This window comes from Streptomyces sp. NPDC002054 (genome assembly GCF_040296685.1).
In the GTDB taxonomy this organism is placed as follows: Bacteria; Actinomycetota; Actinomycetes; order Streptomycetales; family Streptomycetaceae; genus Streptomyces.
The window spans coordinates 1-110,208 of sequence record NZ_JBEOXT010000018.1; the positions used below are offsets into that span (position 1 = coordinate 1).

A 110,208-nucleotide genomic window follows, 5' to 3' on the forward strand; every position below is an offset into this window, starting at 1 on the left:
GCTGTTGAGTTCTCAAGGTGCGGACGCTTCCTTTGTACTGACCCTCGCGGGCTTTCCTCCGGGCGCTTCCTTCGTTCTTGCTTTGTTCTTGCGTTTCCGACTCTATCAGATCTTTTCGGACCCGATTTCCTCGGTGCTTTCCAGGTTCTCGCTTTCGCGTTTCCCTTTCGGCGGTCACTACGTTAGCGGATTTCCCTTGCGGTTCATAATCGAGCCGCGGGGCTTGAATTCGGGCATGCCGAATTGGACCCCGTCAGGGTGAATCGTAAGTAGTGGTTGGCCGCTCCGGAGGCTGCTGACAGCAGTGCCCCGTTTCAAGCGGCTCGGGCTACGTTAGGCGTCCGGCAGGGGCGAGTCAAGTTGAGCGGCGGCGTGGCGCGTGGGGGCGGTAGGGGCTCACCGTCGGGTCGCCGGCGATCCAGAACCGGTACGGGTGGTGGGCGCCGTCGCCGCTGACTCCCGTGCGCGGGCCATTGCTCACCAGGTCGGGTGGGGTGGGGGTGCCGGCAAGGACGGAGAGCGGGGAGTCCGGGCCGGCACAGAGGTCGGTGCCGTCCAGGGCGCGGTCCACCTCCAGGGCCGCGGCCAGCCGGGCCGGGCCTTTGGCCAGTTCTCGCGGGTTCCTGGCAGAAAGTCGACGTTTGGCTGCCAGATCGGCACCCAGCGTGATCTCCCCCGCACGGAGCAGAACACCACTCGCCCGGCCCTCCGGACCGCACACCAGGTTGAGGCTGAACCACATGCCGTAGATGAAGTAGACGTACGCGTGTCCGGGCGGGCCGAACATCGACGCGTTGCGTGCGGTGCGACCGCGGTAGGCGTGGGAGCCCGGATCGGCCTGGCCCTCGTACGCCTCCACCTCGGTGATGCGCAGCTCGATCGGGCCTTCCGCGGTACGGCGGACCAGGGTGCGGCCGAGGAGGTCCGGGGCGACATCGAGGACCGGGCGGTCGAAGAAGTCGCGGGGCAGGGGCGTACGGTCGGGACGCGCGCTCATCCGGTCGAGCGTAGTGGACACCGCGGAGCTGCAACCGAGCTCTAAGGTTCCGCGTTGGTAAGAGGTACTAGGTACTAGTGGTCCTCGGAACGTAGGAGACAAGGCATGGGTTTCAGGAAGCTGCTGGCGAGCCTGGGGGCCGGTGGGGCCTCGGTGGACACGATCATCACCGAGCCGAACGTGGTGCCGGGCGGCATTGTCCAGGGTGAGGTCCGGATCCAGGGCGGATCCGTGGACCAGCAGATCGAGGGGCTGTCCGTCGGGCTGCAGGCCCGGGTCGAGGTCGAGAGCGGTGACCAGGAGGTCAAGCAGGACATCGTCTTCACCAAGCAGCGGCTCGGCGGAGCCTTCACCGTTCAGGCCGGTGCGATGCACGCGGTGCCGTTCGGGCTGGAGATTCCGTGGGAGACGCCGATCACCCACTTCGCCGGGCAGCACCTGCACGGCATGAACATCGGGGTCAGCACCGAGCTGGAGATCGCGCGGGCGGTGGACGCCGGCGACCTGGACCCGATCAACGTCCACCCGGTGCCGGCGCAGCAGGCGATCCTGGATGCGTTCGGTCAGCTGGGCTTCCGGTTCCGCAGCGCGGACATGGAGCGCGGGCACATCCGGGGCACCCGGCAGACGCTTCCCTTCTACCAGGAGATCGAGTTCGTCCCGCCGCAGCAGTACCGCGGGCTGAACCAGGTCGAGCTGACCTTCGTCTCCGACGGCCGCGAGATGGACGTCATCCTGGAGATGGACAAGAAGCCCGGTCTGTTCTCCGAGGGCAGCGACACCTACCGCTGCTTCCAGGTGGGTCTGCAGTCGTACCAGGGGACCGACTGGGCGGCGTACCTGAACCAGTGGATCGCATCCGTCGGTTCTCAGCGCAACTGGTTCTAGGCTCCTGCCCAGGACAGGTTCGCGATCAGGAGGTTCGGTAGTGACTGAGCAGGGCAAGGCGCCGCTCCCGCACGATTTCCATCCGCCGGTGCACGCGTTCACCGTGACCAGTGCCGACCTTGAGCCGGGCGCCGAGCTCGGTGCGGGGCAGGTGAAGTCGGGCGGGGACGTGTCGCCGCAGTTGCGGTGGGAGGGGTTCCCGGAGGGGACCAAGAGCTTTGCCGTGACCTGCTTCGATCCGGATGCGCCGACGGGCAGCGGGTTCTGGCACTGGGTGCTGTTCGATCTCCCGGCTTCGGTGACCGAGCTGCCGGCCGGGGCCGGCAGCGGCAGGTTCGAGGGGCTGCCCGCCGGGGCCGTCCACGTACGGAACGACTACGGGACGAAGGACTTCGGCGGGGCGGCTCCGCCCGCCGGGGAGCGGCACCGGTACGTGTTCACCGTCTACGCGGTGGACCAGGAGAAGCTCGGCCCCAGTGCGGAGGCGACTCCGGCGGTGGTCGGATTCAACCTGCGCTTCCATTCGCTGGGGCGTGCCCAGCTGATCGGTGAGTACGAGGCCCCGGCCGCGGGCTGATCGTTCGCCGAGCGTTTGCCCGGTCCTGGTCTAAAGGTGACCAGGACCGGGCATTTTTATTGCGTTGTCCCGCGTGGCGCGCGCAGCCAGAGTGGTGCCGGGCCTTGCTGCCAAAGGGGTGCGGGCCTGCACACGGGAGGTGGGCGAGATGCGGGACACGCTGGTGCTGAATGCGAGCTTCGAGCCGCTGTCGACGGTGACGCTGAATCGTGCTGTGGTTCTGGTGCTTCAGGACAAGGCCGTCGTCGAGCAGTCGCATCCCGAACTCCGTGTGCGTGCGGCTGCCGTGGATCTTCCGATGCCCCGGGTGATCAGGCTCTGCCGGTATGTCCGGGTGCCCTTCCGAAGACATGCTCCGTGGTCGCGGCGGGGGGTGCTGGCCCGGGACCAGCACCGGTGCGCGTACTGCGGGAAACGCGCCACCACGGTGGACCACGTGGTGCCCAAGGCACAGGGCGGCGGGGACACCTGGTTGAACACGGTGGCGTCCTGCGCGGAGGACAACCACCGCAAGGCGGCCCGGACGCCGGACGAGGCGGGGATGCCGCTGCTCCGGAGGCCGTTCGTGCCGTCTCCGGCGGACGCCATGCTGCTCGCACTGGGGTCGGGCAGCCGGGATGCGCTGCCGGACTGGCTGGAGCGGACCGCCTGAGCCTGCCGCCGCCCGGGCCTGCTAGGAGTACAGCAGGAGTTGGACGATCGCCACGATGCCGACCGCCACGATGACCGCGCGGAGCGCGGTCGGCGGGAGGCGGCGGCCGATCCTGGCGCCGATCTGGCCGCCGAGGGTGGAGCCGACGGCGATCAGGAGGACGGCGGTCCAGTCGAACTCGGCGACGAAGAGGAAGACGACCGCCGCGATGCCGTTGACCATGGCGGCGAGGACGTTCTTGACCGCGTTGATGCGTTGCAGGTCGTCGTGGAGGAAGAGGCCCATCAGGCCGACGTACAGGACGCCTTGGGCCGCGCCGAAGTAGCCGCCGTAGGCGCTGGCGAGCAGCATGCCCGCGTGCAGGGCGGGCCCGCCGTCACTCTGGTCGGTGCTGGTGCCGGTTCGTTCCTGGCGGGCGCGGAGGGCCTTGGCGAGCCGGGGCTGGAAGACGACGAGCAGGAGCGCGAGGCCGATGAGGACCGGGACGATCTTCTCGAAGGCTTCCGAGGGCAGGACGAGCAGGAGGACGGCGCCGGTCAGGCCGCCGATGAGGGCGGTCCCGGACAGGCGCAGGACGCGCCTGCCCTGGCCGCGCAGTTCCTTGCGGTAGCCGATGGCTCCGCTGATGGATCCCGGTACCAGGCCCAGGGTGTTGGAGACGTTCGCGGTGACCGGCGGGAGGCCGGTGGCGAGCAGCACCGGGAAGGTGATCAGGGTGCCGGAGCCGACGATGGTGTTGATGGTGCCGGCGCCGATGCCGGCGGCGAAGACCGCGAGTGATTCCCAGAGGGAGTCGTGGATGGACAAGGCCATCTCCTTCGATCAGTGAGTCGCCTCCCCGCCATGAAGGTCGAGGGGCCGTAACCGATCATGCCGGAGGGGCTGGTCCTTCTCAGTCGATCGGGGGCTGTTCGCGGCGGGCCGGGGGCTCGCTCGGGGGCGCCTGCTTGGGGACGGAAGGTCCGCCCAGCGGGCCGAAGTTGCCCATGGCGCCGGAGAGGCCCTTGAGGGCGTCGCCGATTTCGCTGGGCACGATCCAGAGCTTGTTGGCGTCGCCTTCGGCGATCTTCGGGAGCATCTGGAGGTACTGGTAGGCGAGGAGCTTCTGGTCGGCGTCGCCCGCGTGGATGGACTCGAAGACCGTACGGATGGCCTGGGCCTCGCCCTCGGCCTTCAGGGCGGCGGCCTTGGCCTCACCCTCGGCGCGGAGGATGGAGGACTGCTTCTCGCCCTCGGCTCGCAGGATCTCGGACTGCCGGACACCTTCGGCCTGGAGGATCGCGGCGCGCTTGTCGCGGTCGGCGCGCATCTGCTTCTCCATCGAGTCCTGGATGGAGGTCGGCGGCTCGATCGCCTTGAGCTCGACGCGGTTGACGCGGATGCCCCACTTGCCGGTGGCCTCGTCGAGGACTCCGCGGAGGGCGGCGTTGATCTCCTCGCGGGAGGTCAGGGTCCGCTCCAGGTCCATGCCGCCGATGATGTTGCGGAGGGTGGTGACGGTGAGCTGCTCGATGGCCTGGATGTAGCTGGCCACCTCGTACGTTGCGGCGCGGGCGTCGGTCACCTGGTAGTAGATGACGGTGTCGATGTTGACGACCAGGTTGTCCTGGGTGATGACCGGCTGCGGCGGGAACGGGACGACCTGTTCACGGAGGTCGATCCGGTTGCGGATCGAGTCGATGAACGGGACGACGATGTTGAGGCCCGCGTTGAGGGTGCGGGTGTAGCGGCCGAACCTCTCGACGATGGCTGCGCTGGCCTGCGGGATCACCTGGATCGTCTTGACCAGCGCGATGAAGACCAGCACCACCAGGATGATCAGGACGATGATGATCGGTTGCATGCGGTTCCCCGTGCCCTTCTGAGTGCCTGGTGCTTGTTCACATGACGACGGCGGTGGCGCCGTCGATGTCGACCACGTCGACCTGCTGGCCGGGTTCGAAGCTGAGTTCCGAGTCGAGGGTACGCGCGGACCAGATCTCGCCGGCCAGTTTGATCCGGCCGCCGCTGCCGTCGACGCGTTCCAGGACGACGGCGGATCTGCCCTTCAACGCGTCGATTCCACTGCGGTGTTGGGGGCGCTGGTCGCGGTGCCGGTTGGCGATCGGGCGGACCACGGCGAGGAGGGCGACCGAGACGATCACGAAGACGAGCACCTGGGCGACGATGCCGCCGCCGAGGGCCGCCGTGATCGCCGCCGCCACCGCGCCGGCCGCGAACATGCCGAACTCCGGCATGGCGGTAAGGACCAGCGGAATGCCGAGTCCGACCGCGCCGATGAGCCACCACACCCATGCGTCGATGTCCACATGGTCATGGTAGGTGGGCCGGGCGCGGTCGGGACAGGGTACGGACTAACGCAGCGGAAGGCCCTGGGCGGTCCAGCGCTCGTTTTCGTTGCGCTCGACGACGAGGGGGAGGCCGAAGCACAACGAGAGGTTGCGGGAGGTGAGTTCGAGGTCGATGGGGCCTGCGGCGACCACCTTGCCCTGACGGATCATCAGGACGTGGGTGAAGCCGGGGGCGATCTCCTCGACGTGGTGGGTGACCATCGCCATGGAGGGCGCGAGGGGGTCGCGGGCGAGCCGGCCGAGGCGGCGTACCAGGTCCTCGCGACCGCCGAGGTCCAGACCGGCGGCGGGCTCGTCGAGGAGGAGCAGCTCGGGGTCGGTCATCAGGGCGCGGGCGATCAGGGTGCGCTTGCGCTCGCCCTCGGAGAGGGTGCCGAACTTCCGGTCGAGGTATTCGGTCATGCCGAGGCGGTCGAGGAAGGCGCGGGCGCGCTGCTCGTCGATGTCCTCGTACTCCTCGTGCCAGGTGGCCGTCATGCCGTAGGCGGCGGTGAGGACGGTCTGCAGGACGGTCTGGCGCTTGGGGAGCTTGTCGGCCAGGGCGATGCCGGCCATGCCGATGCGGGGGCGCAGCTCGAACACGTCGACCCTGCCGAGGGTGCTGCCGAGGATGGTGGCGCTGCCCTTGGTGGGGAAGAGGTAGCTGGAGGCAACGTTGAGCAGGGTGGTCTTCCCGGCGCCGTTGGGGCCGAGGATCACCCAGCGCTCCCCCTCCTTGACCGACCAGGAGACCTGGTCCACCAGAGCCCGGCCCTCGCGGACCACGGATACGTCCACCAGCTCCAGAACGTCGCTCATGAGCGTGTTGTCTCCCCTTGCAGTCGTGAGTCTCAGCGCGCCCGGTGTGCGCAGCCCCAGGGAAAACCTACGCCACTCGGGAGGTCCGTAAGGTGGGGGGATGCTGATCGAACCACGTTCAGGGCGGCTGGCCGCCTGGGGGAACGCGCTGCTCGCCGGTCTGGTCTCGCCCGACGAGGCGGCGTTGTCGGTGGTGGGTGAGGATGCCGTGCACCGGGTGGCGGGTCTGCCGGGCGAGTCCGGGCCGGTGGGGCTGACGCTGGCGCTGGGGCGGTTGCGGGCGCTCGGGGTGACCGGGCTGCGGGTGGCGCTGCCGGCGCCGGGGCATCCGCTGGGGCTGAGCGGTCCGCCGGAGTTCAATGCGAGGGCCTTGGAGGCGGAGGAGGCCGTGGTGTGCGTGTCCGCTCCGCTGGGGTTGGTGCCGGTGGTGTCCGAGGCCGGGCCGGAGGGTGATCTTCACGTGTCCGTGGTCTGGCAGTGCCTGCCGGTACGGGAGGCCCCGCCGGCGGACGTGCCGTCGCTGGGCGAGGCGGAGCGGGAGCTGGCGGAGGCGCTGCGGGAGGCGACGGTGACGCTGACCCGGCTGGATGTGGCGGCGTCGGGTCCGGTGGCGGAGGCGGCGCTGGACGCGTACCGGGCGCGGGCGGAGGCGGGGCGTGAGGTGCTGGCCCCGGGGTACCCGCCGCGGGCGGTGCGGGTGCTGGAGCTGGCGCAGCGGGTCGGGCTGCTGGTGGGGATGGCGTACGAGCACGGGCCCGGCGGGGCGGTGTCGGCGTCGGAGATGGCGGCGCGGGCGATGGCTTTGCGGCCGGTGGAGCGGGTGGCGCGGCGCGCACAGGTTGCCGCGTACAACGCGGCGGTGGAGGACCGGGAGCGGGGCCGGGGCTGAGCCCGGCCCCGCTGCCTGCCCGGCTGAGCCCGGCCGGCCCCGCTGCCCGGCGCGGACCCTGCCCGGCGGGCCTCCGCCCGAGGCACGCTCGGCCGGACGGAGTCCGGCACAGCGCCCCGAAGCCTGCGAAGCAGTGCGAGGGGCGCAGAAGGAAGAGGCCAACGCGGCGGTGGAGGAGCGGGAGCGGGGCCGGGGCTGAGCCCGCGGCCGGCCCCGCTGCCCGGAGCGGGCCCTGCGCGGCGGGGCCGGGGTTCGGGCGGGACACGCTGCGCGGTCAGTGCGGGCCGCCGGTCCCGGTGTGCCCACCCGTCCCGCCCTGCGGGACGATTGCCCACACCGGGGGGGGTGGGGTGGGTTAGGCGTTTGTGGCTGCGTTGCCGAAGGCGGGGTTGAGCAGGCCGATTACGTTCACGCTGTTGCCGACCGCGTTCACCGGGACGTGAACGGGGAGCTGCGCGAGGTTGCCGGCGGCGACGCCGGGGGAGCCGATGGCCTGGCCCTCCGCGTGGGCTCCGCCATGGGCCGCGGAGACACCGGCGGCAGCGGCGACGAAGCCGCCCGCGATCGCAGTGACGGCAGCGGCCTTCTTGAGGTTCTTCACTTTCACAGCCTCCATGAGCATGAGCATTCGCCGCGGCCGGCCGCCGCAGCACGTCATGGAGAACGCCCGGACGGCGACTCGGATACGCCATGTGGGCTACGCCCACCCGATCGTATGAATGTCAGTCCGTCGCGTTACCCGTGCGTACCGCCCAGAGCGCGGCCTGCGTGCGGTCCGCCAGGTCCAGCTTCATCAGGATGTTCGAGACGTGCGTCTTGACCGTCTTCTCGGACAGCACCAGCGCCCTGGCGATCTCCCGGTTGGAGCGGCCGTCCGCGATGAGGGCGAGGACCTCGCGCTCGCGTTCGGTGAGGGTCGAGCCGCGGGTCGGGGCGGGCGGCTGGTCGTCCGGGGTGAGGAGGGCGACCGCGACCTCGGGCTGGAGCAGGACATGGCCGGCCCGCACCGAGCGGATCGCCGCGGCCAAGGCGTCCGGGTCGATGTCCTTGTAGACGTATCCGGCGGCCCCGGCGCGCAGCGCGGGGACCACGGTCCGCTGCTCGGTGAAGCTGGTGACGATCAGGACCCGGGCCGGGTTGTCGAGCTCGCGGAGGCGTTTGAGGGCGTCGATGCCGTCCAGGCCCGGCATCTTGATGTCCATCAGGATCACGTCCGGGCGGAGTTCCTCGGCCCGTGCGACACCGGCCTCGCCGTCCGCGGCCTCGCCGACCACCTCGATGTCCTCCTGGATCTCCAGGAAGGTGCGCAGGCCGCGGCGGACCACCTGGTGGTCGTCCACCAGCAGGACCTGGATCCGGCTGCTCCGCTCGTCAGGCACCGGGGATCTCCATTTCGATCGTGGTGCCCGCACCGGGCGCCGATTGGACGTGGAGCAGGCCGCCCGCACCGCTCGCCCGGTCCCGCATGGAGACCAGGCCGAGGTGGCGGCCGGCCCGGCGGACCGTCTTCGGGTCGAAGCCGCTGCCGTCGTCGGCGACCCGCAGGGCGACCCGGCCGGTGTCGCGGGTGAGGGTGACCGTCACGTGCTCCGCGCCCGAGTGCCGCAGGGCGTTGTGCAGGGCTTCCTGGGCGACCCGGAGGAGGGCTTCCTCGTGGGCGGCGGGCAGGGCCTTGATGCCTTCGCTGGTGAAGGTGACCCGGGCGCTGTGGGCGCGGTCGAGGACCTGGATCTGGTTGCGCAGGGTGGCGACGAGGCCGTCCTCGTCGAGGGCGGCCGGGCGGAGCTCGACCACGGCGGCGCGCAGCTCGTCGGCGGCCTCCGCGGCGAGGGCGGCGACCTGCTGGAGTTCCTGCTTGGCGCGGGCCGGGTCGCGGTCCACGAGGGTGGCGGCGGCCTGGGCGGTGAGGCGGAGCGAGAAGAGCTTCTGGGCGACCGCGTCGTGCAGCTCGTGGGCCAGCCGGGAGCGTTCCTCGGCGATGGTGAGCTCGCGGCTGCGCTCGTACAGCCGGGCATTGGTGAGGGCGATCGCGGCGTGCTGGGCCAGGATGCCGAGGACGTCCTCGTCCTCCTCGGTGAAGCCGCAGCCGCCTTCGGGGCGCGGGCAGCGCTTGTTGGCGAGGAAGAGGGCGCCGAGGATCTCCTCGCCGTCGCGGATCGGCAGGCCGAGGAAGTCGGACAGCTCGGGGTGGGCGGCCGGCCAGCCTTCGAAGCGCGGGTCCTTGCGTACGTCGGCCAGCCGCTCGAGGCCGGGCGAGTGGAGCATCGCGGCGAGGATGCCGTGCTGGCGGGGCAGCGGTCCGATCCGCCGCCACTGCTCGTCGCTGACTCCGTCCACGACGAACTGGGCGAAGCCGCCGTGGTCGTCGGGGACGCCGAGGGCGGCGTACTCGGCGTCGAGGAGTTCGCGGGCGGACACGACGATCGTCTTGAGGACGTCGCGGACCTCCAGGTGCCGGCTCATGGCGAGCAGCGCGGTACTGACCGCGGCCAGGCCCGTTCGTTCCGGTCCGTTGTGCATGGGCTCACCGTACCCCCGGGCCTCTGACCTGCGGGATCGGGCTGTGGACGGAGGCTGTGGACCTAGGCCCAAGGGTGGGGGCGGGTGGGGCCTGTGGCCGAGGCGGCGGGCGGGTGCGGGTTCCTAGGTTGGAGGGGTTCGAAGGAAACAAGTGGAACGAGGGGTGCGGATCATGGCGGTGGCGTTGGTGACGGGGGCTTCGCGGGGGCTGGGCCGGGCGCTGGCCGGGGAGCTGGCGGGCCGCGGCTGGGATCTCGTGCTGGGGGCGCGCAGCGGACCGCTGCTGGCGGAGGCCGCGGCGGAGCTCTCGAAGGAGGGGGTCCGGGTGGTGGCGGTGCCGGGGGACGTGTCGAGGGCCGCGTACCGGGCGGAGCTGGTGGCGGCGGCGCGCGGCCTGGGCGGGCTGGACCTGCTGGTGAACAACGCGGCCGTGCTGGGGGCGGAGCCGCTGGTGCCGCTGGCCGAGCAGCCGCTGGACGCGTTCCGGGTGGCGCTGGAGACGAATGTGGTGGCGCCGCTGGGGCTGGTCCAGGAGGCGCTGGGGCTGCTGCGGGACTCTGCGCGGGGTGCCGTGCTCAACCTGAGCTCCGATGCGGCGGTGGTGGGGTACCGGACGTGGGGGGCGTACGGGAGCACCAAGGCGGCGGTGGATCTGATGTCGGCGGTGCTGGCCGTGGAGGAGCCGGGGCTGCGGGTGTGGTGGGCGGATCCGGGGTCGATGGCGACGCGGATGATGGCGGCGGCCGAGCCGGAGGAGGACCTGGCGGCACTGCCGACCCCGGAGGAGGTGGCTCCGGTGCTGCTGCGGCTGGTGGCGGAGCGGCTGCCGAGCGGGCGGTACACGGCGGAGGGACTGGCCGCGGGGGGTGTGGGATGAGCGCCTCACCGCCCGAGGTCCAGAACACACCTTTCCCCTATATAGGGGCTCAGAACGCACAGTCTCCCTATATAAGGGACATACCGCCGAACCTGGTGGCCCGGGTTCCGGCCGAGCAGCGGGGGCCGGGGCTGGGCCGGGATGCGGTGCGGCTGCTGGTCTCGCGGGGTACGGGGGTCTCCTTGCACGGGTTCCGGGAGCTGCCGGGGCTGCTGCGGGCGGGGGACGTGCTCGTGGTGAACACCTCGGCCACCCTGCCGGCGGCGGTGGACGCCCGGCTGGGCAGGGAGGAGGTCGTCGTCCACTTCTCCACCCGGGGGGATGACGGGCGCTGGGCGGTGGAGGTGCGCGGGCGGGACGGGCGGGGGACGACCCGGCCGCGCGCCGGCGGCCCGGCGGGGGCGGTACTGGAGCTTCCGGACGGGCTGCGCCTGGTGCTGGAGGGTCCGCTCGCCGCCGGTTCCGACCGGCTGTGGTGGACGCGTCCGCCGGGGGCCGGGGTGGTGGAGGGGGTGATGCGGGCGTACGGGCGGCCGATCCGGTACGCGTACACGGAGCGGGACCAGCCACTGTCGGCGTACCAGACGGTCTTCGCGCTGCCCTCCCCCGACGGTGCGGGCTCGGCGGAGATGCCGAGCGCCGCCCGGCCCTTCACCGCCGGGCTGGTGGCGCACCTGGTGAGCCGGGGGGTGCAGTTCGCTCCGCTGACCCTGCACACCGGGGTGTCCTCGGCGGAGGCGCACGAGCCGCCGTACCCGGAGCGGTTCGAGGTGCCGGGGACGACGGCCCGGATGGTGAATGCCGCCCGTACCGCGGACGGGCGGGTGATTGCGGTGGGGACGACCGCGGTGCGGGCCCTGGAGTCGGCGGCGGATGCGGATGGGGTGGTGCGGGCGGCCCGGGGGTGGACGGATCTGGTGGTGACGCCGGAGCGCGGGGTGCGGGTGGTGGACGGTCTGCTGACCGGGCTGCACGAGCCGGCGGCCTCGCACCTGCTGATGCTGGAGGCGGTGGCCGGGCGGGCCGCCGTACGCCGGGGGTATGCCGAGGCGGCGGCCCGTCTCTGCCTTTGGCATGAGTTCGGGGACGTGCATCTGCTACTCAAGGAGGAGATGACTCACTGATTGCATTGCGCGAGCAACACATAGTGAGTTCGGCCGGGGCCCCGTGTGAGCCCGGGCATAGGACCCACATCACTTACGAAGCAGAGTAGTTGCCGTATAAAGACGCCGTCAGCGCTGCGGGCAGCAGCCCTGACGGCGAAATTACGGGCCGACGCCAGGCCCGTGATCCACTATCCGGCTTCGTACGTCACACCTTTGCCACAGGTTTTTGCCGCAGCTAAGAATGGCTGCCGTCGCACAGCGCCGCTGGGTCCCGGATCACGGTGGCGCTTTCCTGCGGCCCCCGCTCTTCGTAAAGGTGTGCTCCATGTCTGCGTCCAGCTCTGCCGGTCTTCGCCGTCTGACCAAGGCCCACAAGATGTCGATCGCCGGCGTCGCCACCCTCAGCACCGCTGCCCTCGCCTTCTCCCTGGTTCCGAACGCCGGTGAGGCCCAGGCCCTCACTGCCGCTCCGGTCGCCATGGAGCAGGTCGTGGCCGCTGCGCAGACGAAGAACGTCGCCGACCACGTCGCCCTGCAGACGGCCTTCGCCGACAAGCAGGCCAAGGCCGACGCCGACGCGAAGGCCAAGGCCGCCAAGGCCAAGGCCGAGGCCGCTGCGAAGAAGGCCCGCGCGACGAAGGCGGCTGCCAGCCGTGCTGCCGTCCGTACGCCCGTCTTCGCGAACAACCTGGACGGCTGGATCAAGGAAGCCCTCTTCATCATGAAGAAGGAAGGCATCCCCGGCACCTACCAGGGCATCCACAAGAACGTCATGCGGGAGTCCAGCGGCAACCCGCGCGCCATCAACAACTGGGACATCAACGCCCAGAACGGCATCCCCAGCAAGGGGCTGCTCCAGGTCATCCTGCCGACCTTCAAGGCGTACCACGTCAAGGGCACCAAGTTCGACCAGTACGACCCGGTCGCCAACATCGTCGCCGCCTGCAACTACGCGGCCGACCGCTACGGCTCCATGGACAACGTCAACAGCGCCTACTAAGGCCTGCACGGTCCCCCATGCGCCGAGGGCGGCACCCGGATCCGGGTGCCGCCCTCGGCGTTTTGGCAGGTCCGCTTGGTTGCGTTGCCTGCGTTACTTGCGCATGACCTCCGGCTCGTGGCGGCGCAGCAGGCGCGCCACCGCGAAGCCGCAGGCGATGCCGATGAGCAGCAGGACGGTGATGTCCAGCGTCCACTGCCCGGCCGTGGCTTCCCAGAGCGGGTCGAGGTTGTCGGGGTTCTTCTGGTCCCACGGCGGCATGAGGTGGCCGAGGTCCAGGGTGGTGCCCGCGGCGGCGACCGCCCAGCGGGACGGCATCAGCCAGGCGAACTGCTCCAGGCCCGGGGAGTCGTACACCTGGAAGAGGATGCCGGTGAACACGACCTGGACGATCGCGAACATGACCAGCAGCGGCATGGTCTTCTCGGCGGTCTTCACCAGCGAGGAGATCACCAGGCCGAACATCATCGAGGTGAAGCCGAGCGCGATCACCGAGAGGCAGAGCTCCACGGCCGGCGGCATGATCAGGCCCTCTTCGGGCAGCACGCGGGGGGCGAAGCCGATCCCGCAGATGATCACGCCCTGGATGGCGGTGATGATGCCGAGGACGATCACCTTCGACATGAGGTACGCCGACCGGGACAGACCGGTGGCGCGCTCGCGCTCGTAGATGACCCGTTCCTTGATCAGCTCACGGACCGAGTTGGCGGCGCCCGAGAAGCACATGCCGACCGCGAGGATCAGCATGATCGTGCCGGCGTCGCCGTTGTAGCGGCTCGGCGGGGTGGGCTTGCCGAGGCCGAAGTCGGCCGGGATGACGACGGAGACCACGCCCAGGACGGCGGGCAGGATCAGCATCAGACCCATGAAGCCCTTGTCGGACGCGATCACCGAGACATAGCGGCGGATCAGGGTCCACAGCTGGGAGCCGTAGCCCTGCGGCTTCGGCATGTTCATCTGCTGCGGCGACGGCATGCTGACCGACTGCGGGGCGACCGCGTCGATGTCGGCGGCGTAGAGCTGGTAGTGCTGCGAGCCCTTCCAGCGGCCGGCCCAGTCGTAGTCGCGGTAGTTCTCGAAGGCCGAGAAGACATCCGCCCAGGTCTGGTAGCCGAAGAAGTTCAGGCTCTCGTCCGGCGGGCCGAAGTACGCGACCGAGCCGCCCGGCGCCATCACCAGCAGCTTGTCGCAGATGGCCAGCTCGGCGACCGAGTGGGTGACCACGAGGACGGTGCGGCCGTCGTCGGCGAGGCCGCGCAGCAGCTGCATGACATCGCGGTCCATGCCCGGGTCGAGGCCGGAGGTCGGCTCGTCGAGGAAGATCAGCGACGGCTTGGTGAGCAGCTCCAGGGCGACGGACACGCGCTTGCGCTGGCCGCCCGAGAGGGAGGTGATCTTCTTGTCCTTGTGGATGTCGAGCTTGAGCTCGCGCAGGACCTCGTCGATGCGGGCCGCGCGCTCGGACTCGGCGGTGTCGCCGGGGAAGCGGAGCTTGGCCGCGTACTTCAGCGCGGTGCGGACCGTGAGCTCCTTGTGCAGGATGTCGTCCTGCGGGACCAGGCCGATGCGCTGGCGGAGCTCCGCGAACTGCTTGTACAGGTTGCGGTTGTCGTAGAGGACGTCACCCTGGTTCGCCGGGCGGTAGCCGGTCAGCGCCTTGAGGAGGGTGGACTTGCCGGAGCCGGACGGGCCGATGACCGCGATCAGCGACTTCTCCGGGACGCCGAAGGAGACGTCCTTGAGGATCTGCTTGCCGCCGTCGACCGTCACCGTGAGGTGGCGGGCGGAGAAGGAGACGTCGCCGGTGTCGACGAACTCCTCGAGGCGGTCGCCGACGATCCGGAACGTCGAGTGGCCGACGCCGACGATGTCGTTGGGGCCGAGCAGCGCGGTGCCGGACTTGGGCAGCGGCAGACCGTTGACGTAGGTGCCGTTGTGGCTGCCGAGGTCGCGGATCTCGAACCGGCCACCCGGCATGGAGTGGAACTCGGCGTGGTGGCGCGAGACCTGGAGGTCGGAGACCACGAGCTCGTTGTCGAGGGCACGGCCGATGCGCATGACGTGGCCGAGCGCGAGCTGGTGGAAGGTGGTCGGGCTGCGGTCGTTGTAGCCGGGGCCGTGTCCCTGGGCGGGGCGAGGGGCGCCCTGCTGCTGGGGGACGTGCGGCTGGTGGTGCTGCGGCTGGTGGTGCTGGTGCGGCTGCTGGTGCTGGTGTTGCTGGTGCTGCTGCGGGGTGTGCTGGGCCGGCGGGGCGTACGCCTGCGGGGCCTGATCCTGCACGCCGGGCCAGGCGGCGGCCTGCTGCGGAGCGCCGGCCGGCGCCGACGCGGCGGCGGCTGCCGCGGCCTGAACGGCAGCGGTCGGATTCAGCCGCGGGCCGTCCTGCGCATTGCCGAGGTGCACCGGGGTGCCCGGCGCGAGTTCGGCCTGCTGGACCCGGGTCCCCCGCACATACGTGCCGTTGGTGCTGCCGTGGTCTTCGATGACCCAACCCCGGCCGTTCCAGCTGATGGTGGCGTGCCGCCACGAAACGCGGGCATCGTCGATCACCACGTCACCCTGGGGGTCGCGCCCCAGTGTGTACGACCTGGACGGATCGAGGGTCCAGGTCCTTCCGTTCAATTCCAGTACGAGTTCCGGCACTCCAGCCCCACTTGTTGTCCCCCGAGGATCCCCCTGACGTCAGGGAGTCTAGGGATGGCGAACATCCGGGGGAACTATTCCAGGCTCCGGACCACAAGTGGAATCCGGGCCTTGTTGACGCCACCGCAAGGTGCCCGGAAAGTGAGATAGGGGACTTCTCGCCCGCTCGGTACGTCGGTTCGCATCGGGGGTCGCGCTATGGGCCGGATCCGCTGGGGCGAGGTGGTCCTGTCCGCGGTGGCCGCGGTGGGCTGGTCGGTGATGACGATGGCCGTGGTGGCCGCGCTCGGACTCCGTCTGCTGGGCGCGGATGCGGCGGGTGGCTCGCTGGGCGCGATGACCGCCGCGGTGGTGGTGCTGGCGGTCGGCGGTTCGGTGACCCCGTCAGGAGAGGTGTCGGCCTTGGGGATCGACGCCGCGAGCGCGGAAACGGCCCTGGATGTCACCCCGTTGGGGGTTTCGCTGGCGGGGGCGCTGGTGCTGGCGCGTGTCGTGCTGCGGTCGCTGCCGGTGGGCGTGGGGGTCCGGGGTGCGGAACTCGCGGCGCGGGCGGGCGCGGTGGCGGTGTTGTTCGTCGCGACGGTGGGCGGGCTGGGGTGGGCGGGCCGCGATGTGGTGACCCTGGACGGTTCGGTCCTGCCCGCGGGCACGCTGCCGGTCAGGCCGTCGGGTCCCCCGAGGGTGGAGGTGCCGGGCCTCGGGGACATCGGCGGCCTGCTGCCGGACGGAATCGGGGACCGGCTCGGGGACCGGATCGGGGACCGGATCGGGGATCTGGTCGAGACCCGGGCGAAGGTGGGCTTCTCGGTGGACAGCGGCCCGACCCTGGTGGCCGCGGCGATCTGGGTGGCGGTGGTGCTGGTGGTCGCCCTGGTTGTCTCGCGGCGCGGGCCGGCGGTCCTGGCCGGGGTGCGGCCGGCCGTATCGGCGGTGGTCGCGATGCTGCTGGTCGCGGTGGCGGCCGGGCTGGCGGCGGGGCTCTGGGCGGCGCTGGGCGAGGAGCATCCGCGGCAGGGGCTGGGGGCGGCGCTGCTGGGCGCACCGAACGGGGCCTGGGTGGGGGTGCTGCTGGGGCTGTGCGTGCCGTTCGAGGGGTCCGCCACCGGAGCGCCGGCGCGGGTGCTGCCGCATCCGGTCGGCGAGTTGTTGTCGGTGTCGGCGCGGGAGCCGGTGACGGTGGCGCGGCTCGCCGAGTACGACGGCCGGGTGTGGCTGCTGGTGCCGGCGGCGGCCCTGCTGTTGCTGTGGGCGGGTGCGGTTACGGCGGTACGGAGCCCCGGGCGCGGGGTGCCGGCCTGCGCGGCCCGGCTCGGCGCGGTGACCGGGGTGGTGTGTGCGGGGCTGGCATGGCTGACGGGCTTCTCGGCGAGCGCGTCACTGGCGGTGCTCGGGGTGGACACGGTGGGGGCGGGGGTGGAGCTGCGGGGGTCGGTGGGGGCGGCGGGGCTGCTGGGGGTGGTGTGGGGGGTGGGTGGCGGGTTAGGGGGCGGGATGCTGGCACGCCTGCCTTGGCCTGCGGCCGGCGGGCCAGGGCCGGGCCCAAGGCCAGGTCCAGGCCCAGGCCCAAGGGCGGGACCAGGCCCAGGGCCGTATCGGCCGTCGTCGGGGTACGGCCCGGGGCCCGGGCGGAACCCGTACCGGGACCCCGACGTCTCGTGGGACGTGACAGTGACGGCCCGCCCGCGGCCGAAGCCGCCCCCGCGCCGTCGGCCCCCGTTCACCCCGCCGCCCCCACCGGGGCCGCCACCCCCGCTGTGACCGCGAGTCCGCTGCGCGGAGCTTTCCCCCACCCCGCCCCTTCCCGAAACCGGGGCCCCGCCCCGGACCCCGCCAAGCACCCAGGCTCCGCCCGGCACCCCCGGTGGGCTCCGCCCCCGAACCCGCACCGGCGCGTAGCCCCCGGCCCCGCCAGGTGCCCGGGCACCGCCCAGCACTCCCCGGGGCTCCGCCCCCGAACCCCCACCGGCACGAAGCGCCCGGCCCCCATTGCCAGGCCGCGCCCAGACCCCCTCGGGTGCCCGGGCTCCGCCCGGCCCCTTTCGGGGGCACCGCCCCGACCTCCGCCGGCGCGCAGCGCCCGGCTTCCCGGTGCGGGGCTTCGCCCCCCTATCCCCCGGCGCGAAGCGCCCCGGTCGTAGGCCGTGCGGGCGGAGCTCCCGGGATTCGGGTCCGCGGGGGCGGGGCCGGAGGGGCCGGGTTCGGGGGGTGGGGAAGGGCTTCGCGGTAGCGGGGTGGCTTCGAGGGGTGAGACGGGGGGACCGCTCTGCGGGCCGGGAGGATACGGTGAGCGCACCATGAGTGCTTCGCAGACCTCCGACGTCCCCACCCTCCTCGTCAAGATCTACGGCAAGGACCGTCCCGGGATCACCGCCGGGCTGTTCGACACCCTCGCCGCCTACTCCGTCGACGTGGTCGACATCGAGCAGGTGGTCACCCGAGGCCGCATCGTCCTGTGCGCCCTCGTCACCAAGCCCACCGCCGGCAGCGAAGGCGACCTGCGCGCGACGGTGCACAGCTGGGCCGAGTCCCTCAAACTCCAGGCCGAGATCATCTCCGGTACCGGTGACAACCGTCCGCGCGGCAGCGGCCGTTCCCATGTCACCGTGCTCGGCCATCCCCTCACCGCCGAGTCCACGGCCTCCATCGCCGCCCGGATCACCGGGGTCGGCGGCAATATCGACCGTATCTTCCGGCTCGCCAAGTATCCGGTGACCGCGGTCGAGTTCGCCGTCTCCGGCGTCGAGACAGAGCCGCTGCGGACGGCCCTGGCCACCGAGGCCGCCCAGATCGGGGTGGACGTCGCCGTAGTGTCGGCCGGTCTGCACCGGCGGGCCCAGCGGCTGGTGGTCATGGACGTGGACTCGACCCTGATCCAGGACGAGGTCATCGAGCTGTTCGCGGCGCACGCCGGCTGCGAGGAGCAGGTCGCCGAGGTGACCGCCCGCGCGATGCGCGGTGAGCTCGACTTCGAGCAGTCCCTGCACGCCCGGGTGGAGCTGCTGGCCGGGCTGGACGCCTCCGTGGTGGACAAGGTGCGGGCCGAGGTGCGGCTCACGCCCGGTGCCCGGACCCTCATCCGGACCCTGAAGCGGCTCGGCTACCAGGTCGGCGTGGTGTCGGGCGGGTTCACCCAGGTCACGGACGACCTGCAGGAACGGCTCGGGCTCGACTTCGCCTCGGCGAACACGCTGGAGATCGTCGACGGCAAGCTGACCGGCCGGGTGACCGGCGAGATCGTGGACCGGGCCGGCAAGGCCCGGCTGCTGCGCCGGTTCGCCGCGGAGGCCGGCGTACCGCTGGCGCAGACCGTGGCGATCGGCGACGGCGCCAACGATCTGGACATGCTGAACGCCGCCGGGCTGGGGGTGGCCTTCAACGCCAAGCCCGTGGTCCGGGAGGCCGCGCACACCGCGGTCAACGTGCCGTTCCTGGACGCGGTGCTGTACCTGCTCGGGATCACCCGGGAAGAGGTCGAGGCCGCCGGTCTGGTCTGAGACCCCGTACGCCTCTCACGTGCCACCGGCCCCGGCAGGGAGACCTGCCGGGGCCGGTGTGCGCGTTGCGTCAGTGTTCCTGCGGGGTCCAGAAGTCCAGCAGGGTGCCCACGCCGTGCTCGAGGGACTTCCAGGAGCCGGTGAACGAGACCACGGCCAGGGCGGAGGTCGGGAACCCGGTGCGGGTCATCCGCTGGAGGGTGTCCCCCTCGGCGCGCCCGGCGAGGGCGTCGGCGAGGGCGTGCATCCCGGGGTTGTGCCCGATCACCAGGAGATCGGCGACCTCGTCGGAGGTCTCGTTGAGCAGGGCGATGAGCTCGCCGAGCGAGGCCTCGTACAGCCGCTCCTCGTAGACGGTCTTCGGACGGGTCGGGAGTTCCTGGACGGCGAGCTTCCAGGTTTCCCGGGTCCGGGCCGCGGTGGAGCAGAGGGCCAGGTCGAAGGCGATGCCGGTCTCGGCCAGCTTCAGTCCGACGGCCGGGGCGTCCTTGCGGCCTCGTTCCGCCAGCGGGCGGTCGTGGTCGGACACCTGCGGCCAGTCGGCCTTGGCGTGCCGGAGGAGGACGATCCTGCGGGGTGTATCGGCGCTCATGGATCCCAGCTTCGCACGAAATCGACCATGGGGCGCAGGGTGTTGGAGGAGCTCACCCGTCGGGGGCACGCTCCGGAGTACGCCCCCGCTCACGGCCGGTTCGCACTCGGTTCGCAGCCGGTTCGCGGTCAGCCGAGGGCGCGCAGGAACTGCGCGATGAGGTGGCCGACGGCGGAGCCGTCGGGGCCGGCCTGAGCCTCGGCCGGGCCGCCCAGGAGCAGGAAGAGGAGTACGAAGGCGACGGCCGGCAGGGCGAGCGCCCACCAGGTGAGCCGGGCGTCGGCGCCGTGCCGGCGGGCGGTGCTCCGGGCGGTGGTCCGGGTGCTGCCGTCGGCCGGGCGGGCCGGGCCGGCCGCCGGCGGGGTGTGTACCGACATCGCCGTCTCCTGGGTGTTCCGCTCGGGTCCGCGTACACGAGTGCGTCGTGTACGTCGTCACCTGTGAATCTACGGAGCCACGCTGGCGGTTCCCATCGGGGGCACACCCCAGTCGACCCTGAACCTGGCCCCCTAGGGGACGGTGGGGTTACCCCCACCACCGGTCAGGGGGAGACGGCGGTCGCGATGATGGCGATGATCACGGTCACGCCGAGCATCGCACCGAGCACGATGCCGAGCTTCTTGTGGCTGTTCTGGGGGTTCGGTTCAAGGACGGGCATGCGGTCAGTCTCCCATGCCGCATTCGTCCTCGATCGTGCGGTCCCGGCCGGCCAGCACGCCCAACACGATCTGCGGGATGAGCAGCCCCGCCATCAGCGCGAGCGGCAGGTCCCAGCCGCCGCTGTGCTGGTAGAGGGTGCCGATCAGCAGCGGGCCGGGGATGGAGATCAGGTAGCCGGTGGACTGGGCGAAGGCAGAGAGCCTGACCACTCCGGCCGGGGACTTGGCGCGCAGTCCGATCATGGTGATGACGAGCGGGAAGGCGCAGTTGGAGATGCCGAGCAGCAGCGCCCAGGCCCAGGCCCCGGCGGCGGGGGCGAGGTAGAGGCCGAGGTAGCCGGCGAGGCCGAACAGGCCGAGGGTGACGGCGATGGGCCCCTGGTTGCGCATCCGGCCGGCCAGGCCGGGGATGACGAAGGCCAGCGGAACACCCATGACCATGGTGACGGCGAGCAGGACACCGGCGGTGCCGGCCGAGACCCCGGCGTCGCGGAAGATCTGCGGGAGCCAGCCCATCGTGATGTAGGCGCCGGTGGCCTGGAGGCCGAAGTAGCAGGCCAGGGCCCAGGCGGTGCGGCTGCGGACCACGCGCGGGCCGCGCGCGTCGGCGCGGGCGGGGCTCTCCGGGCCGGCCGCCGCCCGCTCGCGGCTGGCGGCGCGGGCGATGGGCAGCCACGGCAGTACGGCGGCCACTGCCAGCCCGGCCCACACCAGCAGGCCGGTGCGCCAGTTGCCGCCGAGGGCCGCGGTCATGGGGACGGTCGCGGCGGCGGCGAGCGAGGTGCCGGCGGCCAGGGCCATGGAGTACAGGCCGATCATGGTGCCGACCCGGTCCGGGAACCAGCGCTTGACGATCACCGGCAGCAGCACGTTGGTGAGCGCGATACCGGCGAGGGTGACGGCGCTGAAGGCGAGGAAGCCGGCCGCGTTGTTCATGAACGGGCGGATCAGCAGGCCGGTGGCGACCAGGCCCATGCCGGCGCAGACCACGGCGGCGGGGCCGAAGCGGCGGGAGAGCCGGGGTGCGGTGATGCCGAAGACGGCGAAGCAGAGGGCCGGGACGGAGGTGATGAGGCCGGCGACCGCGCCGCTCATGTGGAGGCCGGTGCGGGTCTCCTCGAAGAGGGCGCCGAGGCTGGTGATGGCGGGCCGCAGGTTGAGGGCCGCGAGCACGATGCCGACGATGAGGACCGGACCCAGCCAGGCCGGCGGCTGCGGGGCGGCGCCGGTGGCGGCCCGTGCCGCCGTGGCTGCCTCGTCCGCCCGGGGGGCGGCGGGCCGGTTCAGGGTCTGGATCTCTTCGTCACGCATTGAACCATCATAGAATCATGGGATGATTGGTTGTCCACCCGCCGAGAGGACCCCATGCCACTGACCTCGCCCCGGCGCTCTGCGCTCGTCGACCAGGTGATCGCCCAGCTGCGGAACCAGATCACCTCCGGAGAATGGCCGGTCGGAGCAAGGATCCCGACCGAGCCGGAACTGGTCGAGCTGCTGGGTGTCGCCCGCAACACGGTCCGCGAGGCGGTCCGCGCCCTGGCCCACAACGGGCTGCTGGACATCCGGCAGGGATCGGGCACCTATGTCATCGCGACCAGCGAGCTGGCCGGGGTGATGCACCGGCGCTTCTCGGGAGCGGACCCGCGGCACATCGCGGAGCTGCGCTCCACCCTGGAGTCCTCGGCGGCCCGGCTGGCGGCGGAGCGGCGTACCGAGCGGGACCTCGTACAGCTGGACCTGCTGCTGGCGCGCCGCGAGGAGGCCTGGGCCTCGGGGGACGCGGAGCTGTTCGTCGCGGCGGATGTCGCCCTGCACATGGCCGTGGTCACGGCCTCGCACAACGAGGTGCTGACCGGGCTCTACGCGGACCTGGGCGAGCTGATCCGCGACTGGCTGCGTACGGACGTGGGCCCGGACCTGACCCCGGAGTCGCACATGGACCATGCGCGGCTGATCGAGGCGATCCGGCGCGGGGACGCCGACACTGCGGCCTCGGAGGCGGCCGGATACCCCTTCGCGTGCCTGGGCCGGCAGGACTGAGCTGCCGGCGAGGGCGCCTCAGCCCCGCTCGTGGCTGACCCAGGCCGCGCGGACCTCTTTCCAGCAGCGGCCGGTCAGCTCCACCCGGCCGGCCGGCCGGACGGCCACCGGGGCGCTGTCCCCGTCCACGTCCCACCAGCGGTCGCATTCCACGTGGAGCCGGACCAGGTCGGTCTCCGGGAAGGGGTTGTGGCAGACGGCCGTGACCGTGGAGCCCTGGATCCCGGTGTCGCAGTCGGCGCCGAAGAGTTCTTCGGCCGAGGGCCGGGCTGGCTGGGCGGGCGGTTCGGCGGGCAGCGCGGCCGGATCGACGGAGGCCGCATCCGGGCCGGCCGGACCGGCCCCGGCCTGGTCCGCCGAGGCCAGGTCCGCGACGGACGGCCCGGCGGCTCCCGGGCCGAGGCCCGGAATCAGGAGAGCGGTCAGCACGACCGAGGTGAACAGCAGCGATACCGCTCGGCTCCGCCTCGCGCGCACTCCCGTACCTCCTCCCCGCAGTACGCCGGGAAGATCCCGGCCCGGTCAGTTTGCCGTCTTTCACCCCTTTTATCGACTCGGGGGCGATTCGGCCGGTCCTGCGACACGGCGAAGGCCGCGCCCCCCTCCCAGGGGACGCGGCCTTCGCCGTACAGGCAGGTTGACCGGCGGGCGGTCAGGCGCCCATCGCGTGCAGGCCGCCGTCCACGTGGACGATCTCACCGGTGGTCTTCGGGAACCAGTCCGACAGCAGCGCGACGACACCGCGGCCCGTGGGCTCCGGGTCGCTCATGTCCCACTCCAGCATGGAGCGGTGGTTCCAGGTGTCCGCCAGGTCGGAGAAGCCCGGGATGGACTTCGCGGCCATCGAGCCGAGCGGGCCGGCCGAGACCAGGTTGCAGCGGATGTTCTCCTTGCCCAGGTCGCGGGCCAGGTAGCGGCTGGTGGCCTCCAGGGCGGCCTTGGCCGGGCCCATCCAGTCGTACTGCGGCCAGGCGAACTGCGCGTCGAAGGTGAGGCCGACGATGGCCGCGCCCTCCGCCGGGAAGAGCGGCTTGCAGGCCATGGCCAGCGACTTCAGCGAGAACGCCGAGACGTGCATGGCGGTGGCGACCGACTCGAACGGGGTGTTCAGGAAGTTGCCGCCGAGGGCGTCCTGCGGGGCGAAGCCGATGGAGTGCACGACGCCGTCGAGGCCGCCGAGCTCGTCGCGGACGAGGCCCTCCAGGCGGGCGAGGTGCTCGTCGTTGGTGACGTCGAGCTCGATCACCTTGACCGGCTTGGGCAGCTTCTTGGCGATGCGCTCGGTCAGCGTCGGGCGCGGCCACGCGGTGAGGATGACCTCGGCGCCCTGCTCCTGGGCCAGCTTCGCGGCGTGGAAGGCGATGGAGGACTCCATCAGCACCCCGGTGATGAGGATGCGCTTGCCGTCGAGAATTCCGCTCATGTGATCAGTGACCCATGCCCAATCCGCCGTCAACGGGAATGACGGCTCCAGTGATGTACGAGGCGTCGTCGGACGCGAGGAAGCGCACGGCTGCGGCGATCTCCTCCGGCCGCGCATAGCGGCCGAGCGGGACCTGCGACACGATGCCGGCGCGCTGCTCGTCGGTGAGCACCTTCGTCATGTCGGTGTCCACGAAGCCCGGGGCCACCACGTTGAAGGTGATGTTGCGGGAACCCAGCTCGCGGGAGAGGGAGCGGGCGAAACCGACCAGCGCGGCCTTGGAGGCGGCGTAGTTCGCCTGGCCGGCCGAGCCGAGGAGGCCGACGACCGAGGAGATCAGGACGACGCGGCCCTTCTTGGCGCGGAGCATGCCGCGGTTGGCGCGCTTGACCACGCGGAAGGTGCCGGTGAGGTTGGTGTCCAGGACGGAGGTGAAGTCCTCCTCGGACATGCGCATCAGCAGGGTGTCCTTGGTGATGCCGGCGTTGGCCACCAGCACCTCGACCGCGCCGTGCTTGTCCTCGATCTCCTTGTAGGCCTGCTCCACCTGCTCGGAGTCGGTGATGTCGCAGCGGACCGCCAGCACTCCCAGGTCGGCGAGCTCGGCCGGCGGCTCGCCCGAACGGTACGTGATCGCGACCTTGTCGCCGGCATCGGCGAAGGCGCGGGCGATGGCGAGGCCGATGCCCCGGTTTCCTCCGGTGACGAGAACCGAGCGGCTCAACGGATCACCCTTTCGCTAGCGGTCTGAATACCGAAAACCTAGCGGTCTCATCCCTTGTACGGAGAATCGGGCTCCGACAGGGCCTTGGGACGGGCTCTGTCGAGTCCCTACAGAAAGAGGTAGGCACGGCGGCCCCGGGCGCGACATGATCGGAGCGACCGGTCACAACCACGGGAGGACTTCCGTGCCCCATTCCATCGATGCGGCTTTCACCGCGCTGCCCCTGCGGGCGCTCGCCGATGCGGCGCTCGCCCGGGCCCGCGCGCTCGGCGCCGACCATGCCGATTTCCGGGTGGAGCGGATCCGCAGCGCCTCATGGCGGCTGCGGGACGCCAAGCCGTCCGGCGGCTCCGACACCACCGACCTCGGCTATGCGGTCCGGGTGGTGCACGGGGGCAGCTGGGGGTTCGCCTCCGGAGTGGACCTCACCATGGACGGTGCCGCCAAGGTGGCCTCGCAGGCCGTCGCCATGGCGCAGCTGTCCGCGAAAGTGATCAAGGCGGCGGGGTCGGACGAGCGGGTGGAGCTGGCCGAGGAGCCGGTGCACGCCGACCGGACCTGGATCTCCGCCTACGAGGTGAACCCCTTCGAGGTACCGGACGAGGAGAAGGCGGCCCTGCTGGCCGACTGGAGCTCCCGGCTGCTGCGGGCCGACGGGGTGGCCCATGTGGACGCCTCCCTGCTCGCGGTGCACGAAAACAAGTTCTACGCCGACACGGCCGGCACCGTCACCACCCAGCAGCGGGTCCGGATCCACCCGCAGCTCACCGCGGTGGCCGTCGACGACAAGAGCGGCGAGTTCGACTCCATGCGGACCATCGCCCCGCCGGCCGGCCGCGGCTGGGAATACCTGACCGGCACCGGCTGGGACTGGGACGGCGAGCTGGAGCGGATTCCCGGTCTGCTGGCCGAGAAGATGCGCGCGCCGAGCGTCGAGGCCGGCCGGTACGACCTGGTCGTCGACCCGTCGAACCTGTGGCTCACCATCCACGAGTCCATCGGGCACGCCACCGAGCTGGACCGGGCGCTGGGCTACGAGGCGGCGTACGCGGGGACCTCCTTCGCCACCTTCGACCAGCTGGGCAAGCTGACGTACGGCTCCCCGATCATGAACGTGACGGGTGACCGTACGGCGGAGCACGGCCTGGCGACCATCGGGTACGACGACGAGGGCGTCCAGGCGCAGAGCTGGGACCTGGTCAAGGACGGCACCCTGGTCGGCTACCAGACCGACCGGCGGATCGCGAAGCTGACCGGCCTGGGCCGCTCCAACGGCTGCGCCTACGCGGACTCCCCCGGCCACGTGCCGGTCCAGCGGATGGCGAACGTGTCGCTGCAGCCGGATCCGGGCGGGCTGTCGACGGAGGACCTGATCGGCGGGGTGGAGCGCGGGATCTATGTGGTCGGCGACCGGTCCTGGTCGATCGACATGCAGCGCTACAACTTCCAGTTCACCGGGCAGCGGTTCTTCCGGATCGAGAACGGCCGGCTGGCCGGCCAGCTGCGCGATGTCGCCTACCAGGCGACCACCACCGAGTTCTGGGGCTCGATGGAAAAGGTCGGCGGCCCGCAGACATACGTCCTGGGCGGCGCCTTCAACTGCGGCAAGGCCCAGCCGGGCCAGGTCGCGGCCGTCTCGCACGGCTGCCCCTCCGCCCTGTTCCGCGACGTCAACATTCTGAACACCACGCAGGAGGCGGGGCGATGAGCACTCACGGTCACCACGAGATCTGCCGGGGGTCCGGGGGTTGCCCCCCGGGACAGCACAGCCTCAACACCACGCAGGAGGCGGGTCGCTGATGGCGCCGAACCACACCAAGCCCCACGAGATCGTCGAGCGGGCGCTGGAGCTGTCCACGGCCGACGGATGCGTGGTCATCGCCGACGAGGAGTCCAGCGCCAACCTGCGGTGGGCCGGCAACACGCTCACCACGAACGGGGTGACCCGCGGGCGGACGCTCACGGTCATCGCGACCGTGGACGGCAAGGAGGGCACGGCCTCGGGGGTCGTCTCGCGCTCCGCCGTGACCGCCGCGGACCTGGAGCCGCTGGTACGCGCCGCCGAGGCGGCGGCCCGCGGCGCCAGCCCGGCCGAGGACGCCCAGCCGCTGGTGACCGGCACCCCCGCCTCGCCCGATTTCACCGACTCCCCCGCCGAGACCTCCTCGGCGGTGTTCACCGAGTTCGCGCCGGCCCTCGGCGAGGCCTTCGCCCGGGCCCGGGCGGGCGGCCGGGAGCTGTACGGCTTCGCCCACCACGAGCTGGTCTCCACGTACATCGGTACCTCGACGGGCCTGCGGCTGCGCCATGACCAGCCCAACGGCACCCTGGAGCTCAACGCCAAGTCTCCGGACCGGCTCCGCTCCGCCTGGGCCGGCCGCTCCACCCGGGACTTCAAGGACGTGGACCCGGCGGCGCTGGACGCGGAGCTCGCCCAGCGGCTCGGCTGGGCCGAGCGGAAGATCGAGCTGCCGGCCGGCCGGTACGAGACCCTGCTGCCCCCGACGGCGGTGGCGGACCTGCTGATCTACCAGATGTGGTCGGCGGCGGCCCGGGACGCGGTGGAGGGCCGGACGGTCTTCTCCAAGCCGGGCGGCGGCACCCGGCTGGGCGAGCGGCTGTCCGAGCTTCCGCTGACGCTGCGCAGCGACCCGAACGAGCCGGGCCTGGAGAGCGCGCCGTTCGTGATCGCGCACAGCTCGGGCGACGACGCCTCGGTGTTCGACAACGGCCTGCCGCTGACGGCCACCGACTGGGTACGGGAGGGCGAGCTCGCACACCTGAGCACCACCCGGCACAGTGCCGGCCTGACCGGGCAGCCGGTGGCGCCGACGATCGGGAACCTGATCCTGGACGGGGGCGGGGAGAAGTCCCTGGAGGAGATGGTGGCCGCCACCGAGCGCGGTTTGCTGCTGACCTGTCTCTGGTACATCCGCGAGGTGGATCCGGCCAGTCTGCTGCTCACCGGCCTGACCCGGGACGGGGTCTATCTGGTGGAGAACGGCCAGGTCGTCGGCGAGGTGAACAACTTCCGGTTCAACGAGTCGCCGGTGGACCTGCTGTCCCGGGCCACCGAGGCCGGGCGGACCGAGAAGACCCTGCCGCGCGAGTGGAGCGACTGGTTCACCCGGGCCGCGATGCCGACTGTCCGCATCCCGGACTTCAACATGAGTTCGGTGAGCAAGGGCGTCTGACGCACCTAGACTGAACACGGCATATCCACAGAACGTAAGGAGTCGAGAGACCGTGACGGACATCGTCGACGAACTGAAGTGGCGTGGGCTCTTCGCCCAGTCCACCGATGAAGAAGCGCTGCGCAAGGCCTTCGCGGACGGTCCGGTCACGTTCTATTGCGGCTACGACCCGACGGCGGCCAGCCTGCACGTCGGGCACCTGGTGCAGGTGCTGACCATGCGGCGGCTCCAGCTGGCCGGAAACCGGCCGCTGGCGCTGGTCGGCGGGGCCACCGGCCAGATCGGTGACCCGCGTCCGACCGCCGAGCGCACCCTGAACGACCCGGCGGTCATCGCGGAGTGGGTGAACCGGCTGCGCTCCCAGATCGAGCCGTTCCTGTCCTTCGAGGGCGAGAACGCGGCGGTCATGGTCAACAACCTGGACTGGACGGCGGGCATGTCCGCCATCGAGTTCCTGCGGGACATCGGCAAGCACTTCCGCGTCAACAAGATGCTGACGAAGGACTCGGTGGCCAAGCGGCTGGAGTCCGACCAGGGCATCAGCTACACCGAGTTCAGCTACCAGCTGCTCCAGGGCATGGACTTCCTGGAGCTGTACCGGCGGCACGGCTGCACCCTGCAGCAGGGCGGGTCCGACCAGTGGGGCAACCTCACGGCCGGGCTCGACCTGATCCACCGGGTGGAGCCGGAGGCGCAGGTGCACGCGATGGCGACCCCGCTGATGGTCAAGGCGGACGGCACCAAGTTCGGCAAGACCGAGGGCGGGGCCGTCTGGCTCGACCCGGAGATGACCACGCCGTACGCGTTCTACCAGTTCTGGCTGAACGTGGACGACCGGGACATTTCCACCTACATGCGGATCCTGTCCTTCAAGTCCATGGCGGAGCTGGAGGAGCTGGAGGCGCAGACCGCCGAGCGACCGCAGGCGCGGGCCGCGCAGCGGGCGCTCGCGGAGGAGCTGACGGCCCTGGTGCACGGCCCGGAGCAGGCGGCGGCCGTGATCGCGGCCTCGAAGGCGCTGTTCGGGCAGGGCGAGCTGGCAGAGCTGGACGAGGCCACGCTGGCCGCGGCGCTGTCCGAGCTGCCGCACGCCAAGGTCGCGGAGCCGGGCCTGGTGGTGGACCTGTTCGCCGAGACCGGGCTGGTCGCCAGCAAGTCGGCCGGGCGCCGGACGGTGAAGGAGGGCGGGGCCTACGTGAACAACGTGAAGGTCACCGCCGAGGACGCGGTCCCCGCCAAGGAGGACCTGCTGCACGGGCGCTGGCTGGTGCTGCGCCGCGGCAAGAAGAACCTGGCCGCGGTGGAGGTCACCGGCGCCTGATCCGGGCGTACGGCACGACCTGACACGGCGGAGGGGCCGGTGCGGACTGGGAAGTCCGGACCGGCCCCTTCCGTATGCCGTGCCTGCTAGGCGGTCCGCTTGCTGCGGAACGACTTGTAGACCATCTCCCCGAGGGCGACGATGAGGACGGCGCCGGCGAGCTGCAGCAGGTGCCGGGTCCAGTCGATGCCCCCGGTCTCGCCGACCCCGATCCAGGTGGCCACGGCATTGCCGATGACGGCGCCGGCAATGCCGCAGAGAGTGGTCAGCCACAGGGGCTGGTGCTGTTTGCCCGGCAGAATGGCCCGGGCAATCAGGCCCAGAATGAATCCGACGATGATCGCCCACAACCAACTCATGTCGCCTCCTCCTGGCGCGGTCTGCGCGTGTGGGCCCAGTGTCAACCGGTCGGACAAACGGTGCATTTCGAACAAGGCCTTTCGGGGGCGCACCCGCCCTCCCCGGCACGCGCGGCCGGGCGTACGGTGGGAGGCGTGAAGAAGCGGAACGGAGCCGAGGTCTTCCGGATCACCGGGGCCCGGATGGGGCTCGCGGAGGACGTGCGAGGGCGGCAGCGCCGCTATGTGATTTCCATGGTCATCAGGACCCTGTCGGTGATCGCCACCGTCATCCTGTGGAACGTGGAACGGCATGTGGCGATCGTGACGCTGATCGCGGGCGCGCTGCTGCCGTATGTGGCGGTGGTCATCGCCAACGCGGGGCGCGAGACCACCCCGTCGCTGCCCTCGAACTTCATCGCCCCACCTGTGCGCCCCGCACTGGATGCGGGAAACCTCAAGAAACCCTCAGATCAATCATGAAGTTCCGGTGCACTGCACCGGGTCCTGCGTGACATACTGCCTACGCGCTCCGCATCCCCCGTCGGAGCGACGGACCGACGCCGGGCAGCTCCCCCCGTGGCTGCTCGGCGTCGCCCTTTAGGGTTGAGGCGTGAACTCCCCTGACATCCCCATCTGCTCCGCCAAGGGCTGCCGTGCCGCGGCGGTCTGGGTCCTGGCGTGGAACAACCCGAAGCTGCACACCCCGGAGCGCCGCAAGACCTGGCTCGCCTGCGAGGAGCACCGCGAGCACCTCTCCCAGTTCCTGGGGGTGCGCGGTTTCCTCAAGGACGTGGTCGCCCTGACGGACTGGGTGGAGCCGGCGGCGCCGGACACCGGCACCTAAAAGCGAGAACCGGCGCCCCGCCGAGGCGGTGCGCCGGTTTCCCGTGGACAGGACAGAGAACCTGCCGGTCTCAGCCGCCGATGGCCGACATCGGGCGGTCGGGCTGGAGGAACGAGGGGTCGTCGAGGCCGGAGCCGGCCTTCTTGCCCCACATCGCCACCTTCCACAGGCGGGCGATCTCTTCGTCCGGGGCGCCCGAGCGGAGCGCCGCCCGGAGGTCGGACTCCTCGGTCGCGAACAGGCACGTACGGACCTGGCCGTCGGCGGTCAGGCGGGTGCGGTCGCAGGCGCGGCAGAACGGTCGGGTGACCGAGGCGATGACGCCGACGGTGGCCGGGCCGCCGTCCACGAGCCAGCGCTCGGCGGGGGCGGCGCCGCGGGCTTCCTGACCTTCGGGGGTCAGCTCGAAGCGGGTGCGCAGGGACTCCAGGATGTCACCGGCGGTGATCATTCCGTCGCGCTTCCAGCCGTGCTGGGCGTCCAGCGGCATCTGCTCGATGAAGCGGAGCTCGTACTCGTGCGCCACCGCCCAGGCGAGCAGCTCGGGAGCCTCGTCGTCGTTGAGACCGGGCATCAGGACCGCATTGACCTTGACCGGGGTGAGTCCGGCGTCCCGGGCCGCGGCCATGCCCTCGACCACGTCCTTGTGCCGGTCCCGGCGGGTGAGGGTCTTGAAGACCTCGGGGCGCAGGGTGTCCAGCGAGACGTTGACCCGGTCCAGGCCGGCGGCCTTCAGGGCCGTCGCGGTGCGCTTGAGGCCGATGCCGTTGGTGGTCAGGGACATCTGCGGGCGCGGCTCGAGGGCCGCGCACTGCTCGACGATGCCGACCAGGCCGGGGCGGAGCAGCGGCTCGCCGCCGGTGAAGCGGACCTCGGTGACCCCGAGGTCGGTGACGGCTATCCGGATCAGCCGGACGATCTCGTCATCGGTGAGCAGATCGGGCTTTGCCAGCCATTGCAGGCCTTCTTCGGGCATACAGTATGTACACCGCAGATTGCACCGGTCGGTGAGTGAGACGCGCAGGTCAGTGGCTACGCGGCCATAGGTGTCGAGAAGCACTCTGGGCCCCCTCCCCTGTCCGGATCCATAGGGTCTGCGCCGCTTGACGTGTCATGCATGCGCTGTATTCGAGCCTACGTGACCGGTGTGTCATGCAGATGTCCCCAAATGAACGAGACACGGCTTGGCCGCGTCGTACGGAAGTACGACGCGGCCACTCTCGGTGTTCGGAGGATCTCAGTGAGCCCCTGTTCCCGTCAGGGAGCGGACCTCGAGTTCCGCGTACTTCTGGGGGTCGGCCTTCTCCTTGGACAGGACGGTTCCCAGCCAGCCGAGCAGGAAGCCCAGCGGGATGGAGATGAGGCCGGGGTTCTCCAGCGGGAACCAGTGGAAGTCCATGCCCTTGAACATCGAGGTCTTGGGGTTGCCGGAGACGACCGGCGAGAAAAGCACCAGGACCACCGACGAGATCAGGCCGCCGTAGATGGACCACAGCGCGCCCTGGGTGGTGAAGCGCTTCCAGAACAGGCTGTAGAGGATGGTCGGCAGGTTGGCGGAGGCGGCCACCGCGAAGGCGAGGGCCACCAGGCCGGCCACGTTGATGTCGCGGGCCAGTGCGCCCAGGCCGATGGCGACCGCGCCGATCACCACGGTGGACCAGCGGGCGGCCCGTACCTCTTCCTGCTCGGTGGCCCGGCCCTTGCGGATCACGTTCACGTAGATGTCGTGCGCGAAGGACGAGGAGGAGGCGAGGGTGAGCCCGGCGACCACCGCGAGGATGGTGGCGAAGGCGACGGCGGAGATCACGGCGAGCAGGATGGCGCCGCCGGTGGAGCCGGCGCCGCCGCCGACTTCCTGGGCCAGCAGCGGGGCTGCGGTGTTGCCGGCCGGGTTGGAGGCGATGATGTCGGCCCGGCTCAGCAGGGCTGCGGCACCGAAGCCGAGGGCGATGGTCATCAGGTAGAAGGCGCCGATGATGCCGATGGCCCAGTTCACGGACTTACGGGCGGCCTTGGCGGTGGGGACGGTGTAGAAGCGGATCAGGATGTGCGGGAGGCCCGCGGTGCCGAGGACCAGCGCGAGGCCGAGGGAGATGAAGTCCAGCTTCGAGGTGCCGGTGGCGCCGTATTTCAGGCCGGGTTCCAGGAAGGCGCTGCCCTTGCCGCTGTTCTCGGCGGCCTTGCCGAGCAGGTCGGAGATGTTGAAGTTGAACTTCCACATCACCATGAAGGTGATCAGCAGGGCGCCCGCGATCAGCAGGACGGCCTTGACCATCTGCACCCAGGTGGTGCCCTTCATGCCGCCGATGGAGACGTACACGATCATCAGGATGCCGACCAGCGCGACGATGGCGACCTTCCCGCCGTCGCTCTTGATGCCGAGCAGCAGCGAGACCAGGACGCCGGCTCCGGCCATCTGGGCGAGCAGGTAGAAGATCGACACCACGATGGTGGAGGTGCCGGCCGCGGTCCGGACCGGGCGCTGGCGCATCCGGTAGGCGAGGACGTCGCCCATGGTGTAGCGGCCGGAGTTGCGCAGCGGCTCGGCGACCAGCAGCAGCGCGACCAGCCAGGCCACCAGGAAGCCGATGGAGTAGAGGAAGCCGTCGTAGCCGAAGAGGGCGATGGCGCCGGCGATGCCGAGGAAGGACGCGGCGGACATGTAGTCGCCCGAGATGGCGAGGCCGTTCTGGAAGCCGGTGAACTGCCGGCCGCCGGCGTAGAAGTCGGCGGCTCCCCTGGTCTGCCGGCCGGCCCAGATGGTGATGATGAGGGTGGCGACGACGAACAGCCCGAACAGGGTGATGATCAGCGGCCGGTGATCGGAGGCCGCGTCGGCCGCCAGCTGGTGGGTGGGGCTCATTCTCCGGCCTCCATGCGGGACTTGATGGCGGAAGCCTTGGGGTCGAGCTTCTCCGCCGCGTGCCGCGAGTACCACCAGGCGATCAGGAAGGTGGTCGCGAACTGGGCGAGGCCGAGCACGAGGGCGACGTTGATGTTGCCGAAGAGCTTGGTCCCCATGAAGCCGCCCGCGTAGTTGGACAGCAGGACGTAGAGCAGGTACCAGGCGATGAAGGCCACGGTGAGCGGGAAGGCGAAGGAGCGGTAGGCACTGCGCAGCTCGCCGAACTCGGGGCTCGCCTGGACGGCGTTGAACTCTTCTGCCGTGGGGCTCGCCGGCTGCGTGTCCGGGCCGCCCGGGGGCGGCGCTGCTTCGGTGGTCACGGGGGGCTCTCCTTGTGACGCGGGTGCGGTGGGGACGACGGACAAAACGACCTCCGTGGGGGGCTGATGGTGCTGATCCCCCCTGCCAACGGCACGGAACCCGAGCCGGGACGGTTCAACACCCGCTGTTTCTTCAGGATCTGATTTCTCGAACTGATGGCGCAGATGGGAACACGGAAGCTAGGTTCACCTGTCATGAACCCGTCCGCCGCAACCCGCGGCCGGACGGCTTTTCACGGATGATGTGGAGAACCCATGGCTCATCTGGGATCCGGCCGCAGGCGTGCACTCGCGGTGCCCGTCGGCCTGGCCCTCACGGCCTCGCTCGCGTTCCTGCCCGCGGTGACGGCCTCGGCCGCCCCTGCGGAGGGCCCCGGCGCCGGCGCGGCGTCGCCGGCCACCGGGCCGAAGCTTTCGTACGTGGCGAACCTGACCGCGTATGGCACGGCCAAGCAGGCGAAGAAGGCCGTGGAACGGGCCGGTGGAACGGTGGTGACGGCCTATGAGCAGATCGGGGTCGTTGTCGCACACTCCCAGAACCCCGCCTTCGCCCAGGAGCTGCGGGCTCAGCGGCACCTCTTCGTCTCGGTGGGCGCCACCCGTACGGCCCCGCTGCAGCCGGTGCAGACCACCGACGAAGGCGCCACGCAGCAGCTGAGCGCGGCGGACGCCGCCAAGGCGGCAGCGGCTGCCGCGCCGGGCGAGGAGCCGCTGGAGCCCAACCAGTGGGACCTGCGGACGATCAAGGCCGACCAGGCTCACAAGATCAACGATGGCAGCAGGAACGTCACGGTGGGCGTCATCGACACGGGTGTCGACGACACCCACCCCGATCTCGCCCCGAACTTCTCCCGGGAGCAGTCGGCCAACTGTGTCGGGGGCGTCGCGGACACCTCCGAGGGCGCCTGGCGCCCGTACGCCGACGGCAGCGACCACGGCACGCACGTGGCGGGCACCATCGCCGCCGCCCGCAACGGCATCGGCATCAGCGGTGTCGCGCCCGGCGTGAAGGTCGCGGGCATCAAGGTGAGCGAGCCCGGCAACGGCCTCTTCTTCACCGAGGCCGTGGTCTGCGGCTTCATGTTCGCCGCCGAGAAGGGGATCGAGGTGACGAACAACAGCTACTACGTCGACCCCTGGCTGTACAACTGCAAGACGGACGACGACCAGAAGGCCCTGGTCGAGGCGCTCGGCCGGGCGACCAAGTACGCCGAGCGGAAGGGCGTCCTGCACGTCGCCTCGGCCGGCAACTCCAACCACGACCTGGCGGGCGAGTCGATCGTCGACGACTCCAGCCCCGACGACGCCACCCCGGTGCCGCGGACCATAGACCCGCGCGTCTGCCTGGACCTGCCGACGCAGCTCCCGGGCGTGGTCACCGTCTCCGCGACCGGAGACAAGGGCTTCAAGTCCTACTACTCCAGCTACGGACTCGGCGTGGTGGACGTGGCCGCCCCCGGCGGCGACAAGTGGCAGACCCCGCAGACCCCGGACGCCAACGGCCGGGTGCTGTCCACCGTCCTCGGCGGCGGCTATGGCTACAAGCAGGGCACCTCGATGGCCGCGCCGCACGTCGCGGGCGTCGCCGCGCTGCTCAAGAGCGCGAACCCGTGGGCCACCCCGGCCCAGCTGCAGCGGATGCTGAAGGCCCAGGCGGACAAGCCGGCCTGCCCGGCCCAGGTCTACGACAACCTCGGCAACCTGATCGACGCCACCACCTGCCAGAGCAAGTGGGGTCAGACGGGCTACTACGGCTACGGCGTGGTCAACGCGCTGAACGCCGTCAAGTAGGACGCGCAGGACCTGCAGGACCTGTAGGACGTGCCGCGGGGGCCGGGCGGGGAAGACCCCGCCCGGCCCCCGTCACGTTCACGGCGCGATCAGCACCTTGAGGGCGCTGCGGTCGTCCATGGCCCGGTAGCCGTCCGGCACCTCGTCCAGCGACACCGCCCGGTCGAAGACCGGCGAGGGGTCGATGGTGCCGTCGAGCACGTCCCGGAGCAGCTCGGGGATGTACGCGCGGACCGGCGCGACGCCGCCCCGCAGGCTGATGTTCCGGTCGAACATGACGCCGAGGTCCAGCCCGGTGCCGCTGCCGTGCGGGACGCCCACGTAGCCGATGGCCCCGCCGTCGCGGGTGATGTTCACGGCCGTCCGCATGGACATCTCGGTGCCGACCGCCTCGATGACGGAGTGCGCGCCTTGGCCGCCGGTGAGCTCGCGGACGGCGGCCTCGGCGCCCTCCCCGCGGTCCGCGACCACATCGGTGGCGCCGAACAGCTTGGCTATGTCGGTACGGGCGGCATGGCGGCCCAGGGCGATGATCCGGTCGGCGCCGAGCCGCTTGGCGGCCAGTACGCCGCACAGCCCGACGGCACCGTCGCCGACCACGGCCACCGTGGAGCCCTTGCGGACTCCGGCGCCGAGGGCGGCGTGGTGGCCGGTGCCCATGACGTCGGAGAGCGCCAGCAGCGCGGTCAGCAGGTGGTCGTCGGAGGCGGCGTCGGCGGGCAGCTTCACCAGGGTGCCGTCGGCGTGCGGGACCCGGACGGCCTCGCCCTGGCCGCCGTCGTGGCCGACCGAGCCCCAGAACCCGCCGTGCACGCAGGAGGTGTACAGGCCCTCGGTGCAGTAGTCGCAAGTGCCGTCGGACCACATGAAGGGGGCGACGACCAGGTCGCCGGCGCGCAGGCCGGTGACCGCGGAGCCGGCCTCCTCGACAATGCCGAGGAACTCGTGCCCGATCCGCTGGCCGGGCTCGCGCACGGCCTGGCCGCGGTAGGCCCAGAGGTCGCTGCCGCAGATGCAGGCGCGCAGGACGCGGACGACGGCGTCCTCGGGGCGCCGGATCGCGGCGTCGGGCACCTCCTCCACGCGGATGTCGTGCGGGGCGTGGATGACGGTGGCGCGCATGGTGGTGCAGTCCTCCGGCGGAGTGGTTCAGTAGTTCAGTCTTGTAGGACTTCCCTACGGTACGCCCGTCCGGCCGCAAGCACGCCACTGGCCAGCAGGTACTGGGCGGCCAGGTAGGTGAGCATGATCCAGAAGTCGGGCCGGGGCAGCTGGGGCCACTCGGCCACGCCGGTGGCGATCAGGGTGTCGGAGAGCAGGAACAGCGCCCCGCCGAGGCCGGCGGTCCGGCCGAGGGCGCTGGACCGGAAGGCCATCGCGGTGAGCAGCAGGCTGTACCCGGCGACCGGGATGCGGAGGTCCGCCGGGAGGTCGCCCCAGAGCAGGGCGACGGTGCCGAGGAGCGCCGCGCCGTACGCCGCGGCGAGCAGCGGGTGGGCGGGCCGCTTGCCGAAGAGCACCAGGTAGCAGACGTGGCCGAGGGCGAAGGAGCCCATGCCGAGGAGGAAGGCGAGCTCGGCGTCGAAGAGCAGCGCCAGGTCCCCGCCCCAGCCGAAGGCGAGGGCGGCCACCAGCAGGCGGGGCGCACCGCGGGTGAGCGCCCAGCCGATGAGCAGCGGCATCAGCAGCGGCTTGAAGAGGGCGTGCCCGGGGTCCCAGCCGGCCAGCAGCGAGCCGAGGTCGAGGACGGTGGCCACGGCGAAGCCGATGAGCGCGGCCCGGCCGAGGCGGGCGCGGCGTCCGGCGCCGGGGGCGGTGCCGGCCGCCCAGGAGGGCGTACGGCGCTCGGTGGCGCTCATGCGGTGGCCTCGGCGGACTCGGTGCCGGCGGGCTGGGCGGACTGGGCAGGCTGCGTCGCGGGCTGGGCAGGCTGCGTGGGCTGCGTCGCGGGCTGCCAGCCCGGGCCGCGGAAGACCCGTCCGGCCCGCTCCCGCCAGCTGCCGGCGGCCCGGACGTCCCGGGCGATGGCCGCGTACTCGTGGGTAGCCACCCGCAGCGGGTTGTAGGTGGAGATGTTCTTGGTGAGCCCGAAGACGGGCTTTTCCACCTCCCCCACCCAGGACCCGAACATCCGGTCCCAGACGATCAGGATGCCGCCGAAGTTGCGGTCCAGGTAGCCGCCCTGGGAGGCGTGGTGGACCCGGTGGTGGGAGGGGGTGTTGAAGACGTACTCGTAGGCCCGGGGCAGTTTCCCGATGCGCTCGGTGTGAACCCAGAACTGGTACAGGAGGTTGATCCCGTAGCAGAACGGGATCACGGCCGGGTGCACGCCGAGTGCCACCATCGGCAGGTAGAACCACCAGGTGGTGGCGCTGGTCCAGGGCTGGCGCAGAGCAGTGGTGAGGTTGAAGTTCCGGCTGCTGTGGTGGACCACGTGGCAGGCCCACAGGATGCGGATGACATGGTGGCCGCGGTGCTGCCAGTAGTAGAGGAAGTCCTGGGCGAGCAGCATCAGCGGGACGGTCCACCACAGGAACGGCACGCGCAGCGGGGTGAGTTCGTAGACGGCCGTGAAGACCGCGACCACCGGGATCTTCCAGAGCAGGTCGAATCCGATGCTGCCGAGCCCCATGGCTACGCTCGTGACCGCATCCTTGGTGTCGTATCCGGCGGCGTCCTCGTCGGGATGGAGCCGGTAGCTCACCATCTCGATGACGGTGAGCAGCACAAAGGCGGGTATGGACCACAGCACGACATCGGGCAGGTTCGGCATGCCCGCACCATAGAGGCGGTTTCCGGGGTGCCGCTAGAGGTTGTTACCGATCGGTATCCGACCGGGTTACCGGCGGTACCAGGGGAGGGTTGTGTGACGGGGTTCGAGACGGTTCTCTTACGCATCGCCGGCACGGCGGTCGGAGCACTGCTGAAGCCGCTGCTGGCGAAGGCACCGGGGGCCGGCGAGGTCGCCTCCCCGGTCCGCCCGGCCGCCCGCTGGCGGCGGCCGGCGGCGCTCGGCGCCGACGAGATACGCCGCCTGACGGAGGGCCTGGCGGACCGGCTGGGCCCGGTCGGTGCGGGAGTCGCGGAGCACGAGCGGCTGGCGGCGCTGGACGCGGTGGGCGACGCGTTCGCGGCGTTCGCCGCCCGCGGCACGGTGGACGCGGTGGACGCGGACACCCTCTTCGCCCTGGACCTCGACCCGCACCGGCTCACGGCCGCGGTCCTGGCCCACTCCCCCACCGGACTCGGCGAGCCGGCCGAGCGCATGTACCGGGAGCTGGTGGGGGCGTGCTGCCGGCACCTGGTGGAGTACGTGACCACCCTGCCGGAGTTCGGGGCGCGGGCAGATGTGGAACTGGTCCGCCGGACCGGCGAGTTGGCCCGGGCGGTGGACCGGCTGGCGGAGCGGCCCGACGGCGCGGCGTACGCCTTCGAGGAGCGGTACGCGCAGTACATCGCCCGGACGCACGAGCGGCTCCAGCTGTTCGGGGTCACCTTCAGCAGCAGCCGGCAGGAGTGGCCGCTGGATCTGGCATACATCGGCCTGGCGATGAGCGGGGACCAGCTCCCGGAGGAGCCCGGCTCGCACCGGACCACGATGGAGGCCGACCAGGCCCTCGGCGCGACCGACCGGGTGCTGCTCCGCGGGCCGGCGGGCTCCGGCAAGAGCACCCTCGTCCAGTGGCTGGCGCTCAATGCGGCCCGCGGTACGTTCGGGCCGCGGCTGGCGCACTGGAACACCCTGGTGCCGTTCGTCCTGCGACTGCGCTCCTTCCACGAGAACCTGCCGCTGCCCGAGGAATGGCTGCGGGCCTCGGGCGTGCCGCTGGTCGCCCCGGACGGCTGGACAGTGGACCTGCTGGCCGAGGGGCGGGCCCTGGTCCTCGTCGACGGGGTGGACGAGGTGCCGCAACGGCTGCGAGGACGCACCGAGGCGTGGCTGCGGACGCTGATCGCCGCCTTCCCGAGGGCGCGGTACATCGTCACCACCCGCCCGTCCGCGGTGCCGGAGGACTGGCTGACCGGACAGGGCTTCGCCGCCCTGTCCCTGCTGCCGATGGAGCGCAGCGGCGTACGGTCCTTCATCCGGCACTGGCACGATGCCGCCCGGGCGGAGTGCGGCCCGGGCGAGGAGCGGGACCGGCTGGACACCTACGAACAGGTGCTGGTCCGAGCGGTCGGGGCCCGCCGGGACCTGGACCGGCTGGCGACGAATCCGCTGATGTGCGCCCTGCTCTGCGCATTGAACCGGGACCGGCGGATGCAGCTGCCCCGGGCCCGCAAGGAGCTGTACGACGCGGCCCTGGACATGCTGCTGGTGCGGCGGGACACCGAGCGGGAGATCAGCGGCGTGGAGGGGGTCTGCCTGACCCGGGACGAGCAGACCCTCCTGCTCCAGCGGCTCGCGTACTGGCTCATCCGCAACGGGCAGGTGGAGGCTGACCGGGACGAAGCGGTGGACATGATCCGCGAGTGGCTGGAGGCCATGCCGCAGGTCCGGGAACAGGGCGATGCCCAGCAGGTCTTCCGGCACCTGCTGATCCGCAGCGGGCTGCTGCGTGAGCCCGTCCCCGGTGCGGTGCACTTCGTGCACCGCACCTTCCAGGACTACCTGGGCGCCAAGGCGGCTGTGGAGGAACGGGACTTCGGCGTGCTGGTGCGCCATGCCCACGACGACGCCTGGGACGATGTGGTCCGGATGGCGGTGGGCCATGCCCGGCCGGACGAACGCGCCCGGCTGCTCCGGCAGTTGCTGCGCCGCGCCGACAAGGTGAAACGGGACCGCAGCCGGCTGGTGCTGCTGGCTGCCGCGTGCCTGGAACACGCCCCGGAGCTCGATCCGCAGGTGTGGGGCGAGGTGCAGGCCAGGACGGCGGCCCTGCTGCCGCCGCGCAATCCGGGGCAGGCCGAGGAACTGGCCAAGGCCGGCGAGCTGGTGCTGGAGCTGCTGCCCGATCCCGATGACCTGTCCGAGGCGGAGGCCGCGGCGACCGTCCGTACGGCCGCGCTGGTCGGTGGGGAGCGGGCGCTGCGCGTGCTCGCCGGATTCCGGCGGGACGACCGGTACGAGGTGGGCCACGAGCTGTCCGAGTCCTGGGGCCGGTTCCCCACCGGCGAGTACGCGGACGCGGTGCTGGCGGACGCCCCGATGCGCACGGCCCACCTGCACATCCGCACCCCCGAACAGCTGGAGGCCTTCGCCGGGCTCCCGCACATCCGGCGCGTCCACCTGGTGTGGGAGCACGGAGTGCCCAAGGAGATCACCGAGCGCCACGATCTTGAGTGGCTGGTCCTCCAGCGCAATCCCGGACTGGTGGATCTCTCGGTCCTGACCGGCCACCGGTCCCTGCGGCACCTCGGGGTCTTCGACTGCCCGCAGGTCAGATCCCTCGCGGCGGTCGACCGGCTGGCGCTCGACAGCCTGGCCCTCGGATACATGGCGGACGGGGTGTCGCTGGCGCCGCTGGCGGGCCTCGACGGGCTGCGCAAACTGGTGATCGGGTACGAGCCGAAAGAGCAGCGCATCGGGGACGTCCCGGCCACCGAAGGGCTGACCCAGCTGGCGCTGTGGCAGGGCGCGCGCTCGCTCACCCTCGACGGGCTGGAGCGGTGGGCGGGGCTGCAGTCGCTGACCATCGCGGGGGACCGGCAGTACCGGCAACTGGCTGCGGAGCGTCCGCTCACCGGACTCACCGCCTTGCAGATCCGGTTCGCCGCCGCGGTGGACCTCACGGAGCTGACTCCGTACCGGCGGCTGACCCAGCTGATGCTGCTGCGCTGCGACATCGATCGGCACGGTCTGGAGCCGCTCCGGGAGCTGCCGGAACTGACCCGGCTGCGGCTCGCCGAATGCGCCTGGATGGTCGATCTCTCCCCGCTGGCGGGGCTGGACTCCCTGCGCATCGAGGTCGACCGGCGCACCGCGGTCATCGGGGTGGAGCGGATCCCGCCGGAGCGGCTCACGTACTTCCCGTGAGCCGCCCCGGGCGGGCCGGAGTGTCACCAGACCCGGACCGAGCCCCCCTTGGCGAAGGCCGGGCTGGTGGCTTCGGCGGGGACCTCCGTCAGGGGCTCGGCGATCTCCGCCACGGTCGGGCCGTGCTTCGCGGCCAGGGCGTCCAGGAACGGCATGTCGAAGCCGTAGACCCGGGCCGCGTTGCCGCCGGCCATCGCCGCGATCTCCTCCCGCGGCAGGCCCGCGTAAGCGATCCGCAGGCCCTCGCGGGAGAACGGGGTGGTGCCCTCGTCGTGGGGGTAGTCGCAGCCCCACATGATCTTGTCGAGGCCGATGCGGTCGCGGAGCGGCACCTCATGGGGGCGCATGAAGCTGGCCCCCACGAAGCAGTTGTCCCGCCAGACCTCGCTCGGGCCCTTGCCCATCGCCTCCGCCAGGCCCGCGCCGAACTTGGACTCGGCGGTGGCCGAAGCCGCCACCAGCCGGCCGTGGTAGTAGTCCAGCATCTCCAGCACGCCCGGGATCCACCCGGAGCCCTGCTCCGTCAGGACCAGCTTCAGCCCCGGATGGCGGCGGAAGGCGCCGCCGAAGACGAGGTGCCACAGAGCCCGGTGGGAGAACCAGGTGGTCTCCACCATGAAGACGGCCCGGGCGGCGGGTTCCTCGCCCAGCGGCGGCGACGCCGAGCCGCCGTGGTGGTTGACCGGGACGTCGAGTTCCGCGCAGACCGCCCAGATGGGGTCGTACGCCGACGAGTACAGCTCGGGGACCGGGGAGCCGGGCGGGACGCCCGGCAGGAGGATGCCCCCGGTGAGGCCCGCCTCCTTCGTGCGGCGGATCTCCGCAACCGCCGCATCCACGTCGTTCAGGAGGATCTGGGCGACTCCCGCCCGGCGGCCCGGCGCGTCCGCGCAGAAGTCGGCCAGCCAGCGGTTGTGGGCCTGCAGGCCGGCCCAGCGGAGCGCAAACTCCTCGGCCGTGGGCGGCTGCGCCATCAGCGAGGCGTTCGGGAAGAAGGGCGGGATGGTGTTGGGGAAGACGACCTCCGCGACGATGCCGTCTGCTTCGAGTTCGGCCAGCCGGCGGGCCGAGTTCCAGTTGCGGTCCGCGGTGTCCGCGAGAAGGTCCTCGTACGGGTTGACGTAGTCGGCCGCCCAGGCATCGAAGGCGTCGTGGTGCCTCTTCTCCAGGTACGGCCGGTAGTCGAGCAGGTCGGCGCCGGCGTGGCAGTCCGCCGAGATGACCGTGTAGCGGTCCTCCGTCACTGCGACACCCCCAGGACCGGGAAGTCGTTCTCGGTGAGCCAGTGCCGGCCGACCTCCCGGGAGCGGGCCCAGGAGGCCTCCACCGCCGCCTGGTCCGGGGACTGGCCCAGCTCCGCCGGGGTGGGTCCGATCCGGCGGGCGATCGGGGCCAGCGCCGCGGTGTCGAAGCCGAAGACCTCGGCGGCGGCCAGGCCCAGCATGCGGCGGGTCTCGGCTACGGGTATGTCGTGGAAGGTGTTCCGCAGCCAGGCGCGGGTGTTGGGCCAGGTCCCCTCGGGATGCGGGAAGTCCGAGCCCCACAGGATGTTGTCCACGCCGATCTCGTAGCGCTGCGCGAGTTCGCGGCGTTTGGTGTTGGTCGCGCAGACGAAGACCTGCCGGTCCAGGTACTCGCTCGGCGGGCGCTTCAGCTCGGCGAAGGGGGAGAGCTTCTTCCCGCCGTGGGCGCCGAGGTAGAGGCGGTCCATGAACCACAGCTGGTTCGGGAGCCACCAGCAGCCGGATTCGGCGACTCCGAACTTCAGGCCGGGGTGCCGCTCGAAGACCCCGGACCAGAGCAGGAACCAGAGCGGGCGGGCCGGCCACCAGGTGACCTCGGAGACGTAGATGCCGAGGTGGTCGCCGTACTCGTGGCGCGGGGCCGCACCCGAGTGCGTGACGATCGGCATGGCCGTCTCGGCCGCCGCCGCCCAGACCGGGTCGTAGCGGCGGTCGTGGTAGGGCGCCTTGTCCACCCACATCGAGGGGATCATCAGCGCGCCCAGGCCGGACTCCTTGGCCCGGTGGATCTCGGCGACGACCTTGTCCGGCTCGCCCGTGATGGGGAGGAGGGCCACCCCGCAGTGCCGTTCGGGATTCTCGGAGACGAACTCGGCGAGCCACCGGTTGTGCGCCTGGGCGCCCGCCATGCCGAGCTCGGGGTCCTGGTCGCCGGACAGGCCCAGGCCCACCCCGAAGGGGGCGGCGGTCTGGCTGTCGACGGCGTCCGCGTCCGGGAACACCACCTCGGCGGCCACGCCGTCGCCGTCGAGTTCCTTCAGTCGCTGGGTGGTGTCCCAGCCGCCCTTGAGGCCCTCCTCGTGGTCGTGGAACCACTTCTGGGCGAAGGCCTCGTTGCGGACGCCCAGCCGGGTGGCCTCCTCGCGGCGGGCGTCCCGCTGGCCGAGGAATTCGTCGAACTGCGGGTGGAAGCGGGAGTCCAGATAGGGGCGGTACTGCTCGGTGGGCAGGCCCGCGTGGCAGTCAGAGGAGATGATCAGGTACGGGTCTTCGTACGGTGTGTCACTCACGGCAGACGCTCCTCAGTCGAGGATGAAGCTCTCCAGGTAGGCGGGGTTGGCGCGGTCGAGCATGGACTGCGACCGGGCCTTGATCTGCCGGTCGCTGTGCTCGCTCGCCGGCAGCATCCAGAAGCGGCCCGCGCGGATGCCGTCCACGACGTGCTCGGCGACCTCCTCGACAGGGGTGAAGTCCACCTCGTGGCCGGCCTTCTTCATCGCGGCCTCGTACTGGTCGAGAGTGCGGTACGGGGTCCGGCGCGGGCGCTGCTTGGCGTACCGCTCGGGCCGGTTGCGGTGCGACTCCCACAGGCCGGTGCGCAGCATGTGCGGACCGGGGAAGAGGACCGAGGCGCCGACGGCCGCGCCCTCGGCCCTGAGGTGGGCGTACAACGACTCGGTCATGGTGACCACGGCGGCCTTGGTGACGGCGTACACGGAGGCGGTGGGCAGCGGAGCGATGCCGCCGTCGCCGGAGGAGGTGTTGACCACGTGGCCGGGCCGGCCGCCCGCGATCATGCGGGGGACGAAGGCCTGGATGCCGTGGAAGACGCCCCAGACGTTGACGGAGAAGGCCCATTTCCAGTCGTTGGGCTCGTGCTCCCACATCCGGCCCTCGGCACCCGACCCGACGCCCGCGTTGTTGCAGAGCACATGGACCGCGCCGAAGGCCTCGTACGCGGCGTCGGCGAGGGCGAGGAGGGAGTCGCGGTCGCTGACGTCCACGGTGCGGGCGAGGACCTCGGCCCCGTCCGCGGTCAGCTCCTGGGCCGCCTTGGCGAGGGCGCCCTCCTCCACGTCGGCGAGGACGACCTTGAGGCCCTCGGCGGCGAAGCGGCGGGCCATCGCGAGGCCGATGCCGCTCGCGGCGCCGGTGACCACGGCCACCTGTCCGGGTCCGAGGTCCATGTCACACGCTCCCCTCGGGCGGCCCGTCCAGGATCTGCATCGGGTCGTCGTAGCGCTGGTGGATATACGGGAGCAGGGCCTGGGCGCTGACCCGCTCGACGACCCGGCCCTTCTGGTCGGTGGTCTTCTCACCGATGGTGATCTCGACGATCCGGCGGACGGGCAGGTCGGCCACCGGGTCGAACATGGACTCGCGGAGCACGATGTCGCCGGTGATGTGCTCCAGCCTGCGGACCTTCTCATTGCGGGTGCAGTGGACGAGCACCGGGTCGCCGTCGAAGCCCGAACCGTCCACGCCGGGCAGGAACTTGAAGTAGAAGTCCGTCTTCTGCGTGGGCTCGGGCAGCGGCAGCTCGCGGTCCACGGCCCCGCGGACCTCGACGAAGGCGATGCCGTGCCGGGCGAGGGAGGCGTTGACCACCAGGCCGTCGCGCTCGACGGAGACCTCGCCGAGCTTCTTGGGTTCGCCGAAGACCTCGCGGCCACCGGTCAGGGCCCGCTCGTGGGTCATGGGCATGACCAGCGGGTACCAGCCCTCGACCCCGCCGTGCCGGGCGGCGACGGCGACCGAGCCGGCGCCGAGCGGGTAGCCGGGCAGGTCGACCTTGCTGATGTTGGCCCGTACGAGGGGCCGTTCGGCCGGCTTGAGCGGCGGGGGGAGGACCGCCGCCACCACATCGGGGTCGCTCTCCCAGACGGCGACCACACCGGTGGACCAGATGTCGGGGAGCTTGGAACTCTTCTCGCGCGATGCCACGATCTCGGCCTCGGTGCGCGCTCCGTACCGTACGCGTGCCATATCTCGCACCATCCCTCGTCTCGGGGGGAGTCGTCGGTTCTGTAACACAGTTACACCGCTGGCGATGAAGGGTAAAGACCCCTGCACCCAACAGAACTGACGCATCGACAGATTGGCGGCGGACCGATGACGAGGAGCCCGCTGACCCGCGAGGAGGTGCTGGAGACGGCCGCGTCCCTGGTCAAACAGCACGGCCCGGCCGCCCTCACCATGCGCAAACTGGCCGCCGAGCTGGGCACCGCCGTCACCTCCATCTACTGGCACGTGGGCAACCGCGAGTCCCTGCTCGACGCCCTGGTGGAGCGGACCGTCACCGACATGGGCGCGATCCGCCCCACCGGCCGCACCCCCGCCGACCGGATCGTGTCGGTGGCCCGGGGCCTCCGCCGCGAACTGCGCGAACGCCCGCACCTGATCGCGATGGTCCACGAGCGCGGGCTCACCGAGCGGATGTTCCTGCCCGCCCAGCAGGCCCTGGTGCACGAGGTGCACGCCGCCGGACTGCGCGGGGCCCGCGCCGCGGATGCCGTCCGGGCGGTCCAGTTCCAGATCGTCGGCTTCGTGCTGGTCGAGCGAAACCGCGAGCGCTCCCCCGCGCAGTCCCCGGCCGAGGGCGAACTCTGGGATCCTGCCGCCGCCCCCGCCGACCCGGCCCTCGCCCGCGCCCTGGCCCGGCCCGCCGATCCGGAACGGCTGTTCCTGCTCTCCGTACGCGCCCTGGTGACGGCACTGCTGGCCGGATAGACCGGCTGACGGGCCCTTCGGTCCCCCGGTGTCAGTCCGGGCCCGTATCCTCTGTGACCATGCTCGACGACCGAACGACCGCAGACACGACGTGGCCGGCCGCCTACCCCCGGGGGTACGCGGTCGTCGACGTGGAGACCACCGGGCTCGCGCGCGAGGACCGGATAGTGTCGGCGGCCGTCTACCGGCTCGACGCCCAGGGCAATGTGGAGGACCACTGGTACACCCTGGTCAATCCGCAGCGCGACCCCGGCCCGGTCTGGATCCACGGCCTGACCAGTGAGGTCCTCGAGGGCGCCCCGCTGTTCAGGGACATCGCGGAGGAGTTCGCGGACCGGCTCGCGGACCGGGTGCTGGTCGCGCACAACGCCATGTTCGACTGGCAGATGATCGCCCGCGAGTACGCGCGGGCCGAGGGCGCGGCCCCGGTCCGGCAACGGCTGTGCACCATCGCCCTGTCGAAGGAACTGAACCTGCCCCTGCCCAACCACAAGCTGGAGTCGCTGGCCGCGCACTTCGGCGTGGTCCAGCAGCGCGCCCACCACGCGCTCGACGACGCCCGGGTGCTGGCGGAGGCCTTCCGTCCGTCGCTGCACACGGCCGCCCGGGACGGCGTACGGCTGCCGCTGCTCGAATGCCGGCCGCTGACCGAGTGGACGGACTCCCCCGCCACCCCCCGGATCGGCTACCAGGCGGGGTACGGGTCGGCGCGCAACAGCTGGCGGCCCTCCCGGAAGCGGCCGGTGTGCCCGCATCCGAACCCGGGCCGGTTCGAGGACGGCAGCCCGCTCAAGCAGGGCATGCGGATCGCCTTCTCCGGGGACACCTCGGTGGAGCGGGAACTGCTGGAGGACCGGGCTGTGGAGGCCGGCCTGCACATCGCGACGAGCGTGTCCCGGCTCACCAGCCTGCTGGTGACCAACGACCCGGACTCCGCGACCTCCAAGACCGTCAAGGCGAAGGCGTACGGCACCCCGATCGTGGACGAGGCCGCCTTCACCCAGTTGCTGCGGGACGTGGCTCCGGCAGACGGGTGAGCCTCGGGCGACTCGCCCGGCACCCGCTCGCCCGGCCGGGCCGTCCGGTCCCACCCTGTGGCGCATGGCACGTTGTGAGGTCTGCGGAAACGATTACGGCATGTCCTTCGAGGTGCACGCGCAGGGCGCGGTGCACGTCTTCGACTGCTTCTCCTGCGCCATTCACCGCATGGCGCCCATCTGCGAACACTGCCGGGTACAGATCATCGGGCAGGGCGTCGAGGTCGAAGGGCAGTGGTACTGCGGAGCGCACTGCGCCCGCGCGGAGGGGAAGGTGGGCATCGTCGACCGCGTCTGAACCCCTACGGGCCCCGGCAGGCGCACCCGCCCGCCGGGGCCCGCTGCGCGCCGGGTACCGTCAAGGGTGTGTACCGCTTTGTGCTGACCCGGCAGTGGGTGTGCCTCACCCTCATCGCCCTTGTCCTCATCCCCGCGATGATCAAGCTGGGGTTCTGGCAGTACCACCGCCATGAGCACCGGGTCGCCCAGAACGCCCTGATCGAGGCCAACCTGACGGCCGCGGCGAAGCCGGTCACCGAACTCACCTCCCCGGGCCATGCGGTCCCGCGCGCCGACTACTGGCGGTCGGTCACCGCCACCGGCGTGTACGACACCGCGCACGAGGTGGTGGTCCGGATGCGGACCTCCAACGACGACAAGGTCGGCTTCCACGTACTGACCCCGCTGGTGCTCGCGGACGGCCGGGCGGTCCTGGTCAACCGGGGCTGGGTGCCCGGCGGCGGGGACCCGCGCGCCTACCCGGCGGTGCCGGCCGCACCGGCCGGGCAGGTCACCGTCACCGGACGGCTCAAGGCGGACGAGACCAGCGGCGGCAGCGGCATCAAGGACCGCAAGGGTCTGCCGGACCGCCAGGTCATGCTGATCAACAGCGCGCAGCAGGCAGAGACCCTGAAGAAGCCGGTGCTCGGCGGCTACATCGAGCTGGCCGGGCCGGCCCCGGCCGACGGCCCCGAGCCGGTGGGCACCCCCGACCACGACTCGATCGGCGCGCACATGGCGTACGCCGTGCAGTGGTGGATGTTCGCCTTCGGGGTCCCGGTGGGCTGGGTCGTCCTGGTACGCCGCGAGAAGCGGGACCGCGAGGCAGCTGCTGCGGCCGGGGCGGCAGAGGCTTCGGCCGACGGGGATCCGGAGCCGGTCACCGCCGCGTAGCGTGTAGGGCATGGATCTTGGACTGAAGGACCGTGTCTACGTCGTCACCGGAGCAACCCGCGGGCTGGGGTACGCCACCGCCCGGGAACTGACCGCCGACGGCGCGAAGGTGGTGCTGACCGGACGGGACGCGGGGCGCGCGGCGGACGCCGCGAAGGCACTCGGCCCGAACGCGGTCGGGGTGGGCGCCGACAACGCCGACCCGGCTGCCGCCGAGCGGCTGATCGCCACCGCCCGCGAACGGTTCGGCCGGTTCGACGGCATTCTGGTGAGCGTCGGCGGCCCGGCGCCGGGCTTCGCCGCGGACAACACGGACGAGCAGTGGACGGCCTCGTTCGAGTCCGTCTTCCTCGGAGCGGTCCGGCTGGCCAGGGCGGCTGCGGCCGAGCTGGGCGAGGGCGGGGTCATCGGCTTCGTCCTGTCGGGCTCGGTGCACGAGCCGATCCCCGGCCTGACCATCTCCAACGGCCTGCGGCCGGGGCTGGCCGGCTTCGCGAAGTCCCTGGCGGACGAGCTGGGTCCGCGCGGGGTCCGGGTGCTCGGTCTGCTGCCGGCCCGGATCGACACGGACCGGGTGCGGGAGCTGGACGCGCTGTCCGGCGATGCGGAGGCGGCTCGGGCCGCCAACGAGGGCCGGATTCCGCTGCGCCGGTACGGGACGCCGGAGGAGTTCGGCCGGACGGCGGCGTTCGTCCTCTCCCCGGCGGCGTCGTACCTGACGGGCATCATGCTCCCCATCGACGGCGGCGCCCGCCACGGCTTCTAGCCACCCGCACCCGCTGCGCGGGGCCGGTCAGGTGACGCGGCGGGGGCCCTGGTCGGTGATGTGGAGGCGGGCTTCCAGGGGGAGTTCGGGGAGGGCCGCCGTTGTGCGGGCGTGGGTGAGGACCGGGCCTGCCAGGCCCGCCAGCACGTCCGCGGGCACGGCGTACGGCTCCAGCCGCAGCGCCACCCGCAGGGTCGGCACGCCCCGCCGCCCCGCCAGCATGACCCGGCTGCGGGCGACGCCGTCCAGCGCGTCGCATTCCGCGGCCACCGCCTCCTCCAGCGCCCGCCCGCGCAGCGCGGCGAATGCCCCGTCCTCGGTGTCCACCAGCACCACCGCCGGCCGGGCCCGCCGCAGCTGGGCCAGCAGCCACCACAGGCACAGCAGCACCACCAGCCCCAGCCCCGCCACCAGCACCCACCAGGTCCAGTCCGCCACCTGCCAGTGGCGCCGCCGGGCCTCGCTCAGCAGGGGTTCGCTCCGGCCGGCGAACGGCCAAGACGCGGTGAGCACGGCCGTGCCGGCCGCCGTCAGGACCAGGCCGGCCGTGGCCAGCAGGGTCCGGTTGACCGCCCCGAGCATCTGCGCTCACCCCTTCCGGGCGGGCCGGCTCACCCGCACGTGCAGCTCCGGCTCCTGCGCCAGGCCGAGTTCCTCGATGCCGACGGCCAGTACATGCTCCAGGTCCGCCCGTACCTCGTCCAGTTCGCGGAAGTGCGAGGCGGCCCGGACCGCCACCCGGGTCCGGCCCATCCGGACCCGGACCGACTGGACCCCCGGCACCTCCATCGCCCGGTCCCGCAGCACCAGCCCGGCCGCCCTCCGGCCGAGGCCGGCCCGGGCCCCCGGGTCCGCCGCGCGCATCGACAGGACGCCCCGCAGTCCCGGGGTGAGCGCGAGCAGCAGCAGGCCCAGCCCGGTCAGGACGGCCAGTGCGCCGCCCAGCAGCACGGCGCCCTCCTCGAGGGTGTGCCGGTCGAGCAGGCCGCCGAGTCCGCGCCGCCACCACATGGCCGGACGGTCCGCCCGGGCCGCCACCAGGTCGTACAGCAGGACCACGGAAGCGGTCAGCAGCACGAGCGCGGCCAGCGCGGCGGGGAGCCGGCGCGCCGACCGCAGGCGGCCTTGGGGGGCGGCGGTCACCGGACCCGGCCCCGCCCGGTGGGCCGGGCCTGCACCGGGTGCAGCCGCTCGACGTCGATGTCCACCTCAGGGACGGCCATCTCCGTGCACTCCTCGATCCGTTCGGCGACTTGCCGGCGTACGGCGGCGCAGACCGCGGCCACGTCGCAGGGGTAGCCGAGCTCCAGCCCGATCCGGACCCGGGCGATGTCGTGGTGCACGGTGACCGTCGCGTGCGGTGCCGTCGCCGTGCCGGGCGGGCGGGCGGCGGGGTCCAGGGCCTCGAAGGCCGCCCGGGCCGCGATCTTGGCGATGACCCGGTCGGCGATCCGGGTGGCGCCCCGGTCGGCGGCGGGGACGCGGGTCGGGGCGGGCCGGGCCGTCTGCGGCCGTGGCGTGGTCACCGCTCACCGCCGCCGGTCGTCGCGCGGGCGGAAGAAGTCTCCGAGTTCCAGGTCTCCGTCGAAGATCCGGCCGGCCACGAAGCCGATGGCGCCGAGCGCGGCCACCAGCAGGAACGCGCCGAAGCCGCCGAAATACCCGGCGAATCCGAGTGCCATGCCGGCCAGCAGGCCGACCACCGCCATGCTCATGCGGGACTCCTCGCCACGGGGTTACTGGAGCCGGGTGTCCGGCGCCCTGCCCGGCTCGTACGCGTCGTCCTCCTCGTCGGGCAGTTTGACGTCGGTGACCGCGATGTTGACCTCGACGACCTCCAGGCCGGTCATCCGCTCCACCGCGGCGACGACGTTCTCGCGGACCGCCCGGGCCACCTCCCGGATGGCCACGCCGTAGTCCACAACGAGGTCCAGGTCGAGGGCGGTCTGGACCTCGCCGACCTCCGCCTTGACGCCCCGGGAGGCGGCGGGTTTCGCTCCGCCGGGGACCCGGTCCCGGACCGAGCCGAAGCTGCGGGAGCCACCGCCGCCCAGGGCGTGCACGCCGAGGACCTCACGGGCGGCCAGTCCGGCGATCTTCTCGACCACCCCGTCGGATATGGAGGTCCGGCCCCGCTCGGCCGGGTCCCGGTCCGGCCCGCCCGGCCCCGCTGCCGCGGTTTCGGTCATCTCGGCTCCCTTCGCACCCGAGGCGCTTCGCACCCGACTGGGCTCTGCGACCACGGTACGTGCGCACGGCGGTACGCGCCGAGAGAGGGACGGCCGGACGGGCGGGGGCCGGAGCTCCGCCCGGTCAGTCAGGTCAGTCGGAGAGACCCGCGAGGTCCCGCAGCCGGCGGGCCTGGGCCGCGCGTTCGGCCGTGCGCTGCTCGTCGTAGGTACGCCCGGCCGCGCCCCGGAGCAGGGCCTTGGTCTCGATCACGGCGTCCCGCGGGGCCGCCAGCAGGGCCGCGCTCAGGTCCCGTACGGCAGGTTCGAGTTCGGCGACGGGAACCACCAGGTTCGCCAGGCCGATGCGCTCGGCCTCCTCCGCGTGCACGAAGCGGCCGGTGGCGCAGATCTCCAGGGCACGGGCGTACCCGACCAGGGCGGTCAGCGGCTGGGTGCCGCCGAGGTCGGGAACCAGGCCCAGGCTGGTCTCGCGCATGGCGAACTGCACGTCCTCCGCGACCACGCGCAGGTCACAGGCGAGGGCGAGCTGGAACCCCGCGCCAATGGCATGGCCCTGCACGGCCGCGATGGTGATGATGTCGTTCCGCCGCCACCAGGTGAAGGCTTCCTGGTACTCGGCGATGGTGGCGTCCAGCTGCTGGTCGGAGCCGCGCGCCAGGTCAAGGAAAGACGGTTCTCCCTCGAAGCCTTCGGGAGTGAACGCCTGCCGGTCGAGGCCGGCGGAGAAGGACTTGCCCTCACCGCTGAGCACCACGACCCGGACGGTGCCCGGCAATGACTGACCCGCCTCGGCCAACGCCCGCCAGAGCGCGGGAGATTGAGCGTTTCGCTTGGCCGGATTGGTCAGTGTCACCGTGGCGGTTGCGCCATCGACGGTGAGCCGTACGCCGTCCTTGTCGAGCAGATCCATCTGGGCCTCCGGGTGGGTGATTACCGTGCAGCGTCCACTAAGTGACTGCACAGTAACCACCCAGCCGACCCAGTGGCCGACCGGGGGTCACCAGTGTGCGAACGTCGGCGACAGCCTTGGATCAGGCCGTAGCCGCCTTCTTGCCGCGCGTCGCGCCACCGCGGCCACGCAGTGTGACTCCGGACTCGCTGAGCATCCGGTGGACGAACCCGTAGGACCGGCCGGTCTCCTCGGCCAGCGCCCGGATGCTCGCACCGGAGTCGTACTTTTTCTTCAGGTCTGCCGCGAGCTTGTCGCGCGCGGCGCCGGTCACCCGGCTGCCCTTCTTCAGAGTCTCGGCCACCCGTGCCTCCTCATGGGAAGTGCGCTCTGGACTTCTCATGATCACCCCTCCCGGGCTTCCTGGCCACCCATTCAGCAAGGTCCGCGCGACCGCATTTCCCGGTGAGTGGACACGCACGCAGAACGGAATCTCCTCTTCCGTCGCATGACCTCCGTCACATTCCGTCCGAGCCGGAATAAATCTCCAGGTCAGGACCCCCGCACGGAATGCAGCCGACCCCGGCCGGACACCAGGAGGTGCGCGACCGGGGTCATGGAATCGGCGAGCGAGGGTACGAGACCGTCTCACTCAGATGATGGATCAGCGGTGAGCCGAATGATCCAGAAGGAATTGGATCTACGGGTCAGGCGAGAGCGACCAGGTCCCGGTAGTCGGGACCCCACAGGTCCTCGACTCCGTCCGGCAGCAGAATGATCCGCTCCGGCTCCAGCGCCTCGACCGCGCCCTCGTCGTGCGTGACGAGGATGACGGCGCCCTTGTAGGTGCGCAGCGCGCCGAGGATCTCCTCGCGGCTGGCCGGGTCGAGGTTGTTGGTGGGCTCGTCGAGCAGCAGCACGTTCGCCGAGGAGACGACCAGGGTGGCCAGGGCCAGCCGGGTCTTCTCGCCACCGGACAGCACGCCCGCCGGCTTGTCCACGTCGTCGCCGGAGAACAGGAAGGAGCCCAGGGTCTTGCGGACGGCGACCAGGTCCAGGTCGGGCGCGGAGGACCGCATGTTCTCCAGGACGGTGCGTTCCGGATCGAGGGTCTCGTGCTCCTGGGCGTAGTAGCCGAGCTTGAGGCCGTGGCCCGGGGTGACCTGGCCGGTGTCCGGCTTCTCGGCGCCGGCCAGGAGCCGGAGCAGGGTGGTCTTGCCGGCGCCGTTGAGGCCGAGAATGACGACTCGGGAGCCCTTGTCGATGGCCAGGTCGACGTCGGTGAAGATCTCCAGCGAGCCGTAGGACTTCGACAGGCCCTCGGCGGTGAGCGGGGTCTTGCCGCAGGGCGCCGGGTCCGGGAAGCGCAGCTTGGCGACCTTGTCGGAGACCCGTACCGCGTCCAGGCCGGCCAGCAGCCGGTCGGCGCGCTTGGCCATGTTCTGGGCGGCGACGGTCTTGGTGGCCTTGGCGCGCATCTTGTCGGCCTGCGAGTTGAGCGCCGCGGCCTTCTTCTCGGCGTTCTGGCGCTCGCGCTTGCGGCGCTTCTCGTCGGCCTCGCGCTGCTGCTGGTAGAGCTTCCAGCCCATGTTGTAAACGTCGATGACCGAGCGGTTGGCGTCCAGGTAGAAGACCTTGTTGACCACGGTCTCGACCAGGTCGACATCGTGGGAGATCACGATGAACCCGCCGCGGTAGGTCTTGAGGTAGTCGCGCAGCCAGACGATCGAGTCGGCGTCGAGGTGGTTCGTGGGCTCGTCGAGGAGCAGGGTGTCGGCGTCCGAGAAGAGGATCCGGGAGAGCTCGACGCGGCGGCGCTGACCGCCGGAGAGGGTGTGCAGCGGCTGGCCGAGGACCCGGTCGGGCAGGCCGAGGGCGGCCGAGATGGTCGCGGCCTCCGCCTCGGCGGCGTACCCGCCCTTGGTGAGGAACTCGGTCTCCTGGCGCTCGTACTGCTTGAGAGCCTTGTCGCGGGTGGCGCCGGAGCCGTTGGCGATGCGCTCCTCGTTGGCCCGCATCTTCTTGAGCAGGGTGTCCAGGCCGCGGGCGGACAGGATCCGGTCGCGGGCGAGCACGTCGAGGTCGCCGGTGCGGGGGTCCTGGGGGAGGTAGCCGACCTCGCCGGAGCGGGCGATGGACCCGCCGGCGGGCTGGCCCTCGCCGGCCAGGCACTTGGTGAGGGTGGTCTTGCCGGCGCCGTTGCGGCCGACCAGGCCGATGCGGTCGCCCTTGGCGACTCGGAAGGATGCGTTCTCGATGAGGATGCGGGCGCCGGCGCGCAGCTCGATGCCGGTGGCGGTGATCACGGAAATACTCCAGGGCGGTGGGGACGGCGGAAGGGGGCGGTACGCGAGCTTCTACGCCGCTAATCCGCGAGGAGATTTGCCATGCGGTTCATTCTACCGGTGGTGCGCAACTACTTTTCTGGGCGGCTGCCGTCCGGGCGGCTGCCGGGGGTGACCCTGCCGTGCTCGTCGGCGGCGACCAGGGAGCGGTTCCACGGGAGCGAGGGATCGGCGCAGGACTGCGGGATCAGCAGCACCCCGTCGATCCGGACCCGGTCGGCGGGCCGGAAGGCGCAGCCGCGGCGGGGGCGCAGGATCCAGCGGAGGTCGCCGGCCTGTGTGCCGTAGGCCACGGCGTGGGCCGGGGTGAGGACGGCCAGGGTGCGCCCGGCCGGGTCGAGCGGGGCCAGCAGGCCGCCCTGCCCGGCGCCGGGCAGGGTGCGGTGCCAGCGGACGCCGGGCGTCCGTGCCGGGGGTCCCGGGGGTCCTGAGCCCGGCCGGTCCGGGTGGCCGGTGTCGGTGATCATGCCGTCGTCCCAGAGGGTGAAGGCGTGACCGGGGGCGGCGAGTACCCCGAGCGGGCGCCGGTTCGCCCGGGCATAGGTCCACAGCGGGGTCCCGGTGCCGGGGGCGTAGGCGCGTACGGTGTGCCGGTCGTGGCGCAGCTCGGGAGCGGCGGGTCCGGCGGCGGGTCTGGCGGCCGGGCCGGTGGCCGGCGGGCCCGGGACGGGGTGGGCGGTGAGCCGGTCCCCGTAGGGGGCGGCCCGGTCGCCGCCGTTCGTCACCGTGTTGGCCACGACGATCGCCAGCACCGGCAGGCTCACGGCCAGCAGCGGGCCGAGGGTGCGGGCCAGCCGCCGCCATCGCCCGGCCGTCGGTGCGGTGCCCTCGGCGCGGGGCGGGACCGGCGGGGCGATCATGTGGGGTCCTCTTCCCTGGGGCGGGGCCGCGGGCGCCGAGCGTAGCCGCACCGGCCGGGCGGTGGCACGCACCGCAGGCGGTGGTCCCCCGTTCGGCCCTTGCCGTACCCCGCGGAACGAGGGGGTGTATCAGGATGAAGCGGGTGATACTCACCGCAGGGGCGGCACGCGCAATCCGAGGGCGGTGCGGGATGCAGTTCGACGAGAACGCCAATCTGGACACGTCCGAGGTCAAGGATGTGCGCGGCAGTCGTATCCCGGGCGGGAAGGCCACCGTCGGCGGCGGCCTCATCGGTCTCATCGCGCTGGTCATGGGACTGCTCTTCGGGGTGGGGCCGGAGCAGCTGGGGCTGTCCTCCGGCGATCCGGATCCGGCCGCGACCTCCTCCTCGGCCGCACAGGTGCAGCAGGCCTGCCGGACCGGCCAGGACGCCAACACCCGGGAGGACTGCCGGCTGGTGGCGGTGGTGAACAGCACCCAGGACTTCTGGCGGCAGGAGTTCACCCGGCGGGGCGGCCGGTACAGCCCGGCGGCGACGGTGTTCTTCACGGGCCGGGTGAACACCGCCTGCGGCCCGGCGACCTCGGCGGTCGGGCCGTTCTACTGCCCCGCCGACCGGCAGGTCTATCTGGACCTGGGGTTCTTCAACGAGCTGCGGACCAAGTTCGGCGCGAGCGGTGGCCCGTTCGCGCAGGCGTATGTAGTCGCCCACGAGTACGGGCACCACATCCAGAACCTGACCGGGACGCTGCAGCGGGCCCAGGACGGGCAGCAGGGCCCGAACAGCAACGCGGTCAAGGTGGAGCTGCAAGCCGACTGCTATGCGGGGGTGTGGGCGCGGAACGCGACCAGGACCCCGGACGAGTCCACCGGACGGCCGTTGATCACCTCGCTGACGGAGGACGACATCCGGGACGGGCTGGACGCGGCGGCGGCGGTCGGCGACGACCGGATCCAGGAGAAGTTCCAGGGGCGGGTCATTCCGGAGTCCTTCACCCACGGCTCGGCGGAGCAGCGGCAGCAGTGGTTCTACCAGGGCTTCCGGACCGGCGACATGGCCCAGTGCAACACCTTCCGCTGACTGTCAGCGCCGCCTGCCAGACTGTGTTCCGGGTCACATGCACACAAGGGAGTGATCGTCATGGCAGGTACACCGTCCATCAGTCCGACGCTGACGTACCGGGACGCCACGGCGGCGATCAAGCTGTTGACCGAGGCGTTCGGGTTCACCCGGGTCGCGGTGTACGAGGGTGACGACGGCACGGTGATGCACGCGGAACTGTCCTACGGGAACGGCATGGTGATGCTCGGCAGCCGGGGTACGGGGAGCAAGTTCGACCAGGCGATGGGCCCGGAGCCGGGTCCGACGGGGGTGTACGTGGTGGTCGAGGACGTGGACGGGCACCATCGGCGGGCCGTGGAGCACGGGGTGGAGATCCTGATGGAGCCCACCGACCAGGACTACGGGTCCCGGGACTACATGGCCCGGGACCCGGAAGGCAACATCTGGAGCTTCGGCACGTACGCACCAACGGTCTGACCGGCCCGCCTGTACCGGCCGCCCGGCCGAAGCCGCCCCCTGTCCCGCCCCGCCGAAGCCGGCCTTTGTTCCGTCCCGCCGAAGCCGCCCCTCGTCCCCTCCCGCCGTAGCCGGCCCTTGTTCCGTCCCGCCGCGGCCGGCCCTCGTCCCCTCCCGCCGTAGCCGGCCCTCGTCCCGTCCCGCCGCAGCCTGCGCGGGCGAGTGAGCCGAAGGGGCCGCGTCGGCGAAGGTGGGCGAGCGCCCGGAGAAAACCGTGAGGAACGAGCGGTTTTCGAGGACGCACGCCCACCTGGAGCCGACAGCAGCGGCCCCGGAGGCGAACCGAGCCCAAAAAAGGGGCGCTCAGCCGCCGGTGTGGACCTGGAAGGCGGCTCGGCGGACTGCCTTGGCGAGGGCCGGGTCGGGGTGGGCGGCGGCCAGTGCCACCAGGACTTGCACGGTGCGGGGGTGGCCGACCGCTCGGACCTCGTCGAGCAGCCGGGGCACGGTGGTGCGGACGGCCGAGTCCAGGTGCCGGGCGAGCAGCTCGGCCTCGCCGTGGTCGGCGATGGCTGCTGCGGTGTCCACCCAGAGCCAGGTCTGCTCCTCGGTGGTGAGCACGTCCTGGGCGTCCTCCGGGTCCGCGCCGTCGTGCTCGGCGAGCCAGAGCAGGGCGTAGGGGCGCAGGGTGGCTTCGCGGGCGGCGGCCCGGACCTCGGGCTCGGCGGGGGCGCCGACCACCCGGAGTGCCTCGAAGGCGAGGCCGCGGAGCAGGGCGTCCGCGCCGCGGGCGGCCTGGAGGAGCTCGCCGACGGCGTGGCCGACGGGCCGGGCGGCCAGCCAGGCGCGGTATTCGGCGCGGGCCGGGCCGGGGGTGAGCCGGGCGCAGCCGTGCAGCATGGCGGCGGCGGACTGCTCGATGTTCCCGGCGGGGCTCTGGGCGGCCACGCAGATCTGCTCCAGCTTGACCCAGACAGCCCAGCTGCCGAGCGGGGTGAGGCTGGCCTGGGCGGGCCCGAGGGCGACGGCGTCCACGGCGGCGAGCCCGCCGAGCGCCCAGCGCAGCAGCCGCGCGAGCGGCGCGGTCCGCCGCGCCTCGGCTCCACCGGCTGCGGGTGCGGCCATGGCTTCGCCCGGACGGGCCCCCTGGAGGGTCCGGCCTTCGGCGTCCGAGGCCCGGCCCGGGGCCACCTCGACTTCGGCCGGCGCCGGGACCGGCCCGGCCGGGGCGACGGCCTCCAGGGCCGGCAGCTCTGGGCCGGCGCGGTGGGCGCCTTCGGCGGTCCCGGCCGCCGGTCCCTCATGCACCAGCACGGGGACCACGGCGGCTTCGCCGGACGCTGGGACCGGCCCGGCCGGGGCCGCGGCCCAGGTGGCCGGTAGCTCCGCGCGGACCGGGTGCGCACCTTTGGCGTGCTCGGCTGCCGCACCGGAAGCGGCGACGGTGGCGGTGGCGGTGGCCCCGGCGGTGGCAGCTTCGATCGGCGCCGGCGCCGGGACCGGCCCGGCCGGGGCGGCGGCCTCGAGGGCCGGCAGCTCCGGGCCGGCGCGGTGGGCGCCTTCGGCGGTCCCGGCTGCCGGTCCCTCGTGCACCAGCACGGGGGCCGGTGCCGCACCGGAAGCGGCGGCTCCGGCTTCCGCCGCCAAGGCGGGGTCCGCGGCGTACGGGACTTCGCAGCGCTCGTCGCGGAGCTCGGCGACGCGCTGGCCCAGCAGGTCGAGCAGGGCCGGCACAGTAACCGGGCCGGCCGAGAGCTGGAGCAGCGAGAGAACCTGTGGCATCGCCTCGACGACCTCGGCGACCAGCTCGGGTGCGATGTCGGCGGGCGCCGGGTGGACCAGCGACCAGGCGTCGAAGAGGGCGACCCAGCCGCGCAGCACGGCGGTGTCGTCGCGGTCCCAGGCGCGCAGCCGCCAGCCGGGCCGGGCACTGCCGCCGTGCACCTCGACGAGTCCGGCGAGCCGGGCGCGGTCCCAGCCGGCCTGGACCTGCCCGTGCGTCAGGCTCAGTTCCCCGGAGGCCCGTTCGACGTCGGGGGCGGGCAGCGCGCCGGCCGGGGCCGGGCGGGATCCATCGGCGGTGCCGAGGGTGCGTTCCGCCCAACGGGCCAGCCGTACCGCATCGGAGAGCGACGCCCTGGCCCTCTTGGCGAGTTCGGGCGCGGCCGGGGTTCCCTCCGGCGGCCGGGGGGCCGGCCGGGTACGCCGGTTGGTCACCGCCTTGCGGGCGGCGGCCACGGAACGCGGGGAGACGAGTCGGAGTCTGGAGTCGCGAGCCAACTGCTCATCAGGCTTTCGGGACGTCACGGAATCAGTCTCGCCCGTCACCGGCCGAAAGCCCAAACGGAACCGGCCGTTGCCGCTGGTGGGCCGTGGTACAGACCAGGACAACACACCCGCGCCGCCCGCTCCCCGGCCGGAGATTCCCGGCCGTCCGCGCACGCGTGGACGGCAGTTCACACAAGAGCTCACATAAGAGGGGTCAGGAAGCGGCGCAGTGCTTCCTCGTAGCGGGCCGGGTCGACGTTCCACATTCCCCCGTGCGGGGCGTCCCGGACGGTGTGCAGGGTGACGAGGTCGGGGCGGCTCTCGGCGAACCGGCGGGCCGGGCCCCAGGGGGCGAGGGCGTCGTCCGGTCCGGCGAAGACCAGGGCCGGGACCCGGAGGGCGGCGGGATCGGCGGCCGGATCCCGGTGGTCCCCGTGGCCCCCATGGCCCCCATGGCCCCAGTGGTCCCCGTGGAGCCCGGCGCGGCTCTCGGCGGCGCGGACGGCCAGCGGCAGCAGAACGGCCGGCGTCCCGCGGGCCGCCGCCAGGTTCCGCAGGGTGGTGTGCCGGTCCAGGACCGGGGAGTCCAGGACGAGGCCGGCGATCCGGTCGGCGAGGGCCGAGCGTTCGGCGGCGTACAGGGCCATGGTCGCTCCGGTGGACCAGCCGTAGAGGACGACCCGGCGGGCGCCGAAGCGGAGTGCGTAGCGGATGGCGGCGTCGAGATCGCGCCATTCCGACGCCCCGAGGTGGCCGAGGCCGTCGGGGGACTCGGGAGCGCCCAGGTCGCCGCGGTAGGCGAGGTCGAGGACCGGTAGCCGGAACCGGTTCAGGAAAGGCATCACCACCATGGGGTGCTCCCGGGTGGCGCCGAGGCCGTGGACGGTGATCACCCAGGTGTTGCGGACGGCGGGGACGAACCAGGCGGGCAGCGCCCCCAGCTCGCCGGGGACGTCCACATCGGCGTGGTCGAGGCCGAGGGCGGTGCGCGGGTTGCCGAGGTGGATCTGCGGGGTGAGGCTGACCCGGGTGCCGGGGTCGAGGTGGCCGTGGGTGACGCGGAGAAGCTGGCGTACGACGGTGTCCGGGGTGTGCGGGGCGTCCGGCAGGACCCGGCCGACCACGGCGTGCACCCCGGGGGCGTCCAGTCCGTAGGTGCCCGGGCGCAGCGAGGCCAGGGAGCGGGTGAGCGCGACCCTGCCGCCGGCGGTGCCGTGGACGACGAGCCGGGGGCCGCCGGGCAGAGGGCGGCCCGGTTCGGGCCGCAGGGCCGCGTCGGCGGCGTACCGGCCGGCCGCGACCGCGGCTGCTCCGGCACCCACCAGAAGGGTGGTGACGGCGGCTGCCGTCACTGTTGCGGGTCGCACTGTTCCAGTTTCGGCGGCCGGAGCAGCCCCGGCCAGTGGAGCGGAATCGGCCGGACGGCCTGAAAGGCGGCGTCCGGGCACGTGATCTGGGTCTCTTCCGGGGGACCCGGAAGGTACCCCCAGACCGGGGGCGGCCCCACCGGAAGGTTCCGTTCACCTGCGTGTGACGTGCACGAATCGGTCCATCGGCGGCAGAATCAGGACGAGGATCCCGAAGCCGGGCCGGGCTGGTACACCGCACCGCCCGTCTCAGTTCACTTTTAGTTCACCTAGGTTGCCTACGGTCGCCGAGCCACTGACGTCAAACAGAAGCCTGGGTAAATGGAGCACATAACGCTTCTCCTCGGGATCGTGATCATTACCGCTCTCGTGTTCGACTTCACGAACGGTTTCCACGACACAGCCAACGCGATGGCTACCACCATCTCGACCGGCGCCCTCAAGCCCAAGACGGCGGTGGCCATGTCCGCCGTGCTCAACCTCGTCGGCGCGTTCATGTCCGTGGAGGTCGCCAAGACGATCTCCAAGGGCCTGGTCAACGAGGACGGCATCCAGCCAGAGGTGATCTTCGCGGCGCTCGTCGGCGCCATCCTCTGGAACCTCATCACCTGGCTGGTCGGACTCCCCTCCAGCTCCTCCCACGCCCTGATGGGCGGCCTGATCGGTGCCGCGGTGGCTTCCGCGGGCATCGGCGCCGTCAACGGCGACGTGGTGGTCACCAAGGTGCTCATCCCCGCGATCGCCGCGCCGATCGTCGCCGGTCTGGCCGCCATGCTGGCCACCAAGGTCACGTACAAGGTCGGCAAGAACGTCGGCGAGAAGACCTCGGCCAAGGGCTACCGGGCCGGTCAGATCGCCTCGGCGGGCCTGGTCTCCCTCGCGCACGGCACCAACGACGCGCAGAAGACGATGGGCATCATCACCCTGGCCCTGGTCGCCGGCGGGGCACTCGCCCCCGGCTCCAACCCGCCCGTCTGGGTCATCGTCTCCGCCGGCCTGGCCATCGCGCTCGGTACCTACCTCGGCGGCTGGCGCATCATCCGCACCATGGGCAAGGGCCTGACCGACCTGCAGCCGCAGCAGGGCTTCGCCGCCCAGACCTCGGCCGCCAGCGTCATCCTGGCCTCCTCCAACCTCGGCTTCTCGCTCTCCACCACCCACTCGTGCTCCGGCGCGGTCATGGGTGCGGGCCTGGGCCGCAAGGGCGGTGTGGTCCGCTGGTCCACCGCGACCCGCATGTTCATCGCCTGGGGCCTGACCCTGCCGGCCGCCGCGCTGGTCTCGGCCGGTGCCGAGCTGGTCATGCGCACCGGTGACATCGGCATCGCCGCCGTCACCGTCTTCCTGGTCGGCTCCTGCCTGGCCATCTGGCTGATCTCCCGTCGCCAGGTCGTGGACCACAACAACGTCAACGAGCTGGAGACCCCGGCCGAGGCGCCCGGCGTGGTCACCACCGCGATGGCGGCCGTCACCGTGCCGCCGGCCGGCACCACCGCCGCGGTCACCGACGAGGACCTGAAGGCCACCATCCCCGCCCCGAGCGCCCCCGCGCCCGGCGAGACCCCGGCGGCTCCGGCCGCCGCGGTCTGACCAACAGAGAAGGTTTCGGCAGTATGAAGATCGACTGGGCAGCTCTCGGCTCCGTCTTCGGAGTCAGCCTCTCCGCCACCGTCGCTCTGGTGGCCCTGTTCACCCTGGGCATGGTGGGGCTCTCCCGGCACGAGGCCGCCACCGAGCAGGGCGGCGCAGCCACCCTGGCCCGCACCGGCGCGTACGCCTGCTTCGCGCTCTGCGCCGCGGCCGTGACGTACGGGATCTGGCTCATCGTCGCCTGAGTCCCCGGGGCACCACCCCGCCCCACCCCGCACCACCCGAAGCACCACAGAGTCACTCCCCCCGGGCAGCCCCGGGGGGAGTTCTCGTTTCAGCAGGTCAACGGCAAGTTGACGGGCCATCGCGGTGCGTGGTGGACTGCCGGAGCCATTACGGCGGCAGCAGAGGAAGTCCGGTGCGAATCCGGCGCGGTCCCGCCACTGTCACCGGGGAGCACGGACAGCCGTCCCTGCCCGCCGGGAGCCAGGAACTCTCGCCGCCGGACACGTCGAACCAGGGCGCGGACCCTGAGTGAGGACATACCTGCCCCATGCGTGCCGATCGCGTCTTCGCGTACGGCGTGACGGCGGGCCTGATCGGCGACCGGATCCTCGGGGATCCACGCCGCGGGCACCCCGTCGCCGCCTTCGGACGAGCCGCCGCCGGCGTCGAACGCGTCCTCTGGCGCGACCGGCGCTCGCGGGGCGTGGTGCACACCCTGGTGTGCGCCGGAGGCGCAGCCGCCGCGGGTGCGCTGGCCGCCCGCGCCGTACGCTCCCGTCCCGCCGCCGTCCGGATCGCCCTCACCGCCGCCGCCACCTGGGCCGTGGTCGGCGGGACCTCACTGGGCCGGGAGGCCCGTGCCATCGGCGGCGCCCTGGCCGCCGGGGACACCGAGGTGGCCCGGGAACGCCTCCCCCACCTCTGCGGGCGCGACCCGCAGGCGCTGGACGGGCAGCAGATCGCCCGCGCCGTCGTGGAGTCGGTCGCCGAGAACACCTCCGACGCGGTGGTGGGCGCCCTGGTGTGGGGTGCGGTCGCCGGGGTGCCCGGGCTGGTCGCCTTCCGGGCCGTGAACACCCTGGACGCGATGGTGGGCCACAAGTCGCCGCGCCACCTGCGCTACGGCTGGGCCTCCGCCCGGCTGGACGACCTCGCGGGCTGGCCGGGGGCCCGGCTGACCGCGCTGGCCGCCGTGGTCGCCGGCCCGGACCGTCGGGGGGCGGTCCGGGCCTGGCGCACCGACGCGGCGGCCCACCCCAGCCCCAACGCCGGCCCGGTGGAGGCCTCCTTCGCGGGTGCCCTGGGCGTCCGGCTCGGCGGCACCCTGGCCTACGGGGGACGGGTGGAGCACCGGGCGGTGCTCAACGGGGACACCGGGCGGCCGGTGGAGGTCGCCGACATCGAACGGGCGGTACGGCTGTCCCGGCAGGTGACCTGGCTGGCGCTGGCCGCCTGCGTCGGCGGCCGGCTGCTCGCCGCACGGGTACGGAGGGGACGCGCATGAGCAGCACGAGCAGCGTGAGCAAGGGGCGGCTCGGCGGGGGGCTGCTGGTCGCCGGCACCACCTCGGACGCCGGGAAGAGCGTGGTCACGGCGGGCATCTGCCGCTGGCTGGTCCGGCAGGGCGTGAAGGTGGCGCCGTTCAAGGCCCAGAACATGTCGCTGAACTCCTTCGTCACCCTCGAGGGCGCGGAGATCGGCCGGGCGCAGGCCATGCAGGCGCAGGCGGCCCGGGTGGAGCCCACGGCTCTGATGAACCCGGTGCTGCTCAAGCCCGGCAGCGACCGCAGCAGCCAGGTGGTGCTGCTGGGCAAGCCGGTGGGCGAGATGAGTGCGCGCGGCTACCACGGCGGGCGTCAGGAGCAGTTGCTCGGTGTGGTCACGGACTGCCTGGAGCAGTTGCGGGGCACGTATGACGCCGTGATCTGCGAGGGGGCGGGCAGCCCGGCCGAGATCAACCTGCGGCGCACGGACATCGTGAACATGGGGATCGCGCGGGCCGCGCGGTTTCCGGTGGTGGTGGTCGGGGACATCGACCGGGGCGGGGTCTTCGCGTCCTTCTTCGGCACCACGGCCCTGCTGTCGGCCGAGGACCAGTCGCTGATCGCCGGCTACCTGGTGAACAAGTTCCGCGGTGACGTCTCCCTGCTGGAGCCCGGCATGGAGATGCTGCGGTCGATCACCGGCCGGTCCACGTACGGGGTCCTGCCCTTCCGGCACGGGCTGGGCATCGACGAGGAGGACGGCCTGCGGGTCTCGCTGCGCGGCTCGGTCCGCGAGTCGTTGGTGGCTCCGCCGGTGGGCGAGGACGTCCTGCGGGTCGCGGTCTGCGCGGTGCCGCTGATGTCGAACTTCACGGACGTGGACGCGCTCGCGGCCGAACCGGGTGTGGTGGTGCGGTTCGTGGACCGGGCCGAGGAACTGGCCGATGCCGACCTGGCCGTCGTACCGGGCACCCGGGGCACCGTGAAGGCGCTGGAGTGGCTGCGGGAGCGGGGGCTGGCCGATGCGCTGGCCCGGCGGGCCGCCGAAGGCCGGCCGGTGCTGGGCATCTGCGGTGGCTTCCAGGCGCTGGGCGAGCGGATCGAGGACGAGGTCGAATCGCGGGCGGGCGTGGTCGACGGGCTGGGCCTGCTGCCGGTCCGGGTCCGCTTCGCCCGGGAGAAGACCCTGGCCCGGCCCTCCGGTTCGGCGCTCGGCGAACCGGTCACCGGATACGAGATCCACCACGGCGTGGCCGAGGTGCTGGGCGGGGACCCCTTCCTGGACGGCTGCCGGGTGGGGTCGGTGTGGGGCACCCACTGGCACGGCTCGCTGGAGTCGGACGGCTTCCGCCGGGCGTTCCTCCAGGAGGTCGCCGCGGCTGCGGGCCGCCGCTTCGTACCGGCGCCGGACACCTCCTTCGCCTCCCTGCGGGAGGAACAGCTGGACCTGCTGGGCGACCTGATCGAGGAACACGCGGACACCGATGCGCTGCTCCGCCTGATCGAGACCGGCGCCCCGGCGGGCCTCCCCTTCCTGCCCCCGGGCGCACCGTGACGGGCCGGGCCCTGCGGGGCTGTTCCCCCACCCGCCCCTTTACCCACCCCTTCCCGAAACCGGGGCTCCGGCCCCGCACCGGCGCGGCGCCGCGCCACATCCAGCCGCCGCACCTTCGAAGGAGTCACGCATGAGCACGCCCTACCCGTTCACCGCGGTGGTCGGCCAGACCGACCTCCGGCTGGCGTTGCTCCTCAACGCCGTCAGCCCCGCGGTCGGCGGGGTGCTGGTCCGCGGCGAGAAGGGCACCGCCAAGTCCACCGCCGTCCGCGCCCTGACGGCCCTGCTGCCGCAGGTGGACGTGGTCCCCGGCTGCCGGTTCTCCTGCGCCCCTGCCACGCCCGACCCGGGCTGCCCGGACGGCCCCCACGGGTCCGGCAGCTCCGCCGAGCGGCCCGCCCGGATGGTGGAGCTGCCGGTCGGAGCTTCCGAGGACCGGCTCGTCGGAGCCCTCGACCTCGAACGTGCCCTCGCCGACGGCGTGAAGGCCTTCGAGCCCGGCCTGCTGGCCGACGCACACCGGGGCATCCTCTACGTGGACGAGGTCAACCTCCTCCACGACCACCTCGTGGACGTCCTGCTCGACGCCGCTGCCATGGGCGCCTCCTACGTCGAGCGCGAGGGCGTGTCCGTCCGGCACGCGGCCCGGTTCCTGCTCGTCGGCACCATGAATCCCGAGGAGGGCGAGCTGCGCCCACAGCTGCTCGACCGGTTCGGGCTCACCGTCGAGGTCGCCGCCTCGCGCGAGCCCGAGCAGCGGGTGGAGGTCGTACGGCGGCGGCTCGCCTACGACGACGATTCCGCGGGCTTCGCCGCCCGCTGGGCCGCGGAGGAGGCCGCGGTACGGGACCGGGTGGTGGCCGCCCGGGCCCTGCTGCCGCGGGTCCGGCTGGGTGATGTGGCACTGCTGCAGATCGCGGCGACCTGCGCGGGCTTCGAGGTCGACGGGATGCGGGCCGACATCGTGATGGCCCGGACGGCGACGGCTCTGGCCGCGTGGGCCGGGCGTACGGAGGTCCGGAAGGAGGACGTCCGGCAGGCCGCCCTGCTGGCGCTCCCGCACCGGCGGCGGCGCAATCCCTTCGACGCACCGGGCCTGGACGAGGACCGGCTGGACGAGATCCTGAACGGTTTCCCGGACGACGAGCCGGAACCCGATCCGGACCCCGAGCCGGAGCCCGGGTCCGACCCGGACGGCGACGCAGACGGAGATGGCGACGGCGGGCCGGACGGTGGCGGCGGTGTGCCGCCGCAGGCCGGGCCGGAGGACGACCGGGCCGCGCAGGGCCCGGAGGACCGGGACAGGCCCGGACCGGAGCAGGGCCCGGAGCCCTCGGCGGACTCCGCACCACAACCCCCGAGCAGCGCGGACACCACGGCGGACGGGCCGGTCCAGGCGGCCGTACGGGCGTCCGAGCCGTTCCGGACCCGGATGCTGAGCGTGCCCGGCCTGGGCGAGGGCGCCGCCGGCCGGCGCTCGCGGGCGCGGACCGCGCACGGCCGTACCACCGGCTCCCAGCGCCCCCGCGGGCAGCTGACGAAGCTGCACCTCGCCGCGACCGTGCAGGCCGCCGCCCCGCACCAGCGGGCCCGGGGCCGGGCCGGCCGCGGTCTGGTCATCCGCAAGGACGACCTGCGGCAGGCCACCCGGGAGGGTCGCGAGGGCAACCTCGTGCTGTTCGTGGTCGACGCCTCCGGTTCGATGGCCGCCCGGAAGCGGATGAGCGCGGTCAAGGGCGCGGTGCTGTCGCTGCTGCTGGACGCCTACCAGCGGCGGGACAAGGTCGGCCTGATCACCTTCCGGGGTGCGGGCGCCGAGCTGGCGCTGCCGCCCACCTCCTCGGTGGACACGGCCGCCGCCCGGCTGGAACTGCTGCCCACCGGCGGCCGTACCCCGCTGGCATCCGGCCTGCTCAAGGCGCACGAGGTGCTGCGCATCGAGCGGCTGCGCGATCCCTCGCGGCGCCCGCTGCTGGTCGTGGTGACCGACGGGCGGGCCACCTCGGCGGGCTCCCTCGGCGGGGACCCGCGGGCGGCCGGCAGCCGCAGCGCACGGCTGCTGGCGCACGAGGGTGTCGCCTCGGTGGTCGTGGACTGTGAGGCGGGCCCGGTCCGGCTGGGTCTGGCCGGGGCGCTGGCCGCGGACCTGGGCGGTCCGTCCGTCACCCTGGACGGGCTGCGGGCCGACTCGCTGGCCGGGCTCGTAAGGGACGTACGCACATCGGTGTCATCGCAGAGCAACCCCAGCAACCCCAGCAACTCCCGCAACAGGAGGGCCGCGTAATGCCTCAGGGACAGCCGACCGTCGTTCCCGACGACGGTCTCACGACGCGTCAGCGCCGCAACCGGCCGCTGGTCTTCGTCCACACCGGCCCGGGCAAGGGCAAGTCCACGGCGGCCTTCGGGCTGGCCCTGCGCGCCTGGAACCAGGGCTGGCCGATCGGGGTGTTCCAGTTCGTCAAGTCGGCGAAGTGGAAGGTCGGCGAGGAGAACGCGCTGAAGGTGCTGGGTGCCTCCGGCGAGGGCGGCACGGTGGTCTGGCACAAGATGGGCGAGGGCTGGTCCTGGGTGCAGCGCGATGCGCAGCTCGACAACGAGCAGGCGGCCAGGGAGGGCTGGGAGCAGGTCAAGCGCGATCTGGCGGCCCAGACGCACAAGCTGTACGTGCTGGACGAGTTCGCGTACCCGCTGCACTGGGGCTGGATCGACGTGGACGAGGTGATCGAGGTGCTGCGGAACCGGCCCGGCACCCAGCACGTGGTGATCACCGGCCGGAACGCGCCGCAGAAGCTGGTGGAGTTCGCGGATCTGGTCACCGAGATGACCAACATCAAGCACCCCATGGACACCGGCCAGAAGGGCCAGAAGGGCATCGAGTGGTGAGCTCCTCCGTGACCGTCCCGCGGCTGGTGATCGCCGCGCCCTCCTCGGGCAGCGGTAAGACCACCGTCGCCACGGGCCTGATGGCGGCCTTCGCGGGGCGCGGCCTGGCCGTGTCCCCGCACAAGGCCGGGCCCGACTACATCGACCCGGGCTACCACGCGCTGGCGACGGGCCGCCCGGGCCGCAACCTGGACGCGTTCATGTGCGGGCCGGAGCTGATCGCTCCGCTGTTCGCGCACGGCGCGGCCGGCTGCGATCTGGCCGTGGTCGAAGGCGTGATGGGCCTGTACGACGGGGCTGCCGGGCGGGGCGAACTGGCCTCGACCGCCCAGGTCGCGAAGCTGCTGCGGGCGCCGGTGGTGCTGGTGGTGGACGCGTCCTCGCAGTCCCGGTCGGTGGCCGCGCTGGTGCACGGCTTCGCGTCGTTCGACCCGCAGGTGCGGCTGGGCGGCGTGATCCTGAACAAGGTGGGCTCGGACCGGCACGAGGCGATGCTGCGGGAGGCGCTGGAGGAGGCCGGCATGCCGGTGCTCGGCGTGCTGCGGCGGGCCCCGCAGGTCGCGACGCCGTCCCGACACCTGGGCCTGGTCCCGGTGGCCGAGCGCCGCGCGGACGCGGTGGCCGCGGTGGCGGCCCTGGCCGAACAGGTCCGGTCCGGCTGCGACCTGGAGGCCTTGCTCGCCTTGGCCCGCAGCGCGCCACCCCTGCTGTGCGACACCTGGTCGCCGGAGGGCGCGCTGGCGGCGGTCGCAACGGCACGGTCCGGGGGCGCAGCCCCGGCCGGCTCCGGGGCGGGGCCCCGGGCGGGGGCTGGGGGCGCAGCCCCGGCGGTCGGGTGGCCGGGGGCGCAGCCCCCGGAACGGGGTCCGGGGCGTAGCCCCGGTTTCGGGAAGGGGCGGGGTGGGGGAACTGTCATCGCCCTCGCCGGCGGCCCCGCCTTCACCTTCTCCTACGCCGAGCACGCCGAGCTCCTCACCGCCGCCGGCGCCGAAGTCGTCACCTTCGACCCCCTCCACGACGAAGCCCTCCCCCATGGCACGAGCGCGCTCGTCATCGGCGGCGGTTTCCCCGAGGTGTACGCCCCCGAGCTCGCCGCGAACGAACCCCTCCGCAAGGCCGTGGCCGACCTCGCCGCAGCCGGCGCGCCGATCGCCGCCGAGTGCGCGGGCCTGCTCTACCTGGCCCGGTCGCTGGACGGGAAGCCGATGTGCGGGGTGCTCGACGCCGACGCGCGGATGTCGGAGCGGCTCACCCTGGGCTACCGCGAGGCCGTCGCCGTATCGGACAGCGTGCTCGCACCGGCCGGGGGCCGGCTGCGCGGGCACGAGTTCCACCGGACGGTGATCGAGCCCGGCGCGGGCGCCGCCCCGGCGTGGGGGTTCACGCATCCCGAGCGCCGCGTCGAGGGCTTCGTACAGGGCGGTGTGCACGCCAGCTATCTGCACACGCACTGGACGGCGGACCCGTCGGTGGCCGCCCGCTTCACAACGGCTGCGGCGGCTGCGGCTGCGGCCTCGGCGGGGTCCCCCGGGAGCCGCACGGCCCCATGAGCTCACTCCGCGATGCCGACGACCAGCCAGATCCCGGCCACCCCGCCCACCGTGCACATCAGGGTGGACAGGGCGGGGTGCCGGTGGTGTGCCTCGGGCAGGATCTCGGCGGCGGCGAGATAGAGCAGCGCCCCGCCGAAGAACCCGAGGTACGCGCCGAGGGGTTCCTCGGGCAGGGTGAACAGCAGCGTGGACGCGGCGCCGACCACCGGGGCGGCGGCGTCGGCGAACAGCATGAGCAGGGCCTTGCGGCGGTCGTTCCCGTACAGCCGGGTGAGGGTGTACGTGTTGAACCCGTCGGCGAAGTCATGGGTGATGACGGCCAGGGCGACGGCCACCCCCATGCCGCCGCCGACCTGGAAGGCCGCACCGAGGGCCACTCCGTCGGCGAGGCTGTGGCCGACCATGGCCGCGGCGGCGGTCAGCCCGACCTGGGGGACCCGGCCGCCGTCGGCGCCGCTGCCGGCCCCGTTCTCGGCTCCGTGCGCGGCATGGCGCACCGCCAGCAGCCGCTCCACCACGTGCGCGACCAGAAAGCCGGCCACGAACAGCAGCAGGGCGAGCGGAACTCCGAACACGGGACGGCCCGCGGCATTCAGCGACTCCGGCAGCAGGTCCAGGCCCACCACGCCGAGCATCAGCCCGCCGGCCAGGCCGAGTACCAGGTGGCGGCGGTCGGTGACGCGCTGCGCCGTCCACCCGCCCGCCAGGGTCATGAGGAACGCGCCCAACGCCACGATCACCGCCATGTGCCCCTGGATACCGACTGGCGGCGCTGCGCGCACGTCCGCGCGCGGGGTGGCGGCCAACATGTCTGTGACGACTGGGAAAGGACCCCGGATGGGCGAGAGTGAGCGGGTGGTGGTCGGGGTCGGCAGCCGTGCGGGGGTCTCCGTGGAGGAGATCTGCGGGCTGGTCGAGGAGTCGCTGCGGGCGGCCGGGCTGGGGCTCGGCGCGGTGTCGGCGCTGGCGACGGTGGCGGCGAAGGGCGGGGAGGCCGGGATCACGGGCGCGGCGGAACGTTTCGGCGTACCGCTGGTGACCTATCCCGCGGAGGACCTGGCCCTGGTGCCGGTGCCGGGCGCCGGGCCGGCGGCTGGGCCGACGGCAGGGGCGGTGGCCGCGGCGGCGGTGGGCACCCCGTCGGTGGCGGAGGCTGCGGCTCTGGCGGCGGGCGGTGAACTGCTCGTACCGAAGCGGAAGTCGGCGGCGGCGACCTGCGCGGTGGCCACCGCCGAGGCGCACGACCTGCGGCACCACGGCGACGCCGAGGTGGCGGGCGCGGCGGCCGGTCTGGTGGACCTGGCGGTCAACGTACGGGCGAACACCCCGCCGGCCTGGCTGAAGGAACGTATCGCCGGCTCGCTGGACTCCCTCGCGGCCTACCCGGACGGGCGGCCCGCCCGGGCGGCGGTGGCGGCCCGGCACGGGCTGCCGGTGGAGCGGGTCCTGCTGACGGCGGGGGCGGCGGAGGCGTTCGTGCTGATCGCCCGGGCCGTGGCGGCGGTCCGGCCGGTGGTGGTGCACCCGCAGTTCACCGAACCGGAGGCGGCGCTGCGGGACGCGGGGCACCGGGTGGAACGGGTGCTGCTGCGGGAGGCGGACGGGTTCCGGCTGGACCCGGCGGCGGTGCCGGAGGACGCCGACCTGGTGATCGTCGGCAATCCCACCAACCCGACATCGGTGCTGCATCCGGCGTCCGCGCTGGCCGCGCTGGCCCGGCCGGGCCGCACGCTGGTGGTGGACGAGGCGTTCATGGACGCGGTGCCGGGCGAGCGGGAGGCGCTGGCCGGGCGTACGGACCTGCCGGGCCTGATCGTCCTGCGGAGCCTCACGAAGACCTGGGGGCTGGCGGGGCTGCGGATCGGCTATGTCCTGGCGGAGCCGCGGACGATCGCGGCGCTGGAGCGGGTCCGGCCGCTGTGGCCGGTGTCCACGCCGGCGCTGGTGGCGGCGTCGGCGTGCGTGTCGCCGGCGGCGCTGGCGGAGGCGGAGGCCGCGGCGCGGCAGATCGCGGTGGACCGGGCGCATCTGCTGGCGGGGCTGGCGGAGTTCGAGGAACTCACCGTCGTCGCGGCGGCGGAGGCCCCCTTCGTGCTGATCCGCGTGCCCCGCGCCGCCGAGCTCCGCACCCGCCTGCGCGCCCTCGGCTTCGCGGTCCGCCGCGGCGACACCTTCCCGGGCCTCGGCCCGGATTGGCTCCGCATCGCGGTCCGCGACCGCCCGACAACAAACCGCTTCCTCCAGGCCCTGGACACGGCCCTGACCCTGACCACGCCATAGGGGTGCCCGACGGATCAGGGCCGGTCCCGGCCCGGCCCGCCCGGCAGCGCGGCTTGCCGCGATGCCGCCGGCCGCCGGACACCCCCTGCCCGCAGGGCAGTCCGGGTCACCCGGGCGGCCCCCCCGCCAGCCACCCACCGGCCCGCAGGGGCTAACCAGCGCACCACGAGCGGCGCACCGCCCGGCAACGGATCAACGGCGCACTCCGGTGAGGCACCGCCTCGGCGCGCCGCCGGTCGCAGGCGACGCACGCACAGCGGGCTTCCCGCAGCCCGGCGCGGCGGGCCGGTCGTGGAGCGGCGGGGAGCGCGTGCGAGAGTGTGGGGCGCAAGAACGAGCTGGGGGGACAAGGTGCGGATATCCGCGAAGGTTGGGGCGGTGGTGGCCGGGGTGGCCATCGCCGGGGCGGCGGTGTACGGCGGGGTCACGCTGATCGGCGGTGACGGAGCCACGGCCCCGCAGCGCCTCGGGCCGCCCTCGGCGAACGCGCCCGCACTGCCCGGCCGGCAGGCCGACGGCGATGCCCAGCCGTTCACCCTGGTGGCGACCGGGGACATCATCCCGTACCCGTCGATCATCCAGCGCGCCGCCGACGATGCGGGCCCGGGCGGCGGCCACGACTTCCGCAAGATACTGGCGGGCGTCAAGCCCCTCGTCGAGGCCGCCGACGTGGCCATCTGCCACCACGAGATACCGTACGGCCGGCCCGGCGGCCCCTACACCGGGTACCCGACCTTCAAGGCCCCGCACCAGCTCGCCGACGCCCTCAAGGACGCCGGCTACGACAGCTGCTCGACGGCGTCGAACCACACCCTGGACGCCGGCTACGACGGCCTCACCCGGACCCTCGACCACCTCGACCGGGTCGGCATCAAGCACGTCGGCTCGGCCCGCACGGCCGCCGAGGCCAAGGCTCCGGCGCTGCTCTCGGCCGGCGGCGCGCAGATAGCCCAGCTGTCGTACACGTACGGCACGAACGGCATTCCGCTCCCGTCGGACAAGCCCTGGGCCGTGAACCTCCTCGACCGGGACCGGATCATCGCGGACGCGCGGGCGGCGCGCGCCGCCGGGGCCGATGTGGTCGTGCTCAGCATCCACTGGGGCACCGAGTGGCAGACCGCCCCCGACGCCCAGCAGCGCGAGCTGGCCCAGGCGCTGACCGCGTCCCGCACCGGCGGTCTCCCCGACATCGACCTGATCATCGGCACGCACAACCACGTGCCGCAGCCGTACGAGAAGATCAACGGCACCTGGGTGGTGTTCGGGATGGGGGACCAGGTCGCGAGCTTCGTGCCCGCGGACAAGAAGCGCGGCAACCAGTCCTCCATCCCCCGCTTCACCCTGAACCCGTCCGCCGCGCACCCGGGCCGCTGGGAGGTGGTGAAGGCCGAGTACTTCACCCAGTACTCGGACATGGGCCCGCCGTTCCGGGTCGTCTGCACCTCCTGCGCGAGCACCGCCCCGCGGGGCGACTACACGGCCGTAGACCGGCAGGTCACGGAGGCGGTGCTGTCGCGCGGGGCGGCCCAGCAGGGTTTGCAGCGCGCGACCCGCTAGCGCCGCGACCGGCTGGCGTCACGGGCGGCCGGCGTCACGACCGGCCGGCGTCGCAGCCTTACGACGGGCCCGGCCGACCCGGCCGTCAGGCCTGGTTGCGCCCGCGGCCCCGCGCCAGGACCAGCGCGCCCCCGCCCACACCCAGCAGGATCAGCGCGCCGCCCGCCACGTACGGGGTCATCGAACTGCCGCCCGTCTCGGCCAGGTTGGCCTGGGTCCCGGAGGTCTGCGGCTTCATGTCGGACTTCGCAGAATCGACCGGCTCGGCCGCGGACGCGGCCGTGGACGCGCCCGGCGTGGGCTCCGGCCCGGTCGAGGGCGGCGTGGACGCCACCGCCGGGGCCTCGCAGCGGGCCTCGGCGAGGACCACTTCGCCGTCCACCTCCGCCACGTTCAGCTTCAGCGGGTTGACCGAGACCTTCAGCCGCAGGGCCGCCGCGGCGGCGGTGCGGTCGGTGGTCTCGGTGCCGGACAGCACCAGGCTGACCTCGCCCACCCCGGGCACCGACACCTTGGTCGTCCCGCCCGCCGACAGCGTGGTCCGCTTCCCCAGCACCGTCACCGACCCGAGCACGTTCGAGCTCGCCACCGGCTTCCGGCCGGCCTCGCACACGGCCTTGGAGGTGACCTTCTCCACCTCGATCAGGGACAGCAGCGGCAGACCGGGCACATGGACCTTGGCATTGACGAGCCGGACCTCGGCGGCTGCCCGGGTCCGGTCCGCGGTCGCCTTGGAGCTCGCCACGTCCGCGCGCAGCACGCTCACCGGCTTGCCCTGCTCGACTCCGTCGAGGGTCACGGTCAGCGCGGTCTTCTCCGCCGTGGCAGGGGCGTTGACCTCGTTCAGGCTGGTCTTCAACGGCACCTGGACGGTCTTGTTGAGCAGGCCGACGTCCAGCCCGGCGCGGAGGACCACCGCGCCGGCCTTGCCCTCGGCACCCCCGCCCGCGCTGCCGCCCGGATTCCCGGTCGCGTACGCGGGGGCGGCGGCGAACAGGGCGAGGGGCATGGCGGCGGCAAGCAGGACTGCGGGCATGCGGAAGGTGTTGCTGTTCAAGGTGGTGGAACCCCCAAGGAGTTTTGGAGCCGTCGCGGCGCCAATGGGGGACATTGCGCGCGCCGACGGCCTCGACCCCGGAATCTTTACGCACTGAGAGTGAACAGGCAGCCACCTGGCGTCAGTTCACCCCAAAGGGTGGTTTCCACGCACATATTCGATTCTTCAAACCCCACCTGGAACGCAGGTTCCCTCCCGCCCCACTCCTGCCCCACGGGAGGCGCCGAATGCGGGAGGTTCAACGACCGCCCGCACCTCGGCGTCACGGTCGCGTCAAGCGCGCACCTGCCCGTTGAGCACCACCCGCAGCGGGTCCGCCAGCACCCCAACGTCGGCCCGCGGGTCCGCCCCGTACACCACCAGGTCGGCCGGCGCCCCTTCCGCCAGCCCGGGCCGGCCCAGCCACTCCCGGGCCCCCCAGGTCGTCGCCGACAGGGCGTCCCGCACCGGGATCCCGGCCTTCACCAGCTCCGCCACCTCGGCCGCGACCAGGCCGTGCGGCAGTGAGCCGCCCGCGTCCGTGCCCACGTACACCGGCACGCCCGCGTCGTACGCCGACCGCACCGTGTCGTAACGCCGTTCGTGCAGGCGCCGCATGTGTGCGGACCAGCGGGGGAACTTGGCCTCGCCGCCGTCCGCGAGGTGCGGGAACGTCGCGATGTTGACCAGGGTCGGCACGATCGCCACCCCGCGCTCGGCGAACAGCGGAATGGTGTCCTCGGTCAGCCCGGTGGCGTGCTCGATGCAGTCGATGCCCGCCTCCACCAGATCGCGCAGCGAGTCCTCGGCGAAGCAGTGCGCGGTGACCCGGGCACCGAGCCGGTGCGCCTCCGCGATCGCCGCCTCGACCTCGGGCCGCGGCCAGCAGGCGGTGAGGTCCCCGGCCTCCCGGTCGATCCAGTCCCCCACCAGCTTCACCCAGCCGTCGCCGCGCCGCGCTTCACGCCCGACGTAGGCGACCAGGTCCGTGGGCTCGATCTCATGGGCGTAGTTGCGGATGTAGCGGCGGGTACGGGCGATGTGCCGCCCGGCCCGGATGATCTTCGGCAGGTCCTCGCGGTCGTCGATCCAGCGGGTGTCGGAGGGCGAACCGGCGTCCCGGATCAGCAGGGTGCCGGCCTCCCGGTCGGTCAGCGCCTGCTTCTCGCTGGTCGCGTCGTCGACCGGGCCGTGGCGGTCGAGCCCGACGTGGCAGTGGGCGTCCACCAGTCCGGGCAGTACCCAGCCCGACACGGTGGTGGTCTCCCGGGCGGTGCGCGGACGCTCGTAGGTGATCCGGCCGCCGACGACCCAGAGCTCCTCGCGGACCTCCTCGGGCCCGACCAGCACGCGCCCCTTCACATGCAGCACTTCGCTCATACGGGCACTGTACGCACGTCCTGGGTACGCTCTGCGGGCACCTCCGAACGAAGAGAGCACCACCGTGAACCACCCCGTGAACCACCCCGCGGCCCACCCGCTGCTGGACCTGCCCCCGCTGACCGCGGAGCGTTTCGCCTCGATCGAGCAGGGGGTCGCGGACCTCCTGGGGACCCGCCAGGACGTGGTGATCACGCAGGGCGAGGCGCTGCTGCCGCTGGAGGGGTGCATCCGGTCCGGAGCGCGTCCTGGCTCCACCGCGCTGAACGTGGTGACCGGCCCGTACGGGACCACGTTCGGGAACTGGCTGCGGGACTGCGGGGCGACGGTGGTCGACCTGGCGGTGCCGTTCGACACGGCGGTGACCGCCGATCAGGTCGCCGCCGCCCTGGCCGCGCACCCGGAGATCGACTTCGTCTCCCTGGTGCACGCGGAGGCGGCGACGGGCAACACCAACCCGGTGGCGGCGATCGGCGAGGTGGTCCGTGCGCACGGGGCGCTGTTCATGCTGGACGCGGTGGCCTCGGTGGGTGCGGAGCCGCTGCTGCCGGACGAGTGGGGCGTGGACCTGTGCGTGATCGGCGCGCAGAAGGCGATGGGCGGCCCGGCGGGCGTCTCGGCGGTCTCGGTCTCGGACCTGGCCTGGGCCCGCTTCGCGGCCAACCCGGCCGCTCCGCGCCGCTCGTACCTGTCCCTGCTGGACTGGAAGGAGCGCTGGATCGACGGCGGGCGCAAGGCGCTGCTGCACGCGCCGGCGCAGCTGGAGATGCTGGCGCTGGAGGCCTGTCTCGGGCGGATCGCGGAGGAGGGCCTGCCGGCCCTGCTGGCCCGGCACGCGGCTGCGGCGGCGGCGACCCGGGCGGGCGCGGCGGCGCTGGGCCTGACCCCGTACGTGGGCCGCGCGACGGAGGCGGCCCCGGTCGCCACCACCCTCCGGGTGCTGGACGCCTCTCTGGTCGTCGCCAAGGCGCTGGCGGCGGATCCGTCGGCACCGCTGGCGGCGGCCGGTGGCGCGCTGGCCCACGAAATGGTCCGAGTCAACCACTACGGCCCGGCAGCCGACCTGGCATCAATCACCTCAGCCCTGACCTCCCTGGCCACCGCCCTGTCGACTCCCCCGACTCGGGCCCTGACCGCCGCCACGGCAGCCTGGTCCGCCACCCTGGCCCGCTGACCGCCGGGGCGGGGGCGGGGCCCAGCCCCAACGGGGGCTGGGGCGGAGCCCGCGAGGGGTCCGGGGCGCAGCCCCGCGAGGGGTCCGGGGCGCAGCCCCGCGAGGGGTCCGGGGCGCAGCCCCGCGAGGGAGGCTGGGTGCAGCCCCGGTGCCGGGCGAAGCCCGGGCACCCGGGCGGGCGGGGCCAGCCCCAGCGGGGTCCGGGCGGAGCCCCGAAAGGCGGTGCGGTGCGCAGCACCGTAAGGGGTCCGGGGTGGAGCCCCAAGAAGCAGTGCCGGGCGCAGCCCGGGCACCCGGGCGGGCTGGGCCAGCCCCAACAGGGTCCGGGGGCGCAGCCCCAGTGCCGGGCCGAAGCCCGGGCACTCGGGGGCGGACGGGGACAGCCCCAGCGGGGTCCGGGGGCGCAGCCCCCCAAGGGGCCTGGGGCGCAGCCCCAATGGGGTCTGGGGCGGAGCCCCGAAGGGCGGTGCGGTGCGCAGCGCCGCAAGGGGTCCGGGGCCGAGCCCCAAGAAGCGGTGCCGGGCGCAGCCCGGGCACCGGAGGGGCCGGGGCGCAGCCCCGACGGGGTCCGGGGCGGAGCTCCGGGTTCGGGGAGGGGCGGGGTGGGGGAATGGCCCCGCGCAGCGGTGGCGGGGTCAGGGGGCGAGCGCGTTCAGGAGGCGGTCCACGTCCGCCTTCGTGTTGTACAGGTGGAACGACGCCCGCAACGCCCCCGCCCGCGCAGCCGCCAATACTCCGGCGCGAGCCAGCTCCGGCTGCCGCCCCGCAAGCCCCGGCACCGCGACGATCGGGGACTCCCCCGGCACCGGGACCATGCCCAGCTCCGCCAGCCCCGCCCGGTAGCGGGCGGCCAGCCCGAGGTTGTGGGCGTGCACCGCCTCGATCCCGATCCGTTCCAGCAGCGCCAGCGAAGCCTCGGCCGCGTAGTAGGCCAGGAAGGTCGGGGATTCGTCGAACCGCCGCGCGTCGGGCGCGAGTTCCTGCATCGGGCCGTACGTCGCATCCCAGGGCGACCGCGCCGCCACCCAGCCCGCGTGCAGCGGGACCAGGGTGTCCTGCGCGGCCTCGGAGACCGTCAGCCAGGAGGCCCCGCGCACGCCGAGCAGCCACTTGTAGCCGGCCGTGACCGTGTACTCGTACGGGGTCGCGTCGAACGGCAGCCAGCCCACCGTCTGGGTGGTGTCCACCAGCATCGGCGTGCCGTGGGCGGCGGTGGCCGCGCGGATCGCCGCCAGGTCGGCCACCCGCCCGTCCGCGGACTGGACCGCGCTGACGGCGACCAGCGCGGTGTCCTTGCGGACCGCCTCCGCAAGCGCCTCCAGGGGTACGAACCGGGGCTTGAGGTCCCCACGGACCACGAACGGGTTGATCACCGACGCGAAGTCCCCCTCGGCGAGGAGGACTTCGGCTCCGGCGGGCAGAGTGGCGGCGATCAGGCCGACATGGGTGGAGACGGCGGAGCCGACCGCCACCCGGTCCAAACCAACACCAACCAGGCGGGCGAAGCGCTCGCGCGCTCCGGCCACCCGGTCGAAGTCCCCGAAGCCGGCCGCCGTTCCGGCCGCAGCCGCCTCGGCCAGTTCCTGCATCGCGGCCACGGCACTGCGCGGCAGGACCCCGCAGCTGGCCGTGTTGAGGTAGGTCGTCGAAGGCGCGAACTCCGGGTCCGCGAGTGGAAGATCCATGGCTCCACTGTGCGCCGGGAGCCACCCCGCGTCCATTGCGTTGATCGGCGCGGCTTCGCCGGGGTTTCCTTATGCCTGCGGTGCCGCGCAGGAGCCGTCGGGCTCGCAGGCCTCCGCCGCCGGGTCGGTGCCGACCGGCTCGTACCCCTCCCACGCCTGCTCCAGCGCGCGGGTGAACACCTCGGCGGGCTGCCCGCCGGAGATCCCGTACCGCCGGTCCAGGACGAAGAACGGTACGGCGTTCGCGCCGAGTTCCGCGGCCTCGCGCTCGTCGGCGCGCACGGCGTCGGCGTATGCGGTCTCGTCGGCGAGTACGGCCCGGACCTCCGCCTCGTCCAGGCCGGCCTCGACGGCGAGCCCGGCGAGCACCTCAGGGTCGAAGACCGACCGGTCCGCGGCGAAGTTCGTCCGGAAGGCCAGGTCGAGCAGGGCGTTCTGGCGGCCCCGGGCGGCTGCCAGGTGCAACAGCCGGTGGATGTCGAAGGTGTTGCCGTGGTCCCGGCCGTCGGTGCGGTAGTCGAGCCCCTCGGCCCGGGCGGTGGCGGCGACGTGCTCCTCCATCCCGCGGGCCTCGTCGAGGGTGCGGCCGTACTTCTTGGCGAGCATCTCGACGACCGGCGCGGCGGTTCCCCGGGGGCCGTTCGGGTCGAGCTCGAAGGACCGGAAGACCACCTCGACCCGGTCCCGGTGCGCGAACGCGGCCAGTCCCTTCTCGAACCGGGCCTTGCCGATGTAGCACCACGGGCAGGCGATGTCGCTCCAGATCTCGACGCGCATGATCCTTCTTCTCTCCGGGTCTGTGGGGGTCACGGTCTGGAACACCGGCCCGGAGCGTCTCATTCCCCGGACGGGCCGGGCAGGGTCAGCCACAGCGTGCGGTGGGAGCCGGAGGGCGGGGCGGCGGGGTCCGGGCGCCAGCCCAGAGCGGTGTAGAAGGCCTGGGCGCGCAGGTTGTGCTCGTAGACCTCCAGGCGGACCCGGCGGACTTCGGCGCGGTGCCAGGCGGTGAGGCAGGCCGCGTGCAGGGCGGCGCCGATGCCGCGCCGCCAGTGGCCGGGGTCGACATGGAGCTGGGTGAGGGTCATCTGGCCGTCCACCGCGCGGAAGGCGGCCACGCCGGCGAGCTCGCCGTCCTGCTCCGCGCAGAGCACCACGCCGTCGCCGCGGGCCACGGCCCGGGACCAGCCTTCGCGGGTCCGGGTCAGCTCCGCGACGCCTGCGTAGGCCTCTTCCGGTATGTGGCCCTGGTAGTAGGTGGCGCGGGCGCGGCTGTGCAGGGCGGCGATCGCGTCGAGGTCGGCGGGCAGCGCGGTTCTGATCATGGGGACAACAACGCGCCGGGAACCGTGGCGGTTCCCGGCGCGCGGCCCCGGCGGCGTGGTGGCCCGGGGGCAGGGGGCCCGGCGGCGCGGTGGCCGGGTCAGCCCTGCAGCCAGGCCTGCATCATCTTCTGGGCGACGGGGGCGGCCAGCCGGCCGCCGCCGATCTCCGACCGGTCGGTGTCTGAGTTCTCGATCATCACCGCGACCGCGATCTGCTTGCCGCCCAGCTTCCCGTACGAGGTGAACCAGGCCAGCGGCGGAATGCTGTTGTTCACTCCGCGCTGCGCGGTACCGGTCTTGCCGCCGACTTCGGCGCCGGCGACCTTGGCCGGCTTGCCGCCGCCCTCGGCGACCACGGTCCGCATGACGTCCTGGATCTTCGAGGCGGTCTCCGGACTGACGACCTGCCGGGACTTGGGCTCGTCGAAGGATTCGAGGACGCTGCCGCTCGAGTCGGTCACCTGGGAGACGATGTGCGGGTCGACCAGCTTGCCGCCGTTCTCGATGGCGGCCGTGACCATGGCCATCTGGAGCGGGGTGGCCTGGACGTCGAACTGGCCGATGCCGGTCTGCGCGACCTGGTCCTTGGACATCTTCTTCGACGGGTACTTGCCCGGGTCGGCGCGGAACGGGATGCGCTGCTCCTGGTTGAAGCCGAACTTCTCCGACATGGCCCGCATCTTGTCCTGGCCGAGCCGGGAGGACAGCTCCGCGAAGACGTTGTTGCAGGACAGCCGCAGGGCGGTGCGCACCGAAACGTTGTTGCAGGCCGCCGAGCCCGCCTCGCTCTTCAGCAGGGTCCTGGTGCCCGGGATGGTGTACGGGTCCGGGATGCCGGTCGGTGTGTCCAGCGAGCCGACCAGGCCGTTCTCCAGGGCCGCCGCAAGGGTGACCAGCTTGAAGGTCGAGCCGGGGGCCATCGGGTTGCGGGCGGCCAGGTTCTCCAGCGCCTTGCCCTGGTCGGCGGAGAGCTCCTTCCAGGCCTCTCCGTCGAGGGCGCCGGTGATGCGGTTCGGGTCGTAGGACGGGTTGACCACCATGCCGAGGATCGCGCCGGTGGCGGGGTCGATCGCGACGGCCGCGCCCTTCTTCCCCTTCAGGGCCTCGTAGCCGGCCTTCTGTACCTCGGCATCGACGGTGGTCAGCACGTTGCCCGGGTCGGCGCGCTTGTTGGTGAACACGTCCATGGGGGTCTTGAGCCGGTTGTCGGAGCCGTTCAGGACGTCCGCGTAGACGTACTCCAGCTGCGTCTTGCCGAAGACCTGTGAGCTGTAGCCGGTGACGGGCGCGTAGAGCTCGCCGTTCGTGTACGTCCGCTTGTAGCCGTAGGTGTTGCCGCCCGTCTGCTGGGAGCCGGTGATCGCCTCCCCGCCCACGATGATGTTGCCCAGCGGGTTCGCGTAGGCCGCGATCGTGTTCCGCTGGTTGTGTTCGTCTTCTGCGAGGGCCTGGCCTTGGTATGCCTGCACCCAGGTGACCCGTACCAGCAGGGCCAGAACCAGCAGCAGACAGAAGACCGACGCACGCCTGATCGTCTTGTTCATCCCCCTGGAGGACGCACCGGCGGCAGCAGGCGTTCCGCTCTGCCCCGATTGTGGCGGAGTTCTCAGGGTTTCTTCATGAGGAATCCCCCCTCGTACGCGGCGATGACCGCCTGGGTGCGGTCCCGCGAGCCGGTCTTGGACAGCACGCCGGCCACGTGGGACTTGACGGTCTGCGGGCCGACCCCGAGCCGTTCGCTCATCTCGTGGTTGGACAGTCCGGTCGCCATCAGCCGCAGGACGTCAGCCTCCCGGTCGGTGAGCCGGTCCACCCAGGGCGCGGCGGCGGGGGGCGCCGCCGCGGCGTGCCGGTCGGCCAGGGCGCGGACGGCGGCGGGGAAGAGCAGGCAGTCGCCGCGGGCGACCAGCCGGACGGCGCCGACGAGCTCTTCCGGGTCGGCCCGCTTGAGAAGGAACCCGGAGGCGCCGGCGCGGAGCGCCCCGTAGACGTAGGAGTCGTTCTCGAAGGTGGTGACGACCACGATCCGGGGCGGCTCGGGCATGGTGGCGAGGATCTGCTCGGTGGCCCGGATGCCGTCGATGCCGGGCATCCGGACGTCCATCAGCACCACGTCGGGGGCGAGGGCGCGGACCTGGGAGACGGCTTCGGCTCCGTCGACGGCCTCGCCGACGACCGTCAGGTCCTCCTCCGCATCGAGGATGACCCGCAGGGCGGTACGGACCATGCGCTCGTCGTCGGCCAGGACGATGCGCAGCGGCGGCCGGCTCATGGCGGGCTGGCTCATGGCGGGCCCGCTCATCGGGATCCCGCTCATCGGGAACCGCCTGTGGGGTCCGCGGCGCGGGGCCGGCCCGCGGCTGGTTCGGCGCCGAGCGGGAGGACGGCCCGCAGCCGCCAGTGTCCGTCGCGGGGGCCCGCTTCCACGCTGCCGCCGAGCAGCGCGGCCCGCTCGGCGGTGCCGCGCAGGCCCCGGCCGCCGGTGGTGCGATCGGCCCGGATTCCGGCCGGGGCCGGTGGGTTGGTCATGCTGATCTCCAGTTCATGGGTGTGCTGCCCGCCGGGTGCGGCCTGCACGGCGATGCTCAGCTCCACCGGACCGCCGCCGTGTTTCATCGCGTTGCTCAGGCCTTCCTGGACGATCCGGTACGCCTCCCGGGAGACGATCGCCGGCAGCCGCTCCCAGCTGCCGGCCGGGCCCGGACCCTGGCGTTCGGCGACCGGGGTGCCGGCGGCCCGGGTACGGGCCAGCAGGCCCTCCAGGTCGGTGTGCAGGCAGGGGGCGGGCGCCGCGTCGGGCCGGGCCGCATCCCCGTCCCGCAGCAGGCCCAGTACGGCGTCCAGCTCGCCCACCGTGCGCCGGGTGGTGTCCTCGATGGCGGCCAGCGCCTCCCGGACGAACTCCGGGTCGGTGTCCAGCACCCGCCGGGCGGCCACCGCCTGCAGGGTGACCGCGCTGAGGGCGTGCCCCACCGCGTCGTGCAGTTCGCGGGCCAGCCGGTTGCGGACGGCCAGTTCCGCGGCCCGCTCCTCGGCGGCGGCCAGCCGGTCGGCGGCGGTGGGCCCGAGCAGGACCGGCGCCAGCCGGGCCAGCAGCGCCCCGGCCCCCGCCGCACAGAGGATCAGGGCGGCCAACAGCAGAAGGCCGAGGAAGGGCGCGGCCCAGACCGAGGCGCCGGTGGAGAACCAGCCCAGCCCGAGCTCGGCCCGCTGCAGCCGGGGCACGAGCGGCAGGACCAGCAGCACCACCCCCATCGGCGGCACGGCCAGGGTCATCCCGCTGACCACGGCCCCGACCCCCAGGTGCAGGGTCCACCACGCCGAGGCCCGCCCGCGCGCGGCCCAGGACCCGGCCGGCCCCTCGGCCAGCCGCTCCCCCGGCACTCCGCACATGGCCCGGACCACGGCCACCGACATCGGCCGGACCAGCGGGAACAGTGCCGTGACGGCGGCGATCGGGAGGGCTCCGGCATAGATCAGGAGCAGTGCACCGAGGGAGGTGAAGGTGTTTCTGCCGAGCATGCCGGCCACCACCGTGGCCAGCAGGTAGTACGGCATGAGCAGGGCGCCGCCGAGTATCAGGTGGACCCAGCGGAGCCCGACCGACGCCGCGAGCAGTCGTCTCATCCGGCGCGGCTCCCGCCGCGCCGGCTGGTGAGGAACCGGGTCAGGACGGTTCCGACGAGCAGTCCGGTGATCATTTGGCCAGCGTAGGCGAGCTGCATCACGGTGGTGGCCTGCTTGCCGGGATCGGCCTCCGGGCCGAGGACGGCGATGCCGAGCCACAGCCCCCAGGCCGCCGCGGCCGAACCTGCCACCCAGGCCAGGGCCAGCGGACCGCGGACGGCCCGCTGGCCGCCGAAGGCGAGCAGCAGCCCGCCGGCCGCACCGGCCAGGGCGCACCCCGAGTGGACCACGGCCATCACGGCCGAATCGGAGGACCAGGTGGCCGCCAGCTCGGCGCTCAGCCCGGAGGTGCCCCCGCACGTCCAGTAGAGCTCCACGGCCGCGAAGGCCACCGCCACGGCCGCCCCGGCCACCGCCACCGCCCGTATCGCGGCGGACATCGGCGCCCCGAGGTTCCCCTGCCACAGGTGACCCCAGCGCTCTCTGGCGTACGGCACGAACAGTCCGGCGAGCGCCAGGGCCTGGACGGAGAAGCCGACGTAGACGACGTTGAACACCCAGGCGTCGAGGAAGGGCTCGCTCGTCCCGCCCCGCGCCGGATCCGTTCCGCCACCGAGTGCCCGCAGGAGCGTCACCGCGGGGAAGCCGCCGACGATCGGGGTGAGCAGGCCGGTCGCCGTGAACACGGGAACGGCCATCAGCCAGGCCGGTATGCGTCGCCCCCACGGCCGGGTGAGCGCGAGGACGATCACCACCAGGACCGCGTCCATCAGCAGGGTCGCGGCATTGGCGACGGTGAAGAACAGGCCCGGTTCGCGCAGCACGCTGCCCTCGGGGATCCCGATCCGGCTCCCTGCCAGCCAGGCCGTCTTGAGGGTCAGATAGGGCACGGTCGCTGCGATCGCGACAAAGCGCAGCGACCGGCGGGCGGGGCCCAGCGGAGCGGGGGCCGTCGGCGTCTGGTGCATGAATCCCGTGGTCATGCCTCAACGATCGGGCCCGCCGCGCCCCGCCACCTCCCCCGCAATGGGGAACCCGCTCCCCCGCCCGGGGGAGGAATCCCGGGCTCCGGCGTCACATCCGCCGGGTCACCAGGGTCAGCCGGTCCCGCGCGTCGAACAGTGCGGCCTTGATGGCCTGCTCGTGCCCCGGGGTCAGCCGGGCCACCGGCACCGAGCAGCTGACCGCGTCGCGGGCCGGCGTGCGGTACGGGATCGCCATGCCGAAGCAGCGCAGCCCGAGGGTGTTCTCCTCGCGGTCCACCGCGTACCCCTGTTCCCGTACCAGGGCCAGCTCCTCGATCAGCTGCTCCCGGTCCGTGATGGTGTGCGGGGTCACCGCCTCCAGCCGCTCGGGCAGCAGCAGCCGCACCTCGTCGTCGGTGTGGGTGGCCAGCAGCGCCTTGCCGAGCGCGGTGGAGTGGACCGGCAGCCGGCGCCCCACCCGGGTGAAGGGCCGCAGGTAGTGCTGGGACTGGCGGGTCGCCAGGTAGACCACGCTGGTGTCGTCGAGCCGGGCCAGGTGGATGGTCTCGGTGGTCTCGTCCGAGAGCCGGTCCAGGGTGGGCCGGGCCGCCGCCACGACCTCGTCCCCGTCGATGTACGAGCTCCCGACCAGCAGGGCCCGTACGCCGATGCCGTAGCGCGTGCCGCTCGTGTCGGTCTCCACCCAGCCGAGGTCCACCAGGGTGCGCAGCAGCATGTACAGGCTGGACTTGGGCAGTCCGAGGTCGTTCTGGATGTCGGCCAGGCTGTGCAGTCCGGGCCGGGCCGCGAAGTGTTCCAGCAACAGGACCGTGCGCACCGCCGACTTGACCGGTGCCGTGGCCGGCGCGCCCGCCGTCTCCGCTGTGGTCATCGACTGCCTTTCCCCTCTGTCGCCCTTTGGCACCTCTTGATGCCGAGGGGTGCCCTTGCTCACCCGGTGGACGCGGAAATAGAGTCCGCAGCAGGTTCGATCATTCATCCACCAGAACGGCGTTCAGAATACTGAACGATCCAGGAGGCAGTGGGCATGGCAGCAACACCAGTCTGGAGTGTGGACCCCCGCACCGGGAAGCAGCGCGAGCAGGTTGCGGCCGAGGCCACACCCCAGGACCTGGACGAAGCCGTACGCGCGGCCCACGCCACCCGCGCCGCGCTCGCCGACCGCACCGCGCGGATCGCCTTCCTCCGCGCCGCCGCGGACCTGCTCGACGGATCCGCCGAGGCTGTCGTCCGCACGGCCGACGCCGAGACCGCCCTCGGGACCGCCCGCCTCACCGGTGAGCTGGCCCGTACCACCTACCAGTTGCGCGCCTTCGCCGATGCCGTCGAGGAGGGCTCCTACCTCGACATCCGGATCGACCACCCCGCCCCGGAGCTCACCCCGCCGCGGCCCGGCCTGCGCCGCTACAAGGTGCCGCTCGGCGTGGTCGCCGTGTACGCCGCCTCCAACTTCCCGCTGGCCTTCTCGGTGCCCGGCGGGGACACGGCGAGCGCCTTGGCCGCCGGCTGCCCCGTCGTGGTCAAGGCCCACCCCGATCACCCCGCCACCTCCGAGCTGTGCGGATCGCTGCTGCGCCGGGCGGCCGTTGCCGCCGGGCTGCCGGAGGGCGTGGTCGCCGTGGTCCACGGTTTCGAGGCCGGCCTGGACCTGATCCGCCATCCGCTGGTGGCCGCCGCCGGATTCACCGGTTCCATCCGGGGCGGGCGGGCTCTGTTCGACGCAGCCGCGGCCCGGCCGGTGCCCATCCCGTTCCACGGCGAGCTCGGCTCCCTCAACCCGGTCGTGGTGACCCCGTCCGCCGCCGCCGAACGCGCCGAGGAGATCGGCACCGGCCTCGCGGGCTCGGTCACCCTCGGCGTCGGCCAGTTCTGCGTCAAGCCCGGCCTGGTGCTGGTGCCGGCGGGCCCGGACGGCGACCGGCTCGCCGAGGCCCTGGCCAAGGACCTCGCGGGCACCGCCCCCGGGGTGCTGCTCGACCACCGGATGCGGGACGGCTTCGTCTCCGGAGTGGCCGAGCGGGCGGCACTGCCCGAGGTCACCGCCCCCGTCGCCGCCGGCCCGGGCCCCGACGCGGGTGACGGTGCGGGCGATGGGCACACGGTCGCTGCCGGCTTCCTCTCGGTGCCTGCCGGACGGCTCGCCGACCCGGCGTACGGACTGCTCCTGGAGGAGTGCTTCGGCCCGGTGACCGTCCTCGCCCGGTACGCCGACCAGCACGAGGCGGCCACGGTCCTGGACCGGCTCCCCGGGAACCTGAGCGCCACCCTCCAGTTGTCGGCGGCCGAGACCGCGGGCGGACCCGGCCCGGCGACCGAGCTGATCGACCGGGTCACCCGGCTGGCCGGACGGGTGGTGGTGAACGCATGGCCGACCGGCGTGGCGGTGGCGCCCGCCCAGCACCACGGCGGCCCGTACCCGGCCGCGACCTCCCACTCCACCTCGGTCGGCGGCACCGCCATCGAGCGCTGGCTGCGCCCGGTGGCGTACCAGTCGGTGCCGGACCCGCTGCTTCCGCCGGAGCTGCGGGACGCCAACCCGCTCGGGCTGCCCCGCCGGGTCACCCCTTAGGGCCCCCTCCGGCGGTAATTCCGTTGCCTGCCGCGCCCGGCGCGCGGCAGGCTTCGGCCCATGCCGAGACCCCATGGATTCACCTACGAACAGCGCACCGACAAAAGCGTGCTCATCACCCATCAGGGCCGCGCCGCCGGAACGCTGCGCGGCGGGCGGGCGGAGAAGTTCCTGGCCGAGGTCGAGTCCGGGGACGCGCAGCTGGTGATGGCCCGGTGGACCGGCGCGTACAAGTTCGGCAACGAGCGCACCGCGAAGAACCATCCGCGCAACACCGGCCGCCGCTGAATTGCTCCAAAGGGTAAGGGAACGGCAAAGGTACCTCGGTCGTTGAGCGGGCATGACCGCTATGACCCCTGGTTCGAACCTGCCGCTCAACGCCGTCCGCGTGACGGTGGACGTGGCCGCTCCGGTACGGCTCGATGTATCGGGGCTGCTGCTCACCGCGGACGGCAAGGTCCGTTCCGACGCCGACTTCATCTTCTACAACCAGCCGTCCGGGCCCGGTGTCACCTACCGGTCCGGCGGCGGCGCGGCACCGGACTCGATCACCGTGGACACGAGCGCGGTGCCGCCGGGCATCGAGCGGATCGTGGTGACCGCCAGCCCGGACGCCGCCGGGCAGACCTTCCAGGGCATCGAGCCGACGGCGACGGTGCGCAACGCGGACGGCGGAGCGGTGATCTCCACCTTCACCCCGCCGCAGCTGGGCACCGAGACCGCGCTCGTGGTGGTCGAGGTCTACCAGCGGGGCGGGGTCTGGAAGGTCCGCGCCGTCGGCCAGGGGTATGCAAACGGCCTGGCCGGCATCGCCACCGACTTCGGCGTCTCGGTGGAGGAGGAGCCCGCCGCCCCGGCGGCTCCCGCGGCCCCGGTGGCCGCGCCCGCGCCCCCCGTCACCCCGGCTCCGGTCGCCGCGCCCGCGGCCCCCATCCCGCCGGCCCCGCCCGCTCCCCCGGCCGCCCCCACCCTCGGCGCCGGGAAGATCAACCTGGACAAGGGCCGGGTCAACCTCCAGAAGAACCAGACGGTGTCCCTGGTCAAGGGCGGCAAGCCGCTGCTGTCCCAGGTCAAGATGGGCCTCGGCTGGGAGCCCGCGTACCGCGGCCGGGACATCGACCTCGACGCCTCCGTCATTGCGTACGGTCCGCAGCGCAATCACCTGGACAGCTGCTACTTCGGCCGGCTGTCCATCCTGGGCGGGGCGGTCAAGCATTCGGGTGACAACCTCACCGGCGAGGGCGCCGGGGACGACGAGGTCATCGTCGTGGACCTGGGCCGGCTGCCCGCGGAGGCCACCGGCCTGGTGTTCACGGTGAACTCCTTCACCGGCCAGAAGTTCACGGAGGTGGCCAAGGCCTACTGCCGCCTGATGGACGCGGCCACCGGCGAGGAGCTGGTCCGCTTCGACCTCACCACCGCCGAGCCCCAGACCGGCGTGATGATGGCCAAGCTGATCAAGCAGTTTTCCGGCGAATGGGAGATGACGGCCATGGGCGAGTTTGTGAAGTCCCGCACAGTGCGGGGGATGGTGAAGCCCGCAGCCCAGGCTCTCTGAGCAGGTGGGCGGGCCCCTTGACGCTCCCCTGGCGCAGTGGTGGGTCACCCAGGGTGACCCACCACACCCCTTATCCGGAGGTAGCTGTCAGTGCCCGCCCGTAGCCTTGGATGCATGTACGAGACGCCATCGCCCCCGGGTCCCGCCCGCCCGTCCGCCGCTGAGGCGAACGCGGCGATACGGCACCTGGTCGAGACCCGGTCGGAGGGCGAGGAGTGGCCCTCGGCGGCGTACGAGTTCCTCCTCGCCGAGTGGGCCGCCGCCGACCACGCAGAGGTGGCCGGCAGCTCGGCCCGCTGAGCGCCCGCCCAGCCGCTCGGCGCCGCTGTTCAAGGGCGGGCGCCGAGCGGGTCTGCCTCAGTGCTTGCGCCGCCACGGCCCGGTGATCGCCAGCATGATCCCCGGGTCCTGGACGTTGGCAAACAGGGTGCGTCCGTCCGGCGAGAAGCAGACCCCGGTGAACTCGGAGAACTCCGGCTCCTCCGCGGTCCCGATGTTCAGGTCGTTGCGCGCCAGCGGATAGGTGCGCCCCGACTCCGTGGCTCCGAAGAGGTGCTGCAGACCCGCACCGTCCTCGGCGATGATCAGCCCGCCGTACGGGGAGACCGTGATGTTGTCGGGCCCGTCGTAACCGCCGTCAGCGGCCGGGTCGGCGTTCACCCCGAGGAGGACGGTCAGCCGAACGGTGCGCCGCTTCGGGTCGTAGAACCACACCTGGCCGTCGTGTGCGGCACCCGGGCTCTCCTCCCGGGCGTACGAGGAGACGAAGTACGCGCCCCCGTCGGCCCACCACATGCCCTCCAGCTTGCGGGCCCGGGTGACGGCCCCGTCCGCGAACTGCTTGCGCACCGGCACGGTCCGCGCGTCCCGGTCCGGCACCGGAACCCAGTCGACCCCGTAGACCGTGCCGATCCGGGTGGCCCGCGAGAGGTCGTCCACCTGTCGGCCGGAGCTGTCGAAGCACTTGGCTGCGGACAGCACGCCCGCGTCGTCGGCGAGGGTGCGCAGCCGGCCGCGCCCGTGCCGGAAGCCCTGGGGCGGGGTCCAGCGGTAGAGCAGCCCGTTGGGGCCGGAGGCGTCCTCGGTCAGGTAGGCGTCGCCCCGCTTCGGGTCGATCACCACGGCCTCGTGGTCATACCGCCCGAAGGCCTTGATCGGCTTGGGGTCCCGGTTGGCACGGCGGTCGTGGGGGTCGACCTCGAAGCAATAGCCGTGGTCCTTGGTCATGCCGTTCTTGCCGGCCTGGTCCGAGTTCTCCTCGCAGGTCAGCCAGGTGCCCCAGGCGGTGGCGCCACCGGCGCAGTTGGTCGACGTACCGGCGATGCCGACCCATTCGGCCACCTCGCCGCCGCGCCGGACCTCGACGACGGTGCAGCCGCCGGCCGCGGCCGGATCGTAGACCAGGCCCTCGGTGAGCGGCACCGGGTGCTCCCAGTTCGACCGGGCACCCTTCAGCTCGTGGTTGTTGACCAGCAGGGTCACCCCGCGGTGGCCGGCGAAGGCGGCGGTGCCGTCGTGGTTGGAGGGGGTGTACTCGCCGGAGTCCAGCCGGGTGACACCGCTGTGCGTGAGCACCCGGTACGAGAAGCCGGCCGGCAGGGCCAGCAGGCCCGCCGGGTCGGGGAGCAGCGGGCCGTACCCCGGTGCGCAGGGCCGGCCGTGCTCGTCGCGCAGGGTGCTCTCGTCGGCCGCCAGCGCCCCCGGCGCGGTGGCGAGGGCACCGACCGTCCCGGTGAGGGCGACTCCCGCACCGGCGAGGACGGAACGGGCGGCGAAATCTCTACGGCTGAGCGGCATCGGTTCTCCAGGGGTGGGGAGTTGGTGCGCCTGTCGTGCGGTCGGCGCACACCTTCCCGCCCGCACGTGAACGGCCGCTGAATTCCCCACGACCGCCGGGCGTCCCCTTGCCGGTGGCCGGAATGGCGAACTCCGGCCGGAAAACGGCGCGTTACGAGTGCCGGGACCGGGCCTTGAACGCGGCCTTGCGGGCCTCCTTGGCGGCCTTCCGGTCCGGGTGCAGCCGGCCCATCGCCTCCAGCACCTCGGCCGTGGCCGGGTGTTCCACCCGCCACACGGTGTCGAAGAAACCGCTGTGGCGGTCGGTCAGACTCGCCATCAGCCCGGACAGCTCGTCCGTCTCCCCGCCGGCCCCCAGCTGGGCGGCGAGGGTGTCCAGGGTGAGCCAGAAGACCATCGTCTCGGTGGGGGCGGGAATGTCGGCCGCGCCCTGCTCGGCGAGCCAGACCCGGGCCAGACCCCCGAGTTCCGGATCGTCGAGCACGGCCCGCACCACCGGCTCGACCTCGGCACCGGCACCGGCACCGGCACCGGCACCGATACCGGCCGCACCGGCACCGACCGCACCGCCCCCCACATGGCCGCCCGCCAGCGACAGTGCCTGCTGGCAGCGCAGCCGGCGCAGCGGCCCGCCCTCGTCCCCGCCCCGGGCGGCGGCCAGCAGCTCGGCGACCGCGGCCGGCCGTTCCCGTCCGGCCGCCAGCCACAGCTCGATCTCGGCCTGCGCGGTGGTCTCGGAGAACCCGGACACCGCATCGAGCAGCGCGTCGGCGCCCTTGTCCGCAAGATCACCGACGGCGGGGGCCTCGACCCCGGCCTCCTGCATCCGCGCGCGGATCCCGTACAGACCGAGCGGGGTGAGCCGGACCAGCCCGTACCGGGAGACGTCCTCCTCGTCCGCGCCGCCCGGGGCGGCGAACTCGGCGAACTCCTCGTCGTCGGCCTCCGCCATCAGCGCCTCGTCCACCGGCCAGAACTCGACCAGCCCGATCGGCTCCAGCTGCCGGAACTGGTCGTCCAGCCGCATCATCGCGTCGGACACCTGCTCCAGGACCTCTTCGGTGGGTTCGCCCATGTCCTCGGGCACCACCATGGAGGCCGCGAGCACGGGCAGCGGCACCGGCCCTTCGCCCGCCCCGCCCTCCGAGACCGTGAGCAGGTAGAGGTTGGCGAGCACCCCGTCCAGGAAGTCCGATTCGCGCTGCGGGTCCCAGTCCAGCTGCTCGAAGTCGATCTCGCCGCCCGCGTCGAGGGCGTCGACCAGGTCCTCCAGGTCCGGTACCGCTGCGTCCGCGAGGACGGAGTCGAGGGCGGCGAGCCACAGGTCCAGTACGTCCCCGGGGGCGCCGCCGGTCACCAGGGCCAGGTCCTCGCCGGGCTCGGCGCTCGCGAATCCGCCCTCGTCGGCGTCCCGTTCGACGTCCTCCGGCTCGGTCACCTCCACCAGGCCGGCATCGACGGCGACCCGCCAGGCCTGGCTCGCGTACGCCGGACCGTCCGGGTCCGCACCGAGCCCCAGCAGCTCGGCCGCTTCGGGCAGCTGCTCGTCGAGGAGTTCGCCGCCGGCGCCGACCCGGGTGCCGGGACCGGCCCAGCGGGCCAGCCGTACGGCGGCGGACAGCAGGGGGGTCGCGAGGGCGTCACGGGCCAGTTCCGCCTCGGCGTGCAGCCGTACCGGCGGCAGCAGGGGATGCGACTCTGCGGACATGGGGGGCACTCCTCGCAAAACAAACGGCAGGTGGGGGGGACAGCGGTCCAGGGTAGACGCATTCCGGATCCCCCTGGCGAGCCGATGACGTGGGTTCATCCGACAGTTGCCTGCCGTATCCCCTGGAGACCTTGACAAGTGGGCTGCTCAGACAGGAAATTGACGCGCGTAGATCTCTCGCAGATCGCACCGCCACCCCGTATGCCCTCATTTCCTCGTCCTCTCATCCAAACCTCCGGAGTCCTGCCCATGCGTTCCTCGCATACCCGTTCCGCCGCTGTCGCGGCCGTCGTGGCGTCTGCACTCGCCACCGGCCTGCTCGCGGGCTCCGCCGACGCGGCCGAAGGCGCCGCGTCTGCCGACTCGGTACGCATCCACGACATCCAGGGCACCACCCGCATATCGCCCCTGGTCGGCAAGCAGGTCGCCGATGTCGAAGGCATCGTGACCGGCGTCCGGACCTACGGTTCGCGCGGCTTCTGGATCCAGGACCCGCAGGCCGACGACAACGACGCGACCAGCGAAGGCGTCTTCGTCTTCACCAGCTCCGTCCCCACCGTGGCCGTCGGCGACGCCGTCAAGGTCTCGGGCCTGGTGGGCGAGTACGTCCCCGGCGGCCTGAACTCCGGCAACCAGTCGGTGACCCAGATCTCCAAGCCCACCGTGACCGTGGCCTCCTCGGGCAACCCGCTGCCGGAGGCCGTGCACATCAACGAGTACTCGGTGCCCGCCGAGTACGCCCCCGCCGGCGACCAGGCCGCCGCGGGCAGCATCAACGGCCTCACCCTGGAGCCCTCCCGCTACGCCCTGGACTACTACGAGTCCCTGGAGGGCACCAGCGTCAAGATCGGTACCTCCCGCGTGGTCGGCGCCACCTCCCCGTACGCGGACCTGTGGGTCACCGTGAAGGGCTGGGAGAACAACACCCGCCGCGGCGGCACCCTCTACGGCTCGTACGAGTCCCAGAACACCGGCCGGCTGATGATCCAGCAGCTCACCCCGCTGGCCCAGCAGCCCTTCCCGGTGGCGAACGTCGGCGACCGGCTGACCGGCACCACCGAGGGCCCGCTGGACTTCAACCAGTTCGGCGGCTACACCCTGGCGGCCCGCGCCCTGGGCACCGTGCAGTCCAAGGGCCTGCAGCCCGAGAAGACCAAGGCGCAGAGCGCGAACGAGCTCGCGGTGGCGACGTACAACGTCGAGAACCTGGACCCGAGCGACCCGCAGGAGAAGTTCGACGCGCTGGCGAAGGCGGTCGTCGAGAACCTGGCCTCGCCCGACGTGCTGGCCCTGGAGGAGATCCAGGACAACACGGGTGCCAAGAACGACGGAATCGTTTCGGCAGACCAGACCCTGACCAAGTTCACCGAGGCCATCAAGGCCGCCGGCGGCCCCGCCTACCGGTGGAGCACCATCGACCCGGAGAACAACAAGGACGGCGGCGAGCCCGGCGGCAACATCCGCCAGGTGTTCCTCTACAACCCCGAGCGGGTCTCGTTCACCGAGCGGGCCCCCGGTGACGCGGCGACCGCGACCGCTGTGGTGCAGGAGCAGGGCAAGGCCGCCCTCACCCACTCCCCCGGGCGCATCGACCCGGCGAACGCCGCCTGGGAGAACAGCCGCAAGCCGCTGGCCGGCGAGTTCGTCTTCCGCGGCAAGACCGTCTTCGTGATCGCCAACCACTTCGGCTCCAAGGGCGGGGACGAGAGCCTGACCTCGCACCACCAGCCGCCGGTGCGGTCCTCGGAGGCCAAGCGGCTGCTGCAGGCTCAGTCCGTGAACGGCTTCGTCAAGGAGATCCTGGCGGCGCAGAAGAACGCGAACGTCGTCGTCCTCGGTGACATCAACGACTTCGAGTTCTCGGAGACGACGAAGGCGCTGACGGACGGCGGGGCGCTGTACGCGGCGGTCAACTCGCTGCCGAAGTCGGAGCGCTACTCGTACGTCTTCCAGGGCAACTCGCAGGTGCTGGACCAGATCCTGACCAGCCCGGCGATCAAGGGCTTCAGCTACGACAGCGTCCACATCAACGCGGAGTTCGCGGACCAGAACAGCGACCACGACCCGCAGGTGCTGCGCTTCCGCCCGTAGTCACGACGGGTGGAGTCAGGGCCCCGGCCGCCGTCCCGGCCGGGGCCCTCGGCCGTGCCCGGGCCGGGGCGTGATCCTGGACACAGCTCTACTCAGCGGGCGTTTTGTGGTGTTGAGTGTCCCCACGCACGATCTTTTCCCACTCGCACTCCCGTTTGGAGGACCGTGTGTTCCCCTCCATCTCCCCGGTCCAGCAAATCGGCCTCGCGATCCTGGTCGCGGCCGTCCTCGTCTGGATCGTGGGCCTCGGCCACCTGCGGCGGAATGGCCGCTCCCGCCCCGCCGAGCCGTCGGCCGTCTTCAAGGGCCCCTCGGTGATCCCGGCCCAGCGGACCTCCTCCGCCCACCCGATGGAGTCGGTGGAACTCACCGAGGCCGAGAAGGAGGCCTTCGCGGGCCTGATCCGCGCCTTCCCGCAGCACTGACCGCCGAACCCAGAACGCAGAACGCCCTCCTGCCGAGGCAGGAGGGCGTTTCGGTGCCGAAAGCCGGAGCCGGAGCCGCCGGGGCCCGGCCTCAGTTGTGGCTGTGGAGGACCTCGTTCAGGCCGCCCCAGGTCGCCTTGTACGGGCGGGCCTCGACCGCGCCGGTGACCGAGTTGCGGCGGAAGAGGATGTTGTTGGCGCCGGAGAGCTCCAGGGCCTTGACGATCTGGCCGTCCGGGAGGGTGACGCGGGTGCCCGCGGTCACGTACAGACCGGCCTCGACGACACACTCGTCGCCCAGCGCGATGCCGACGCCCGCCTCGGCGCCGATGAGGGTGCGCTCGCCGATCGAGATGATCTGCTTGCCGCCGCCCGACAGGGTGCCCATCGTGGAGGCGCCGCCGCCGATGTCGGAGCCGTCGCCGACCACCACGCCCGCGGAGATGCGGCCCTCGACCATGGAGGTGCCGAGGGTGCCCGCATTGAAGTTGACGAAGCCCTCGTGCATGACGGTGGTGCCCTCGGCGAGGTGCGCACCCAGCCGGACCCGGTCGGCGTCGGCGATGCGTACGCCCTTCGGGGCGACGTAGTCCGTCATCCGCGGGAACTTGTCGATCGAGGTGACCTGGAGGTACAGGCCCTCGGCACGGGCGTTGAGGCGGACGGTCTCGACCTGGTCGACAGCGACCGGGCCCAGCGAGGTCCAGGCGACGTTGGTCAGCAGGCCGAACACGCCGTCCAGGTTCTGGCCGTGCGGCTTGACCAGGCGGTGGCTCAGCAGGTGCAGGCGCAGGTACGCGTCGTGCGCGTCCAGCGGCTTGTCCTCCAGGGAGGAGATGACCGTGCGGACGGCTACGACCTCGACCCCGCGGACCGCGTCCGAGCGGATCGCCTTGGCCGCGGCGGCGCCGAGGAGCTCGACCGCGCGCTCGGCGGTGAGGCGCTCGGTGCCGGCCGGGCCGGCCTCTTCGACCAGCTCGGGGGCGGGGAACCAGGTGTCGAGGACGGTGCCGTCGGGGGTGATGGTGGCAAGTCCGGCGGCGACGGCGCCGGTGGTACGCGTAGCAGTCATGTCCGAAACCTAACCGGCGACGGCCCGCGGTTGCGAACCGGTCTCATGTGCCGGTCGTGCCGCGTGTCGCGCCGCCCGGCGGTCCGACCGTACGGACATGCCCAGGACGGCCGCGCCGGCCAGGCCCGCCGCCAGCGCGCACAGCGGCCAGAGCAGACCCGGCGCAGCCGCGTAGAGGGCGCCGCCGATCGGGGCGCCGAGCACCACACCGCTGATCGACACCCCCGCGTACAGGCTCTGGAACCGCCCGATCGCGTGCTCGGGCGCCTGGTCGGCGACGTACGCGGTGGCGGTGGTTTTGTACAGGATCTCGCCCAGGCTGAGCAGCACCATCATGGCGACGGCGGTGGCCACGCCCGCGCCGCCGAGCAGGGCCGCATACCCCGCCCCGACCAGCAGCAGCCCGGTGCCGATGATCCGCAGCGGCGGGCGGTCGCGGAGGGCGACGGCGGCCGGCAGTTCGAGGAGCAGGATGATCGCGCCGTTCAGCGCGATGATCAGCCCGAAGGCGCCGATGTCGAGGCCGTGGTCGGCGAGGAAGACCGGGAAGGTGAAGTACTGCTGCCGGTAGACGAGGTCCACGACCAGGACGGCGGCGAGGAGGACGAGTACGGCAGGCCGGGCGCGGAGCTCCCGCCAGACCCCGCCGCGGCCCCGGCCCCCATCCGGTCCCGCGCCCGCGCCCGGGCGGGCGGCACCGCGCGCCGGAACCACCCGGGCGGTCCACCCGGCGAGGAAGAGGGTGCCGAGCCCGTCGGCGACGAACAGCCAGTCGTACGAGAGTCCGGTGGCGACCAGGGCGCCGAGCGGCGGGCCCAGCGCGAAGCCGCCGTTGGCGACGCAGCGGATGACGGCGAAGGACTGGCGCCGGGCCCCCTCCGGCACTATCACCGCGACCAGGGCGGAGTTCGCGGCGCGGATGACGCCGGTGGCGTACTCGGCGACGGGCAGGGCGACGTACAGCAGCACGGTCGGCAGCAGCGGGAGGCTCATCAGGAGCAGCCCGGCCACCGCGGCGGCGGCGAGCAACACCCTGCGGTGGCCGAACCGGTCCCCAAACCAGCCGCCGGTGAAGTTGCCGGCCACCGTGCCGAGGCCGCCGATGCCGGTGAGCAGGCCGGCGGTGCCGGCGCCGAGACCGCGCGGGCCGGTCAGGTAGAGGAAGACGAAGACGAAGGTGAGGCTGACCACGGCGTTGACGAACACCCCGGCCGAGAGCAGCCACACCGCCCGCGGTACGTCCTTGAACCCCTGGCGCACACGTCTCTCCCCCTACCAATGCACGAGTCAGTTCCTTTTGGGAACTGACTGTGTCAGCATGACAGCCTCGGGTCAACGGACTAAGGAGGTCCCCATGGCCCAGCGCACGCATCTCGGCGACGCCGACTGCTCCATCGCGCAGGCACTGGATGTGGTGGGCGACTGGTGGACGCTGCTGATCGTGCGCGACGCGGCACGCGGCCTGGACCGCTTCGAGGAGTTCCAGCGCGAGCTGGGCGTCTCCCGGAAGGTGCTGGCCGAGCGGCTGAAGCTGCTGGTGGAGGCGGGGGTGCTGGTGCGGGAGCCGTACCAGGAGCGTCCGGTGCGGCACGCGTACCGGCTGACCCCGCGCGGCCGGGCGCTGCTGCCGGTCCTGGTCGCCCTCCAGGACTGGGGAGACACCTGGGTTCTGGGAGAGGGAGAGATGACGGCGACCACCGACGAGGCCTCGCGTGAGGCGGCCCGCGTGCACGCGCTGCGCGGCACCCGGCTGCCGGAGCTGCTGCTGCCGGACCGGTTCGGCGAGCTGCGGGACCCGGTGGCGCAGGACACCGCGTACACCGTCCTGTACTGCTTCCCCGGCGCGTACGCCCGAGCCGAGGCCTACCCGCCCGGCTGGGCCGGCATCCCCGGGGCCAGGGGTTGCACTCTGGAGTCCTGCACCTACCGGGACCAGTTGGCGGAGTTCACGGCGGCCGGCGCAACGGTCCACGGGGTGTCCACGCAGCGCCCCGACGAACAGCGGGAGTTCGCCGAACACGAACGCCTCCGTTTCCCGCTGCTCTCGGACGCCGACCTGAGCCTGACGGCGGCCCTGCGGCTGCCGACGTTCCGGGCGTCGGGGGTGAGCCGGCTGAAGCGGGCGACCCTGGTGGTGAGCCAGGACCGGACGGTCCAGGAGGTGCTGTACCCGGTCCCGGACATCGAGGCAAGCGTCACGGCGGCCCTGTCTGCGGTCCGCCGCACAGCCTGACCGGCGGCCTGGCCCGCGTCGCGCGGGCCGGTCACCGAGTGCCGAGCACCCGGGACAGGATCTCGCGGGTGTACGCCTCGTCGTATGCCGCGTCCGTCAGCAGGACCTGGAGGGTGATGCCGTCCATCACCGCCACCAGGGCGCGGGCCGTGACCGGGTCCACGTGTTCCGACAGGGCCTCGGCCATCGCCTCGCACCATTCCGCCGCCACCGGGCGGAGTGCCGGGCGGCGCAGGGCCGCGAGGTACAGCTCGTACTCGAGTTCCGCGCGGGCCCGGTCGGCCGCGAGGAGTTCGCCGAGCAGCCGGGCGATCGCCCCGGCCAGGTCCGCGGTCGGGTCGGACAGGGCCGGGTGGGCCGCGACCATGGCCGCGAAGCCCTCGTTGGCCCGGCGCAGGGCTGCCACCAGGAGTTCGTCGAGGGTCTTGAAGTGGTAGGTGGTCGAGCCGAGCGGTACGTCGGCCTCGGCGGCCACGCTGCGGTGGCTGAGCCCGGCGATGCCCTTCGCACCGACCACCCGGATCGCCGCGTCGATGATCCGCTCCCGCCGGTCCGGGTCGTACCGCCGCACCCCTGCCATCAGTGCGCCCCGCCGAGATTGAGCAGGACCACCCCGCCTATCACCAGCGCTATCCCGGCGATCTTGGCGGCGGTGGCCGCCTCGCCCAGGAAGAGCATGCCGATCGCGGCGATGGCCGCGGTGCCGACCCCGGCCCAGATGGCGTAGGCGGTGCCGACCGACATCGTCTTCAGGGTCTGCGCGAGCAGGGAGAAGGCGATGACGTAGCCCAGCACGGTGCCGAGCGAGGGCCACAGCTTGGAGAATCCCTCGCTGTATTTCATGGCGGTGGTTCCGGCGACCTCGGCGGCGATGGCCGCGGCAAGCAGTACGTAAGGCATACGTACGACTGTACACAACGATGCGTACAGCTGTACGTATCGGCCTGGGATACGGTGTCGTCGCACATCAGGGGACGGGACTCACAACGGAGTACAACGTGTCGCAGAACGAGGGGCGGGAAACCCCGGAACAATCGGGGCAGCCTGGCCAGCCGCCGACGGCCGAGCCATACCCGGGCGGCGCGCCATACCCGGGCGGCCCGCCGTACCCCGGCGCCGGTCCGCACCCGGGCGGTCCGCACCCGGGCGGTCCGTACCCGGGCGGTCCGTACCCGGGCGCGCCGTACCCGGGCGCGCCCTACGGCGCCCATCAGTGGGGCGGCGGCTGGATGCCGCCCCTGCCGCCGCGCCCCGGGGTGATCCCGCTCCGGCCGCTGGGCCTCGGGGACATCTTCGGCGCGGCATTCAGCACCCTGGGCCGCCACTGGAAGCAGCTCATCGGCTTCGTCCTGGCCGTGCAGTTCGCCACGCTGCTCGTCATCATCGCCCTCGGCGCGATCGGCTTGGCCATCACCTGGAGCCATCTGGACCCGGTCTTCGACCCCGGCTACGGCCAGGACCCGCCGAGGGAGGACCTCGTACCGGTACTGGCCACCTTCATCCCGCTCGGCGTGATCGCCCTCGGGGTGGCCCTGGTGGGCCTGTCGCTGACCAGCGCCGCCATGCCCGTCCTCGTCCAGGAAGCGGTGATCGGCCGGTCGATCACCATCGGCACGCTGTTCCTCCGGGCCAAGGCCCGGACCGCCTCCGTGCTCGGCGTCACCCTGCTGACCGGACTGCTGGCCATGCTGCCGCTGGCGGCATTCCTCCTCATCGGCATCCCGCTGTCCGTCGCGGCCGAGGCGGACGGAGCCGACGCCGACGGCTCCGTGAACTTCGTGACGCTGCTGCCGCTGGTACTGCTCCTGGTCGGCTTCCCGTTCGCCGTGTGGATCTGGATCCGCTACGGCCTGGCGACGGCCGCCGCCGTCTGCGAGGAAGTGGGCCCGGTCACCGCCATGCGGCGCTCGGCGAAGCTGGTCCGCAACAGCTGGTGGCGGATCTTCGGCATCAGCGTGCTCATCGCGCTGGTGGCCATGGTCATGGCCTATGTCATCCAGCTCGTGTTCAGCCTGTTCGGCATCCTGTTCCTGTTCCCGGCCCTCGCCATGACCGGCCCGGACACCGACATCGCGGCCGGGATGGTCATCCTGATCACGTTCTACGTGCTGTTCTCGGTGGCCGGCAGCGCCCTCAGCCAGCTGATCTTCCCCACGCTGTCGCAGCTGGCGACCGCACTGCTCTACGTCGACCAGCGCATCCGCCGGGAGGACCTAATCTCCGGCCTGCTCGCCGCCAACACCTCGGCGCAGCCGCCGGCCCGCCCGTAGCCCGGCATGGAGAAGGCCCCCGGCACCGTGTGCCGGGGGCCTTCTCCATGATCAGGGGCAGACTCAGACGTTGAAGCCGAGCGCGCGCAGCTGCTCACGGCCGTCATCGGTGATCTTGTCCGGGCCCCACGGCGGCATCCAGACCCAGTTGATCCGGAGCTCGCTGACGATGCCGTCGGTCGCCGACTTGGCCTGGTCCTCGATCACGTCCGTCAGCGGGCAGGCCGCCGAGGTCAGCGTCATGTCCAGGGTCGCGATGTTCGCGTCGTCGATGTGGATGCCGTAGATCAGGCCCAGGTTGACGACGTCGATGCCCAGCTCGGGGTCGACCACGTCGTAGAGGGCCTCGCGGACCTCGTCCTCGGTGGCCGGCTTGATCGACGCCTCGGGCGTCGCGTTCTCGGTCATGCCGTCTTCCTCTCCGCGCCATCGCCCAGGGCCTGGGCGGTCGCGTCCTTCCACGCCATCCAACTCAGCAGAGCACACTTCACGCGCGCCGGGTACTTGGAGACGCCGACGAACGCCACCGCGTCCTCCAGCACCTCCTCCATCGCCTCGTCGGGCTCGATCTTCCCCTTGGACTGCATCATCTCCAGGAAAGCACCCTGGATCTTCTGCGCCTCGGCGAGCTCCTTGCCGACGAGCAGCTCGTTCAGTACGGAGGCACTGGCCTGGCTGATGGAGCAGCCCTGGCCCTCGTAGCTGACGTCGGTCAGCGTCTGGCCGTCGTACTTCACGCGCAGCGTGATCTCGTCACCGCAGGTCGGGTTGACGTGGTGCACCTCGGCGTCGCCGTCGCGCAGGCCACGCCCGTGCGGGTGCTTGTAGTGGTCCAGGATCAGTTCCTGGTACATCGAATCCAGCTTCACAGCGCCTCGAAGTCCCGTCCTCGTCGTCCTCGTCAGCCGAAGAAGTTCCGTACGTGCTCCAGCCCGTCGATCAGAGCATCGACGTCGGCCGGAGAGGAGTACAGGTAGAACGACGCTCGCGTGGTCGCAGGAATTCCGTACCGCAGGCAGACCGGGCGCGCGCAGTGGTGGCCCACGCGGACCGCGATGCCCTGCTCGTCCAGGACCTGGCCCACGTCGTGCGGGTGGATGTCCCCGAGCACGAAGGAGATCGCGGCGCCGCGGTCCTCGGCCGTGGTGGGGCCGATGATCCGCAGGTCGGGCACCTCGGCGAGGCGCTTGATCGCGTACTCGGTGATCGCGTGCTCATGCGCGGCGATCTTGTCCATGCCGATCGCGGTCAGATAGTCCACGGCCGCGCCGAGGCCGACGGCCTGGGCGATCGGGGGCGTACCCGCCTCGAACTTGTGGGGCGCCGGGGCGTACGTCGAGGCGTGCATCGACACGGTCTCGATCATCTCGCCGCCACCGAGGAACGGAGGCAGGTCCTCCAGGAGCTCCTGCCGGCCCCAGAGGACGCCGATGCCGGTCGGGCCGCACATCTTGTGGCCGGTGAAGGCCACGAAGTCGGCGCCGAGGGCCTGCACGTCCAGCGGCATGTGCGGAGCGGCCTGGGAGGCGTCGATCAGCACCAGTGCGCCGACGTCCTGGGCGCGCCGGACGATCGCCTCGACCGGGTTGACCGTGCCCATGATGTTGGAGACCAGCGTGAAGGAGACGATCTTCGTCTTCTCCGTGATGACCTCTTCGATGTTGGACAGGTCGAGCCGGCCGTCGTCGGTGAGGCCGAACCACTTCAGCTTCGCGCCGGTGCGCTGCGAGAGCAGCTGCCACGGCACGATGTTGGAGTGGTGCTCCATCTCGGTGATGGCGATCTCGGTCTGAGCGTCGACCTTGTAGGGCTCGTCCGCCCAGCCGAGCATGTTCGCGACCAGGTTGAGCGACTCCGAGGCGTTCTTGGTGAAGATCACCTCGTCGCGGCTCGGTGCGTTGATGAAGGCGGCGACCTTGTCGCGGGCACCCTCGTACAGCGCCGTGGCCTCCTCGGCGAGCACGTGCACGCCACGGTGGACGTTGGCGTTGTGCTGCTCGTAGTACTCGTTCAGCGCGTCGAGTACCTGGCGCGGCTTCTGCGAGGTCGCCGCGTTGTCCAGGTAAACGATCTTCTTCCCGTCGTGGACCACACGATCCAGCAGGGGGAAGTCCTTGCGGATCGCCTCGATGTCGAGGAGGCCAGGCAGCTGTGTCACGCGGTCGCGCCACCCTTCACGTACTTGTCGTAGCCCTCGGCCTCCAGCTGGTCGGCGAGCTCGGCGCCGCCGGACTCGGCGATGCGGCCGTTCGCGAACACGTGCACGAAGTCGGGCTTGATGTAGCGCAGGATGCGCGTGTAGTGGGTGATCAGCAGGGTGCCGACCTCGCCGCCCTCGCGCACCCGGTTGACGCCCTCGGAGACGATGCGCAGGGCATCGACGTCCAGGCCGGAGTCGGTCTCGTCGAGGATCGCGATCTTCGGCTTGAGGAGCTCCAGCTGGAGGATCTCGTGGCGCTTCTTCTCACCGCCGGAGAAGCCCTCGTTGACGTTGCGCTCGGCGAAGGCGGGGTCCATGGAGAGACGCTCCATGGCCTCCTTGACCTCCTTCACCCAGGTGCGCAGCTTGGGGGCCTCGCCGCGGATGGCGGTGGCGGAGGTCCGCAGGAAGTTGGAGACCGAGACACCGGGGACCTCGACCGGGTACTGCATGGCGAGGAAGACGCCGGCGCGGGCGCGCTCGTCGACGGACATCTCCAGGACGTCTTCGCCGTCCAGGGTCACGGTGCCACCGGTGATGGTGTACTTCGGGTGACCGGCCAGCGAGTACGCGAGGGTGGACTTGCCGGAGCCGTTCGGGCCCATGATGGCGTGCGTCTCGCCCTGCTTCACCGTGAGGTCGACGCCCTTGAGGATCTCGCGGGGGCCGTTCTCGGCTTCGACGGAGACGTGCAGGTCGTGGATTTCAAGCGTTGCCATGGGTGCCTCAGGACTCCTGGGTGAGGGAGACGAGCACGTCGTCCCCTTCGATCTTTACGGGGTAAACGGGGACGGGGCGCGTCGCGGGAAGGCCGGAGGGCTTGCCGGTGCGCAGGTCGAAGGACGACCCGTGCAGCCAGCACTCGATCTGGCAGTCCTCGACCTCGCCCTCCGAGAGGGACACGTTCGCGTGCGAGCAGATGTCGTGGATCGCGAACACCTCCCCGTCGGTGGAGACGATGGACACCGGCGTGCCGTCGAGTTCCACCCGCTTCGGGGTGTCCTCCTCCAGCTCGCTCAGCGCACAGGCCTTGACATAGGTCATCAGACGGACGCCTCGAGTTCGGCCTCGATCTTCGCGATCAGCCGCTCCTCGATGTCGGCGACGCCGATCTGCTGGACCAGCTCGGCGAAGAAGCCGCGCACCACCAGGCGGCGGGCGTCGTCGGCCGTAATGCCGCGGGCCTGGAGGTAGAAGAGCTGCTCGTCGTCGAAGCGGCCGGTCGCGGAGGCGTGGCCGGCGCCGACGATCTCGCCGGTCTCGATCTCCAGGTTCGGCACCGAGTCGACCCGCGCGCCGTCCGTGAGGACGAGGTTGCGGTTCATCTCGTAGGTGTCGGTGCCCTCGGCGCTCTTCTGGATGAGCACGTCGCCGATCCAGACGGCGTGGGCTTCCTGGCCCTGGAGCGCGCCCTTGTAGACCACGTGGGACTTGCAGTGCGGGGCGTCGTGGGTGACCAGGAGGCGGTGCTCCTGGTGCTGGCCCGCGTCGGTGAAGTACAGGCCGAGGAGCTCGGCCTCGCCGCCGGGGCCGGCGTAGCTGACCCGCGGGTGGAGGCGTACGACGTCGCCGCCGAAGGTGACCACGATCGACTTGAAGGTGGCGTCCCGGCCGACCAGCGCGTTGTGCTGGGAGCAGTGGACGGCGGTGTCGTCCCAGTCCTGCACGGACACGACGGTGACCTTGGCGCCGTCGCCGATCAGGAAGTCGACGTTGGCGGCGCGCACACCGTCACCGGTGTGGTCGATGACGATGATCGCCTCGGCGAAGGCCTGGATGTCGAAGACGGTGTGGCCGAAGGTGGTGCCGCCCTCGCCGTGCAGCGAGACGCGCACGGGCTCGGTGAGGACGGTCTCCTTCGGCACGGTGACGACCGTGGCCTTGGCGAACGAGGTGAAGGCCTGGGCGGCGATCCGGTCGACCGGGGTGCCGGCCTTGCCGATGCGCGCGTCGCCGCGCTCCACCGACTCCACCGTGACGCCCTCGGGGGCGTCGATCTGGGCCTTCATCGTGCCGTTGGCGGTCGCCGTGCCGTCGTGGAGTCCACGCAGCCGCTCCAGCGGGGTGAAGCGCCACTCTTCCTCGCGGCCGTGGGGCACGGGGAAGTCCGCCACGTCGAAGGACGGGGGCGCGCTCATCCGGGTGGCGACGGTGGACTCTGCGGCCACCGCGATCGAGCCGGCAGTGGTCGAACCTGCCGGGATGTTCTGAGCCTCAGCCATGGCTGTCGTCTTGCTCTCTTCCTGCGTCTTGCGTCACGTCAAAGGGACCTGTGCTGCGGGCGGGCCGCGGCCGGACTAGCCGACCGAGCCCTCCATCTGCAGCTCGATCAGCCGGTTGAGCTCCAGCGCGTACTCCATGGGCAGCTCCTTCGCGATCGGCTCGACGAAGCCGCGCACGATCATGGCCATGGCCTCGAACTCCGACATGCCGCGCTGCATCAGGTAGAACAGCTGGTCGTCGGAGACCTTGGAGACGGTCGCCTCGTGGCCCATGGTCACGTCGTCCTCGCGGACGTCCACGTAGGGGTACGTGTCCGAGCGGGAGATGGTGTCGACGAGCAGGGCGTCGCACAGGACGTTGCTCTTGGAGCCGGCAGCGCCCTCGCCGATCTCGACCAGGCCGCGGTAGGAGGTGCGGCCACCGCCTCGGGCCACCGACTTGGAGACGATGTTGGAGGAGGTGTTCGGCGCCATGTGGACCATCTTGGAGCCGGCGTCCTGGTGCTGGCCCTCGCCCGCGAAGGCGATGGAGAGGGTCTCGCCCTTGGCGTGCTCGCCCATCAGGTAGACGGCCGGGTACTTCATGGTGACCTTGGAACCGATGTTGCCGTCGATCCACTCCATGGTCGCGCCCTCGTACGCCACGGCGCGCTTGGTGACCAGGTTGTAGACGTTGTTCGACCAGTTCTGGATCGTCGTGTAGCGGCACCGGCCGCCCTTCTTCACGATGATCTCGACCACGGCGCTGTGCAGCGAGTCGGAGGAGTAGATCGGGGCGGTGCAGCCCTCGACGTAGTGGACGTAGGCGTCCTCGTCGACGACGATCAGCGTCCGCTCGAACTGGCCCATGTTCTCCGTGTTGATACGGAAGTAGGCCTGGAGCGGGATCTCCACCTGCACGCCCTTGGGCACGTAGATGAACGAGCCGCCCGACCACACGGCGGTGTTCAGGGAGGCGAACTTGTTGTCACCGACCGGGATGACGGTGCCGAAGTACTCCTTGAAGAGTTCCTCGTGCTCCTTCAGCGCGGTGTCGGTGTCGACGAAGATGACGCCCTGCTCCTCCAGGTCCTCGCGGATCTGGTGGTAGACGACCTCGGACTCGTACTGGGCGGCGACACCGGCGACCAGGCGCTGCTTCTCCGCCTCCGGGATGCCGAGCTTGTCGTACGTGTTCTTGATGTCCTCGGGCAGGTCCTCCCAGGAAGCGGCCTGCTTCTCGGTGGAACGCACGAAGTACTTGATGTTGTCGAAGTCGATGCCGGAGAGGTCGGAGCCCCAGGTCGGCATGGGCTTCTTGTCGAAGAGCTTGAGGCCCTTGAGGCGGAGCTTCAGCATCCACTCGGGCTCGTTCTTCTTCGAGGAGATGTCGCGGACGACGTCCTCGTTCAGTCCGCGCTTGGCAGCGGCACCGGCCGCGTCGGAGTCGGCCCAGCCGTACTCGTACTTGCCCAGACCCTCAAGTTCAGGGTGAGCAGTCTCCGTGGTCATGCGGGGTTCCTCCCGGCCGTGCTTCCAGATGCTGATGTGGTTGCCTGTGCTGCGCTTCGCGGAATGAAGGTGGTGCACACCCCGTCGCCGTGGGCAATCGTGGCGAGACGCTGCACATGCGTCCCGAGCAGGCGTGAGAAGACCTCGGTCTCCGCCTCGCACAGCTGCGGGAACTGCTCGGCGACATGAGCGACCGGGCAGTGGTGCTGACAGAGCTGTTCTCCGCTGTGCGGACCGGGAGCGCTCTTCGCCGTAGCAGCGTACCCGTCCACGGTCAACGCCTTGGCAAGGGCCTCGGTGCGCTCCGCGGGGTCCGCCGCGTCGACTGCTGCCCGGTAGGCCTCTGCCTGGGCGTCCAGCCGCGCCTTCGCGAAGGCGGCCACTGCCGCCTCGCCCTGCTCACCGCCGCCCGCGGACTGCGCGATCCAGCGCAGGGCGTCCGTGGCGAGGGAGTCGTAGGACTGGTCGAAGGCGTCACGCCCGCAGTCGGTGAGCACGAAGACCTTGGCGGGCCGGCCCCGGGTGCGCGCGCCGTAGACGCGCTGCTCGCGGGGTGCGACCACGTCGTCGGCGACGAGCGTGTCGAGATGGCGGCGGACGGCGGCCTGGGTGAGGCCGAGACGCTGGGCGAGGTCGGCGACGGTGGACGGACCGTGGTCCAGGATGGACCGCGCGACCCGGTTGCGGGTGGACCGCTCCCCGGTCGCGAGCTCCCCCTGGGGGGTCTCGGTCAGCCGTTCGCCGTTTTTCACAACGCCATTGTTGCGTAATTAAGCGAGCCCAGACAAGCCGTGATCGCGGGCACCCCTGGTGGCCTCCATCACTAAGGGTTACCTAATTTATCTACGGAGAGTTAAACGGAGGGGAGCGCTCCGCTGTCACTCGGCTGTCATGGCAGGCGCCATTTACGCCCGCGCACCGCCCCCACCAGCAATCCTCCGCCCGCGGAGATTCCGGGCGCAGGGCGGCCCCAATTCCGGAAAAGATCACTGAACGCTGCTGGGCCATCCAGGATCAGGGCACCGGAAGACCGTTGTAATTGCGATGGAATACCGCTACCCCGCAACGAAGAGCCCCTTTCCGCGCTCCGTAGACTCACCCGCATGAGCAACGACCCCGCCGTGCAGATCCGCGGACTGGTGAAGCGGTACGGCACCAAGACCGCGGTGGACGGCCTCGACCTCACCGTCGGCCGGTCCTCCGTCACCGCGGTCCTCGGTCCCAACGGCGCGGGCAAGACCACCACCGTGGAAACCGCCGAGGGCTACCTCCGCCCCGACGCCGGATCCGTCCGCGTCCTCGGCCTGGACCCGATAGCCCAGGCCGCGGCCCTACGCCCCCGGATCGGCGTGATGCTCCAGTCCGGCGGGATCTACTCCGGCGCCCGCGCCGTCGAGATGCTCCGCCACATGGCCGGCCTGTACGCCGACCCGCTCGACGTGAACGGCCTGGTCGAGCGGCTCGGGCTGGGCGGCTGCGGCCGGACCCCCTACCGCCGGCTCTCCGGCGGCCAGCAGCAGCGCCTGGCCCTCGCCATGGCCGTGGTCGGCCGTCCCGAGCTGGTCTTCCTGGACGAGCCGACGGCCGGCCTGGACCCGCAGGCCCGCCGCGCCACCTGGGACCTCGTACGGGAACTGCGGACCGACGGGGTGACCGTCGTCCTCACCACCCACCACATGGACGAGGCCGAGCAGCTCGCCGACGAGGTCGCCATCATCGACGCCGGCCGGGTCATCGCCCACGGCACCCCCGAACAGCTGTGCCGGGGCGGCGCCGAGAACACCCTGCGCTTCACCGGCCGCCCGGCCCTGGACCTCGCCTCGCTGCTCAAGGCACTGCCCGACGGATCCCGGGCCGCCGAGCTCACCCCCGGTGTCTACCGGGTCACCGGCGACGTCGACCCGCAGATGCTGGCCACCGTCGCCTCCTGGTGCGCCCAGCACGGAGTCCTGCCGGACAGCCTCTCCGTGGAGCGGCACACCCTGGAGGACGTCTTCTTGGAGCTCACCGGTAAGGAGCTGCGCGCATGAGCGCCGGTACGTTCACCCCCAAGCCGGGGGCCGCACCCGTGTCCCGCATGATCGCCGCGCAGACCGCGCTGGAGACCCGGATGCTGCTGCGCAACGGGGAACAGCTGCTGCTGACGGTGATCATCCCGGCGTTGCTGCTGGTGCTGTTCTCCGCCGTCGACATCGTCGACACCGGCGCGGAGAAGTCGGTGGACTTCCTGGCCCCCGGCATCCTCGCGCTCGCCGTCCTGTCCACGGCCTTCACCGGCCAGGCCATCGCCACCGGCTTCGACCGCCGCTACGGCGTGCTCAAGCGGCTCGGCGCCTCGCCGCTGCCGCGCTGGGCGCTGATGGCCGCCAAGACCCTGTCCGTACTGGTCACCGAGGTGCTGCAGATCGCCCTGCTGACGGTGATCGCGCTGGGCCTCGGCTGGTCCCCGCAGGGCAACCCGCTGTCCGTGGCGGCGCTGATCCTGCTCGGCACGGCGGCCTTCTCCGGGCTCGGCCTGCTGATGGCCGGCACCCTCAAGGCCGAGGCCACCCTGGCCGCCGCCAACCTCGTCTTCCTGCTGCTGCTGGTCGGCGGCGGGGTGATCGTGCCGCTGGACAAGTTCCCCGGAGCGGTCCGGTCCGCCCTCGAACTGCTGCCGATCTCGGCGCTCTCCGACGGGCTCCGCGAGGTGCTCCAGCACGGGGCCCCGCTGCCCTGGGGCGCGGTCGCGGTACTGGCCGGCTGGGCGGTCCTCGGCCTGGGCGCGGCGGGCCGCTTCTTCCGCTGGGAGTGAATCCCTTCCGCTGCACACGCCCCAGCCGCGAGGATGGACCCCTCCACACATGACATGACGCCGGGGGGCGGGGCATGGCGCAGCGAGAAGCCGTTCTGCGGCTGGACGAACAGTGGGCACGGATCAGGTCGGGAGCCGCGCATGCGGAGCCCGAGGAAGCGGACCGGCTGCTGGGCGAGCTGATCACCGCCCTGCGCGAGCCCGCCCGTACCGATCCCGACTGCGCCGCGCGGCTGGGTCTGCGGCTGGCCGACCTGGCCGGCCGGCGCTTCGGGCAGGGGGACCGGGCCGGGGCGCTGTCCGCCGTCGAGGAGGGCATGCGGCACGCCCAGCAGGCCGCGGGGCACTCCCCCGAGTACGCCCGCTGGTACGCCAAGGGCCTGATCAACCAGGGGGTCTGGCTGGCCTGGCCGCTGAGCGACGGCCGGCGGCTGCCCCGCTATCCGCTCGGGACGGCCGCCATGGAGGCGCCCAACCCGATGGAACGGGCGGCCGGCGAGCGGGCCATCGATCTGACCCGGTCCGCAGTGGACGTCTGGCGCGGCCTGGACCAGGGCGACCCGGTCAATCGGCGCGGTCTCGCCCAGGCCAAGGTCTTCCTCGGCGACCGGCTCGCCGAGCTGGGCTTCACCGAGGACTCGGTGGCCTGGGCGGTGGACGCGGAGAGCGACTTCCGCCGGCTGCTGCTGACCGGGCCGGACCCGGAGAGCCGCCAGGAGGCCGAGGAGGTCCTGGACCACATCGGGCGCCAGCTGGAGCTGCGGCTGCGGTTCCTGAGCTTCGAGTCGCTGGTGCGGCTGCGCCACGACGGACTGCTGCCCGAGTCCCTGCTGCCGCAGGCCGTGGTGGCCTCCCGGATCCAGGGGGTGGAGCCGGCCGAGGCGGCAGCCCGGCTGCGGCTCGACCCGGAGCATGTGACCACGATGCTGGAGGTCACCCCGTGGCTGGCAGTGTGGCGCTTCGAGGTGCGAGGGTCCGACGGGCTGTGGACCGTACTCGGTCATCCCTGGCATAGCGCATCAGACGTGCGAAACAGGACAGCAGAGGACGTAGCGTCCGAACTCATCCGCGGATTCACGGACTCCGCGGACTGCCCGGATCCCGGCGGGTATTGGCGGCTCCACATCTGGTGGCAGGAGGAAGGCGACCCGGTCGGCGCCCGGTTCCGCCTGCTCAGCAGCCCCGAAGCACCTCCTGCGGGCCCGTTGGACACCCCCTCGTGAAACTTTGCACAAGGGTTCGCCTACGATATGGGGCGTGTTGAACCCCCTCGCATACGTTGCCAGCCGCTGGACCCCGTCACCCCGGACCGTCCAGCGGGCCGCGCTCACCGCCCTCGTCATGACG

General features: G+C 72.2%; 110 protein-coding genes, 1 pseudogene and 1 riboswitch (1 of these 112 only partly in view). Of the genes and pseudogenes, 47 read left to right on the forward strand and 64 right to left on the reverse strand.

Features of this window, described 5'->3' with window-relative positions; all coding sequences use genetic code 11:
- The coding region (locus ABT123_RS18445) for a hypothetical protein (protein WP_351315326.1) at positions 1-262 on the forward strand (262 nt) is incomplete at its 5' end.
- Positions 263-355: 93 nt separating this feature from the next.
- On the opposite strand, the gene ABT123_RS18450 is transcribed toward ABT123_RS18445, so the two are convergent.
- The gene (locus ABT123_RS18450) at positions 356-997 is read right to left on the reverse strand and encodes a DNA-3-methyladenine glycosylase (RefSeq protein ID WP_351315329.1); all 642 of its coding nucleotides are present in this window, start codon (positions 995-997) and stop codon (positions 356-358) included.
- Positions 998-1,102: 105 nt separating this feature from the next.
- Between ABT123_RS18450 and ABT123_RS18455 the strand changes: the two genes are divergently transcribed.
- From ABT123_RS18455 to ABT123_RS18465, 3 genes are all read left to right on the forward strand, one after another.
- Positions 1,103-1,885: a sporulation protein gene (locus ABT123_RS18455; protein WP_351315331.1), complete on the forward strand. Its 783-nt coding sequence runs from the start codon at positions 1,103-1,105 to the stop codon at positions 1,883-1,885.
- Positions 1,886-1,925: 40 nt separating this feature from the next.
- Entirely contained in the window at positions 1,926-2,462 is a 537-nt protein-coding gene (locus ABT123_RS18460) for a YbhB/YbcL family Raf kinase inhibitor-like protein (protein WP_351315333.1), read from the forward strand.
- Positions 2,463-2,610: 148 nt separating this feature from the next.
- On the forward strand, positions 2,611-3,114 hold the full coding sequence (locus ABT123_RS18465) for an HNH endonuclease (RefSeq protein WP_351315336.1): 504 nt from the start codon (positions 2,611-2,613) through the stop codon (positions 3,112-3,114).
- A 21-nt stretch (positions 3,115-3,135) separates the two neighbouring features.
- Here ABT123_RS18465 and ABT123_RS18470 read toward each other — a convergent pair whose 3' ends face one another.
- The 4 genes from ABT123_RS18470 to ABT123_RS18485 form a co-directional block, all read right to left on the reverse strand.
- Positions 3,136-3,921, reverse strand: a complete 786-nt coding sequence (locus ABT123_RS18470) for a sulfite exporter TauE/SafE family protein (protein WP_502970982.1) — start codon at positions 3,919-3,921, stop codon at positions 3,136-3,138.
- Between the two features lie 85 nt (positions 3,922-4,006).
- Positions 4,007-4,957 (reverse strand): SPFH domain-containing protein, encoded by a 951-nt coding sequence (locus tag ABT123_RS18475; protein WP_351315342.1) that lies wholly within the window; start codon positions 4,955-4,957, stop codon positions 4,007-4,009.
- 37 nt (positions 4,958-4,994) lie between these two features.
- Positions 4,995-5,423 carry an NfeD family protein gene (locus tag ABT123_RS18480; RefSeq protein ID WP_351315345.1) on the reverse strand — a complete coding sequence of 143 codons (429 nt, stop codon included), beginning with the start codon at positions 5,421-5,423 and terminating at the stop codon, positions 4,995-4,997.
- 45 nt (positions 5,424-5,468) lie between these two features.
- Positions 5,469-6,263, reverse strand: coding sequence for an ABC transporter ATP-binding protein (locus ABT123_RS18485; protein WP_351315348.1), 795 nt, complete (start codon positions 6,261-6,263; stop codon positions 5,469-5,471).
- A gap of 100 nt (positions 6,264-6,363) precedes the next feature.
- On the opposite strand from ABT123_RS18485, the gene ABT123_RS18490 reads away from it, so the two are divergent.
- Positions 6,364-7,152 (forward strand): Rv1486c family protein, encoded by a 789-nt coding sequence (locus ABT123_RS18490; protein WP_351315351.1) that lies wholly within the window; start codon positions 6,364-6,366, stop codon positions 7,150-7,152.
- A gap of 355 nt (positions 7,153-7,507) precedes the next feature.
- Here the strand turns inward: ABT123_RS18490 and ABT123_RS18495 are convergent, their stop codons facing one another.
- From ABT123_RS18495 to ABT123_RS18505, 3 genes are all read right to left on the reverse strand, one after another.
- Positions 7,508-7,753 (reverse strand): chaplin, encoded by a 246-nt coding sequence (locus ABT123_RS18495; protein ID WP_351315759.1) that lies wholly within the window; start codon positions 7,751-7,753, stop codon positions 7,508-7,510.
- A 121-nt stretch (positions 7,754-7,874) separates the two neighbouring features.
- Complete coding sequence (locus ABT123_RS18500; protein ID WP_351315354.1) at positions 7,875-8,531, reverse strand: response regulator; 657 nt, start codon at positions 8,529-8,531, stop codon at positions 7,875-7,877.
- Positions 8,524-9,672, reverse strand: a complete 1,149-nt coding sequence (locus ABT123_RS18505) for a GAF domain-containing sensor histidine kinase (RefSeq protein ID WP_351315357.1) — start codon at positions 9,670-9,672, stop codon at positions 8,524-8,526. The genes ABT123_RS18500 and ABT123_RS18505 overlap by 8 nt, the downstream gene beginning before the upstream one ends.
- A gap of 172 nt (positions 9,673-9,844) precedes the next feature.
- Here ABT123_RS18505 and ABT123_RS18510 point away from each other — a divergent pair, with 172 nt between their 5' ends.
- The 3 genes from ABT123_RS18510 (at position 9,845) to ABT123_RS18520 (ending at position 12,655) form a co-directional block, all read left to right on the forward strand.
- Positions 9,845-10,549 carry an SDR family NAD(P)-dependent oxidoreductase gene (locus ABT123_RS18510; protein ID WP_351315762.1) on the forward strand — a complete coding sequence of 235 codons (705 nt, stop codon included), beginning with the start codon at positions 9,845-9,847 and terminating at the stop codon, positions 10,547-10,549.
- A complete protein-coding gene (locus tag ABT123_RS18515) occupies positions 10,546-11,673 on the forward strand; it encodes an S-adenosylmethionine:tRNA ribosyltransferase-isomerase (RefSeq protein ID WP_351315360.1) in 1,128 nt (375 codons plus the stop codon). Before ABT123_RS18510 ends, ABT123_RS18515 begins: the two co-directional genes overlap by 4 nt.
- Before the next feature lie 307 nt (positions 11,674-11,980).
- The gene (locus tag ABT123_RS18520) at positions 11,981-12,655 is read left to right on the forward strand and encodes a transglycosylase SLT domain-containing protein (RefSeq protein ID WP_351315362.1); all 675 of its coding nucleotides are present in this window, start codon (positions 11,981-11,983) and stop codon (positions 12,653-12,655) included.
- Between the two features lie 93 nt (positions 12,656-12,748).
- On the opposite strand, the gene ABT123_RS18525 is transcribed toward ABT123_RS18520, so the two are convergent.
- Positions 12,749-15,298 carry an ABC transporter ATP-binding protein/permease gene (locus ABT123_RS18525; protein ID WP_502970983.1) on the reverse strand — a complete coding sequence of 850 codons (2,550 nt, stop codon included), beginning with the start codon at positions 15,296-15,298 and terminating at the stop codon, positions 12,749-12,751.
- A gap of 198 nt (positions 15,299-15,496) precedes the next feature.
- Here ABT123_RS18525 and ABT123_RS18530 point away from each other — a divergent pair, with 198 nt between their 5' ends.
- Together ABT123_RS18530 and serB are read left to right on the forward strand one after the other, a co-directional pair.
- Positions 15,497-17,056: a streptophobe family protein gene (locus tag ABT123_RS18530; protein WP_351315368.1), complete on the forward strand. Its 1,560-nt coding sequence runs from the start codon at positions 15,497-15,499 to the stop codon at positions 17,054-17,056.
- 536 nt (positions 17,057-17,592) lie between these two features.
- On the forward strand, positions 17,593-18,792 hold the full coding sequence (gene serB / locus ABT123_RS18535; RefSeq protein WP_351315371.1) for a phosphoserine phosphatase SerB: 1,200 nt from the start codon (positions 17,593-17,595) through the stop codon (positions 18,790-18,792).
- Positions 18,793-18,862: 70 nt separating this feature from the next.
- On the opposite strand, the gene ABT123_RS18540 is transcribed toward serB, so the two are convergent.
- The 4 genes from ABT123_RS18540 to ABT123_RS18555 form a co-directional block, all read right to left on the reverse strand.
- A complete protein-coding gene (locus ABT123_RS18540) occupies positions 18,863-19,384 on the reverse strand; it encodes a SixA phosphatase family protein (RefSeq protein WP_351315373.1) in 522 nt (173 codons plus the stop codon).
- 128 nt (positions 19,385-19,512) lie between these two features.
- Positions 19,513-19,761 (reverse strand): hypothetical protein, encoded by a 249-nt coding sequence (locus ABT123_RS18545; RefSeq protein WP_351315376.1) that lies wholly within the window; start codon positions 19,759-19,761, stop codon positions 19,513-19,515.
- Positions 19,762-19,925: 164 nt separating this feature from the next.
- The gene (locus tag ABT123_RS18550) at positions 19,926-20,042 is read right to left on the reverse strand and encodes an SGM_5486 family transporter-associated protein (RefSeq protein WP_351315379.1); all 117 of its coding nucleotides are present in this window, start codon (positions 20,040-20,042) and stop codon (positions 19,926-19,928) included.
- A 4-nt stretch (positions 20,043-20,046) separates the two neighbouring features.
- The gene (locus ABT123_RS18555; protein WP_351315382.1) at positions 20,047-21,354 is read right to left on the reverse strand and encodes a CynX/NimT family MFS transporter; all 1,308 of its coding nucleotides are present in this window, start codon (positions 21,352-21,354) and stop codon (positions 20,047-20,049) included.
- 54 nt (positions 21,355-21,408) lie between these two features.
- On the opposite strand from ABT123_RS18555, the gene ABT123_RS18560 reads away from it, so the two are divergent.
- Positions 21,409-22,083 carry a FadR/GntR family transcriptional regulator gene (locus ABT123_RS18560; protein ID WP_351315765.1) on the forward strand — a complete coding sequence of 225 codons (675 nt, stop codon included), beginning with the start codon at positions 21,409-21,411 and terminating at the stop codon, positions 22,081-22,083.
- Between the two features lie 18 nt (positions 22,084-22,101).
- Here ABT123_RS18560 and ABT123_RS18565 read toward each other — a convergent pair whose 3' ends face one another.
- The 3 genes from ABT123_RS18565 to fabG all read right to left on the reverse strand — a co-directional run bounded on the left by ABT123_RS18565 (position 22,102) and on the right by fabG (position 24,230).
- Entirely contained in the window at positions 22,102-22,560 is a 459-nt protein-coding gene (locus ABT123_RS18565; RefSeq protein ID WP_351315385.1) for a hypothetical protein, read from the reverse strand.
- 175 nt (positions 22,561-22,735) lie between these two features.
- Positions 22,736-23,506 carry an enoyl-ACP reductase FabI gene (gene fabI / locus ABT123_RS18570; protein ID WP_351315387.1) on the reverse strand — a complete coding sequence of 257 codons (771 nt, stop codon included), beginning with the start codon at positions 23,504-23,506 and terminating at the stop codon, positions 22,736-22,738.
- 4 nt (positions 23,507-23,510) lie between these two features.
- Positions 23,511-24,230 (reverse strand): 3-oxoacyl-[acyl-carrier-protein] reductase, encoded by a 720-nt coding sequence (gene fabG / locus ABT123_RS18575; protein ID WP_351315390.1) that lies wholly within the window; start codon positions 24,228-24,230, stop codon positions 23,511-23,513.
- A gap of 145 nt (positions 24,231-24,375) precedes the next feature.
- Between fabG and ABT123_RS18580 the strand changes: the two genes are divergently transcribed.
- From ABT123_RS18580 to tyrS, 3 genes are all read left to right on the forward strand, one after another.
- Complete coding sequence (locus tag ABT123_RS18580) at positions 24,376-25,938, forward strand: TldD/PmbA family protein (RefSeq protein ID WP_502970984.1); 1,563 nt, start codon at positions 24,376-24,378, stop codon at positions 25,936-25,938.
- A 91-nt stretch (positions 25,939-26,029) separates the two neighbouring features.
- Positions 26,030-27,424 carry a metallopeptidase TldD-related protein gene (locus ABT123_RS18585; protein WP_351315395.1) on the forward strand — a complete coding sequence of 465 codons (1,395 nt, stop codon included), beginning with the start codon at positions 26,030-26,032 and terminating at the stop codon, positions 27,422-27,424.
- A 52-nt stretch (positions 27,425-27,476) separates the two neighbouring features.
- Positions 27,477-28,745 carry a tyrosine--tRNA ligase gene (tyrS, locus tag ABT123_RS18590; protein ID WP_351315397.1) on the forward strand — a complete coding sequence of 423 codons (1,269 nt, stop codon included), beginning with the start codon at positions 27,477-27,479 and terminating at the stop codon, positions 28,743-28,745.
- A gap of 86 nt (positions 28,746-28,831) precedes the next feature.
- Here the strand turns inward: tyrS and ABT123_RS18595 are convergent, their stop codons facing one another.
- On the reverse strand, positions 28,832-29,104 hold the full coding sequence (locus ABT123_RS18595) for a GlsB/YeaQ/YmgE family stress response membrane protein (RefSeq protein ID WP_351315400.1): 273 nt from the start codon (positions 29,102-29,104) through the stop codon (positions 28,832-28,834).
- Positions 29,105-29,239: 135 nt separating this feature from the next.
- Between ABT123_RS18595 and ABT123_RS18600 the strand changes: the two genes are divergently transcribed.
- Positions 29,240-29,566: a DUF3099 domain-containing protein gene (locus ABT123_RS18600; protein WP_351315403.1), complete on the forward strand. Its 327-nt coding sequence runs from the start codon at positions 29,240-29,242 to the stop codon at positions 29,564-29,566.
- Positions 29,567-29,696: 130 nt separating this feature from the next.
- Positions 29,697-29,930, forward strand: coding sequence for a hypothetical protein (locus ABT123_RS18605; protein ID WP_351315406.1), 234 nt, complete (start codon positions 29,697-29,699; stop codon positions 29,928-29,930).
- Positions 29,931-30,000: 70 nt separating this feature from the next.
- Here the strand turns inward: ABT123_RS18605 and moaA are convergent, their stop codons facing one another.
- The 3 genes from moaA to ABT123_RS18620 form a co-directional block, all read right to left on the reverse strand.
- A complete protein-coding gene (gene moaA, locus ABT123_RS18610; protein WP_351315409.1) occupies positions 30,001-30,990 on the reverse strand; it encodes a GTP 3',8-cyclase MoaA in 990 nt (329 codons plus the stop codon).
- A 177-nt stretch (positions 30,991-31,167) separates the two neighbouring features.
- On the reverse strand, positions 31,168-32,793 hold the full coding sequence (locus ABT123_RS18615) for a monocarboxylic acid transporter (RefSeq protein ID WP_351315412.1): 1,626 nt from the start codon (positions 32,791-32,793) through the stop codon (positions 31,168-31,170).
- On the reverse strand, positions 32,790-33,155 hold the full coding sequence (locus tag ABT123_RS18620; RefSeq protein ID WP_351315415.1) for a DUF485 domain-containing protein: 366 nt from the start codon (positions 33,153-33,155) through the stop codon (positions 32,790-32,792). The genes ABT123_RS18615 and ABT123_RS18620 overlap by 4 nt, the downstream gene beginning before the upstream one ends.
- Positions 33,156-33,410: 255 nt before the next feature.
- Between ABT123_RS18620 and ABT123_RS18625 the strand changes: the two genes are divergently transcribed.
- Entirely contained in the window at positions 33,411-34,946 is a 1,536-nt protein-coding gene (locus tag ABT123_RS18625; RefSeq protein WP_351315418.1) for a S8 family serine peptidase, read from the forward strand.
- A gap of 78 nt (positions 34,947-35,024) precedes the next feature.
- Here the strand turns inward: ABT123_RS18625 and ABT123_RS18630 are convergent, their stop codons facing one another.
- From ABT123_RS18630 to ABT123_RS18640, 3 genes are read right to left on the reverse strand one after another with little or no spacing between them, the layout of a single operon-like run.
- Positions 35,025-36,068 (reverse strand): zinc-dependent alcohol dehydrogenase family protein, encoded by a 1,044-nt coding sequence (locus ABT123_RS18630; RefSeq protein ID WP_351315421.1) that lies wholly within the window; start codon positions 36,066-36,068, stop codon positions 35,025-35,027.
- 35 nt (positions 36,069-36,103) lie between these two features.
- Positions 36,104-36,805: a lysoplasmalogenase gene (locus ABT123_RS18635; RefSeq protein ID WP_351315424.1), complete on the reverse strand. Its 702-nt coding sequence runs from the start codon at positions 36,803-36,805 to the stop codon at positions 36,104-36,106.
- Positions 36,802-37,719 carry a sterol desaturase family protein gene (locus ABT123_RS18640; RefSeq protein ID WP_351315427.1) on the reverse strand — a complete coding sequence of 306 codons (918 nt, stop codon included), beginning with the start codon at positions 37,717-37,719 and terminating at the stop codon, positions 36,802-36,804. The genes ABT123_RS18635 and ABT123_RS18640 overlap by 4 nt, the downstream gene beginning before the upstream one ends.
- 93 nt (positions 37,720-37,812) lie before the next feature.
- Here ABT123_RS18640 and ABT123_RS18645 point away from each other — a divergent pair, with 93 nt between their 5' ends.
- Complete coding sequence (locus ABT123_RS18645; protein ID WP_351315430.1) at positions 37,813-40,923, forward strand: NACHT domain-containing protein; 3,111 nt, start codon at positions 37,813-37,815, stop codon at positions 40,921-40,923.
- Positions 40,924-40,946: 23 nt separating this feature from the next.
- Here the strand turns inward: ABT123_RS18645 and ABT123_RS18650 are convergent, their stop codons facing one another.
- Genes ABT123_RS18650 through ABT123_RS18665 form a run of 4 tightly spaced genes read right to left on the reverse strand, consistent with a single transcriptional unit; the run spans position 40,947 to position 45,152 of the window.
- Entirely contained in the window at positions 40,947-42,167 is a 1,221-nt protein-coding gene (locus ABT123_RS18650; RefSeq protein WP_351315433.1) for an amidohydrolase family protein, read from the reverse strand.
- Complete coding sequence (locus ABT123_RS18655; protein ID WP_351315436.1) at positions 42,164-43,456, reverse strand: amidohydrolase family protein; 1,293 nt, start codon at positions 43,454-43,456, stop codon at positions 42,164-42,166. The genes ABT123_RS18650 and ABT123_RS18655 overlap by 4 nt, the downstream gene beginning before the upstream one ends.
- Positions 43,457-43,468: 12 nt before the next feature.
- Positions 43,469-44,353 (reverse strand): SDR family NAD(P)-dependent oxidoreductase, encoded by an 885-nt coding sequence (locus ABT123_RS18660; RefSeq protein WP_351315439.1) that lies wholly within the window; start codon positions 44,351-44,353, stop codon positions 43,469-43,471.
- A 1-nt stretch (position 44,354) separates the two neighbouring features.
- A complete protein-coding gene (locus ABT123_RS18665) occupies positions 44,355-45,152 on the reverse strand; it encodes an acetoacetate decarboxylase family protein (RefSeq protein WP_351315442.1) in 798 nt (265 codons plus the stop codon).
- 126 nt (positions 45,153-45,278) lie between these two features.
- Between ABT123_RS18665 and ABT123_RS18670 the strand changes: the two genes are divergently transcribed.
- The 5 genes from ABT123_RS18670 (at position 45,279) to ABT123_RS18690 (ending at position 48,872) form a co-directional block, all read left to right on the forward strand.
- Positions 45,279-45,896 carry a TetR/AcrR family transcriptional regulator gene (locus tag ABT123_RS18670; protein ID WP_351315445.1) on the forward strand — a complete coding sequence of 206 codons (618 nt, stop codon included), beginning with the start codon at positions 45,279-45,281 and terminating at the stop codon, positions 45,894-45,896.
- Positions 45,897-45,955: 59 nt separating this feature from the next.
- Positions 45,956-46,933 carry a DEDDh family exonuclease gene (locus tag ABT123_RS18675; protein WP_351315448.1) on the forward strand — a complete coding sequence of 326 codons (978 nt, stop codon included), beginning with the start codon at positions 45,956-45,958 and terminating at the stop codon, positions 46,931-46,933.
- 64 nt (positions 46,934-46,997) lie between these two features.
- A complete protein-coding gene (locus tag ABT123_RS18680) occupies positions 46,998-47,231 on the forward strand; it encodes a metallothionein (RefSeq protein WP_351315451.1) in 234 nt (77 codons plus the stop codon).
- 68 nt (positions 47,232-47,299) lie between these two features.
- Positions 47,300-48,106 carry an SURF1 family cytochrome oxidase biogenesis protein gene (locus ABT123_RS18685; protein WP_351315453.1) on the forward strand — a complete coding sequence of 269 codons (807 nt, stop codon included), beginning with the start codon at positions 47,300-47,302 and terminating at the stop codon, positions 48,104-48,106.
- 10 nt (positions 48,107-48,116) lie between these two features.
- Positions 48,117-48,872: an SDR family oxidoreductase gene (locus tag ABT123_RS18690; protein WP_351315456.1), complete on the forward strand. Its 756-nt coding sequence runs from the start codon at positions 48,117-48,119 to the stop codon at positions 48,870-48,872.
- A 27-nt stretch (positions 48,873-48,899) separates the two neighbouring features.
- On the opposite strand, the gene ABT123_RS18695 is transcribed toward ABT123_RS18690, so the two are convergent.
- The 9 genes from ABT123_RS18695 to ABT123_RS18735 all read right to left on the reverse strand — a co-directional run bounded on the left by ABT123_RS18695 (position 48,900) and on the right by ABT123_RS18735 (position 55,158).
- Entirely contained in the window at positions 48,900-49,454 is a 555-nt protein-coding gene (locus tag ABT123_RS18695) for an alkaline shock response membrane anchor protein AmaP (RefSeq protein ID WP_351315459.1), read from the reverse strand.
- A gap of 6 nt (positions 49,455-49,460) precedes the next feature.
- Positions 49,461-50,015, reverse strand: a complete 555-nt coding sequence (locus tag ABT123_RS18700; RefSeq protein WP_351315462.1) for a DUF6286 domain-containing protein — start codon at positions 50,013-50,015, stop codon at positions 49,461-49,463.
- On the reverse strand, positions 50,012-50,398 hold the full coding sequence (locus tag ABT123_RS18705) for an Asp23/Gls24 family envelope stress response protein (protein WP_351315465.1): 387 nt from the start codon (positions 50,396-50,398) through the stop codon (positions 50,012-50,014). Before ABT123_RS18705 ends, ABT123_RS18700 begins: the two co-directional genes overlap by 4 nt.
- A 3-nt stretch (positions 50,399-50,401) precedes the next feature.
- Positions 50,402-50,587: a hypothetical protein gene (locus ABT123_RS18710; protein WP_351315468.1), complete on the reverse strand. Its 186-nt coding sequence runs from the start codon at positions 50,585-50,587 to the stop codon at positions 50,402-50,404.
- A gap of 21 nt (positions 50,588-50,608) precedes the next feature.
- Positions 50,609-51,061: an Asp23/Gls24 family envelope stress response protein gene (locus ABT123_RS18715; protein ID WP_351315471.1), complete on the reverse strand. Its 453-nt coding sequence runs from the start codon at positions 51,059-51,061 to the stop codon at positions 50,609-50,611.
- A 133-nt stretch (positions 51,062-51,194) separates the two neighbouring features.
- Positions 51,195-51,974 carry an enoyl-CoA hydratase/isomerase family protein gene (locus tag ABT123_RS18720; RefSeq protein WP_351315474.1) on the reverse strand — a complete coding sequence of 260 codons (780 nt, stop codon included), beginning with the start codon at positions 51,972-51,974 and terminating at the stop codon, positions 51,195-51,197.
- A gap of 121 nt (positions 51,975-52,095) precedes the next feature.
- On the reverse strand, positions 52,096-52,317 hold the full coding sequence (locus ABT123_RS18725) for a helix-turn-helix domain-containing protein (protein WP_018518904.1): 222 nt from the start codon (positions 52,315-52,317) through the stop codon (positions 52,096-52,098).
- Between the two features lie 343 nt (positions 52,318-52,660).
- A complete protein-coding gene (locus ABT123_RS18730) occupies positions 52,661-54,259 on the reverse strand; it encodes an ABC-F family ATP-binding cassette domain-containing protein (RefSeq protein WP_351315477.1) in 1,599 nt (532 codons plus the stop codon).
- A gap of 110 nt (positions 54,260-54,369) precedes the next feature.
- A complete protein-coding gene (locus ABT123_RS18735) occupies positions 54,370-55,158 on the reverse strand; it encodes a hypothetical protein (RefSeq protein ID WP_351315480.1) in 789 nt (262 codons plus the stop codon).
- Positions 55,159-55,349: 191 nt separating this feature from the next.
- On the opposite strand from ABT123_RS18735, the gene ypfJ reads away from it, so the two are divergent.
- Positions 55,350-56,240 carry a KPN_02809 family neutral zinc metallopeptidase gene (gene ypfJ / locus ABT123_RS18740; RefSeq protein ID WP_351315483.1) on the forward strand — a complete coding sequence of 297 codons (891 nt, stop codon included), beginning with the start codon at positions 55,350-55,352 and terminating at the stop codon, positions 56,238-56,240.
- Between the two features lie 60 nt (positions 56,241-56,300).
- Complete coding sequence (locus ABT123_RS18745) at positions 56,301-56,699, forward strand: VOC family protein (protein ID WP_351315486.1); 399 nt, start codon at positions 56,301-56,303, stop codon at positions 56,697-56,699.
- A gap of 342 nt (positions 56,700-57,041) precedes the next feature.
- Here ABT123_RS18745 and ABT123_RS18750 read toward each other — a convergent pair whose 3' ends face one another.
- From ABT123_RS18750 to ABT123_RS18760, 3 genes and pseudogenes are all read right to left on the reverse strand, one after another.
- A complete protein-coding gene (locus ABT123_RS18750) occupies positions 57,042-58,214 on the reverse strand; it encodes a hypothetical protein (RefSeq protein WP_502970988.1) in 1,173 nt (390 codons plus the stop codon).
- A 66-nt stretch (positions 58,215-58,280) separates the two neighbouring features.
- A pseudogene (locus ABT123_RS18755) lies at positions 58,281-58,895 on the reverse strand (hypothetical protein); the annotation flags it as partial.
- 251 nt (positions 58,896-59,146) lie between these two features.
- A complete protein-coding gene (locus tag ABT123_RS18760; protein ID WP_351315489.1) occupies positions 59,147-60,313 on the reverse strand; it encodes an alpha/beta hydrolase family protein in 1,167 nt (388 codons plus the stop codon).
- Between the two features lie 321 nt (positions 60,314-60,634).
- On the opposite strand from ABT123_RS18760, the gene ABT123_RS18765 reads away from it, so the two are divergent.
- From ABT123_RS18765 to ABT123_RS18795, 7 genes are all read left to right on the forward strand, one after another.
- Positions 60,635-61,903 (forward strand): inorganic phosphate transporter, encoded by a 1,269-nt coding sequence (locus ABT123_RS18765; RefSeq protein ID WP_351315492.1) that lies wholly within the window; start codon positions 60,635-60,637, stop codon positions 61,901-61,903.
- A gap of 23 nt (positions 61,904-61,926) precedes the next feature.
- The gene (locus ABT123_RS18770; RefSeq protein ID WP_351315495.1) at positions 61,927-62,148 is read left to right on the forward strand and encodes a hypothetical protein; all 222 of its coding nucleotides are present in this window, start codon (positions 61,927-61,929) and stop codon (positions 62,146-62,148) included.
- A 115-nt stretch (positions 62,149-62,263) separates the two neighbouring features.
- Positions 62,264-62,421, forward strand: a riboswitch (cobalamin riboswitch).
- Positions 62,422-62,456: 35 nt separating this feature from the next.
- Positions 62,457-63,413, forward strand: a complete 957-nt coding sequence (locus ABT123_RS18775) for a cobalamin biosynthesis protein (RefSeq protein ID WP_351315497.1) — start codon at positions 62,457-62,459, stop codon at positions 63,411-63,413.
- Positions 63,410-64,948: a cobyric acid synthase gene (locus tag ABT123_RS18780; RefSeq protein ID WP_351315500.1), complete on the forward strand. Its 1,539-nt coding sequence runs from the start codon at positions 63,410-63,412 to the stop codon at positions 64,946-64,948. Before ABT123_RS18775 ends, ABT123_RS18780 begins: the two co-directional genes overlap by 4 nt.
- A 130-nt stretch (positions 64,949-65,078) precedes the next feature.
- On the forward strand, positions 65,079-67,232 hold the full coding sequence (locus ABT123_RS18785; protein ID WP_351315503.1) for a putative cobaltochelatase: 2,154 nt from the start codon (positions 65,079-65,081) through the stop codon (positions 67,230-67,232).
- Positions 67,232-67,831 (forward strand): cob(I)yrinic acid a,c-diamide adenosyltransferase, encoded by a 600-nt coding sequence (gene cobO, locus ABT123_RS18790; protein WP_351315506.1) that lies wholly within the window; start codon positions 67,232-67,234, stop codon positions 67,829-67,831. Before ABT123_RS18785 ends, cobO begins: the two co-directional genes overlap by 1 nt.
- The gene (locus ABT123_RS18795; RefSeq protein ID WP_351315509.1) at positions 67,828-69,381 is read left to right on the forward strand and encodes a cobyrinic acid a,c-diamide synthase CobB; all 1,554 of its coding nucleotides are present in this window, start codon (positions 67,828-67,830) and stop codon (positions 69,379-69,381) included. Before cobO ends, ABT123_RS18795 begins: the two co-directional genes overlap by 4 nt.
- 2 nt (positions 69,382-69,383) lie before the next feature.
- Here the strand turns inward: ABT123_RS18795 and ABT123_RS18800 are convergent, their stop codons facing one another.
- Positions 69,384-70,130 (reverse strand): ZIP family metal transporter, encoded by a 747-nt coding sequence (locus ABT123_RS18800; protein WP_351315512.1) that lies wholly within the window; start codon positions 70,128-70,130, stop codon positions 69,384-69,386.
- Positions 70,131-70,221: 91 nt separating this feature from the next.
- Here ABT123_RS18800 and cobC point away from each other — a divergent pair, with 91 nt between their 5' ends.
- Both cobC and ABT123_RS18810 read left to right on the forward strand, forming a co-directional pair.
- A complete protein-coding gene (cobC, locus tag ABT123_RS18805) occupies positions 70,222-71,664 on the forward strand; it encodes an Rv2231c family histidinol phosphate aminotransferase CobC (protein ID WP_351315515.1) in 1,443 nt (480 codons plus the stop codon).
- A gap of 351 nt (positions 71,665-72,015) precedes the next feature.
- Positions 72,016-73,221 carry a CapA family protein gene (locus tag ABT123_RS18810; protein ID WP_351315517.1) on the forward strand — a complete coding sequence of 402 codons (1,206 nt, stop codon included), beginning with the start codon at positions 72,016-72,018 and terminating at the stop codon, positions 73,219-73,221.
- A gap of 85 nt (positions 73,222-73,306) precedes the next feature.
- Here ABT123_RS18810 and ABT123_RS18815 read toward each other — a convergent pair whose 3' ends face one another.
- On the reverse strand, positions 73,307-74,278 hold the full coding sequence (locus ABT123_RS18815) for an SCO1860 family LAETG-anchored protein (protein WP_351315520.1): 972 nt from the start codon (positions 74,276-74,278) through the stop codon (positions 73,307-73,309).
- 273 nt (positions 74,279-74,551) lie between these two features.
- Positions 74,552-75,637 (reverse strand): amidohydrolase family protein, encoded by a 1,086-nt coding sequence (locus tag ABT123_RS18820; protein WP_351315522.1) that lies wholly within the window; start codon positions 75,635-75,637, stop codon positions 74,552-74,554.
- A 64-nt stretch (positions 75,638-75,701) separates the two neighbouring features.
- On the opposite strand from ABT123_RS18820, the gene ABT123_RS18825 reads away from it, so the two are divergent.
- Positions 75,702-76,811 carry an aminotransferase class V-fold PLP-dependent enzyme gene (locus tag ABT123_RS18825; protein WP_351315525.1) on the forward strand — a complete coding sequence of 370 codons (1,110 nt, stop codon included), beginning with the start codon at positions 75,702-75,704 and terminating at the stop codon, positions 76,809-76,811.
- Between the two features lie 635 nt (positions 76,812-77,446).
- Here ABT123_RS18825 and ABT123_RS18830 read toward each other — a convergent pair.
- The 8 genes from ABT123_RS18830 to ABT123_RS18865 form a co-directional block, all read right to left on the reverse strand.
- A complete protein-coding gene (locus tag ABT123_RS18830) occupies positions 77,447-78,532 on the reverse strand; it encodes an aminotransferase class V-fold PLP-dependent enzyme (RefSeq protein WP_502970985.1) in 1,086 nt (361 codons plus the stop codon).
- 33 nt (positions 78,533-78,565) lie between these two features.
- Positions 78,566-79,273, reverse strand: a complete 708-nt coding sequence (locus ABT123_RS18835) for a DsbA family oxidoreductase (RefSeq protein ID WP_351315530.1) — start codon at positions 79,271-79,273, stop codon at positions 78,566-78,568.
- A 59-nt stretch (positions 79,274-79,332) separates the two neighbouring features.
- Positions 79,333-79,818: a GNAT family N-acetyltransferase gene (locus ABT123_RS18840; protein WP_351315533.1), complete on the reverse strand. Its 486-nt coding sequence runs from the start codon at positions 79,816-79,818 to the stop codon at positions 79,333-79,335.
- A gap of 98 nt (positions 79,819-79,916) precedes the next feature.
- Positions 79,917-81,362 carry a peptidoglycan D,D-transpeptidase FtsI family protein gene (locus ABT123_RS18845; RefSeq protein ID WP_351315536.1) on the reverse strand — a complete coding sequence of 482 codons (1,446 nt, stop codon included), beginning with the start codon at positions 81,360-81,362 and terminating at the stop codon, positions 79,917-79,919.
- 62 nt (positions 81,363-81,424) lie between these two features.
- Positions 81,425-82,090, reverse strand: a complete 666-nt coding sequence (locus ABT123_RS18850; RefSeq protein ID WP_351315771.1) for a response regulator — start codon at positions 82,088-82,090, stop codon at positions 81,425-81,427.
- Positions 82,091-82,131: 41 nt separating this feature from the next.
- Complete coding sequence (locus ABT123_RS18855) at positions 82,132-83,445, reverse strand: sensor histidine kinase (protein WP_351315539.1); 1,314 nt, start codon at positions 83,443-83,445, stop codon at positions 82,132-82,134.
- Positions 83,442-84,428: a hypothetical protein gene (locus ABT123_RS18860; protein ID WP_351315542.1), complete on the reverse strand. Its 987-nt coding sequence runs from the start codon at positions 84,426-84,428 to the stop codon at positions 83,442-83,444. The genes ABT123_RS18855 and ABT123_RS18860 overlap by 4 nt, the downstream gene beginning before the upstream one ends.
- Before the next feature lie 91 nt (positions 84,429-84,519).
- A complete protein-coding gene (locus ABT123_RS18865) occupies positions 84,520-85,302 on the reverse strand; it encodes an IclR family transcriptional regulator (protein WP_351315545.1) in 783 nt (260 codons plus the stop codon).
- A 156-nt stretch (positions 85,303-85,458) separates the two neighbouring features.
- Between ABT123_RS18865 and ABT123_RS18870 the strand changes: the two genes are divergently transcribed.
- The 4 genes from ABT123_RS18870 (at position 85,459) to ABT123_RS18885 (ending at position 88,858) form a co-directional block, all read left to right on the forward strand.
- Positions 85,459-87,000, forward strand: a complete 1,542-nt coding sequence (locus ABT123_RS18870; protein ID WP_351315547.1) for an aldehyde dehydrogenase (NADP(+)) — start codon at positions 85,459-85,461, stop codon at positions 86,998-87,000.
- 60 nt (positions 87,001-87,060) lie between these two features.
- The gene (locus ABT123_RS18875; protein ID WP_351315550.1) at positions 87,061-87,288 is read left to right on the forward strand and encodes a hypothetical protein; all 228 of its coding nucleotides are present in this window, start codon (positions 87,061-87,063) and stop codon (positions 87,286-87,288) included.
- Between the two features lie 52 nt (positions 87,289-87,340).
- Complete coding sequence (locus tag ABT123_RS18880; protein WP_351315553.1) at positions 87,341-88,558, forward strand: TerD family protein; 1,218 nt, start codon at positions 87,341-87,343, stop codon at positions 88,556-88,558.
- A gap of 114 nt (positions 88,559-88,672) precedes the next feature.
- A complete protein-coding gene (locus ABT123_RS18885; RefSeq protein ID WP_351315556.1) occupies positions 88,673-88,858 on the forward strand; it encodes a hypothetical protein in 186 nt (61 codons plus the stop codon).
- A gap of 57 nt (positions 88,859-88,915) precedes the next feature.
- Here ABT123_RS18885 and ABT123_RS18890 read toward each other — a convergent pair whose 3' ends face one another.
- Both ABT123_RS18890 and ABT123_RS18895 read right to left on the reverse strand, forming a co-directional pair.
- Positions 88,916-90,355 carry an alkaline phosphatase PhoX gene (locus ABT123_RS18890; RefSeq protein WP_351315559.1) on the reverse strand — a complete coding sequence of 480 codons (1,440 nt, stop codon included), beginning with the start codon at positions 90,353-90,355 and terminating at the stop codon, positions 88,916-88,918.
- Positions 90,356-90,506: 151 nt separating this feature from the next.
- Positions 90,507-92,063, reverse strand: coding sequence for a hypothetical protein (locus ABT123_RS18895; RefSeq protein ID WP_351315562.1), 1,557 nt, complete (start codon positions 92,061-92,063; stop codon positions 90,507-90,509).
- A 249-nt stretch (positions 92,064-92,312) separates the two neighbouring features.
- On the opposite strand from ABT123_RS18895, the gene ABT123_RS18900 reads away from it, so the two are divergent.
- The gene (locus ABT123_RS18900; RefSeq protein WP_351315565.1) at positions 92,313-94,154 is read left to right on the forward strand and encodes a DUF8508 domain-containing protein; all 1,842 of its coding nucleotides are present in this window, start codon (positions 92,313-92,315) and stop codon (positions 94,152-94,154) included.
- Positions 94,155-94,321: 167 nt separating this feature from the next.
- Positions 94,322-94,579, forward strand: a complete 258-nt coding sequence (locus ABT123_RS18905) for a hypothetical protein (RefSeq protein WP_351315567.1) — start codon at positions 94,322-94,324, stop codon at positions 94,577-94,579.
- A gap of 91 nt (positions 94,580-94,670) precedes the next feature.
- Here the strand turns inward: ABT123_RS18905 and dapD are convergent, their stop codons facing one another.
- Positions 94,671-95,651 (reverse strand): 2,3,4,5-tetrahydropyridine-2,6-dicarboxylate N-succinyltransferase, encoded by a 981-nt coding sequence (dapD, locus tag ABT123_RS18910; protein ID WP_351315570.1) that lies wholly within the window; start codon positions 95,649-95,651, stop codon positions 94,671-94,673.
- 9 nt (positions 95,652-95,660) lie between these two features.
- Positions 95,661-96,911, reverse strand: a complete 1,251-nt coding sequence (locus ABT123_RS18915; RefSeq protein ID WP_351315573.1) for an MFS transporter — start codon at positions 96,909-96,911, stop codon at positions 95,661-95,663.
- 94 nt (positions 96,912-97,005) lie between these two features.
- Here ABT123_RS18915 and ABT123_RS18920 point away from each other — a divergent pair, with 94 nt between their 5' ends.
- Entirely contained in the window at positions 97,006-97,884 is an 879-nt protein-coding gene (locus ABT123_RS18920) for a winged helix-turn-helix transcriptional regulator (RefSeq protein WP_351315576.1), read from the forward strand.
- A 31-nt stretch (positions 97,885-97,915) separates the two neighbouring features.
- Here the strand turns inward: ABT123_RS18920 and ABT123_RS18925 are convergent, their stop codons facing one another.
- Together ABT123_RS18925 and ABT123_RS18930 are read right to left on the reverse strand one after the other, a co-directional pair.
- Positions 97,916-98,464, reverse strand: coding sequence for a TetR/AcrR family transcriptional regulator (locus tag ABT123_RS18925; RefSeq protein ID WP_351315579.1), 549 nt, complete (start codon positions 98,462-98,464; stop codon positions 97,916-97,918).
- Positions 98,464-98,784 carry a DMT family transporter gene (locus ABT123_RS18930; protein ID WP_351315582.1) on the reverse strand — a complete coding sequence of 107 codons (321 nt, stop codon included), beginning with the start codon at positions 98,782-98,784 and terminating at the stop codon, positions 98,464-98,466. The genes ABT123_RS18925 and ABT123_RS18930 overlap by 1 nt, the downstream gene beginning before the upstream one ends.
- A gap of 98 nt (positions 98,785-98,882) precedes the next feature.
- Here ABT123_RS18930 and ABT123_RS18935 point away from each other — a divergent pair, with 98 nt between their 5' ends.
- Positions 98,883-100,154 carry a hypothetical protein gene (locus ABT123_RS18935; protein ID WP_351315584.1) on the forward strand — a complete coding sequence of 424 codons (1,272 nt, stop codon included), beginning with the start codon at positions 98,883-98,885 and terminating at the stop codon, positions 100,152-100,154.
- A 63-nt stretch (positions 100,155-100,217) separates the two neighbouring features.
- Here ABT123_RS18935 and ABT123_RS18940 read toward each other — a convergent pair whose 3' ends face one another.
- From ABT123_RS18940 to ABT123_RS18975, 8 genes are all read right to left on the reverse strand, one after another.
- Complete coding sequence (locus ABT123_RS18940; RefSeq protein ID WP_351315587.1) at positions 100,218-100,562, reverse strand: metal-sulfur cluster assembly factor; 345 nt, start codon at positions 100,560-100,562, stop codon at positions 100,218-100,220.
- On the reverse strand, positions 100,559-101,023 hold the full coding sequence (sufU, locus tag ABT123_RS18945) for a Fe-S cluster assembly sulfur transfer protein SufU (RefSeq protein ID WP_351315590.1): 465 nt from the start codon (positions 101,021-101,023) through the stop codon (positions 100,559-100,561). Before sufU ends, ABT123_RS18940 begins: the two co-directional genes overlap by 4 nt.
- Before the next feature lie 32 nt (positions 101,024-101,055).
- Entirely contained in the window at positions 101,056-102,312 is a 1,257-nt protein-coding gene (locus ABT123_RS18950; RefSeq protein ID WP_351315592.1) for a cysteine desulfurase, read from the reverse strand.
- Complete coding sequence (gene sufC / locus ABT123_RS18955) at positions 102,309-103,073, reverse strand: Fe-S cluster assembly ATPase SufC (protein WP_351315595.1); 765 nt, start codon at positions 103,071-103,073, stop codon at positions 102,309-102,311. The genes ABT123_RS18950 and sufC overlap by 4 nt, the downstream gene beginning before the upstream one ends.
- Positions 103,074-103,080: 7 nt before the next feature.
- Positions 103,081-103,398 (reverse strand): bifunctional 3-phenylpropionate/cinnamic acid dioxygenase ferredoxin subunit, encoded by a 318-nt coding sequence (locus ABT123_RS18960; protein WP_351315598.1) that lies wholly within the window; start codon positions 103,396-103,398, stop codon positions 103,081-103,083.
- Entirely contained in the window at positions 103,398-104,576 is a 1,179-nt protein-coding gene (gene sufD, locus ABT123_RS18965) for a Fe-S cluster assembly protein SufD (RefSeq protein WP_351315600.1), read from the reverse strand. The genes ABT123_RS18960 and sufD overlap by 1 nt, the downstream gene beginning before the upstream one ends.
- 75 nt (positions 104,577-104,651) lie before the next feature.
- On the reverse strand, positions 104,652-106,067 hold the full coding sequence (sufB, locus tag ABT123_RS18970; RefSeq protein ID WP_351315603.1) for a Fe-S cluster assembly protein SufB: 1,416 nt from the start codon (positions 106,065-106,067) through the stop codon (positions 104,652-104,654).
- Entirely contained in the window at positions 106,064-106,819 is a 756-nt protein-coding gene (locus tag ABT123_RS18975; protein WP_351315605.1) for a helix-turn-helix transcriptional regulator, read from the reverse strand. Before ABT123_RS18975 ends, sufB begins: the two co-directional genes overlap by 4 nt.
- Positions 106,820-107,170: 351 nt before the next feature.
- On the opposite strand from ABT123_RS18975, the gene ABT123_RS18980 reads away from it, so the two are divergent.
- From ABT123_RS18980 to ABT123_RS18995, 4 genes are all read left to right on the forward strand, one after another.
- Positions 107,171-108,097, forward strand: coding sequence for an ABC transporter ATP-binding protein (locus tag ABT123_RS18980; RefSeq protein ID WP_351315608.1), 927 nt, complete (start codon positions 107,171-107,173; stop codon positions 108,095-108,097).
- Entirely contained in the window at positions 108,094-108,861 is a 768-nt protein-coding gene (locus ABT123_RS18985; protein WP_351315611.1) for an ABC transporter permease, read from the forward strand. The genes ABT123_RS18980 and ABT123_RS18985 overlap by 4 nt, the downstream gene beginning before the upstream one ends.
- 74 nt (positions 108,862-108,935) lie before the next feature.
- Positions 108,936-110,084: a hypothetical protein gene (locus ABT123_RS18990; RefSeq protein ID WP_351315614.1), complete on the forward strand. Its 1,149-nt coding sequence runs from the start codon at positions 108,936-108,938 to the stop codon at positions 110,082-110,084.
- 34 nt (positions 110,085-110,118) lie between these two features.
- A protein-coding gene (locus ABT123_RS18995) for a COX15/CtaA family protein (RefSeq protein ID WP_351315616.1) crosses the window boundary here: on the forward strand, positions 110,119-110,208 show its 5' portion. The gene runs 870 nt beyond the window's last position; 90 of the gene's 960 nt are visible here — the first part of the coding sequence; the start codon lies at positions 110,119-110,121; the stop codon falls past the right edge of the window.

Bases quoted from the DNA above. Each gene is read 5' to 3' on its own strand.
- ABT123_RS18665 (WP_351315442.1), bottom strand. From the start codon at position 45,152: ATGGCACGCGTACGGTACGGAGCGCGCACCGAGGCCGAGATCGTGGCA.
- ABT123_RS18925 (WP_351315579.1), bottom strand. From the start codon at position 98,464: ATGGCAGGGGTGCGGCGGTACGACCCGGACCGGCGGGAGCGGATCATC.
- ABT123_RS18640 (WP_351315427.1), bottom strand. From the start codon at position 37,719: ATGCCGAACCTGCCCGATGTCGTGCTGTGGTCCATACCCGCCTTTGTG.
- ABT123_RS18870 (WP_351315547.1), top strand. From the start codon at position 85,459: ATGGCAGCAACACCAGTCTGGAGTGTGGACCCCCGCACCGGGAAGCAG.
- ABT123_RS18585 (WP_351315395.1), top strand. From the start codon at position 26,030: ATGGCGCCGAACCACACCAAGCCCCACGAGATCGTCGAGCGGGCGCTG.
- ABT123_RS18465 (WP_351315336.1), top strand. From the start codon at position 2,611: ATGCGGGACACGCTGGTGCTGAATGCGAGCTTCGAGCCGCTGTCGACG.
- ABT123_RS18765 (WP_351315492.1), top strand. From the start codon at position 60,635: ATGGAGCACATAACGCTTCTCCTCGGGATCGTGATCATTACCGCTCTC.
- sufC (WP_351315595.1), bottom strand. From the start codon at position 103,073: ATGGCAACGCTTGAAATCCACGACCTGCACGTCTCCGTCGAAGCCGAG.
- ABT123_RS18560 (WP_351315765.1), top strand. From the start codon at position 21,409: ATGCCACTGACCTCGCCCCGGCGCTCTGCGCTCGTCGACCAGGTGATC.
- ABT123_RS18720 (WP_351315474.1), bottom strand. From the start codon at position 51,974: ATGGATCTGCTCGACAAGGACGGCGTACGGCTCACCGTCGATGGCGCA.
- ABT123_RS18990 (WP_351315614.1), top strand. From the start codon at position 108,936: ATGGCGCAGCGAGAAGCCGTTCTGCGGCTGGACGAACAGTGGGCACGG.
- cobC (WP_351315515.1), top strand. From the start codon at position 70,222: ATGGGCGAGAGTGAGCGGGTGGTGGTCGGGGTCGGCAGCCGTGCGGGG.
- ABT123_RS18630 (WP_351315421.1), bottom strand. From the start codon at position 36,068: ATGCGCGCCACCGTCATCCACGCCCCGCACGACATCCGCGTGGAGGAG.
- ABT123_RS18895 (WP_351315562.1), bottom strand. From the start codon at position 92,063: ATGTCCGCAGAGTCGCATCCCCTGCTGCCGCCGGTACGGCTGCACGCC.
- ABT123_RS18680 (WP_351315451.1), top strand. From the start codon at position 46,998: ATGGCACGTTGTGAGGTCTGCGGAAACGATTACGGCATGTCCTTCGAG.
- ABT123_RS18835 (WP_351315530.1), bottom strand. From the start codon at position 79,273: ATGCGCGTCGAGATCTGGAGCGACATCGCCTGCCCGTGGTGCTACATC.
- ABT123_RS18780 (WP_351315500.1), top strand. From the start codon at position 63,410: ATGAGCAGCACGAGCAGCGTGAGCAAGGGGCGGCTCGGCGGGGGGCTG.
- ABT123_RS18745 (WP_351315486.1), top strand. From the start codon at position 56,301: ATGGCAGGTACACCGTCCATCAGTCCGACGCTGACGTACCGGGACGCC.
- sufD (WP_351315600.1), bottom strand. From the start codon at position 104,576: ATGGCTGAGGCTCAGAACATCCCGGCAGGTTCGACCACTGCCGGCTCG.
- ABT123_RS18890 (WP_351315559.1), bottom strand. From the start codon at position 90,355: ATGCCGCTCAGCCGTAGAGATTTCGCCGCCCGTTCCGTCCTCGCCGGT.
- ABT123_RS18675 (WP_351315448.1), top strand. From the start codon at position 45,956: ATGCTCGACGACCGAACGACCGCAGACACGACGTGGCCGGCCGCCTAC.
- ABT123_RS18920 (WP_351315576.1), top strand. From the start codon at position 97,006: ATGGCCCAGCGCACGCATCTCGGCGACGCCGACTGCTCCATCGCGCAG.
- ABT123_RS18775 (WP_351315497.1), top strand. From the start codon at position 62,457: ATGCGTGCCGATCGCGTCTTCGCGTACGGCGTGACGGCGGGCCTGATC.
- ABT123_RS18520 (WP_351315362.1), top strand. From the start codon at position 11,981: ATGTCTGCGTCCAGCTCTGCCGGTCTTCGCCGTCTGACCAAGGCCCAC.
- ABT123_RS18670 (WP_351315445.1), top strand. From the start codon at position 45,279: ATGACGAGGAGCCCGCTGACCCGCGAGGAGGTGCTGGAGACGGCCGCG.
- ABT123_RS18985 (WP_351315611.1), top strand. From the start codon at position 108,094: ATGAGCGCCGGTACGTTCACCCCCAAGCCGGGGGCCGCACCCGTGTCC.
- ABT123_RS18845 (WP_351315536.1), bottom strand. From the start codon at position 81,362: ATGAACAAGACGATCAGGCGTGCGTCGGTCTTCTGTCTGCTGCTGGTT.
- ABT123_RS18510 (WP_351315762.1), top strand. From the start codon at position 9,845: ATGGCGGTGGCGTTGGTGACGGGGGCTTCGCGGGGGCTGGGCCGGGCG.
- ABT123_RS18930 (WP_351315582.1), bottom strand. From the start codon at position 98,784: ATGCCTTACGTACTGCTTGCCGCGGCCATCGCCGCCGAGGTCGCCGGA.
- ABT123_RS18695 (WP_351315459.1), bottom strand. From the start codon at position 49,454: ATGCTCGGGGCGGTCAACCGGACCCTGCTGGCCACGGCCGGCCTGGTC.
- ABT123_RS18860 (WP_351315542.1), bottom strand. From the start codon at position 84,428: ATGACCACGGGATTCATGCACCAGACGCCGACGGCCCCCGCTCCGCTG.
- ypfJ (WP_351315483.1), top strand. From the start codon at position 55,350: ATGCAGTTCGACGAGAACGCCAATCTGGACACGTCCGAGGTCAAGGAT.
- ABT123_RS18960 (WP_351315598.1), bottom strand. From the start codon at position 103,398: ATGACCTATGTCAAGGCCTGTGCGCTGAGCGAGCTGGAGGAGGACACC.
- ABT123_RS18530 (WP_351315368.1), top strand. From the start codon at position 15,497: ATGGGCCGGATCCGCTGGGGCGAGGTGGTCCTGTCCGCGGTGGCCGCG.
- ABT123_RS18785 (WP_351315503.1), top strand. From the start codon at position 65,079: ATGAGCACGCCCTACCCGTTCACCGCGGTGGTCGGCCAGACCGACCTC.
- ABT123_RS18540 (WP_351315373.1), bottom strand. From the start codon at position 19,384: ATGAGCGCCGATACACCCCGCAGGATCGTCCTCCTCCGGCACGCCAAG.
- ABT123_RS18880 (WP_351315553.1), top strand. From the start codon at position 87,341: ATGACCGCTATGACCCCTGGTTCGAACCTGCCGCTCAACGCCGTCCGC.
- sufB (WP_351315603.1), bottom strand. From the start codon at position 106,067: ATGACCACGGAGACTGCTCACCCTGAACTTGAGGGTCTGGGCAAGTAC.
- ABT123_RS18615 (WP_351315412.1), bottom strand. From the start codon at position 32,793: ATGAGCCCCACCCACCAGCTGGCGGCCGACGCGGCCTCCGATCACCGG.
- ABT123_RS18490 (WP_351315351.1), top strand. From the start codon at position 6,364: ATGCTGATCGAACCACGTTCAGGGCGGCTGGCCGCCTGGGGGAACGCG.
- ABT123_RS18580 (WP_502970984.1), top strand. From the start codon at position 24,376: ATGATCGGAGCGACCGGTCACAACCACGGGAGGACTTCCGTGCCCCAT.
- serB (WP_351315371.1), top strand. From the start codon at position 17,593: ATGAGTGCTTCGCAGACCTCCGACGTCCCCACCCTCCTCGTCAAGATC.
- ABT123_RS18455 (WP_351315331.1), top strand. From the start codon at position 1,103: ATGGGTTTCAGGAAGCTGCTGGCGAGCCTGGGGGCCGGTGGGGCCTCG.
- ABT123_RS18855 (WP_351315539.1), bottom strand. From the start codon at position 83,445: ATGAGACGACTGCTCGCGGCGTCGGTCGGGCTCCGCTGGGTCCACCTG.
- ABT123_RS18710 (WP_351315468.1), bottom strand. From the start codon at position 50,587: ATGAGCATGGCGGTGGTCGGCCTGCTGGCCGGCATGGCACTCGGATTC.
- ABT123_RS18475 (WP_351315342.1), bottom strand. From the start codon at position 4,957: ATGCAACCGATCATCATCGTCCTGATCATCCTGGTGGTGCTGGTCTTC.
- dapD (WP_351315570.1), bottom strand. From the start codon at position 95,651: ATGACTGCTACGCGTACCACCGGCGCCGTCGCCGCCGGACTTGCCACC.
- ABT123_RS18830 (WP_502970985.1), bottom strand. From the start codon at position 78,532: ATGGACGCGGGGTGGCTCCCGGCGCACAGTGGAGCCATGGATCTTCCA.
- ABT123_RS18850 (WP_351315771.1), bottom strand. From the start codon at position 82,090: ATGAGCCGGCCGCCGCTGCGCATCGTCCTGGCCGACGACGAGCGCATG.
- cobO (WP_351315506.1), top strand. From the start codon at position 67,232: ATGCCTCAGGGACAGCCGACCGTCGTTCCCGACGACGGTCTCACGACG.
- ABT123_RS18885 (WP_351315556.1), top strand. From the start codon at position 88,673: ATGTACGAGACGCCATCGCCCCCGGGTCCCGCCCGCCCGTCCGCCGCT.
- ABT123_RS18800 (WP_351315512.1), bottom strand. From the start codon at position 70,130: ATGGCGGTGATCGTGGCGTTGGGCGCGTTCCTCATGACCCTGGCGGGC.
- ABT123_RS18550 (WP_351315379.1), bottom strand. From the start codon at position 20,042: ATGCCCGTCCTTGAACCGAACCCCCAGAACAGCCACAAGAAGCTCGGC.
- ABT123_RS18840 (WP_351315533.1), bottom strand. From the start codon at position 79,818: ATGATCAGAACCGCGCTGCCCGCCGACCTCGACGCGATCGCCGCCCTG.
- ABT123_RS18450 (WP_351315329.1), bottom strand. From the start codon at position 997: ATGAGCGCGCGTCCCGACCGTACGCCCCTGCCCCGCGACTTCTTCGAC.
- ABT123_RS18865 (WP_351315545.1), bottom strand. From the start codon at position 85,302: ATGACCACAGCGGAGACGGCGGGCGCGCCGGCCACGGCACCGGTCAAG.
- ABT123_RS18690 (WP_351315456.1), top strand. From the start codon at position 48,117: ATGGATCTTGGACTGAAGGACCGTGTCTACGTCGTCACCGGAGCAACC.
- ABT123_RS18595 (WP_351315400.1), bottom strand. From the start codon at position 29,104: ATGAGTTGGTTGTGGGCGATCATCGTCGGATTCATTCTGGGCCTGATT.
- ABT123_RS18820 (WP_351315522.1), bottom strand. From the start codon at position 75,637: ATGAGCGAAGTGCTGCATGTGAAGGGGCGCGTGCTGGTCGGGCCCGAG.
- ABT123_RS18625 (WP_351315418.1), top strand. From the start codon at position 33,411: ATGGCTCATCTGGGATCCGGCCGCAGGCGTGCACTCGCGGTGCCCGTC.
- fabI (WP_351315387.1), bottom strand. From the start codon at position 23,506: ATGAGCGGAATTCTCGACGGCAAGCGCATCCTCATCACCGGGGTGCTG.
- ABT123_RS18515 (WP_351315360.1), top strand. From the start codon at position 10,546: ATGAGCGCCTCACCGCCCGAGGTCCAGAACACACCTTTCCCCTATATA.
- ABT123_RS18980 (WP_351315608.1), top strand. From the start codon at position 107,171: ATGAGCAACGACCCCGCCGTGCAGATCCGCGGACTGGTGAAGCGGTAC.
- ABT123_RS18635 (WP_351315424.1), bottom strand. From the start codon at position 36,805: ATGAGCGCCACCGAGCGCCGTACGCCCTCCTGGGCGGCCGGCACCGCC.
- ABT123_RS18770 (WP_351315495.1), top strand. From the start codon at position 61,927: ATGAAGATCGACTGGGCAGCTCTCGGCTCCGTCTTCGGAGTCAGCCTC.
- ABT123_RS18505 (WP_351315357.1), bottom strand. From the start codon at position 9,672: ATGCACAACGGACCGGAACGAACGGGCCTGGCCGCGGTCAGTACCGCG.
- ABT123_RS18940 (WP_351315587.1), bottom strand. From the start codon at position 100,562: ATGACCGAGAACGCGACGCCCGAGGCGTCGATCAAGCCGGCCACCGAG.
- ABT123_RS18555 (WP_351315382.1), bottom strand. From the start codon at position 21,354: ATGCGTGACGAAGAGATCCAGACCCTGAACCGGCCCGCCGCCCCCCGG.
- ABT123_RS18735 (WP_351315480.1), bottom strand. From the start codon at position 55,158: ATGATCGCCCCGCCGGTCCCGCCCCGCGCCGAGGGCACCGCACCGACG.
- ABT123_RS18485 (WP_351315348.1), bottom strand. From the start codon at position 6,263: ATGAGCGACGTTCTGGAGCTGGTGGACGTATCCGTGGTCCGCGAGGGC.
- ABT123_RS18900 (WP_351315565.1), top strand. From the start codon at position 92,313: ATGCGTTCCTCGCATACCCGTTCCGCCGCTGTCGCGGCCGTCGTGGCG.
- ABT123_RS18545 (WP_351315376.1), bottom strand. From the start codon at position 19,761: ATGTCGGTACACACCCCGCCGGCGGCCGGCCCGGCCCGCCCGGCCGAC.
- ABT123_RS18660 (WP_351315439.1), bottom strand. From the start codon at position 44,353: ATGGACCTCGGACCCGGACAGGTGGCCGTGGTCACCGGCGCCGCGAGC.
- ABT123_RS18715 (WP_351315471.1), bottom strand. From the start codon at position 51,061: ATGACCGAAACCGCGGCAGCGGGGCCGGGCGGGCCGGACCGGGACCCG.
- ABT123_RS18875 (WP_351315550.1), top strand. From the start codon at position 87,061: ATGCCGAGACCCCATGGATTCACCTACGAACAGCGCACCGACAAAAGC.